Origin of the sequence: Pseudomonas sp. S06B 330, assembly GCF_002845275.2 — a bacterium.
Taxonomy (GTDB): domain Bacteria; phylum Pseudomonadota; class Gammaproteobacteria; order Pseudomonadales; family Pseudomonadaceae; genus Aquipseudomonas.
In genome coordinates this window covers 3,378,303-3,493,645 of sequence record NZ_CP088149.1, presented here as the reverse complement: position 1 = coordinate 3,493,645, position 115,343 = coordinate 3,378,303, and the positions used below count along the sequence as shown (strand labels likewise).

The window sequence follows — 115,343 nt, the reverse complement described above, 5'->3', positions numbered from 1 at the left end:
GCCGTGAAGTTCACCGAGCGCGGCCAGGTCAGCCTGACGGTCAGCTATCAGGTAGGCACCGGTATGGTTTTCTCGGTGCGCGACAGCGGCATTGGCATCGCCGCCGACCAGCAACAGCGTATCTTCGGGGCCTTCCACCAGGCCGATGGCACCAGCAATCGGCGCTATGGCGGCACCGGTCTGGGCTTGTCGATCTCGCGTGATCTGGCGCAGTTGCTTGGCGGTCGGATCAGTGTCGACAGCAGTATCGGCAAGGGCAGTGTATTCAGTCTGATCCTGCCACAACGCTATGAGCCCATGATTGAGCAGGCTCCGGCCATGATCGTCAATCAGCCCATGGCCACGCGGGTAGAGCCCGAGCCGCAAACGCCGCTTAACGCTGCAGTGATTGCGCGTAGCACGCCGGCATTTGCCGACGACCGCGACCTGGCACCGTTCAGTAACCGTTGCATTCTAGTGGTCGAAGATGAGCCGAATTTTGCCCGCATTCTCTATGACCTGGCCCATGAGCTGGGTTATAGCTGTCTGGTTGCCCAGGCCGCTGATGAGGGCTATGAGCTGGCGGCGAGTTTCATTCCCGACGCGATTCTGCTGGATATGCGCTTGCCTGATCACTCCGGCCTCACCGTGTTGCAGCGCCTCAAGGAGCAGGCCAGCACCCGGCACATTCCGGTGCATATCATTTCGGTTGAAGACCGCGTGGAGGCGGCCATGCACATGGGCGCCGTCGGCTATGCGGTCAAACCCGCCAGCCGCGAAGAACTCAAGGCAGTATTCGCGCGTCTGGAAGCCAAATTGACCCAGAAGCTCAAGCATATCCTTCTGGTCGAAGACGATGACCTGCAGCGCGAAAGCATTGCCCGCTTGATCGGCGACGATGACATTGAGATCACTGCGGTCGGCATGGCTCAGGAGGCGCTGGATCTGCTGCGCGAGAACATCTACGACTGCATGATCATCGACCTGAAACTGCCGGACATGCTCGGCAATGAGCTGCTCAAGCGCATGTCGGACGAGGACATCCGTTCGTTCCCACCGGTGATTGTCTACACCGGACGCAACCTGACCCGTGATGAAGAAGCCGACCTGCTCAAGTACTCACGCTCGATCATCATCAAGGGGGCCCGCTCACCGGAGCGCCTGCTCGATGAAGTGACACTGTTTCTGCACAAAGTCGAGTCGACGCTGTCCCATGAAAGACAGCGCATGCTCAAGACGGCGCGCAGTCGCGACAAGGTGTTCGAAGGGCGCAAATTGCTCTTGGTCGATGATGACGTACGCAATATCTTCGCCCTGACCAGCGCACTCGAGCACAAGGGGGCGATCGTCGAGATTGCCCGCAATGGTCGCGAGGCGATCGAGCGGCTTGAGCAAAACCCTGATATCGATCTGGTGCTGATGGACGTGATGATGCCGGAAATGGACGGCTACGAAGCCACGCGGCGGATCCGCAAGCAAGCGCAGTGGCGCAAGCTGCCGATCATTGCGGTCACCGCCAAGGCCATGAAGGATGACCAGCAACGGTGCCTGCAAGCCGGGGCCAACGATTACCTGGCCAAGCCGATAGACCTTGACCGGTTGTTCTCGCTGATCCGTGTCTGGCTGCCGCAACTGGAGCGAATTTGACTATCGAACGTAATACCGACATCGAAATACGGCTGCTGATCGAGGCTATTTACCTCAAGTACAGCTATGACTTTCGTGATTACTCCGGTGCCTCGATCAAGCGCCGGATCCTGCATGCCTTGCGCCAGTTCGAGTGCAAAACGGTCTCGGCGCTGCAGGAGCGGGTGCTGCACGATCCGGGCATGTTCATGCAGTTGCTGCAGTTCCTGACCATCCCGGTCAGCGAGATGTTTCGCGACCCGGAGCACTACCTGGCGGTACGCCAGGAGGTGGTGCCGCTGCTGCGCACATGGCCATCGCTGAAGATCTGGATTGCCGGCTGTAGCACCGGTGAGGAGGTCTATTCGATGGCGATTCTGTTGCGTGAAGAAGGCCTGCTGGAGCGCACCATCATCTACGCCACCGACATCAACCCCAGTTCCCTGGACAAGGCCAAGCAGGGCATCTATTCGATGCAGAACATGCGTGAGTATGAACAGAACTACCGCAAGGCCGGTGGCCTGCGCGACTTCAGCGAGTACTACACCTGCGCCTACGGCAACGCCATTGTCGACAGCAGCCTGCGTGACAACGTCACCTTTGCCGATCATAGCTTGGCGACCGACAGCGTGTTTTCCGAAACCCAGTTGATCTCGTGCCGCAACGTGCTGATCTATTTCAACAAAGCCTTGCAGGATCGCGCCTTCGGCTTGTTCCACGACTCGTTGTGTCACCGTGGCTTCCTGGTGCTGGGCAGCAAAGAAACCCTGGATTTTTCCGCCTACGCGGACCAGTTCCAGGCACTGGTCAAGCCAGAACGGATCTACCGTAAATCATGAACGGCATTCAGGCGGTTGCGCTGGGCGCTTCGGCCGGTGGTGTCAGCGCCTTGCTGCAGCTGTTCCATGACCTGCCGGTGGATTTTCAGATCCCCTTGGTGTGCGTGCTGCACTTGCCCGATGACCGCCACAGCCAGTTGGCCGAAGTGTTCAGCCGCAGGCTCCGGCGCCCGGTGTGCGAAGCGCAAGACAAACAGCCGGTAGCCCCGGGCATGATCTATTTCGCCGGTCCCGGTTATCACCTGTCGGTGGAGCAGGACCGCTGTTTTTCGTTGAGCCAGGAAGAACGGGTGTACTTTTCCCGGCCTGCCATCGACATCCTTTTTGAGTCGGCTGCCGATGCCTATGGCCCGGCGCTGCTGGGTGTGCTGCTAACCGGTGCTAACGAAGACGGTGCGCGCGGCCTGGCACAGATCAAGCAGTTGGGCGGTTACACCATCGTCCAGGACCCGCACGAAGCGCAGGTCGCAACCATGCCCAACGCGGCGCTGGCTCTGCACCGGCCTGACCACATACTGCCGTTGAGCGGCATCGGGCAATTGCTCGCCAAGCTGGAATTTTCTGAATGCTAAGCCATATCCAAGCCAAGCTACTGATCGTCGACGACCTGCCAGAAAACCTCCTGGCACTGGAGGCGCTGATCAAGGGCAGCGATTGTGAAGTGCATCAGGCCCAATCTGCCGACCAGGCGCTGTCGTTGTTGCTCGAACATGAGTTTGCCCTGGCAATTCTGGATGTACAGATGCCGGGCATGAACGGTTTCGAGCTGGCCGAATTGATGCGCGGTACAGAAAAAACCAAGAACATCCCGATTGTTTTCGTCAGCGCCGCCGGGCGTGAGATGAACTATGCCTTCAAGGGCTATGAAAGCGGCGCGGTGGACTTCTTGCACAAACCACTGGACAACCAGGCGGTAAAAAGCAAAGTCGCGGTGTTCGTTGACCTTTTCCGCCAGCGCAAAGCCTTGGGCCAACAACTCGAAGCGCTGGAGCGCAGCCGCGCTGAGCAGGAGCAACTGCTTTCCCAGTTGCAGGTTACCCGCCGCGAACTGGAGCATGCGGTGCGCATGCGCGATGACTTCATGTCGATTGTCTCACATGAGGTACGCACGCCGCTCAATGGCCTGATTCTGGAAACCCAGCTACGCAAGCTACACCTGGCCCGGGACAACGCCGATGCGTTTACCCTGGACAAGATGCGCGCCATGGTCGAGCGCGATGAGCGCCAGATCAATAGCTTGATTCGTCTGATAGAGGACATGCTCGATGTGTCGCGGATCCGTACCGGCAAGCTGTCCATCCGGCCCATTCAGTTCGACCTGAGTCAGCTGGTCGCGGGCTTGATCGAGAATTTCGCCGCCCAGGCAGCGGCAGCGGCATCGTCCATCGAGTTCAAGGATCAGGTACCGCTTCCAGGTGTTTGGGATGAATTTCGCATCGAACAGGTCGTGGCCAACCTGCTGACCAATGCCTTGCGCTATGGGGCAAACCATCCGGTACAAGTGCGCACCTTCGAGCAGCAGGATCTGGCCTGCATCGAGGTTCGCGACCAGGGTATCGGTATCAGTGAGCAGAACCAGCAGCGCATCTTCCAGCAGTTCGAGCGGGTGGCCAGCAATCCAGGTAATGCTGGGCTGGGCCTGGGGTTGTACATCTCGGAGCAGATCGTATTGGCCCATGGCGGCAGTATTGAGGTTCAGAGTGCCGAGGGCAAGGGCGCTACCTTCACCGTGCGCCTGCCGCTTCCCAGACCGCGTTGAGGCACGAACGGTCGCTGGCGGTTAGCGCGCCTGCGACCACGCTTGGCCTCAGACCATCGAGTTCAGGCTTTCACCGCGCAAGGTCCGTTCGATGCCGCCCAGCAGCATGCTTTCCATCAAGGCCAGGCCCTGGGCCTGGGGGAGTTGAGAGGCCTGCAACCAACTGGGCAAGCTGTTGAGCAGGTTGGCAATCACATGGGCCGTAGCGGCCAGTGCCGGGCCCCGCAAGGTGGCCTTGGGCACAATCAGGCGCAGCAACGCGGTTTCATACTGTTGGCGTAGTTGGCCAATCCGCGCTTGTTGCTCCGGGCTCAGGCAGCATTGATCCCGCTCGGCCAGACGGAACTGCAGCGGGCGCTCCGTGTGCAGCGCCCAATGCGCCGCAATGACCTGCGCCAGGGTTTGCTGATGGGCGCGGCGCCCCTGGTTGAGGGTGGCAAGCAGTTCCTCATACAACTCTTCGATCAGGTCGTACAACAGGTCCTGCTTACTGGGGAAGTGATGGTACAACGACCCTGCGGTCAAGCCCAGGTGGCTGGCCAGCTCGCGCATGCTGACCTGGCCAAAGCCCTTTTCGGCGAACAGCGCCAGGGCTTTGTCACGCCGCTCTTCGAAGTTCGTACAGCGCAAAGCGGCGTCCATGGGCTCGTCCTCAGTAGGTGAAGAAGCCGCGACCGCTCTTGCGCCCCAGGTAGCCGGCGGCAACCATTTCCTTGAGCAGAGGGGCAGGGCGGTACTTGCTGTCGTTATAGCCTTCGTGGAAGGCCTCCATGATCGCCAGCAGAGTGTCCAGGCCGATCAGGTCGGCCAAGGCCAGCGGGCCGATCGGCTGGTTGCAGCCCAGGCGCATACCGGTGTCGATGTCTTCGGCGCTGGCCAAGCCCTCTTGCAGCACGAAGATGGCTTCGTTGATCATCGGCACCAGGATGCGATTGACCACGAACCCCGGACGGTTGCCAGCGCTGATTGGCGATTTGCCGACCTGTTCGGTCAGGGCCAGGGCCGTTGCGTAGGTGCTGTCACTGGTCTGCAGGCCACGAATGATTTCGACCAGGGCCATCATCGGCACCGGGTTGAAGAAGTGCACGCCGATGAACCGCTCAGGCTGACTGACCGCTGCTCCCAATTGGGTAATCGACAGCGACGAGGTGTTGGTGGCAATCACGCAGTCACTGCTGACGCTGGCGGCGATCTGCTGGAGGATGCGCAGTTTCAGCTCAAGGTTCTCGGTGGCCGCCTCGATCACCAGCTGTGCGTGCTGCAATTGAGCGTAGTCAGTGCTGGTGGAAATTCGTGCCACCGCTGCTTCGGCAGCGTCGGCGGCCAGGGTCTGTTTGCTGACCTGACGATCGAGGTTCTTGCGCAAGGTGGTCAAGCCGCGCTCCAGCGCGGCCTCGGACACATCGATCAGGGTAACCTGGTAACCAGCCACCGCACAGACCTGGGCAATGCCATTGCCCATGGTACCGGCGCCGATGACTGCAACGTTTTGAATACTCACGGTGAAAACTCCTGGGTTCAGACGCGCTCGAAGACCACGGCGATGCCTTGGCCACCGCCGATGCACATGGTGGCCAGGGCGTAGCGGCCTTCAATGCGCTGCAGTTCGTGGATGGCTTTGGTGGCAATGATTGCGCCGGTAGCACCGACCGGGTGACCGAGGGAGATGCCAGAACCGTTGGGGTTGACCTTCTCGGGGTCAAAGCCCAGTTCGGCCGCCACGGCGCAGGCCTGGGCAGCAAAGGCTTCGTTGGATTCAATGACGTCCAGGTCAGACACTTGAAGGCCGGCTTTTTCCAGGACCTTGCGTGTAGCAGGGACCGGGCCCAGGCCCATCAGCTCGGGTTCGAGACCGGCATGAGCATAGGCAACCAGACGCGCCAATGGTTTAAGACCATGGCGTTTGACGAAATCACCGGTGGCCAGCACCAGCGCACCGGCGCCATCGTTCAGGCCGCTGGCATTGCCGGCCGTGACGCTGCCGTCTTTCTTGAACGCCGGTTTCATCCCGGCCAGTTGCTCGGCGGTGACGTTGCCACGCACGTGCTCGTCGACTTCAAAGCGCACGGTGCCTTTACGTCCAGGAATATCGATCGGCACGATCTGGCTGTCGAAACGGCCTTCGGCAATGGCGCGGGCGGCACGTTGCTGGCTGACCAGGGCCAGTTCATCCTGCATCTGGCGGGTGATGCCATTGCGCTCGGCAACGTTCTCGGCAGTGATGCCCATGTGGAAGCCAGCAAACGGGTCGTGGAGGATACCGAGCATGTAGTCGACACCCTGCAGATCACCCATGCGCGCACCCCAACGGGCTTGCGGCAGCAGGTAGGGGCCACGGCTCATGGATTCAGCACCGGCTGCCACCACGGCCTCGGCGTCACCGAGCAGCAGGCTCTGGGCGGCGGAGACAATGGCCTGCAGGCCCGAACCGCACAGGCGGTTGACGTTGAACGCCGGGGTTTCCTTGGGAATGCCGGCATTCATCGCGGCGACCCGGGCCAGGTAGGCATCGCGGGCTTCGGTAGGGATGACCGTGCCCATGACCACATGGCCGATCTGCTCAGGTGCTACACCGGCTCGCTCGATTGCCGCACGGGTCACGGTGCTGGCCAGGTCAGCCAGAGGCAGGTCCTTGAGGGCGCCGCCAAAACTGCCGATGGCCGAACGGACGGCGCTGACTACGTAGATTTCCGGGGTGTTCATGATCGACTCCAGTATGCGAAAGCATGGCGGGGCGGTGGCAGCCTCTGACAGAATGCACGCCAAGCCAGGTTCAGGTTGTCAGCGAGTCTAGGCAAAGCCTTTCGCTGGGCCTATGCCATAACTGTTCACTGAAACTGGTATTTTTTGCCATACCCTTGCGGAATCCGCCATGCGGGAAAACGATACAGTCGCGGTTTACTTCGTCCATACCATGCTGCATTCGCTGCGTGACCAACCGCAGCGGGCGGCGGCTTTGTTGCGCGAGGCCGGTATCGATCCGGCGGTGCTCGACACGGAAGGTGCCCGGGTGTCGGCTTCAGCCTTTGCCCGGCTCTGGTTGATCCTGATCCAGGCGCTGGATGACGAGTTTTTCGACCTTGACAGCCATGGCATGCCACTGGGCAGTTTTGCCCTGATCTGCCGTGGCCTGATCCAGGAACCGACGCTGGAAAAAGCATTGCGTCAATGCCTGGGCAATTTCGCCCTGTTCTTGCGTGATGTGCGCGCCAGCCTGTCGATCAAAGGCGCGCGGGCGTTGATCAGTGTGAAGTCACGCATCGACGATCCACTGACCCGTGTCTATGCCGAAGAAACCTTCCTGGCCTTGGTGATTAGCCTGTTGTGCTGGTTGGGGGGGCAGCGGCTGGTGATTGATCGCACGGCGCTGACGGATCTGCGTCCGGCCCAGGATGACGACCTGTTGCTCTGGGGGGCCAACCTGCAGTTGGGGGCGGGTGTCAGTGAAATCGAATTTGCTGCCGACTATTTGCGCTTGCCGGTGATTCAGGATTTGGCCGGGCTCAAGACCTTCCTGCGCAGTGCGCCGCAGTGGCTGGTGATACGCTATCGCAATCAGAATGGTCAGGTGGCTCAGGTGTACCGCTACCTGCGTGAGCGTGAGCAGGGCCAGTGGCCAACCCTGGTGGCCATGGCCAGGCGCCAAAGCCTGAGCCCCAGCAGCTTTCGCCGCCAACTGGAGCGCGAAGGCCGCTCGTATCAGCAGATCAAGGATGAAGTTCGCCGTGCCACCGCTTTTGAATGCCTGCGCGAAACCGACATGAGTATTGCCGAAATCGCAGAACGCACTGGGTTCCAGGAACCCAGCGCGTTCCACCGCGCGTTCAAGAAGTGGACTGGCGAAAGCCCTGGGGGCTACCGCTTACGCATGGCTCCCGGTCGCTAGGGCCTCCAGCAACTTACGCAGGTGATCCTGTCCTGCCTGGTTCAGGGCAAACACTGGCCGACGTGGCTCGCCCACGGGTAGCCCCTGGATGGCCAGGCCAGCCTTGACGGTCGCCGGCAAGCCCGCCTTGAGGATGAAGTCCAGCAGTGGCAACTGACGGTAGAACACGGCCTTGGCAGTCTTCAGGTCATTGCTCACGATGGCTTTGTACAATTGCTGATTGAGGTCGGGGATCAGGTTCGCCGCCGCGGTGCACCAGCCGCTGGCACCGGCGATGAAGGCTTCCAGGGCCAATGGGTTGCAACCGTTGTAGAAGGGCACCTTACCCTCACCGAGCAGCTGCAGTTTGTGCATGCGCTGAATGTCGCCGGTGCTCTCCTTGACCATGGTCACGTTCTCGACTTCGCGCACGATGCGCAGAATCAATTCCACCGACATGTCGGTGCCGCTGGTGGCCGGGTTGTTGTAGAGCATGATCGGTACATTGATGCTGGCACCGATGGCCCGGTAGTGTTCGAAGATCTCCGCTTCGCTGAGCTTCCAGTAGGCCGTTGGCAAAACCATCACCGCATCGGCGCCATGCGCTTGGGCAAAGCGTGCGCGGCGGATGGCGCCCGCGGTGGTCAGGTCGGAGACGCTGACAATGGTCGGCACGCGTCCGGCGATGTGCGCCAGGCTGAATTCGGTGGCCTGGTCCCACTCCTTGTCGCTCAGGTAGGCACCTTCACCGGTGCTGCCCAGGGGCGCAATGGCATGTACCCCGCCTGCGATCAGGCGGTCGATGGACTGGCCCAGGGCAGTCAGGTCAAGTTGCTGACCGTCGCTGCTGAACGGGGTGATGGTGTAGCCGATGATGCCGTGAAAGGTTGTGCTCATGAAAGGTACTCCGCAAGTAAGGCAAATAGGGCAAACAATCAGCTCAGGCAGTCGGCATGCACCCGCAGGCACTGCCGCGCGTAGTAGTTGAAGGCAGCGCTGTGGCGTTTCGGGCGAGAAATCCAGTCGTGGGCTTCGCGGCCCAGGGCCGGCTCGATCGGTTTGACGTCGCCGGCAGCCATGGCCAGCAGTTGCAACTTGGCTGCACGCTCAATCAGTTGGGCGATGACACACGCTTCTTCGATGCTGCTGCCGGTTGACAACTGGCCGTGGTGAGAAAGCAGGATGGCGCGCTTGTCGCCCAGTGCGGCGCTGATGATTTCGCCTTCTTCATTGCCCACCGGCACACCCGGCCAGGCTTGCAGAAAGGCACAGTCCTCATACAGCGGGCATAGGTCCATGTGCGAAACCTGCAGCGGCACTTCCAGCATTGACAGCGCGGCGACATGGGTGGGGTGGGTGTGAATGATGCAGTTCACATCCGGACGTGCCCGATAGACCCAACTGTGAAAGCGGTTGGCCGGGTTGGGCATGCCCTGGCCTTCGAGCACTTCCAGGTCTTCATTGACCAGCAGCAGGTTGCTGGCGGTGATTTCATCGAAACCCAGTCCCAGTTGCTGGGTGTAGAAAGTGCCCGGTTGTGGTCCGCGGGTACTGATTTGCCCGGCCAGGCCGGAATCGTGGCCGTTGTCGAAGAGAATTCGACAGGTCAGGGCCAGCTTTTCCCGTGCAGTCCACGTATTATCGGCAAGCGAGCCTTGCATCTGTGTAAGGGCCTGCTTGATCAGTTGGTCCTTGGGCAATGCCAGAGTCTTGGCCATGGGGATATCCTCGATGGTGTGGAGAAGTGTCAGGCTGGCCCGCCCCGGCTACTTGGAAGGTGGAGGGGCGGTTAAGCTGATGACACAAAAAAGCATAAATGACACAATGTGTCATTAGCAAGAAAAAGCTTGCCCGTGGCACTGGGAAAATTGCACTGAATGTCTATCCGATTGAAATTATTAAGAAAAAAACTTGGGGTTACCTTGGAGGTGTTGGCCGAAAAGTCCGGCATGACCAAGAGCTACCTCTCCAAGGTTGAACGTGGCCTCAATACGCCATCGATCGCCGCTGCCTTGAAACTGGCGCGGGCGCTGAGTGTCAACGTCGAAGAGTTGTTTGCTGAGGATATGCCTGGCCAGGCACGTTTCAGTCTGGTGCGCAGTGGCGAGCGACAAGCCCTGTCGGGCAGTGCCCAGGGACCAGGTTACGCGGTGCTGGCCAACCATATCGGCAGCCGCCGTTTGCTGCCGTTTATCATCAGCCCCCCTCACGACTTCAGCGACTCGACGTTCAAAGAGCACCTGGGCGAGGAGTTTCTGTTTGTTCACGAGGGCCAGGTGGAGGTGGATTTCATGAATGAACGGGTGATTCTCGAGCGCGGTGATGCGCTGTACTTCAACGCCCAGACGCCCCATCGGCTGCGCTCGCTGGGGGACGTGCAGGCGCAATTGCTGGTGGTGGTGCATGACGCCGAAGAATGACACCGATGACCACTCACTCGCGTTTCTGGCGTGATCCGGCGCTGCCGTTCATTGAGGCGCGCCGCGTCGATGATGGGCGCAAGGTCTGCTATGCGCCGCATTCCCATGAGAGCTTTTCCATTGGGGCGATCACCGGTGGACGCAGTACCTATGTGAGTGGGGACAACCATCAACAGGTAACAGCAGGTAGCGTTGTGTTGATGAACCCTGGGGTGGTGCACACGTGCAACCCGATTGAGGGTGAGCCTTGGTCTTACCTCATGTTGTATGTCGACCTGCCCTGGTTGCAGGCCTTGGGCTTCCAGCCCTTTGAAGTGCTCAGCAGCCAATCACCTGACCTTTACCAAGGGCTGTGCCAGCTGCACGGCGTGCTGACGGACAGTCAGCTCAGCAGTGCCAGCAAGCACGCGGCACTGCGCATCTTTTTCAGTGAGCTTATCCAGCGATTGCCCTCCCGCGTGGCGGACGCCGGACGCGTCAACCCACGTTTGTTGACCGCTGCGGCTTTCATTCGCGCGCACTGTACCCAGGCACTGCGACTGGAAGACATGGGTGATGCGGCCGGGCTCTCCACCTCGTATCTGATCAGGGCGTTCAAGCAGCATTTTGGATTGACGCCCCACGGTTATCTGGTCGACCAGCGGGTGCAGTATGCCCGGGCCCGGTTACGCAGCGGCGCACTGATTGCCGAGGTGGCACTGGAAGCAGGGTTTGCCGACCAGGCACACCTGCAGCGGGCTTTCAAACGTCACCTTGCCGCAACGCCGGGGCACTATCGATCAGCCCAGTAGCAGGTACAGGGCGCTGGCCACCAGTAACGCCGCCAACACGCGATTGAACAGGCGAACGCGTTGTGGATTGCCCAGGTACTGGCTGATGACGCTGCCGGCCCAAGCCCAAGTGGCGATGGACAGGTAGCAGATAACAAAATAGATCCCGGTGAACTGCCAGAGCAGGGTCGTTTCGCCTTCGCTGACATAAGCGCCGACACCGGCGACGCAGGCGAGCCAAGCCTTGGGGTTGAGCCATTGCAAGGTTGCACCGGCGAGCATGGACGGTGCTGCTGTGGCCGAGCGGCTGGCCAGTTCTCCACGGTCGCTGGCTAGCTTCCAGGCCATATAGAGCAAAAAGGCCACGCCGCCAGCGTGCAGCGCTTGGGTCATGGCGGGCCAATAGCGCAACAGCTCATGCAGGCCCAGGCCGATCACGATCAGTAGCAAGCTGAAGCCGAGCGTAGCACCGGTGACATGCCTGAGGCTTGCGCGCAAACCATAGCGGGCACCGCTGCCCAGGGCGACAAGGTTAACCGGGCCGGGTGAAATGGAAGCGGCCAGCGCGAAGGCGGCCATGGACAGCATCAGGCTCATGAGGGTTCATCCTGTAGGAAAGGTTGAATCAGTCTGATGGTCTCGCTGGGCCGGGTATTGAAGGAAATTACCCTACTGAAGGTTGGACAGGCGGCACACGCTTTACAGAAATTGAAATAGTTTTGCGCTATCAGAAAAGCCTGCTGCAATTGTAGGATCTCCTCCCCAAATTCACGCTAGGTTGATATGACTTCGTTCTCGGAGCCCCCCAGTAGCTGGCCGTCCCGGCCTTTCTCCCGTCCCTGTGACGTTTCCCTGCTGTTCGCCCAGATGAGTGCCCGCCCATGGAATGGCTAGCCGACCCCACGGCCTGGCTGGGCCTTGCCACGCTGATTGTGCTCGAGCTGGTACTGGGTATCGACAACCTGGTGTTCATCGCGATCCTTGCCGACAAACTACCGCCGCATCAGCGCGACCGTGCGCGGGTGATCGGTTTGTCCTTGGCGTTGATCATGCGCCTGGGCCTGCTGGCCAGTATTTCCTGGATGGTGACCCTGACCGCGCCGTTGATCGAGGTGCTTGGCAAGAGCTTCTCCGGTCGTGACCTGATCATGCTGTTTGGTGGTGTGTTCCTGCTGTTCAAGGCCACCATGGAGCTGCACGAGCGCCTTGAAGGCCATGTCACCCAAACCAACGGCAATGCCCGTCATGCCGCGTTCTGGCCGATTGTGGCGCAGATCGTGGTACTCGATGCGGTGTTCTCGCTCGATGCGGTGATCACGGCTGTCGGTATGGTGGAACACTTGTCGGTGATGATGATCGCGGTGATCTTCTCCATTGGCATCATGATCGTTGCCAGCAAGCCACTGACACGCTTCGTCAACAGCCATCCAACGGTGATCATGCTGTGTCTGGGCTTCTTGATGATGATTGGTTTCAGCCTGACTGCCGAAGGCCTGGGTTTCCACATTCCCAAGGGCTATCTGTATGCGGCAATCGGCTTCTCGATCCTGGTCGAAGTGTTCAACCAGGTCGCTCGCGCCCGGCGCAAACGCAGCCTGCAGCAGCACCGGCCATTGCGTGAACGCACTGCCCATGCGGTATTGCGCCTGTTGGGTGGGCGGCGCATCGAGGCTGATGAAGTCGGTGAAGAAATTGCCGACCTGGTTGAAGGCGGTGAAGAGCATGTGCTGTTCGACCGTCGTGAACGGGTGATGATCAGCGGTGTGCTGAACCTTGCCGAGCGGCCGATCAAGACACTGATGACAGTACGGACCCAAGTCGATGCCATCGACCTGGCCCAGTCGCCCGAAGCAATCCGTACCGCGTTGATGCATTCGTCCTACTCCCGCTTGCCGCTTATCCGCAATGGCCGTATCGACGAGCCGTTAGGTTTCGTGCACAAGAAGGAGTTACTCAAGGAGCTGCTGGCCGGCAATGAGCCGGACCTGGAAAGCCTGGCCCGCGCACCGCTGAACCTGTTGGAGAGCTTCAGCATCCTCAACGCCTTGGAGCAGATGCGTAACCAGTCGACTCACATTGCTTTTGTGGTCAACGAGTTCGGTGATTTCACTGGCTTGCTGACCATGACCGACATTCTTGAGTCCATCGCTGGTGAATTGCCCGATGCCAGTGAGGTCGAGGGGCCAGGAATCATTGAGGACGAGCAAGGCTTTGTCGTCAGCGGTGCCCTGAACCTGAGTCAGATCCAGGCGCGTACCGGTTTCACGGCCAAGCCAACCGAGGATTACCAGACCCTTGCCGGCCTGGTGATGAGCCTGCTGGATCGTTTGCCAATGGTCGGCGACAGCCTGGAATGGAATGACTGGCAGATGACCGTGGTTGCGGTGGAGGAGCGCCGGGTCCGTGAGGTGCGCCTCAGGCCGAGCGCCGCTGGTGACGCAGCAGGTGTTTGATGCCTTCGAGGATCAGCACCAGCACCGCCAGCCAGATCGGCAGGTAGGTCAGCCACTGGTCGGGACCGATGGTCTCGCCCAGTAGCAGGGCCACCGCCACCAGCAACACCGGTTCGACGTAACTGAGCAAGCCGAACAGGCTGAAGGCCAACAGTCGGCTTGCCCAGACGTAGAAGATCAGCGCCAGGGCGCTGATCACTCCGAGCAACGGAATCAGGCCATACAGCGCAGGATGCTCGACCAGGTCCTGGGCATTCAATGGCCCCTGGATGACAAAGTACAGCGCCGCTGGCAGCAGTAGACACATATCCGCCCAGAGGCCACCGAGGTGGTCGGTACGGCATTTGCGCCGGAGCACGAAGTACAGCGGATAGCCAATGGCGACCACCAGGGTTTCCCAGGCGAAACTGCCATGCTGGTACAGCTCGTGGCCGACGCCGGTTGCCGCGCATGCCACCGCTACCTTTTGCAGGCGTGACAGGCGCTCACCGTAGACCACTCGCCCGGTCAGGACCATGCTCAACGGTAGCAGGAAGTACCCCAGCGACACCTCAAGGCTGCGGCCGTGCAAGGGTGCCCAGAGGAACAACCACAACTGCACCCCCAACATCGACGACGTGCCGAGCAGGCCCAGTAGCAACATCGGTGTTTGCCGGATGCGCTTGAGCAGGCCGGTTATCAATGCTCCGTCCTTGCTCACCAGCAGAAACAGGGTCAGGCAGGGCAGGGTCAACAAGGTCCGCCAGCCAAACACTTCTTCACCGTCCAGCGGCGTCAACAGCGAGGTGTAGTAATACATCACGGCGAACAAGCATGACGCCATGACCGATGAAATGATGCCTTTGGACACGAGGGCCTCTGTAGCAAGAAAGAGAAGGGCGCACAGCCACCCATGATCATACGCATGTATCAGTGGCTGACCACCAGCGGCGGGTGTTGGGTTGCCAGGGCCTGGATGAACGCTTCGGCCGACATTGGTCGGGCGAACAGGTAGCCTTGCTGGAAATCGACGTTGTGCCGGTCCAGGTAGTCACGTTGCGCTTCGGTTTCCACGCCTTCGGCGACAATCCCCAACCCCAGCTTGCTCGACAGCTCAATGACACTGTCAAGGATATGCAAGGACAGCGCGTCGCCGCCGATCATGGCGACAAAGCTCTGATCGATCTTCAGGTAGTCGACTTTGAACTGCTGCAGGTAGGCGAGGCTGGACTGGCCAGTGCCAAAGTCATCCAGCGCGATCAACACCCCCAGCTCATGGAGTTTACTGAACAAGGTATGGGTAACCTCGCTGGGGACGATGAGCTTGCGCTCGGTCAGCTCCAGGGTGAGCACCACTTTGTCCGCAGGAAAGGCAGCAAGAAAGGCTTGGCAGTCGTCGTACAGGGTCAAGTCCTGGCAGTGGTCAGCCGTGATATTAATGCCGACATGGAAGCCGTCGTCCAGTGTGTCGGCATGGGGGGCCAACAGCTCGGCGGTGCGCTGCATCAGTTGGCGGGTCATCGGCACGATCTGGCCACTGTGTTCGGCGTACGGAATGAACAGGTCCGGGCGCACCAGGCCATCACGCGGATGTTGCCAGCGCATCAACACTTCCACGCCGGCCCAGCGGTAGTCGCCACGGCGCACCACCGGCTGAAAATAGGGCAGAAACTCCTGGGCCTCCATGGCGCGTTGTAATTCGGCGCGCGGTGAGGTGACCCGACGCAATTGCCAGTAGCAGGTCACACCGGCGATGGCGCCAAGCACCACCAGCAGGCCGAACAGGGCCGGGTATTCACTGCGCATCAACTCGCCGACCTTGCCTTGGGCGTAGCCGCTGTGGATGGAGAACGGATAGCGCGTCGACGTGACTTGGGCAGCAGCGACTTCAGCGACTGGCAGTGGACCATCCTTGACGTTGCCATCACGGTCCATCCAGTGCGAGCCGATTTGCAGCAGCGGGTGAGCATCCGCATCGAGCAGGTGCAGGGCGCTGATCAGGTGATCGCCATCCACCGTACTGATGGCGCCGCGATCACCTTCAGTGACGCGGTACACCAGCAGCGCATGGCCGGGGGTTACGGAGTTCCCGCTCATCAGCCACAGTGTGCCCTGGGTATAGTCGCTGTCATGCACCGGTTCGCTATAGGGGCCGAACAGCGAACTGCAATACAGCTCACCGCGGTACACCAGGTTGGTGGAGCGCACGAAGGCGCGTCGGGTGACCTGGTCGCGCAGGGCCAGTTTTTCCTCGACGCAGGGAAGCCCTGCCAGCGGCAGCAGGTCCCGGGCAGCGGCGGAGATATTGTCGAGGATGCGTTCGATCTGGGTGGCCGTCTGTTTGGCGCTGGCCTCGCTGCGGCCTTGCAATTCGCGCTCGGCCTGCCAGTACATGATCAGCAGCCCGCAAAGAACCGGCAGGGCACCCACCAGCCACGGCAACAGCAAACGCAGCGGGCGACGCGGGCGGCGATGGTGTACCGATAGGGGCATGGCGACTAACCTGAAAGAACCGAACTGTGCAGAGGATAGCCGTACGTCGCCAAGGTGACTGCACTTAAAGTGCGACAAATTGGATTACGCACTGTAGAATCACCTTACGCATACAATAATAAGGTTCCTCATTAACGAGGAATCAACCCGCCGAGAATGGGTCCATATGAAGTGTCATGGGTTCAAGCTGATCTATGGAGACTACCTCGCACGCAGTGTGAGGGGCATCTCCTGCGCACCGCCATCTTCGCTCGACATCGATAGCAAGTAATCACCGTTTTTAACGCTTTGATGATGAGGTATTGAGCATGGCCGACATTTTTGAAAACCCGATGGGCCTGATGGGCTTTGAATTCATCGAGTTCGCCTCGCCCACCCCGGGCGTGCTGGAGCCGATCTTCCAGATCATGGGCTTCACCAAGGTGGCCACCCACCGTTCCAAGGATGTGCACCTGTACCGCCAGGGCGACATCAACCTGATTCTGAACAACGAACCGAAAAGCATCGCGTCGTATTTTGCCGCCGAGCACGGGCCGTCGGTTTGCGGCATGGCCTTCCGTGTGCGTAACGCCCATGAAGCCTATGCGCGTGCGCTGGAGCTCGGTGCTCAGCCGGTGGAAATCGAAACCGGTCCGATGGAGCTGCGCCTGCCGGCGATCAAGGGTATCGGTGGTGCACCGCTGTACCTGATCGACCGTTTCGAAGAAGGCAGTTCGATCTATGACATCGACTTCCATTTCATCGAAGGTGTCGACCGCCATCCGGTTGGGGCTGGCCTGAAGATCATCGATCACCTGACCCACAACGTTTATCGCGGCCGCATGGCCTACTGGGCGGCGTTCTACGAGAAGCTGTTCAACTTCCGTGAAATCCGTTACTTCGATATCAAAGGCGAATACACCGGTCTGACCTCCAAGGCCATGACGGCGCCTGATGGCATGATCCGCATCCCGCTGAACGAAGAGTCGTCCAAGGGCGCCGGGCAGATCGAAGAGTTCCTGATGCAGTTCAACGGTGAAGGCATTCAGCACGTCGCGTTCCTCACCGATGACTTGCTCAAGAGCTGGGACGCCCTGAAGAAGATTGGCATGCGATTCATGACCGCACCGCCTGACACCTATTACGAAATGCTCGAAGGCCGCTTGCCAGGTCACGGCGAGCCGGTAGGTGAATTGCAGGCGCGGGGCATCTTGCTGGACGGCTCTTCGCAGCCCGACGACAAGCGTCTGCTGCTGCAAATCTTCTCGGAAACCCTGATGGGGCCGGTATTCTTCGAGTTCATTCAACGCAAGGGCGATGATGGTTTCGGCGAAGGTAACTTCAAGGCGCTGTTCGAGTCCATCGAGCGCGATCAGGTCCGCCGAGGTGTGTTGAACGCCGAGTAATCCGGGTCAGCCACAGGAAAGGCCATTGGGCTTAACCCCAATGGCCTTTTTTGTTGCGCTTTCAACGCTGGGGTGATGCTGGGCGGGCTCTTTCTCTTCTGAACAAGCCCCAAGAGGCGGCTGCGGAGGTCATGATGCCTACCAGCAGCAGTGAGGGTAGGGTTGCTTGCATCGCCTGACGTACGGCCTGCCAGGATTCCCCGGCTGGGTAGCCCGCATGGACGGTGTACCCATACCGCTCCGAGATCAGTTGTATGGTGTTTTCTGCATGGTTGGGTACCTGGTAGGACTCACCATTGGCCGTTGCCCAGACAAATTGCTGACCAAATTGCAGGCTGAGTACGACTGAGTTCTGGAACCCGAGCAGCTCTACCTGCAAGGCCCGAAGGTTGGCGGCAGTGATGACGGCGTGATCGTTCGCCTGAAGTCGATACAGCAGGATGGGCGTATCCGGGGTTGCTCTGTTGCTGGTGTGTATGCGCAGTCGCCCGTTGATGTAGCTATCTGCCGCCATTGCAATGTCAGTCGAACCATAGAGGGTGTTGCAGTAAATCCGCTCCTGTTTTTCGAGTGACAATGAGCGTGCATTCGGCTGTCGGACTAACGTTTGACGTAATTCGGACAGAACGTCTTCGCACGGGCTGCCCAGCAGCTCCACGGCCTGTCTGCTGGTGGTGTGTAGCGACTCGACCACTCTGTCAATTGCATACACGGCTTCACGTGCCGTTACCTCAATCGTTTCTTCTTGTTTACGGTCTACTTGCCATACGAGTACGAGCAAGCCGCAGGCGATCGGCGCCATTCCGATCAGAACGGTCACCAAAAACTCGATCACACTACGCCCGGCGTTAGGGGCTGAAACCATGGTGGGTGCCTCTATGCTGAACCGGTGGTCAGCATAGAGAAATGCCCCTGAGGCGCCTGTAGGCACCATTGTTAGCGTTTGTAGTACCTTTCAGCGAGTGAGCCAGGTCAAACGTGTTTACGGCCGCCCAATGCTGTCAGCACCAACTCAGCTACCGCGCCAGCGGACTTAGGGTTCTGACCCGTAATCAACCGGCCTTCCTTTTGGTCAGTGATGGCAAACGGCTTCCATGGGTCGTCTGCCTTGCGATAGAGGCCGCCTCGAGCGAGCAGTTCGGTTTCGGTGAGGTAGGGCACCACTTTGTCCAGTTCAGCCAGTTGTTCTTCGACGTTGGAGAAACCGGTCACTTCGCGATCTTTGACCAGGAGTGAGTTGTCACTGAGCTTGATGCTGAGCAAGCCTACGGCACCATGGCAGACCGACGCGACCACCCCTCCGGCTTCGAAGATCCTACGTGCTAAACCCTGAAGCTCGGTATTCTCCGGGAAGTCCCAGATAACGCCATGCCCGCCCGCGTAGTAGATCGCGGCATAGTCCTGAGCCTTGACCTGGCCTGGGTTTAGACTGTTGCCCAGGCGGTTCATGAACGCCTTGTCGTTGTACCACTGCCAGTCAATGTCTTCAGCCATGGTCAGGCTATGGGGATCAATCGGCACGTAGCCACCGGCAGGGCTGAGGTAATCGACTTTGTAGCCGGCTTTTTCGACTTTTTCGACAAAATGCACCGCCTCACCCAACCAGAGCCCGGTGGCACGCTTGAGTGTTGGGTATTTGGCCGTATTGGTCAGCACCACCAGAATCTTCTTGCTCATCACCAGGCTCCCTTCGCTGGATCGGACCCGGTCCGGCCGGATCACCGAGGAAAACCCCTACAGCATAGTAGTGCTTGGCTGGGTTGCCATTCCTGGCTGGCGGTATGCTAGCCTTGCTGCAACCTTGAAGTTAGCCAGTGGAGTCAAGCGCCTCATGAGCAGCACCCCAACGCAAACAGATGAATTCATGCAGGCCGCTATCGACGAAGCTCAACAGGGGCTGGCTGAAGGTGGGATACCGATCGGTTCAGTGCTGGTGCACAAAGGACGGATCATCGGTCGTGGGCATAACCGGCGAGTACAATCGGGCAGCGCTATTTTGCATGGCGAAATGGATGCGCTGGAGAACGCCGGCCGTCAATCCGCCCAGGTGTATGCCGAGTCGACGCTGTACACCACCTTGTCTCCCTGTGCGATGTGCAGTGGCGCAATTCTGCTATACGGGATCAAACGGGTGATCGTCGGTGAAAACCAGACGTTCATGGGGGAAGAAGCGTTGCTTGAATCCCGTGGCGTGACGCTGCAGGTTCAGCACAATGACGCCTGTATCAGCATGATGAAAAATTTCATTGCCGCTCGGCCAGCGCTGTGGGACGAAGACATCGGCCGCTAATACCTTGCGCCCCGGCGCTGCGCCCTAGGCTCTGTATGAAAAGTTTTGAGACGAAGGTCAGGCAAGACGAAAACAGCCGAGGAAGCGGAGTTTACGGGTTGTAGATGAGCATTCCGAGGCTGTTTTCAGCGCAGCATCACCGAGTATCAAGGCTTATCGTACAGAGCCTAGAGGCCCTGCTGTACCAGCGGGTCATCGGGGTTCAACTGCTCGAGTTGCGCCAACAGAACCTGCACATTCTGCATCTGCCCGGTTTCTTTCCAGTATTCAATCAACAGTACCCTGGCTTTGCGGTTGGCCGGATCACGAGAAAGCAGTGTTTCGAGCTGCTTCTGTGCCGGTTCTACCTGGTCGAGCTGATGCAGGCTGGTGGCCAGGGTGTAACGGTACTCATTGTTGTCCGGTTCCAGCTCCAGGGCCCGGGCGAAGGCCAGCAGGGCATACTCGTCCTGGCCATGACGCAGCAGCCAACGCCCCAGTTCGTGCTGCAGGAAGGCGGAGTCCGGCTGCAACTGCAAGGCATTGGCTAGAACTTGGCGCGAGGCATCGGTCTGGCCTTGGCGCTCCAGCACCTGAACGTGCACGGCCAGAGCCTGAAGGTTGTCAGGCTCCAACTGCAGGGTTCGCTCCACGGCTGCGGTCGCGTCTTGAAAGTTATTTTCGTGTAGATACAACTGAGCCAGGTGTAACTGGGCGGCTGGGTCGTCGGTCTGTTGCGCAAGAACGTGTTGATACTGCTCAAGCGTGTGCTGCAAGGGGTTGAAATATAGGCCGATATCGTCCGGCCCCAATTCCAGTAACGCATCGACCACGGCAAAGCGCACACTTTGCTCTTCATCATCGAGTAGCGGTGCAAGTACCAGGCTACGCTGGGCACCGGGCAGCATTGCCTGAATGCTGGCGATCGCCGCGCGACGTACCAATGGATCGTCGTGCTGCAGGTCTTGGCTGGCCAATTTCAATGCCAGGGGTGAGGGGTAATTGGGCAGTTCAGCGTAGAGGCCGGCGCGGCGTATGGCGGAAAGGTCCGTGCGCTGCAGTTGCTGATATAGCACCCTGGCTGCACCGGGCTGGCCGTTATGAGCCATGGCGACCGCTTTGCTGTAAGAGTGCTTGAGTGCTGGCGTCGGGGTAGGGCTGTCGCCACGCCAGAAATACACCGCCAGGCCCAAAACGAGAAGCAGGATCAAGCTGATAAGGGTGTATTGGCGTTGTTTCGACATGGGTGAATCCGGGGCGCGCAACCGACAAAGGCGTCAGCTTGGGTCAGTAGGGGGGGCGACGTCAAATGGAGTACACGCTGGCGAGCAAGAGACGCCTGAGGGTTGGGTGTTTAGGGAGCGGGCTGATCGCGCGCGTCAAGCACTCAGCCCCTTGCGCCGATAACCTTTGAAACACCACAAAAAAGCCCCGCGAGCGCGAGCAGGCGAGGCAAAGGGCCGGTCAGAAACCAACCAAAGGAGCGGTTGAATCAGTTGATGGTGGCGACGCGCTCGGTTTGCCAGCCGCCACCCAGGGCCTTGTAAATGGCGACGATGCCACGGTAAAGGTCCACCTCACCCTGGGCCTGAGCGTCTTCGGCGCTCAAGCGCTCACGTTCAGCGTCGAGTAGCACCAGGTAGTCCACCGTGCCTTCGCGATAGCGGATCGACGCCAGATCGGCAGCCTTGCGACTGGCCTCGCTCTGGCGTAGCAGGGCGAGCAAGCGTTGCTGACGTTTGCTGTAGTCACTGAATGCGTTTTCCGACTCTTCCAGGGCCAGCAAGACCTGCTGCTCGTAATTGGCCAGCGCCCCTTCGGCATCGGCATTGGCACCGCGCAGACGCGCGCGCACACTGCCCAGGTCGAACGCAGCCCACGTGATGCTCGGCCCCAAGGCCCAGGCTTGTGCCGCTGACGAACCCAATTGCGAGCCGCGAGCAGCGGTAAAGCCGAGGAAGCCGCTAAGGCTGACCCGCGGGAACAGGTCGGCGGTGGCCACACCAATGTTGGCGGTCGCCGCTGCCAGTTGGCGTTCGGCACTGCGGATATCCGGACGACGTTTGAGTAGTTCCCCCGGATCACCCACCGGCAGGGCCTTGGCAATGGCCGGCAGTTGTGCCGGTGACAGGTCGACCCTCAAGGCGTCCGGACGTTGCCCCAGCAGGGTGGCAATACGATTGCGTGCCCGTACCTGTTCAGCCTGCAGTTGCGGCACCGTGGCTTCCACCTCTGCCAATCGTGCATCAGCCCGCACTACATCAAGGTCGTTGCCGACGCCGGCGTCGCGCAACGTTTCAGTGATGCCCCGCGAATCCTCCTGGGTCTTGAGGTTGGCCAGGGCAATTTTCTCGCGTAGTTGCGCCCCCCGCAGTTGACCATAGGCATCGACCAGCTCGGCGATCAAGCTGACCTGCAGCTGTTGCAGGTCGGCCTGGGCTGCATCCTGCTGGGCCTCACTGGCTTCCAACTGCCGTTGGATGCGACCGAACAGGTCCAGCTCCCAGGCCATGTCCAGGCCCAGATCATAGCGCTCGCTATTGACCCGGTCCTCGGTCTGCCCTGGTATTTGGCCCTTGCCCAACTCGCTGCTGACGCGGCTGGTCACGGTCGGCAGGGCATCGTTGCTGACGTCGTCGCGAATTGCCCGGGCTGCCTTGAGGCGGGCAAAGGCCACACGCAACTCGCGGTTGCCTTGCAGCGACTGGCTGACCAGTTGGTTGAGTACTGGGTCATCAAACTGCTTCCACCAGGTGCTTTCGAAGCGACTACGGTCAAACGTCGTCCTGGCGTTCGGCTCATTGGCGGCGCTCAGTTGCGCCGCCGCAGTATCCGGGGTCTTGTAGTCCGGCCCGACGGCGCAGGCCGCCAGGGCCAGCACCAGCAGGTTGGGAAGCATAAGTTTCAAACGGTTCATGCGTGGCTCTCCAGCTTCAGTACACGAGCCGCCTTGCGCGCCTGGCTGCGTTCGACATAGCGACGGATCAGGACAAAGAACACCGGTGTCAGCAGCAGCCCGAAGAAGGTCACCCCGATCATTCCGGAGAACACCGCCACACCCATGGCATGGCGCATTTCGGCACCGGCACCCGAGGAGAACACCAGCGGCACCACACCCATGATGAAGGCAATCGAGGTCATCAGGATCGGCCGCAGACGCAGGCGGCAGGCTTCCAGTACCGCTGCCAGGGGATCGAGGCCTTCGGCCTGTTTGTCCTTGGCAAACTCGACGATCAGAATCGCGTTCTTACACGCCAGCCCCACCAGTACGATCAAGCCGATCTGGGTGAAGATGTTGTTGTCACCTCCCGACAGGATCACCCCGGTGATCGCCGACAGCAGGGTCATCGGCACGATCAGGATCACCGCCAACGGCAGGCTCCAGCTTTCGTACTGAGCGGCCAGCACGAGGAAGGCCAGCAGTACGCAAAGCGGGAAGACGAACAGCGCGGTATTGCCGGACAGAATCTGTTGGTAGGTCAGCTCGGTCCATTCGAAGGTCATGCCATTGGGCAGTTCTTCCTTGAGCAGTTTTTCGATGGCCTCTTCCGCCTGGCCGGAGCTGTAGCCGGGGGCCGCGGCACCGTTGATTTCGGCGGTAATGAAGCCGTTGTAGTGCATCACCCGGTCAGGCCCCGAGGTATCGCTGACTTTGATGAAGGTCGCCAGCGGGATCATCTCGCCCTGGTTGTTGCGCACTTTCAGCTGACCGATTTGCTCCGCTTCGAGACGGAACTGTTGTTCTGCCTGGACGTTGACCTGATAGGTACGGCCAAAACGGTTGAAGTCGTTGGCATACAGCGAGCCCAGGTAGATCTGCAGGGTGTCGAAGATATCGCTGATGGCCACACCGTGGGTCTTGGCCTTTTCCCGGTCGATGGCGGCATCGACCTGCGGCACGTTGACCTGATAGCTGGTGAACAAGCCGGCAAGCTCTGGCACGTTCTGACTTTTGGCGATGATGTTCTGGGTTTCTTTGTACAACGCCTCGTAACCCAGGTTGCCACGGTCCTCGATCTGCAGGCGGAAGCCACCGATAGTGCCCAACCCCTGTACCGGCGGCGGTGGAAAGATCGCGATGTAGGCGTCTTCGATATCAGCGAACTGCGCGTTCAGCGCGGCGGCAATGGCCGCCGCCGACTGGCTCGGGTCCTTGCGCTCATCGAACGGCTTGAGCGGCGTGAACACGATGCCGCTGTTCGGGCTGTTGGTGAAACCGTTGATCGACAGGCCTGGGAAGGCCACCGAGTCAGCCACGCCCGGCTGTTTGAGGGCGATCTCGCTCATCTTTTTGATCACCGCTTCAGTGCGATCGAGGCTGGCTGCGTCGGGCAGTTGAGCGAAGGCCACCAGGTATTGCTTGTCCTGCGCCGGCACGAATCCGGTCGGTGTCGAGGAGAAGCCCAGCCAGGTCATGACGATCAGGCCGCCATAGACGAACAGGGCAATGCCACTGCTGCGGATGACCCGGCCGACGGCACCGACATAGCTATGACTGGCACGGTCGAAGAAGCGGTTGAACGGGCTGAACAGCCAGCCACCCAACAGGCGTTCAAGTACACGGGAGAATCGGTCCTTGGGCGCGTGGTGTTCTTTGAGCAGTACCGCTGCCAGCGCAGGCGAGAGGGTCAGCGAGTTGAACGCCGAGATCACGGTCGAGATGGCAATGGTCAAGGCGAACTGCTTGTAGAACTGCCCGGTAAGGCCGGAGATGAACGCGGCGGGTACGAACACCGCACACAGTACCAGGGCCGTGGCAATGATCGGCCCGGTCACTTCGCCCATGGCCTTTTGCGTCGCCTGCAAGGGGTTCAACCCCAGGCCGATGTTACGCTCGACGTTTTCCACCACGACGATGGCGTCGTCCACCACGATACCGATGGCCAGCACCAGGCCGAACAGCGACAGCGCGTTGAGCGAGAAACCGAACAGGTGCATCACTGCAAAGGTGCCGATCAAGGAGACCGGTACGGCCACCAGCGGAATGATCGAAGCGCGCCAGGTCTGCAGGAACAGGATCACCACCAGGACCACCAGCACCAACGCTTCGAACAAGGTGTGAACCACCGCCTCGATCGAGCCGCGGACGAACACAGTGGGATCGTAGACGATGCTGTAGTCCATGCCTTCGGGGAAGTCTTTCTTGAGCTCAGCCATTTTCGAGCGCACTTCATCGGAGATCTCGATGGCGTTGGACCCAGGGCGCTGGAAGATCGGGATGGCCACCGCCGGCTGGTTGTTCAGCAGTGAGCGCAGGGCGTACTGGCTCGACCCCAACTCGACCCGTGCGATGTCCTTGAGGCGGGTGATTTCACCCTCGGCACCGGAGCGAATGATGATGTTCTCGAACTCTTCTTCGGTGACCAGGCGACCCTGGGTGTTGACCGACAATTGAAAGCTGGTGCTGCCCGGTGCGGGTGGCGCGCCCAACTGACCCGCAGCGACCTGACGGTTCTGCTCGCGAATGGCGGCGACCACGTCACTGGCGGTGAGGTTGCGCGAGGCGGTCTTGTTCGGGTCAAGCCACACCCGCAGGGAGTAGTCGCCCATGCCGAACAGCTGCACATCACCCACGCCGCCCAGGCGCGCCAGCTCATCCTTGATGTTGAGGATGGCGTAGTTGGACAGGTAGAGCATGTCATAACGGTTGTCCGGCGACGTCAGGTGCACAACCATGGTCAGGTCGGGCGAGGCCTTGTCGACGGTGATACCGATCCGGGTCACTTCCTCGGGCAGCTTGGGCTGAGTCCGGGTCACCCGGTTTTGCACCTGCACCTGAGCGTTGTCCAGGTCAGTGCCCAGCGCGAAGGTGATGGTCAGCGTCAGCTTGCCGTCGGCGGTGGACTGAGAGGACATGTACAGCATGTTTTCCACACCGGTGATGGCCTGCTCCAGCGGTGCGGCGACGGTTTCGCCGATCACTTTCGGGTTGGCGCCTGGGAAGTTGGCGCGTACCACCACGGTCGGCGGGACCACTTCAGGGTATTCGCTGATTGGCAGCTGGAACAGCGAGATGCTGCCGGCAATCAGGATCAGCAGCGACAATACCGCGGCGAAAATCGGCCGGGTGATAAAGAACTTGGAAAAATTCATCGGACCGATTCCTTAACCGCGCGATGCCGAGGCACTGACGAGTTTGACGTTGGCAGGGGTGCCAGGCTTGCCCTGGATGCTGGCTTCCAGCGCCTGGCGTTGCTGGGCGAGGGCGGCGAGGGTGGCCTCACTGGCCATCGGCGTGTCCTGCGGATCGACCGCCGAGCCCGGACGTACCCGTTGCAAGCCCTTGACCACGATGCGGTCGTCCTTGCTCAGGCCATTGCGCACAATGCGCAGGCCTTCAAGTTTTGGCCCCAGCTCGACGGCGCGGTAAGCGGCTTTGTTGTCCTTGTCCATGACCAGCACGAACTTCTTGCCAAGGTCGGTACCCACTGCTTCGTCATTGATCAGCACGGCTGAGTAGGTGGCACTGCCGACCAGCTTCAGGCGCGCATACAAGCCAGGAGTGAATTGCCCGTCGCGGTTGTCGAACACCGCCCGGCCACGGATGGTGCCGGTCTTGGGGTTGACCTGGTTGTCGACGAAGTTCATCTGGCCCAGGTGCGGATTGCCGGTTTCATTGGACAGTCCCAGGTACACCGGTGTGCTTTGACCGCGCTGGCCGTCGCGGGCCAGTTGGGTGTACTTGAGGTAGACGCGCTCGTCAGCGTCAAAGTAGGCGTAGACCTTGTCGGTGGACACGACGCTGGTCAACGGCGTGACATCGGCGGTGACGATGTTGCCGGCGGTGAATTGTGCGCGACTGACCCGGCCGCTGATAGGCGCGGTGACGCGGGTGAAACTCAGATTCAGGCGGGCCAGGTCCAGTTGCGCCTGAATGGCGGCGACACCGGCACGAGCCTCAGCGGCGGCGCTGCTGCGCGACTCGGCCAACTCTGCTGAAATGGCGTTGCTGTTACGCAGACGATCACCACGGCGGGCTTCGTTTTCACTGCGAATGGCGGTGGCGCGAGCTTGCTGCAATTGCGCTTCGAGGCGACGCACCTCGGCCTGGAACGGGCGCGGGTCGATCTGGAACAGCAGGTCACCTTTGTTGACCTGAGCGCCTTCGGTGAAAGCGACTTGATCAATCTGCCCGGAGACCCGTGGCCGCACTTCTACGGTCTCGGGGGCTTCCAGGCGACCGGTGAACTCATCCCATTCATTGATCGGTTGCTCCAGTACCTTGGCCACGCTGACCTTGGTCGCCGCCTGTGTCTGGACGGCTTCCGGGGTACGACCGCAGGCACTCATCACCAGTACTGCAAGTAGAGCCAGGGGGTAACGCAAAGGTTTGAGTGACTGTTCCATGGGATGTCCGCCAATTTATTGAGAATGGGCGGATTCTGCGAGTTGTAACTATTAACGACGAATCGAATGGGGCGAAGGTTATTATCATTGGGAATGATATGAGGCCTGTGGCTCGCCAGTTGTAGCCGCTGCCGACAGGCTGTGGTCGGGCGTGAAACAGCCGTCATTCAGGCCCTTGCGGGTTGCTGGATGACGACTGCTTTGCAGTTGATTGCAGCCTGGCGCCAGCGGCTACAGATCAATCTCCTACCGGGTTAGCCGCTGGGTGGCGGCGCGTTTTGCCCTGATCGGCGGGGCGCTTGAGGACACGCATCACTGCCAGAGCGGCCACCACCAACCCGGGTGAGGCGGCCAGCAACACACCCACCGTTCCAGCCCCTGCTGCAAGGATCTGCCCGGCCGCCAACGGCCCACTCACAGAGCCCAGGCGACCGATGGCCACCGCGGCACCGACACCGGTGGCGCGGATCGTCGTGGGATACAGGGGTGGGGCCAGGGCATACAACACCAGTTGCGCAGCCATCACGAACAGCCCGGCGGCGAAGCCAGCAGCGGCCATGGCCATGAGCCCGACCGATAACCCAAGCCCGGCCAGTGCGGCCAGTAGCCCGAGATAAATGCACAGTACCACCTTGTGGGGATTGCAGCGGTCGAGCAGCACGCCACCGAGCAGTGAGCCCAACGCACCGCCGATGTTGAACAGCATCTGCACCATGCCAGCGTCAGGTTTACTGAAGCCCTGGCCGATCAACAGCGAAGGCAGCCAATTAAGCAGCATGTACATCACGGTGAGGGTGAAGAAGTAACTCAGCCACAGCGCCAGGGTCGAGCCGGCTCGCCCTTCACCGAAGAGTGCGGTAGTGGTCGACGCCCGACCGCTACTGCTGGCGTTGCGTTCAAAGGCCAGCGATTCGGGCAACAGCGCCAACATCAACGGCACTGCCAGCAGTGGCGCAAGGCCACCTATGATAAAGGTCAGTTGCCAGTGCTCATGGGCAAACATGGCCACCAGTGCCGCCAGCGCTCCGCCCAAGGGTACGCCCGCGTACATGATGCTGATGGCGGTGCTGCGCCGCTGTTCGCTGACCGCCTCGGCGCACAGGGCGATCAGGTTGGGCAGGGCGGCGCCCAGGCCCAGGCCGGTCATCAAACGTGCCAGGAGCAGTTGCGGGTAGCTGTCGACATAGGCGGTCCAGAGCGAAAACAGGCCAAACAGGATGACCGCCGCCACCAATACCTTCTTGCGTCCGATGCGGTCGGCCAGCCAGCCACCAAAGAACGCGCCAGGCAACAGGCCGACAATGCTGGCGCTGAATACCCAGCCAAGCATCTTCGGGTCCAGGGCAAAGCTCTGGCGTAAACCGGCCGCCGCCGTGCCGGCTGACTGCAGGTCGAAACCTTCGATCAGCGCGACGATAAAACACAGGGCAATTGTCAGCGTCGATCGACGCGATGAACTGTTCATTGGCACGAGCCTCATTCTTGTTGTTCTGATCCGCCGGGTAGCTCCGGCGTGAAAATAAGATTAACAAATATAACTAAATTTACAGCGGTTTTTTACCCAGGCTCTCAGAGGGAGAAAACGCCATGACCATCAGCGACTTAGCATTGAGATTAGCTGGCTTAGGATTAATAGTTAATAAAATTAACGTTCGATTATCGGACGTTGCCGGTTGACGCCGGTAAGGCGGCTTTCCATTCTGCGCATCGCGTGGCGCCTCAAGGGGTTGCGCTGATGCCCAAAACAACAACAAGAAAATGGATACCGCCATGCATGACTGCGTTCGTGACACCCGCATTGCGTCAACGGTGCGTTGGGTTAAAAGGCCAACACTGCTCTGGCTGAGCATTGCACTGATCAGCAATCAGGCGCAGGCCCAGGGTGTGCTGCAGGACAGCCATGCCACGCTGACCATGCGCAACTACTACTTGGACCGCGACTATAAGGATGACGGCGCCAAGCAAGCGGCCCGCGAATGGGCACAGGGGTTTATCCTCAATGTGGAGTCGGGCTACAGCGAAGGGCCGGTGGGGTTTGGCCTGGATACCCGCGGATTTCTGGGCATCAAGCTCGACTCGGCACCGTCACGCAGCGGTACCGAGCTGCTGCCGGTATCTAAATCCGATGGCGAAGCGGCAGACGATTACTCGCGCTTGGCCCTCACCGCGAAAATGCGCTGGCGCAAGTCCGTGGTGAAAAGCGGCGATGTCTCGATCTTCCTGCCGTTTGCTTTTGCCAGCCCGTCCCGGCTGCTGCCGCAGACGTTTCGCGGTACGACGCTGTCGTCCTCGGACGTCGATGGCCTGGTACTGAACACCGGTTACATCGACCGGATCAACAAGCGGGACTCGACCAGCTACGAACGAATGGGGATCGCATCGCCCAACCGCCGCTTCAACGGTGTGGCGACGTCCTCGCACTTGGCTTACGCGGGGGCCGACTACCAGGTCACGCCGGCGCTGGGCGTGCGCCTCTACCATGCCGAACTGGACGACCTGTACCAGCAGGACACCCTGGCAGCGCTGTATGAGCAGCGCTTGGGCCCTGGCACCTTGACGGCGGACCTGCGCAGTTTCTTCAGTCGCGAGGATGGGCGGGGGCTGGCTGGGGAGGTCGACAACCGCAACCTGTCGGCCTTGTTCAGTTACCGCCTCGGGGGGCATCGCCTCGGTATCGGCTACATGCATGCCAGTGGCGATACTGGCACGCCTTACATCGGCGGGACGGAGTTGATGGGCATGAGCGAACTGACCATGAGCTCGGATTTTCTCAATGCCCGTGAGCGCACCTGGCAGGCGATCTACGACTATGACTTCACGGCGGTCGGCCTGGTCGGTTTGAAAGGGCGCCTGCGTTATGTGCGTGGCGACCATATCGAACTGGCGGCCTTTGATGCCGACGGGCGCAAGGAGCGAGAAATGCAGATGGAGCTGGGTTATGTGATTCAGAGCGGGCCGTTGAAGAACCTTGGGCTGCTGGCGCGCAAATCCATCTACCGCAACGACTTTCCGGCAGGCACTGCCTTCCGGGATGAAAACCAGACCCGCTTCCAGCTGATCTACAGCCTGCCGATCTGGTGAATGCGTCAGTCCTGGTAGACCTTCTTCAATAGCCTCAGTAGCTCGGCCCGTTCGTTTTCGTTCAGGGCCGCAGTGGCTTCCAGGTCACTGTCGGCGGCGATCTGCTTGAGTTCCTTGAGCAAGGTCTCACCGTTTTTGCTGAGGAAGATGCCATAGGAGCGCTTGTCCGGTTTGCAGCGGATGCGTACCGCCAGCGCGCGTTCCTCCAGCTTGTTCAGCAACGGCACCACTTGCGGCGGTTCGATGGCCAGGGCGCGAGCCAGGTCGGCCTGCATCAGACCGGGGTTCTGATCAATGATCGCAAGCGCGGAAAACTGGGCAGGGCGCAGGTCATGGGCCGACAGCTTGCCGATCAGGTTCTGAAAGCACTTGAGCTGGGCGCGACGCAGGGCATAGCCGATCAGGTTTTCGAGCGACGCGTCCAGCGCCGCTACCGGGACGTCAGCCTCGGGTGCGGCGGCAGTGCTGTGGGCGGATCTTGCCATCAGGCGGGTTCCTTGGGTGAATAAGAACATTACCTAGTTTGCCTAGATAGACCTGCTATGGCTAGCACGAAGGTCATGAATGCATATGGAAGCGGTAGAAAATTAGTTAATTTAAATAATAGTTAATTGACATAACTAAATTGCAGCGTTAGCGTCTGCACATCGTCCATCGAACAACAAGAGCACACACCATGAGCACATACGAAGGCCGCTGGAGCACCGTCAAGGTTGAACTGGAATCAGGCATTGCCTGGGTCATTCTCAATCGCCCGGAAAAGCGCAACGCCATGAGCCCGACCCTCAACCGCGAGATGGTCGATGTCCTGGAAACCCTGGAGCAGGACGCCGAGGCAGGGGTCTTGGTGATCACCGGCGCAGGTGAATCCTGGACCGCCGGCATGGACCTCAAGGAGTACTTCCGCGAAGTCGACGCCGGCCCGGAAATCCTTCAGGAGAAGATCCGCCGCGAGGCCTCGCAGTGGCAATGGAAGCTGCTGCGCATGTACGCCAAACCGACCATCGCCATGGTCAACGGCTGGTGCTTCGGGGGGGGCTTCAGCCCGCTGGTAGCGTGCGACCTGGCCATCTGTGCCGACGAGGCGACCTTCGGCCTGTCGGAAATCAACTGGGGCATTCCGCCAGGCAACCTGGTCAGCAAAGCCATGGCCGATACCGTCGGGCATCGTCAGTCGCTGTACTACATCATGACCGGTAAGACCTTTGGCGGGCAGAAAGCCGCCGAGATGGGCCTGGTCAATGAAAGCGTACCGCTGGCGCAACTGCGTGAAACCACCGTGGCGCTGGCGCAGAACCTGCTGGAGAAGAACCCGGTGGTACTGCGCGCTGCCAAACATGGCTTCAAGCGCTGCCGCGAACTGACCTGGGAGCAAAACGAAGACTACCTGTACGCCAAGCTCGATCAATCGCGCTTGCTCGACACCGAAGGTGGCCGCGAACAGGGCATGAAGCAATTTCTCGACGACAAGAGCATCAAGCCGGGCCTGCAGACCTATAAGCGTTGAGCACCGCGGCAGCGCCGAGCCATCATGCGCTGCCTGCGGGTATCAGCCCGTACTGACAATTCCCGACAATGACCCTAAAGAGGAATGACGATGTTGCAGGTGCCTTTGCTGATTGGCGGTCGGTCGTGCCCGGCTAGCGATGGAAAAACCTTCGAACGGCGTAACCCGTTGAGCGGCGAAGTGGTCTCGCAGGTAGCGGCGGCCAGCCTGGCGGATGCCGATGCTGCTGTGGCGGCGGCGCAGGCAGCGTTTCCCGCCTGGTCGGCGCTGGCCCCCAATGAACGGCGCAGCCGTTTGCTGGCGGCGGCCGAGCGGATGCAGGCACGCAGTGGCGAATTCCTCGACGCCGCGGGCGAAACGGGCGCCATGGCCAACTGGTATGCCTTTAACGTGCGCCTGGCGGCGGGAATGCTGCGTGAGGCCGCGGCGATGACCACGCAGATCTGCGGTGAAGTCATTCCCTCGGATGTGCCTGGCAGTGTTGCCATGGCGGTGCGTGCGCCCTGCGGCGTCGTGCTGGGGATCGCCCCGTGGAATGCGCCGGTGATTCTCGCCACCCGTGCCCTTGCCATGCCGCTTGCGTGTGGCAATACCGTGGTGCTCAAGGCGTCGGAGTTGAGCCCGGCCGTGCACCGCTTGATCGGTCAGGTGCTGCAGGATGCGGGGCTGGGGGACGGCGTGGTCAATGTCATCAGCAACGCACCGCAGGATGCCGCGGCCATTGTCGAACGTTTGATCGCCAACCCAGCGGTACGTCGGGTCAACTTTACCGGGTCTACCCACGTCGGGCGCATTGTCGGTGAGCTGTCGGCGCGTCACCTCAAGCCGGCGCTGCTGGAACTCGGTGGCAAGGCACCGCTGATCGTGCTCGACGATGCTGATCTGGATGCCGCCGTTGAAGCGGCAGCCTTTGGTGCGTACTTCAACCAGGGGCAGATCTGTATGTCCACCGAGCGTCTGGTGGTCGACAGCCGAATTGCCGAGCGCTTTGTCGAGAAACTGGCGCACAAGGTCGCCGGTTTGCGCGCTGGAGATCCTGGCGACCCAGCCTCAGTGCTGGGCTCCTTGATCGATGCGAACGCCGGTCAACGTATCAAGGCGCTGATTGACGATGCGCTGGAAAAGGGCGCGCGCCTGGTCTGTGGCGGGCAACTGGACGGCAGTATCCTGCAACCGACCCTGCTCGACGGCGTCGATGCCAGCATGCGCCTGTACCGCGAAGAGTCCTTCGGGCCGGTCGCTGTGGTGGTGCGGGCTGAGGGTGACGAGGCGTTGCTGGCGCTGGCCAACGACTCCGAATTCGGTTTGTCAGCGGCCATCTTCAGCCGTGACACGGCCCGCGCTTTGGCGCTGGCCCAGCGCGTGGAATCTGGCATCTGTCACATCAACGGGCCGACGGTTCACGATGAGGCGCACATGCCCTTTGGCGGCGTGAAGGCCAGTGGCTACGGCAGCTTTGGCGGTCGTGCAGCCATCGAGCACTTCACTCAGCTGCGCTGGATCACCTTGCAGCACGGGCCGCGACACTACCCGATTTGATGGGGCAGCTCAGCGGCCTTTGAATGTACAACAATAACAAGGAGCACCCTGCGTGAAACCCGCCATCAGCCCACGTGCGTCAGACCCTCTCGCCACGCCGCGTTACCGCCAGGTAGCCATCGGCCACCCCGATGTTGAAGTGAGCCAGGTGGATGGCATCCTGCGCATGCGTGCCAAAGAGCCACTCGCTCCGTTGCCTGCGCGTCTGCTCGAGCGCCTGCAGCACTGGGCTCGGGTGCGGCCGCATCAGACCTTTATCGCCGCGCGTGATAGCGCTGGAATGTGGCGTGAGGTCAGTTATGCGCAGATGCTCGAACAGGTTCGGGCGATTGCCGCCAACCTGCTTGGGTTTGGGCTGTCGGCGCAGCGTCCGTTGGCTATCTTGTCGGGCAACGACATCGAACATCTGCAGATTGCCTTGGGCGCCATGTACGCCGGTATTGCGTACTGCCCGGTGTCACCGGCTTATTCGGTGTTGTCTCAGGATTTCGCCAAGTTGCGCCATGTCTGTGAGGTGTTGCAGCCGGGCCTGGTGTTTGTCAGCGACACAGCGCCGTTTCAGCGTGCTATCGAAGCGGTGATCGACCCCAGGGTGCCGGTAGTCAGCCTGCAGGGAGTGCTGCCTGGTCGGCCTCAAGTGGCCTTTAGCCGTTTGCTCGACAGCCCCGACGTTGCGGCTGCCGATGCTGCCTTTGCTGCAACTGGAGCGGATACGATTGCCAAGTTTCTGTTCACCTCCGGCTCGACCAAGTTACCCAAGGCGGTGATCACCACCCAGCGCATGCTGTGCGCCAACCAGCAGATGCTGCTGCAGACGTTCCCGGTGTTTGCAGAAGAACCGCCGGTGCTGGTTGACTGGCTGCCGTGGAACCACACCTTTGGCGGCAGTCACAACCTTGGGATTGTGCTGTACAACGGCGGCAGCTTCTATCTGGATAGCGGTAAACCGACGGTGCAGGGCTTCGCTGAAACCCTGCGCAACCTCAAGGACATTTCACCGACCGCTTACCTGACGGTCCCCAAGGGCTGGGAGGAGCTGGTCAAGGCGTTGGAGCAGGACGCAGCGTTGCGCGAGCGCTTCTTCGCCCGTATCAAACTGTTCTTCTTCGCCGCTGCGGGGCTTTCGCAAAGCATCTGGGATCGCCTGGACCGTGTCGCCGAACAGCATTGCGGTGAGCGTATCCGCATGATGGCGGGGCTGGGCATGACGGAAGCGGCACCGTCGTGCACCTTCACCACCGGCCCCTTGTCGATGGCCGGTTACATTGGCCTGCCGGCACCTGGCTGTGAAGTGAAGCTGGTACCTGTGGGCGACAAGCTGGAAGGGCGCTTTCGCGGGCCGCACATCATGCCCGGCTACTGGCGCGCCGAGCAGCAGACCGCCGAGGTATTCGATGCTGAAGGCTATTACTGCTCAGGTGATGCCCTGAAACTTGCCGACCCTGACAACAGCCAGCTGGGGCTGATGTTCGATGGGCGTATCGCCGAAGATTTCAAGCTGTCTTCCGGGGTGTTTGTCAGCGTTGGCCCGCTGCGCAACCGTGCGGTGCTCGAAGGCTCGCCCTATGTGCAGGATGTTGTCGTCGCCGCACCTGACCGTGAGTGCCTGGGCATTCTGGTATTTGCCCGGTTACCTGAATGTCGCCAACTGGCTGGCCTCGAACCTGGCGCCAGTGATGCGCAAGTGCTGACCAGCGCCGCGGTACGTGAGTGGTTCGCGCACTGGTTGCAGCGTTTGAACCGTGACGCCCAGGGCAATGCCAGTCGAATCGAGTGGGTGGCATTGCTGGAGGAGCCGCCTTCGATCGATCACGGTGAAATCACCGACAAGGGCTCGATCAATCAGCGCGCAGTCCTGCAACGGCGGGCGCAGACGGTGGAGGCCCTGTATCGCGGCGAAGCGTCGAACATGCTGCGTGCGGGGCGCGCAGCATGAGTGGCGCCGGGTTGTGTAGCGTCTTTGACGATGCCGCCATCATGGAAATGGTGCGCACGCCCTGGACCGACCTGGGGGCTGCACTGGCCGGGATCTCGCCCATCGACCTGGGCATCAAGGTTGCCCGTGAGGTGATGGCGCGGGCGGGTATCGATCCGCAGGCGGTTGACAGTGTATTGGCCGGGAGCATGGCGCAGGCCAGTTTTGATGCCTATATGCTGCCGCGCCACATCGGCTTGTACAGCGGGGTGCCACAGGCGGTGCCGGCCCTGGCGGTGCAGCGTATCTGCGGCACGGGTCTGGAAGTACTGCGCCAAGCGGGCGAGCAACTGGCCAGCGGTGTCGAGCTGGCCTTGTGCGTGGGCAGCGAATCGATGTCGCGCAATCCGATTGCCGCCTACAGCCACCGCGGCGGCTTTCGCCTGGGTGCCGCTGTGGAGTTCAAGGACTTCCTTTGGGAGGCCCTGTACGATCCGGCGGCAGGCATGGACATGATCGCCACCGCGGAAAATCTCGCGCAGCATTATGGTCTGAGTCGCGAACAGGTCGATGCCTATGCCTTGCGCAGCCATCAGCAGGCGCTGGCGGCGCAGGCGCGGGGCTGGTTCGCTGAAGAAATTGTCGCAGTAGGCAACGAAACGTTCGCCCCGGAGCACTACCGGCCGCGCAGCATACGTTTGCCACGGGGCGTGGAGGAGGTTGGGCAGGACAGTCATCCACGCTCAACCGACAGCGCCGCCTTGGCGCGGTTGACGCCGATTCACGCTGGCGGTGTGCAGACCGCCGGCAACAGCTGTGCGGTGGTGGATGGTGCCGCGGCGGCGCTGGTCTGTCGTTTCTCGGCCTGTACGCGCCCGCCACTGGCGCGGCTGTTGATGGCCACCGCCGTGGGCGTAGCGCCGCAGACCATGGGCATCGGCCCGGTGCCGGCCATTGAGCTGTTGCTGCAGCGCAGCGGTTTGCGCCTGGAACAGATTGATCGCTTCGAAATCAACGAAGCCCAAGCAGCCCAGGTGCTGGCAGTCGCCAACGCCCTGGAACTGCAACCTGAACGATTGAATCGACACGGCGGCTCCATCGCCTTGGGTCATCCCTTGGCGGCCACCGGTTTGCGCCTGGTACAAACCCTGGCTCGCCAACTGCGCACCGACAACCTGCGCTATGGCATTGCCGCTGCCTGTATCGGTGGGGGCCAGGGAATGGCGTTGCTGATCGAGAACCCGCAATACCACCGTTGAAAACACCACCCGATGAGGTCAGGCATGCAGCAGTACAAGGCGCCGTTGAGCGACATTCAGTTCGTCCTCGAACACTGGCTGCAAGCCCCTGAAGTCTGGCGAGCGATACCGGCCTATCAGGACGTCGACCCCGAGTTGGCGCGCCAAGTGGTGGAGCAGGCTGGGCGCTTTTGCAGCGACGTGTTGGCACCGTTGAATGCGTCAGGCGATCGTCAGGGCTGTCGCCTGATCGACGGGCAGGTACACACACCTGACGGCTTCGCCGCTGCGTACCAGGCCTACGTCCAGGGCGGTTGGCCGGGCCTGGCCTGCGATCCGGCCTGGGGCGGGCAGGGCTTGCCGCAGGTCCTCGACGCGGCGCTGCAGGAAATGCTCTATGCCAGCAATCATGCGTGGGCCATGTACACCGGCATTGCCCACGGTGCTTACCTGTGCCTGAACGCCCATGCCCCGGATTGGCTGAAGGCACGTTATCTGCCGGCGGTGGTCAGTGGTGAGGTACTGCCGACCATGTGCCTGACTGAACCCCAGGCAGGCAGTGATATCGGCCTACTGCGCTGTGCAGCGCAGCCCGAGGCTGATGGCGGCTACAGCATCACTGGCAGCAAACTGTTTATCTCCGGCGGCGAACACGATTTGACGGCCAACATCCTGCACCTGGTGCTGGTGCGCTTACCTGGGGCACCCGCAGGTAGCCGTGGGTTGTCGCTGATGCTGGTGCCCAAATGGCTTGAGCAGGGTGAACGCAATGGCGTGCAGTGCGACAGTATTGAACACAAGCTGGGCATAAAGGGCAGCGCCACCTGTGCCCTGCATTTTGACCAGGCTCGCGGCTGGTTGGTGGGGGAGGTTCACGGTGGCTTGGCGGCGATGTTTGTGATGATGAATTCGGCGCGTTTGCACGTGGGTTTGCAGGGATTGGGGCACGCAGAAGCTGCATGGCAATATGCGCGCGAGTACGCCTTGGAACGTCGGCAGATGCGCGCGCCCAAACGACCGGATCAGGTACCCTCCAGTACGGCAGACCCGATCCATTTGCACCCGGCGATGCGCCGTGTTCTGTTGGAGTTGCGCGTGCGCAGTCAAGGCATGCGGGCGATTGGTTACTGGGTGGCGCACTGGCTGGACCTGGCCGCTGAGGCCGTGCAGCCACCGCAGCGCGAGCGGGCCCGGCAATTGGCGCAATTGCTGACACCGATCGTCAAGGCAAGCTTTACCGAGCAGGGCTTTAGCCTTGCCAGCAAAGCGCTTCAAGTGTTCGGCGGTTATGGCTACACCCAGGAATTTGCCATCGAACAGACCTTGCGCGACAGCCGCATTGCGATGATCTATGAGGGCAGCAACGAAATTCAGGCCAATGACCTACTGTTGCGCAAAGTGCTGGGCGACGGTGGTGAAGCGTTTGCCCTGTTGCTGGAAGAGATGCGTGAGGAAGCCGCGGCGGGCCTTGGCGCGGCCGGGTGTGGGGTGTACGCAGATCGATTGGCGGGTGTTTGCGACAGTTTGCAACGCGTGGTCGACGATGTGTTCGGGCTCAGTGCGCTGGACCCGGAGTACCCTTACCGCGCTGCAGGGGATTTCCTGCAGCTGTGTGCCAGCGGCCTGCTGGCGTTTGCGTGGGCGCGGGCAGCGCGGTGTGTGATGGGCTTGGCGGTAGATGACCCACTGCGTGTGGAAAAACTGGAAAGCGCCGGCTTCTTTTTTGACTACCTGTTGCCAGCACTGGATTACCACGTGGCTGCTGTTCGGGCCGCCGAGGCGCAACTGCCGTTTTTGCGCGGGTAGGGTGGTGTGGGGGGCGAGGCTGGCCCGTTGTAGCCGCTGCCCCGTGAGGCGGCGATCGGGCGTGAAACGGCCGCAACACCTGACCGCAGCGATTTGCCAGAGCCAATGAGGTGCCCGCGTTGCGACTGCGCTACAGTCGATCGCAGCTTCGTGCCTAGGCTACAGCTACCAGCCCAGCCCCGAAGCTCCTATTTACTTACAGTCAGCCAATACTACTTTACAGGTGTTAGGCGTACCCCCGGACCGGCTGGCATAGCGCATACAGTTGTGCAAGGATTTTTGCCGGGCGATTTGCAGCGTAGATCCCCAAGCCAGCCCCCCTTCACCAGCAGTGGGCATGGCTTTGGCGTGGCACGCCGAGCCTGCGTTTGCGGCCTGATAACGAGCCTTCGTCGATTTGCTGGAACATCCTGATGACAATACCAAACCGATGGCGAGCAGGGCTGGAAGGATGAGTGCCGAGCCTCTATACGTTGGTTTACCGCGCATTCAAATGTACCCCTACAAAACCAGCCGCCAGCTTCAGCGTAGTTGCTGGCGCACAAAAGCGGTGAAGAGTATCACCGCTTTTCAATCACTGCGCAGCGGCCTGGGGTCAGCCTTTGAGCTGTGGGAAGTCTTCTTCGAAGTGCTCGTGAGGTCCTCGCGTATCGCTCTGGCGGCGCTGTGCTTCCATCTGCCGTAGTTCCACCCGACGAATTTTGCCGGAGATGGTCTTGGGCAGCTCGGTGACAAACTCAATGCGTCGTACCCGCTTGTAAGGCGCCAAGTGCTCGCGAGCGAAGGCGAGAATGTTGCCGGCCAGCTCAGCGCTGCCGGGTTGATCCTGGGCCAGGATCAGAAACGCCTTGGGCACGGCCAGGCGGAGCGGGTCCGGGCTGGGCACAACGGCCACTTCCATTACCGACGGGTGCTCGATCAGCGCGCTTTCCAGCTCAAAGGGGCTGATGCGGTAGTCGGAGGCTTTGAACACATCGTCGGCGCGACCAACAAAGGTGATGTAGCCCTGTGCGTCGATCTGCGCGGTGTCGCCCGTGCGGTAGTAGCCGTCGCGCATCACCTCAGCGGTCTTTTCCGGGCTGTCCTCGTAGCACAGCATCAGGCCGAGAGGGCGTACGTCCAGCGACAGGGCCACTTCACCTTCAAGGCCAGGTACGCCGTCGGGGTCAAGCATGGTCACCTGATAGCCCGGCAGCGGACGCCCCATGGAGCCCGGTTTGAGTGGCTGACCAGGCGTGTTACCGACCAGGGCGGTGGTTTCTGACTGGCCGAAGCCGTCGCGTAGCGGCAGGCCCACGCGTGCTGGATCTGCTCGATAATTTCCGGGTTCAACGGTTCACCCGCGCCGACCAGTTCACGCAAGCGCAAGCGGTCCTTGTAACTGGCCAGATCCTCCTGAATCAACATGCGCCACACCGTGGGCGGTGCACACAGGCTGGTGACGCCGTAGCGCTCCAAGGCGCCGAGTAAGGCCCGGGCGCTGAAGCGCGTGGTGTTGTGGATGAAGATGCAAGCGCCGGCGTTCCATGGCGCGAAGAGGCAACTCCACGCGTGCTTGGCCCAGCCCGGTGAAGAGATGTTCAGGTGCAGATCGCCTGGCTGTAGACCGATCCAGTACAGGGTCGAGAGGTGGCCAACCGGGTAGCTTTGGTGGCTGTGCAGCACCATTTTCGGCTTGGAGGTCGTGCCAGAAGTGAAGTACAGCAGCATCGGGTCGGTGGCCAGGGTGCGGCCCTTGACCTCGAACCGCTCGCAATAGTCTCTGGCGGCGCTGTGTGCCGTCCACCCCGCGGACGCCGGGCCAACGCAAATCCGGCTGCAGTCCTCACCCAGGCCGACAAACTTGTCCAGATGGGCGCTGCCGACTACCAGGTGGCGAACCTGGCCACGTTCGATGCGGTCGCTCAGGTCCTCCGTGGTCAGCAGGGCCGTGGCAGGGATGACCACGGCGCCAAGTTTGAAGGCGGCCAGCATGGTTTCCCAGAGGGCGATGTCGTTGCCGAGCATCAGCAGGACACGATCGCCACGGCGCACGCCAAGGGCATCCAGGTGGTTGGCCACCTGGTTGGAACGCGCAGCCAGTTGCTGGAAGCTGTAGCGCTGTTCGCTGCCGTCTTCTTCGACGATCCACAGTGCGGTGGCCTGATTCTCCGCGGCCATTACATCAAAGTAGTCCAGCGCCCAGTTGAAGGTTGTCAATTGTGGCCAGCGGAAGTCGCGCACGGCGGTGTCGTAGTCGGTGCGGTGGGCCAGGAGGAAATCACGGGCCGCTAGAAAGGGAAGGCCGTCAGCTGACACACGGGCTGCTGCGGGACCCCTTGCACATGGGGCGCTTTCGGGCACGAGAGGAAGGGGAGCCTGAGCAGGGATAGAGGTATTCATGATGAGTGCCCTTACTTATTGTTATCGAAGGCCTGATTTATTGCAGGGGGCTGATCAGTACCGGCGGATCGAGTATAGGCATGCGTATATCAAGCCAATACACACATTTAACCCTGTTGGTTGTGCAAAAAAGTCTCATGCTGTTGCTTGCGGCGCCGCGTTGCGCGGAGCGATCCGCAGTAGCGCATTCAAAGAGGCGTCTAGATGGCTCGTAGGCACACCGGTGCCTTTCTGAATGGGCTTTACGGGCACGTAAGCTTGTGCGAACTTGACGGCGCATTCATGCAATTGCGCAGTAGGACCCCAGCGCGACGGGGCAGGTGTCGCTGGAGCGAACCATGGCACAAGACATTCAAACAATAATGGCTGCCGATCCACTGCATGAGGCACGGCAGGTGCGTCTCAGACTGGCCAATGAGGGCCGCTTACCCCAGGGTATTTTGCGTGAAGAAATAGACGCGTCCTGGCGTCGTAGCCTGAGTTACGGGGTGAACTGCCTGGACGACGAGACGGTGGCTTTACAACAAGACCTCGACTTGCAGATGCTGCTGGCCAACAATCGCCTGTTGATTGATGCGGTGACGCCCGAGCTGGAATACCTGGTCAGCCAGCAGGGCGCCGGGGGGCTGATCATCCTCGGCGATGCCGGTGCCAATCTTCTGGCTGTCGAGGGCCAAACCGAATTCCTCGAAAGGCAAGGTTTGCGTGACCTCAAACCGGGCAGTTGCTGGAGCGAGTCGCTACGCGGAACCAATGCCATCGGCACCGCAGTGGTGGAAGGGCGGCCGACCCTGATCAACTGCGGTGAACACTATCTCGATTGCCTGAGCAGCTACTCCTGCATTTCGGTGCCGGTCAAAGACCCGCACGGCCGGGTGATGGGCGTGCTCGACCTGACCCGCGACGGCATCATGACCCAACCCCAGGATGGACTGGCCACGTTGATGATGGCGGCAAGTCATATCGAGAGCCGGCTATTCAGTATCTGCTACCCCGAACACCTGGTGTTGGCCTTCCACAGCCGCGGGCAGTATCTCGGTTCCTCCTGGCATGGGCTGCTGGCGTTGAGCCTTGACGGGGAGCTGCTGGCCGCTAACGATCAGGCCTGCAGTCTGCTGCAGATGACGCGCCAATCGTTGCTGGGCCTGCACAGCAGTGATCTGTTGGGCAGCCGCTCGATGCAATTCATCGCGCGTTTGGTGCAAGGCGAGGTTAGGAGCGCTCAGACCGCCAAAGGCGAGCTTTTTTTCAAGGCCCTTCAGGTGCCGCGCCACAGCCACTTCGCCGGTGCCATTTCGGCGCCCCGTTCTCCGGTTGCCAAGCCTCAGGTGCTCGACGAACTGGCCGGTGGCGATAGCCGATTGGCTCGCGCCTTGCGCATGGCTTGCCGAGGAATGGCAGGAGAGCTTCCCGTGCTGTTGCTGGGTGAGACCGGCACCGGTAAGGAGGTGGTGGCGCGAGCCTTGCACCAGGCCAGCGAACGGGCGGAAAAGCCCTTCGTAGCGGTGAACTGCGCGGCGATTCCGGACGGCTTGATCGAGTCGGAACTGTTCGGTTACCGCGAAGGTGCGTTTACCGGTTCACGCAAGGGCGGCATGGTCGGGCGGCTGATGCAGGCACACGGCGGTACGCTGTTTCTCGACGAGATCGGCGACATGCCGCTCAGCCTCCAGGCGAGACTGTTGCGTGTTCTACAGGAGCGCAAAGTGGCGCCGCTGGGGGCGGGGGAGGAGCAGACGATCGACGTCGCACTGATCTGCGCCACGCACAGAGACCTCAAGCACCTGGTAGCGAGCAAGCAGTTTCGCGAAGACCTGTTCTATCGGATCAACGGTATCAGCGTGATGTTACCGGCTCTTCGTGAACGAAGCGATTTCGGCACGTTGGTAAACCGGTTGCTGGAAAAGTTGGCGGCGCCGACGACCACGCTCGACGAGGAACTGAACACGTTATTGAGCGGCTATCACTGGCCAGGCAATACGCGTCAACTCGAGATGGTCCTGCGCACCGCGCTGACCATGCGTGAGCCAGAGGACAGGGTGCTGACGCTCGACCATTTGCCCGACAGCCTGCTGGACGAGCTGAGCGCCAGCGAGCGGCCCGCGAGCGGCTGTATCCGCGAGCAGGAGCTGGAACTGATTCGCCGGTCCCTTGATGCACACCAAGGCAACGTTTCGGCCACCGCTGACGCCCTGGGCATCAGTCGCGCGACGCTGTACCGCAAGCTAAAGCAGTTGCGCTCATGATCCCGCGCCTGATTGTTCGGCTGATCGAGAGCCACAACCCTGAAGCCCTGCAAGCCGCCTTGCGCTGGCTCTACAGCTTTGTGCGCCCCCAGCGTCTGGCGATTGTCGGGTTACTCGGCTTGTCGATCTGTGCGTCGGCACTGGTGCTGGTGCAACCCTGGCTGACCAAGCTGCTGATCGACGATGGGCTGCTGGCGCGCAACTTTCCCATGCTGGCGCTGATCGCCGGGCTGATGATCGTGGCTGGGCTGCTGGGAACGCTGCTATCGGGGATCAACCGCTACCTGCACACGCGGCTGTCCGGGCGCATTCTGTTTGCCCTGCGCGATGACCTGTATCGGCATTTGCAAACCCTGTCGCCCAGTTTTTACAGCCAGCGGCGCATCGGTGACCTGATGTCGCGCCTTGACGGCGATGTTGCAGAGATTCAACGTTTTGCCGTGGATTCGCTGTATTCGGCGGTGTCGAGCGTGATCGGCCTGGTGGTTGCCGTCGCGATGCTGGTGACCCTGTCGTGGAAACTGTCGCTGCTGGTGCTGGTGCTGATTCCCCTCGACGTGCTCTGGTTGCGCTGGATGCGGCGCAAGGTCGAGCGCGATGTGCGCCAGTTGCGTGAGCGCTCGGCAGACATGTCATCGTTCATGGTCGAGACGTTGCCAGTGATGAAATTCATCCAGTCCGCCGGCCAGCAGCAACGTGAGGCACGTCGGTTGCAGAGGTTGGGGCAACGTTACATGGACCAGTTGCTGCGCCTGCAGGTGACCGAGTTTTTCACCCAGGCGGTCCCCGGTACGTTGACCTCGTGGTCCCGTGCCTGCGCGTTTTTGATCGGTGGCTATTGGGTGGTGCAGGGCACGTGGCAGCTCGGTGCGTTGATCGCGTTTTCCACTTATTTGGGCATGGCGGTGGGGCCGGTGCAGAGCTTGCTCGGTTTGTACGTGGCCATCCAGCGCATGACCGTCAGCCTTGGCCGGGTCATGGAATTGCGCGGTGAGGCCCCTAGCGTCATCACGCCAGTCGACCCACAGCCAATGCCGACATCGGGTGAGCTGTGTTTCCAGTCCGTACATTTCGGCCATCCTGGGCGCCCGACGACCTTGCGCGGCATCGATGCGCTGATCCCTTTCGGCCTGAAAGTCGCCCTGAGCGGCAGCTCTGGCGTCGGCAAGACGACGCTGATCGATCTGCTGCAACGCCACCACGATCCACAGTCCGGCCAGGTGTTGCTCAATGGCATCGACTTGCGCGATCTGGACGTGTTCGAGCTGCGACGGCGGATCGCCGTGGTCAGTCAGGATATTGTGCTGTTTCGGGGCAGCCTGGCGGACAACCTGTCCTACAGCGTGCCCGCTGCCAGCCGCGCGGCCATTGCTGAAGTGGCGCGCCTGGCGCAACTCGACAGCCTGATCGAATCCTTGCCTGAAGGCCTCGACAGCCCGTTGGGTGAGCGCGGACAGCAGCTGTCGGGAGGGCAGAAACAGCGGATCGCCATCGCCCGCGCCTTGCTCCAAGATCCCTTGATTCTGGTGCTCGATGAAGCCACTTCGGCGGTCGATGAAGCCACGGAGCGTGACGTGATCGAAGCCATCGACGGACTGTTCGCCGGGCGTACGCGGATACTTATCAGCCACCGTTCGGCGACGCTGGCGGATGCCGACCTGCGCTTTGAATTGGTGGACGGCGTACTCAGGTCATCGCAGGTGTTGCATGAAGTCTGAGCTACGGGTCGGTATTGTCGACAGCGGGCATTCGTTGGCGCAGCGACCCCGGGTGGTGGCTGGCCGACGTTTCTATTTGGTGGCCGACGGCCTGGCTGAGGCACCATTGCGTGATGACCCGTTGGGCCACGGTAGTGCGGTAATCGATGCCATCAGTCTGCGAGCCCCCTCGGCAATGTTTTGCGTTGCGCAGGTATTCGATCAGCGCGGGGTGACCAGCGCCCTGCAGATCGCCACGGCCATTGATTGGTTGGTTGCGCAGGAGGTCCGGTTGATCAACCTGAGCCTGGGGCTGCGTCAAGACCGCAGCCTGTTGCGCGAAGCCTGTGCGGCGGCGCAGGAACGTGGGGTGCTGCTTTGTGCGTCCAGCCCGGCGCAGGGCGCGGCGGTGTTTCCAGCGAGCTACCCGGGGGTGCTGCGGATCACCGGCGATGCGCGTTGTGAGGCGCATGAGTGGTCATGGCTCAACAGCCAACAGGCGGATTTCGCCGCCTGCGTGCGCGGCACCCCTGCGGGGCAATCCGGCGCGAGCCTGGGCTGCGCGGCGTTGAGCGGGCATATCGCTCGTTTCCTGGTCGAGCATGACGATGGCAACCATCGGCAAATAATTGAATGGTTGCGCGAGAACGCCCGTTATCACGGCCCTGAACGGCGCGTCTGGGCATGAGCGCGATGTTGATTCTTGGTGCTGGTCCGGCCGGGGCGGCGGTGGCGCTGGGCTTGCGACGGCTTGGCTACGACGTGACGCTGGTCAGTGACTGGCGACGATTTGCGGCGCTCGAAGGCGTATCGGTGCGAGTGCTCGATGCCCTGCGCGGCGCGGGGCTTACCCATGCATTGGAAGGCGCGACGCTGCCTTCGCAGCGCCAGGTGTCCTGGAATGCTCAGCAGCATGCGCAAAACATCGAGTTCTTGCTGGACCGTCCGCGCTTTGATCGAGGCCTTCGCGAGGACCTGCGCCTGGCCGGTGTCGAATTGATAGAAGGGCGGGTCATGGCCGTGCATTCAGAGGCGTCGGGCCATCGGGTGTCCGTCGAAGGGCGGGCAGCGATTACTGCAGACTTTCTGGTGGAGTCGCGGGGGCGCCAGGCCCCGGCAGGTGGCAAGGGGCTGCGCGGGCCGGAAACCGTCAGCCTGCTCAACCGTTGGCAAGGTGCAGCGGGCAAAAACGCGAGTGCGGTCGAAAGCCTTGAAGACGGCTGGGCCTGGATGGCGCGGCAGGCCAATGGTCAATGTTATTGGCAGTTGACGGTAGATGTGGCCAGTGCCGAGCTGCCGGGCAAAGCGCAGTTGCTGGATTACTGTCGAGCTCGGCGCCAGGCATCGGCGTTGGCGCAGGCGCTATTTGGCGGTGTGCCGGAACGCGATTTGCAGTTGCATGCCCGCAGCAGCACGGCGATTCTCGGCCCACAGGTCTGCGGCGATAACTGGATTCGAGTTGGCGATGCAGCGATGGCGGTTGATCCGCTGTCGGGAAACGGGATCTTCCAGTCCTTGTCTTCAGCGTTGCAGGCACCGGCGGTTATCAATACCTTGATCCGCGCACCAGAACGTGCGGCGCTGGCCCAGCAGTTTCATCAGCAGCGGGTCGAGCAGTTGTTTTTGCGTTTCGCCCGAATCGGCCGCGATTTCTATGCCGATGAACAGCGCTGGCCGGAGCAGCCGTTCTGGCGCGCTCGTCAGCGCTGGCCGGATGCAGAACCTGCACACCCACAGCCAGACTTCTCCTCGCTACGGATACAGCGTGCGCCGGTGTTGCGCGACGGCTTGGTGGAGGAGGCCGAGGTGGTGGTCACGGCGGATCAGCCGCTGGGAGTCTGGCATTTGCAGGGGGTTGAGCTGGCGCCGTTGTTGCGGCGCTTGCAAATCCAGCCAGCGCAACAGGCGCTGGCGGATTTGACCGTGGAGCAGGGGAAAAGGGTGCGTAGCTGGCTATTAGGGCAAGGCTATCGACCGTAAGCGCGGGTTCACAGCTTGATCAACACCGACTTCAACTCGGTGTAATGCTCAATCGCGGCATAGCCCATTTCTCTGCCCACCCCCGACATCTTGTAGCCACCAAACGGCAGCGCCGGGTCCAGGGCGCTGTGGCAGTTGACCCACACCGAGCCAGACTTGATCCGTGGAATCATCCGGTGCACCGCCGCCAGGTCGTTGGACCAGATGCTTGCGCCCAGACCATAGGGGCTGTCATTGGCCATGCGCAGGGCATCGGCTTCGTCGTCGAACGGAATCGCCACCAGCACCGGACCGAAGATTTCCTCTTGCACCAGCGCGTGGTTTTGATCGACGTCGGCGATCACCGTTGGTTCGACAAAGAAACCCGGCCCGAACCGGTTGCCACCGCAGGCAATGGTTGCGCCGCTTTCACGACCCATGTCGATATAGCGCGAGACCCGCTCCTGCTGGCGGGCCGAGATCAGTGGCCCCATCTGTACACTCGGGTCCAGGCCATTGCCGAGTTTCATGGCGCTGGCAATGCCGGCGATATCGGCCACGACATTGTCGAAGTGTTTGCGCTGCACATACAGCCTGGAACCGGCACAGCAGACTTGACCCTGGTTAAAGAAGATGGCGTTGGCGGCGCCCGCTGCGGCACTGTTCAGGTCGGCGTCGGCCATGACGATAGTCGGTGACTTGCCACCCAGTTCCAGGGTGACCCGGGTCATGGAGTCCATGGCGACCTTGCCGATTTCCTTGCCCACCGTCGTGGACCCGGTGAATGTCAGTTTGTCCACCAATGGGTTGTGGGTCAGGGCGGAGCCTGCGGTGATGCCGGTGCCGGTGACCACGTTGAACACCCCACTCGGGTAGCCGGCTTCGAGCACCAGTTCTGCCAGTTTCAGCGCTGTCAGTGGGGTTTCGTCGGCGGGCTTGAGCACCACGGTGCAGCCCGTGGCCAGCGCCGGACCGAGTTTCCAGCAGGCCAGCAGCAGCGGAAAATTCCAGGCGACGATGGCGCCGACCACACCCACTGCTTCTCGGCGGATAAAGCTGTGGAATTGATCGTCCGGCATCAGCGGTAATGATACTTCGACACATGAACCTTCAATCTTGGTTGCCCAACCCGCCATGTAGCGCAGGAAGTCGATGGACAGTTGCACATCCATGGCCTGCGCCACCGCCGCGCTTTTACCGTTGTTCAGGCATTCCAGCTGGGCCAGCACTTCGGCGTCGCGCTGCATCAGGTCGGCAAGCTTCCACAACAGGTTCTGCCGCTCCCGAGGCCGGGTTCGGCTCCAGGCGGACTCATCGAAGGCCTGACGCGCCGCACGTACTGCGCGATCAACGTCGTCCGGGGTCGCCCGAGGTACCCAGCACAGCACCTCACCGCTGGCCGGGTTGTGCAATGGCATGGTCTGGCCATCGCTAGCCTCGACCCATTCGGCGCCGATCAGCATGCGCGGCGCGCGTTGGATAAACGCAGTGGTTGCGGGGAGTAGGGAGGGGAGCGACATGGTGAGACCTCTTATTGTTCATGGAACAAGGTCTTTCGCAATGGCTGTGCCAGTTCGGCGAGGAATCGCAATTGATTGATTTTTCGGTGATTTATCCGCGAGCTAGGGAGGTACAGGCAGGCGTGGGTGTTGCATATTGCGACACCTTGAGACAGCCAGCATCGAGCGTTCGGCATTTCATCGAGACACTGCTTTGGGGAGGGGCTGTACTGAGCGGGTGGCGAAATGTAGCGGCCGGTGTGCCTGTGCTTGTCTCAGACTGCAACACCTGTCGCGATATTAGACGCAAACACAGCTGTTCAGACGCGACTTATAGTCAACCGCGTTACGTAACTGCTTGATTAAAAAGGTTGCGTTGAAGCTGGCACGTTCCGTGTATTGATCATCACTGACGTTTCTCTTGCCGCCGTCTGCAGTCCGTCGCTGACGGCAGAAACAATAAAAACGATAAGCCAAAAATAATAAAGCACCGTGCGAGGTTCGACGTTGATGAAGAGAAAACTCCGAACAGGCCTGAGCGCCAGCCTGCTAGTCATGGCGGGTGCTATTGCGCTGCATTCGCCCTACAGCCTGGCAGCCCGCGACGCCCAGACCATCCTCAAGGAAACCTGTCAAGGCTGTCACACGCCCGAAGCTGACAATGCCCTGAGCCGCATCAGTCATCAGCGCAAGACCCCGGAAGGGTGGCTGATGAGCATTGCCCGGATGCAGACCATGCACGGTTTGCAGATCAGCGATGACGACCGCCGCACCCTGGTCAAATACCTGGCCGACACTCAAGGCCTCGCACCGAGCGAGACCGAGGGGGTGCGTTACGCGCTGGAACGCCGCCTCAACACCGTCGAAACGTTTGACGAGCAGACCAGCCAGATGTGCGGGCGCTGCCACTCCGGTGCACGGGTGGCCCTGCAACGTCGACCGGCTCAGGAGTGGGAGCGCCTGGTGAACTTCCACCTCGGCCACTGGCCGTCTTTGGAGTACCAGGCGCTGTCTCGCGACCGCGACTGGTTTGAGCTGGCCCGTAAAGAGATGGTGCCGCTGCTGGCCAAGCGTTACCCGTTGGACAACCCGGCCTGGAAAAACTGGTTGAGCAGCGCACCGAAAGCACAAGCGCTGGTGGGCGACTGGAGCTTTAGCGGCCACCTGCCCGGTAAAGGCGAACTGGCCGGGGTAATGAGCGTCAGCGCCGATGGCAGTGACACCTTCAAGGTCAGCGTCAAAGGCCAGTACGCCGACGGCAGCCCGTTCAATGGCGACGGCAGTGCGATTCTTTACAGCGGTTATGAATGGCGCGGCAACGTCAGCCTCGATGGCGTAACTATGCGTCAGGTATTCGCCGCCCAAGGCAGTGCCATGCAAGGCCGGATGTTCGAGGCTGAGCACGATGAGCGGGGCCTGGATTTCGTCGCGGCCAAGCAGGGCAGCAGCCGTTTGCTGGCGGTGCAGCCAGGCTATCTGAAAGCGGGCAGCGAAACCGAAGTCACCTTGATCGGCAGTGGTCTGACGGGGCAGCCAAGTTTTGGCAAAGGCGTGGACGTGGTCGAGGTACTGGAGCAAACGCCTGCACGCCTGCGCGTCAAACTCAAGGCGGCTGAAAATGCCCAGCCGGGGCTGCGCAACGTCACCGTCGGCACGCTGAGCGGTCCGACCCTGTCGGTCTACAGCAATATTGCCGAAGTCAAAGTAGTGCCCGCGTTCTCGGTGGCACGGATAGGTGACGGCGGGGGTTCGACACCGAAGGTTCAGGGGCGTTTCGACGCTGAAGCCTGGGGCAAGGACGTCGATGGCAAACCGTATCGCATCGGTGTGTTCCCGGCGCAGTGGTCGGTGCAAGCATTCGACGACCGCGCCAAGGAAGACGAAGACGTCAAGTTTGCCGGCACCATTCAGGCCGATACCGGGGTGTTCACACCGGGCGATGCCGGGCCGAACCCAGCACGCAAAATGTCCACCAACAATGCCGGCAACCTCAAGGTGATCGCTGCCGTCGACGACGCAGGGACGTCGCTGACTGGCGAAGGCCACATGATTGTGACCGTGCAACGCTGGAACAACCCGCCCATTCCTTGAGTGCCTTGAGAACCAAGACTTCAGACACTTTTTCGGAATGATCGCAGGCCTCGCAAGCGAAGCCTGCACAGGAGGTTTGCCATGGGCGCTATCTTGAATCTGGTCGAACGCAACCTGCACGAAGTTCGGGTCGATGCCGACCGTATGCTGTTTCATGTCCCCAGCAGTTCGCTGTTCGCCAGCGATGAGCTGACGGGCTCGATTATCGATACCTTGCGCGGCCCCGGCTGCTCGTCGGAGGACTTGATCGAGCGTTTGGCGGCACGTTTCGGCGGCGATGAAATTACTGAAACCCTACGTGAGCTGATGGCCCTGGAGCTGGTCAGCGATGGCTCACCGCTGACCCCGGAAATCGCCATCCAGCGCGTCGAGCGCACGGCGATCAACACCGTGGTGCTCAACGTCAACACCGGCTGCAACCTGAGCTGCACCTACTGCTACAAGGAGGACCTGGACAAGCCGTCAGCCGGCAAGAAAATGGACCTCGAAACGGCAATCGCTTCGGTGGAAATGCTGCTACGCGAATCTCCGGACGAAGAGCGTTTCACGGTGGTGTTCTTCGGTGGCGAACCGCTGAGCAACCGCAAGCTGATCGAGTACATGGTCGATTACTGTGAAAAGCGCTTTCGTGAGGCAGGCAAGCTTGTAGAGTTCGTCATGACCACCAACGCCACCCTGCTCACCGAAGAAACCGTGGACTATCTGAATGCTCACCGTTTCGGGCTCTCGGTGAGCATCGACGGGCCGAAAACCGTGCACGACCGCAATCGTATTACCGTGGGCGGGCAGGGGACCTACGAGGTGGTGCGGCGTAAGGCCCAGATGCTGTTGTCGCGCTACAACAGCCGCCCGGTGGGCGCGCGAGTGACCTTGACCACCGGCGTCACCGACGTTGAAACCATCTGGGACCACCTGTTCAATGAACTGGGTTTTGCCGAAGTCGGCTTTGCCCCGGTGACATCGGGTGACATCAGCTCGTTCAACCTGTCCAGCGAAGAATTGATCGACGTCTTCGCCAATATGAAGAAACTCGGTCGACGCTACCTGGACGCGGCGCTGGAGCACCGCAACATTGGCTTCTCCAACCTGCACCAGTTGATCACCGACATCCACGAAGGTCACAAAAAAGCCCTGCCGTGCGGCGCGGGCCTGAAGATGCTGGCGGTGGATCACAAGGGCGAGCTGAACCTGTGCCATCGCTTTACCGGCTCGTCGCTGCCGACTTTCGGCAATGTTCACCGTGGGGTGAAGCAGGTCGAGCTGAATGACTTCCTGTCCCAGCGCCTTGACCGCACCAACACCGGCTGCGCGGACTGTCAGATTCGCAACCTCTGCTCTGGCGGTTGCTACCACGAGAGCTACGCCCGTTACGGCGACCCGACTCACCCGACCTATCACTACTGCGAACTGATGCGTGACTGGGTCGACTTCGGCATCGAGGTCTACACCCGGATCATGGCCCAAAACCCTGCGTTCATCAGCAGTTACATCACTCCGCGCAAGGCTCACTGATATGAAACATCTCAAGGCAATCAATAACAAAGCCCAGAAGCTTGATCAGGCCGCGGCCGAAAACCGCATCGAAGAAGTGGTGGCAATGAGCTCGGTCGCCGGCTGCGCCTCGACCACCGACCCGGGATGGGAGATCGACGCCTTTGGCGGTGTGTCGTCGCTGTGCCAACCAATGGAAGCCGACCTGTACGGTTGCTCCGACCCTTGCTGGTGGCCAGCGCAAGTGCCGGACATGATGAGCACCTACCCGGACTGGAACAAGGATGCCCAGGCGTCCAACGACAATTGGCGCAACCTCGGGACTGTCTTTCCCAAAGACAAATAACCGAACAGAAAAAGGATTCCAGCATGCCTAGCATCAACGCCTGCGGCCTGGCCGCGTTCGCTATCCTGAGCGTGTGTTCGCACACTGTTCTGGCCGATGAAAACACCGCACTGCAAAGCGGTCACGAGTACCTGGTCACCGCCAACTACCCGAACAACCTGCACGTCATCGACCTGGCCACCGATAGCCTGTTCAAGACCTGCAAAATGCCTGACGCCTTTGGTCCTGGTACGATCCAGTTGTCTCCGGATCGCAAGACCGCTTACGTACTGAATAACCACTACGCGGATGTTTACGGCGTAGCACTCGACAACTGCAAACAGGTGTTCCACGCCAGCATCACGCACAAGCCAGGGGAGAAAGCGAAGTCTATGTTCGCCTTCACCGTCAGTCATGACGGTAAAGAGCTGTACACCATCGCCAATCCGACGCTGATGCTCAATGATCGCTATGAAGTGCAGTCACCTCGGCTCGATGTGTATGCCACCGATGCCGGGCTCGATGCCAAACCGCTGCGCAGTTACCCGGCGCCTCGTCAGCTGACCATCATGCAGAGTGGTGATGACGGTACGTTGTATGTGGCGGGGGCGGATATCTACAAGGTCGATGTGAACACCGGAAAGTTCGATGTGCTCGTTGCTAGCCGACATTGGAAACGCCCCAACTACAGTGCGCCTGACGTGCTCTACATCTGGAACCAGCAAACCTATCGGCGCGAGTTTTCGTTGCTCTACACCACCGCTAAATTCAAGGACAAGAAGCAGGATCCAGCCACTGCCGAATACCTTTACGGGCTGTTCAGCGTCGACCTGAAAACCGGCAAGGCGCAAACCACCGACTTCGGCCCGCTGACGGAAATCTACTTCAGTGGCATGCGCTCGCCGAAAGACCCGAATCTGATGTTCGGTGTGCTCAACCGTCTGGCCAAGTACGACATCAAGCAGAAGAAGTTGCTGCAGTCGGCAACGCTGGATCATTCCTACTACTGCATTTCCTTCAACAAGGACGGGAGCAAGATCTACCTGACCGGAACCTTCAACGACGTGGCGATCTTCGATGCCGACAGCCTCAAACAGATTGGCAACGTCAAGCTGCCGGGCGGCGACATGGCGATCACCACTACCCAGGTGTTCATCCGCTAAGGAACGGGGCGAAGGCTCAGCCGAGCCCCGGTTGTTGCGTGCAAGCGTTCAGGTCTTCGAGGAACGCTTGCAGGATCGGTGGCGGCGATACACCGCGTCGGGTGATGACATCGAACGGAGAGGTCAGGTCCAGCGTGCTGGCACCCAGGCGGCGCATTTCTCCGGTCTTGACCCACTGCTCGGCGAAATGTACCGGCAGAAAGCCGATGTAGGCGCCGGAGATGATCAGGATCGCGGCTGCCTCGATGTTCTCGACGGTGGCCGCGGCCTTGGTCATGCCCAGTTGCTCCAGGTCGTACTCATTCATGTAGCCGCGCACGACGATCCGACAGGCGCGAACGTCTTCAAGCAGGCGGCCGTTCGTGGCATGGCTGGCGTGCAGCGGATGGCGGCGGCCACAGTAGAGTCCCAGGGCTTCGTCGTAGAGGGGCAGGTAGGACAGCCCTGACACGCGCAGGGGGAAGTGACCGATGGCCAGGTGCAAGCGCCCGTCCAGTACACGTTCCTCCAGTTCTGCGGGGGTACCGATGTAGATATGCAGGTGGGCGTCGTGGCCGCGCGAGACAAAACGCTGGGTGGTACGCGGCAGCGGCGAGTCGGGGTCGGTCAAGGTGGAGTCGATAATACCCAGGTTGAGCTTGCCGCTGATGTGCTGTTTGAGCACGTCGGCATCCTGGCAGAAGCTCTCCACCGCACTGAGCAGACGCACAGTGGCCTCATGGATGGCTACACCTTGCTCGGTGAGACGAAAGCCACTGCGCCCGCGTTGGCAGAGTTTGACCCCCAAGCGGGTTTCCAGGTGTGTCATCTGCTCGCTGATAGTCGACTGGCCAGCATTCAGTGCGGCCTGCGCCGCGGAAAAGCCACCGCACCTGACAATGGTGGTGAATACCCTGAGCAGTTTCAGATCAACATCGTGGAGCTGAATCACCATGGCCTCCCGGCCGGGCGTCACATCGTGGCTGCTGATATGAACGCACGGGCATTGTTGTTTTTTCCAAGCTAACCATGTGCATGTGTCGACCGCAATGCCTGATGCCTGAAAATGCGTTTGGCTGCAGTGGCGGTGTTTTGCTGGCAAACGACATCCCTATGGATACTTCGGATTCGACGATGTAGGCATCTGCACTTGCGCATTTTTCCCTGTCCGGCCTGCCGCCATAGTGGCTGCAACGGTGGTCGAGCAGTCGCCCCGTCTCCTGACCAGAACAATAACGTGGAGAAACTCGAACATGGCAAAGCACGGGTATGAATCCGGCCGTCTGAACCTGCCCTTCGTGGGCCATTGCACCTTCGCCAAATCACCCATTTGCACCGACTGGGCTGCGATCAATGCCGACGTGGCGATCCTTGGCGCGCCCAACGACATGGGTACCCAATGGCGTTCAGGCGCACGTTTTGGACCTCGCGGCATCCGCGAGGCATCGACGCTGTTCTCCTTCGGCCATGCCGGCGCCTACGATTTTGAAGATGACGCCACCTACCTGACCGATGACCAGCTGCGCATGGTTGATGTCGGCGATGCCGATATCGTCCATACCGACATGGCCACTAGCAACGCCAACATCGAGTCGGCCGTGCGCCAGATTCTCGCGGCAGGTGCCATGCCCGTGGTCCTGGGCGGTGATCACTCGATCCACGCCCCGGTGATCAAGGCGTTCGAAGGACGTGGGCCGATCCACATCGTGCATTTTGATGCCCACCTGGACTTCGTTGATGAGCGCCACGGCGTGCGCTATGGCCACGGCAGCCCGCTGCGCCGCGCTTCGGAGCTGGACCACATCGTCGGCATGACCCAGATGGGTATTCGCAACGTGTCGTCCTCCAACCGCGACGACTACGACGCCGCCCGCGAAGCCGGGTCTCAGATCCTCTCGGTACGCGACGTGCGGCGCCTGGGCTGTGAGGGGGTGATGGCGAAAATTCCCGAAGGCCGCGACTACTACATCACCATCGACATCGACGGTTTCGACCCGTCCATTGCCCCTGGCACGGGGACCCCAAGCCATGGCGGTTTCTACTACTACGAAGTGCTGGAAATCATCCAGGCTCTGGCCCGGCGCAGCCAGGGCCGGATCGTCGGCATGGACCTGGTGGAAGTGGCGCCGGCCTATGACCCGGCCGGCGTCACCTCGATCCTCGCTGCGCAACTGCTGATGAACAGCATCGGCTTCATCTTCCATGCGCGCGCCAACGCTCGCTGATCCGGAGAATCCCCGTGGACAACAAGGTAAAAGCCTACCTGCAGGCCTTCGGCGTTTCCGAGGCGACCCAACGATTCCTGTCCAAGCCGCAGCGCATGTTCATCGCTGGTGCCTGGCTTGAGGCCAGTGACGGCGCCAGCGCCGAAGTCATCGAGCCTTCCACCGAAGGCGTGTTGACGCGTATCCCGATGGGAACCGCCGAAGACCTCGACCGCGCGGTACGTGCCGCGCGTGCGCAGTTCGACGGCGGCCCCTGGAGCCAGCTCAAGCCACTGGAACGCGAACGCCTGATCCATCGGCTGGCTGACCTGATCGACGCTAATGGTGACGAGCTGGCACAGATCGAGTCCATCGACATGGGCAAATCGGTCGCCCAGGCACGCGCCGTGGATATCCAAGGCACGGTCGATACGCTGCGCTACTTCGCCGGCTGGGCCAGCAAGATCCATGGACGCACCGTCGAGCCCTCGCTGCCAGGCAACTACCTGGCCTACACCCGCAAGGAAGCGGTGGGTGTGGTGGGTGCCATCGTGCCTTGGAATTTCCCGTTGCAGACCATGGCTTGGAAGCTCGGTGCGGCCCTGGCGACCGGCTGCACTGTGGTGGTCAAACCGGCTGAGTTGACCTCGCTGTCTGCCCTGCGTTTTGCCGAGCTGGTGCAGGAGGCGGGCATTCCCGACGGCGTGCTGAACATCGTCACCGGGCGCGGCAGCGTGGTCGGCACAGCGATGTCCACTCACCCGGGCATCGACAAGCTGAGCTTTACCGGTTCCACGCCGGTGGGCTGCTCGGTGGGCAAGGCAGCGATGGACCAGATGAAACGTCTGACCCTCGAACTCGGTGGCAAGTCGCCGGTGATCGTGTTTGCCGATGCCGATATCGAGGCGGCGGCCGAGGCAGTCGCCAACGGTGTGTTCTTCAACTCGGGGCAGGTCTGCGACGCCGGTACCCGCGCCTATGTCGAGCGCAGCATCTACCCCGCGTTCCTCGAGGCGCTGGCCAGGTACACCGCCACCCTGAAGATCGCCCCGGGCCTGGACCCGGACTGTTTCATCAGCCCCATGGTCTCGCGTCAGCAACAGCAGCGGGTGCTGGACTACATCGCCCTGGGCAAGGCCGAAGGCGCGCAGCTGTATTACGGTGGCGAGCCGCTCGAGGGCCCAGGCTTCTTTGTGCAACCGACGATCTTTGCGAACTGCAACAACGACATGCGTACCGTGCGCGAGGAGATTTTCGGCCCAGTGCTGGTGACCCAGCCTTTCGACAGCCAGGAGCAGGCGCTGGCCCTGGCCAACGATTCGGTGTATGGCTTGGCGGCGGCGATTTACTCCAATGACCTGGGCAGGGTCCACGGCCTGATTCCACAGTTGCGTGCCGGCACGGTCTACGTCAATGCCCACAGCACCCTCGACCCTTCGATGCCATTCGGTGGCTACAAGCAGTCGGGCTATGGCAAGGACATGGGCGCTGAACAACTGGAGTTCTTCCTGGAGACCAAGGCGGTCTGGATCACCTTGCCCTGAGGAACAGGGCAAATCTGCGTCGCTGACGGTTGGCGGGCGACGCAGGTTTTTCACATGCATCGTATTTCAAGAACAAGAACCTATCGAGGTGATGCTCATGAACAGCCAAGTGGATGTAGAGCGTGCGCAAGACCTGGACAGGCGCATACGCGCCTATGAAGAACTGGAGAGCAGGGCGGATTGGCCCGGAGCATTGAGCACTGGTGATTTCCTCGCGCTGACCCTGCTGACGCTGGTGATGGTCGCCGGGGCGTACTTCCTGGGAGGCCATCCATGAACCCGTCCAGAGAGCAGGAGTTTCGCCTGAGCGCCGAACGTGGCGATACCCCGTTGCTGCCCAGCGAACGGGTGTGGGGTTTCTGGGGCTTTGCCTATGCCAACTCGGCGTTGGCGGTGGCCACCTGGGTGTTTCTGATCGGTGGCGCCACCGCGCTGTTCGTCGGGCCTTTGCAAGGCATCAGTGCGATTGTCATCGGTAACATCATCGGTGTGATTCTCGCCGCGTCATCCACCTGCCTACCGTGCGGCAAATACGGTGTTGAGCAATTCACGTACCTGCGCAGTATGTTTGGCCTCAACGGCAGTCGCCTGGTCTATGTGCTGTCGGTGGTGGTGCTGACCATGGGTTGGCTGGCGGTGCTGGGGCTGATGTGCGGGCGGGCGCTGGACAACCTGGAGACCCTGGTGCAGCACAGCCAGCCCAACAGCGACGACTGGCTGGTGACGGCGGGCGCCTTGCTGGCCATCGTCCTCGCGGCACTGGTCGCCATGCGCGGGCCGGACATGATCCGGCGCTTGAGCGCGGTGATCGCGCCGAGCCTGATTTTGATCATGCTGGCGCTGATGTACTTCATTTCCCAGCGCTTGAGCTTCGCCGAACTGCTGGCCATGCCGCCGTTGCAGCCGCCCTTTGCCGACCAGCGCATCAACTTCATGATCGCCGTGGAAATCAACATCGCCGCAGGTTTCTCCTGGTGGCCGTACATCGGTAACCTGTCGCGGTTGTGCAGTAACCAACGCACGGCCTTCTGGCCCAACCTGGTGGGCATTTTCGGCGCCGCCGTACTGGGCGAAAGCGTCAGCCTGTTCGCCGCTTCCACCCTGGGCAGCAGCGACCCTACCGCCTGGATGCGCCTGGCCGGTGGTGTGGGATTCGGCGTGGTGGCGTTGGGCTTTCTGGCGCTGGCTAACCTGACTGGTATGGTCAATATCCTCTACACGGCTGTCATTGGCCTGCGCCAACTGGCCGGGGAGCGCTTGCGCAGCGTGCGCTGGGGGGCGCTGATCGGGCTGTTCTGCGTGATCCCGGTGATCATCGTGCTGTGCTTCCCGGGCATCTACGACGGCTTCTTCATCTTCCTGGTCTGGACCTCGGCGCTGAACAGTGCGCTGGCCGGCATCGGCATCGCCGATTACTTCTTCCTGCGTCATCAGCGTGTGAACCTGCGCCATGTCTATGCCGCGCCAGGTGCGTCGCCCGTGCGTTTCTGCAAGGGCTTCAACCCGATCGCATTGCTGGCGCTGGTGGCGGGGTTCGCGATCTACGTGGTGGTGTTCAACCCGCAGACGCTGGCCAACACCAGCTTCTTCACCTTCGCTACCGCCTCGCTGCCGTCCTGCCTGCTGGCCGGGCTGGTTCACTACGGGCTGACCCGACTGCTGGCCACGCGGCTGGGCTGGGGCGGCTACTCCAAGGGCAATGCACGCACCATCGAGGCCGCAGGCTTCGGCGCAAAGGACTAAAACCATGAACAAGCGATACGACTACATCATCATCGGTGCGGGCTCTGCCGGCTGCGTTCTGGCCAACCGCCTGACCGAGGACGCCGGTACTTCGGTGCTGGTCCTGGAGTTCGGCGGCAGCGACCGCAGCGTGCTGATCCAGATGCCCAGTGCGTTCTCGTTGCCGATGAACACCAAGAAGTACAACTGGCGTTACGAGACCGTCGCCGAGCCGCACCTGGACGGTCGCCGCCTGCACTGCCCGCGCGGCAAGGTGCTTGGCGGTTCCTCCTCGATCAACGGTCTGGTCTATATCCGCGGCCATGCCTGTGACTTCGACGAATGGGAAAGCCTGGGTGCGAAAAATTGGGGCTATCGAAATTGCCTGCCGTATTTCAAGCGCGCCGAGACCTACAAGTTCGGTGGCGATGACTATCGCGGCGGCGCCGGCCCCCTGGCCACCAACAACGGCAACAACATGCAGAACCCGTTGTACGGCGCCTGGGTGGAGGCCGGTGCCGAGGCCGGCTACATCAAGACCGACGATTGCAATGGCTACATGCAGGAAGGCTTTGGGGCCATGCACATGACGGTCAAGGACGGCGTACGCTGGTCCACCGCCAATGCCTACCTGCGCCCGGCCATGACCCGGCCCAACCTGACCGTCGTCACCCATGCCATGACCCGGCGCATCCTGCTCGACGGCAAGCGTGCGGTGGGCGTGGAGTACGACGAGGGCGGCCAGACCCACAAGGTCTATTGCAACCGTGAGGTGCTGGTATCGTCCGGTCCGATTGGCTCGCCGCACCTGTTGCAGCGCTCAGGGATAGGCCCGCAAGCGGTGCTGAAAAAGGCCGGTATTGAGGTCCGCCACGACCTGCCAGGGGTCGGCGAAAACCTTCAGGACCATTCGGAAATCTACATCCAGTACGCCTGCAAGGAGCCGGTGACGCTCAACGGCAAGATGAACCTGCTGGGCAAGGCGCTGATCGGCCTGCGCTGGTTGCTGTTCAAAGACGGCCTGGGTGCCAGTAACCATTTCGAGGCGGGCGGTTTCATCCGCTCGAGCAAGGGGCTGCGTTGGCCGGACATCCAGTTTCACTTCCTGCCGGCAGCGATGCGTTACGACGGTGACAAACCGTTCAAGGGCCACGGTTTCATGGTGCTGACCGGGCCAAACAAGCCCAAGAGCCGTGGCCACGTGCGGGCGCTGTCGGCGGACCCTTATCAGCACCCGGAAATCCGCTTCAACTACCTGGAGAGCGAAGCCGACCGTGAGGGCTTCCGTCGCTGCGTGCGCCTGACCCGGGAAATCATCGCCCAGCCGGCCATGGATCGCTTCCGCGGCGAAGAGCTGGCACCAGGGCCGCAGGTGCAGACCGATGAACAGATCGACGCCTTCGTACGCGCCAACATGGAAAGTACCATGCACCCCTGTGGCTCCTGCCGCATGGGCGAGGATGACATGGCAGTGGTCGACTCCTCACTGCGCGTACGTGGCCTGCAGGGGCTGCGGGTGATCGACTCTTCAGTGTTCCCCAGCGAGCCCAACGGCAACCTCAATGCGCCGACCATCATGCTTGCCGAACGTGCCGCCGACCTGGTGCGCGGGCGCGAGCCGCTGGCGCCGGCCACTGTTCAGGTGGGCCTGGTCGAAGGGTGGGAGGACGATCAGCGCAGTCGGGCGCCGATGCGCAAGGTTCGCGCCTGACGTTGGGTAGCCGCTGCCGTGAGGCTGCGACCGGCCGTGCAACGGCCGTAAAACGGGTCACGCCGTACTTCGAACCAGCGAGGGTGACCCGATTGCGACTGCTCTGCAGTCGATCGCAGCCTCGTTCCTCGGCCGCGGCTACTGGGGGACTGTTCAATGCGGACTGAATGCGTTCCATTGGAGCGAAACCGCTACAGTGGGGCCGAGCACAGGGTTCACGACGCTTTAGCGCCAGTGGGCAGCCTGATTCACGACGGTTTATGGAGTGACTTCATTACACCCACTACCTACAACGCCGCCTAAAACCACGCGTTTTCGCTTGGCATAGACCTTGCTCTTTCATTGGCACTCCGCCGCACTGGCTGAGGTGTTTGAACTTGTGACGTTATAAAAACAATTAAACTAGCAAGGTAAAGCCTAATGAAAAACTCGACGCTGGGTCCGCCTGACAGCGAAGCGCACGAACTCCAACGTAATCTTTCCAACCGCCATATCCAGTTGATCGCCATTGGCGGTGCCATCGGCACTGGCCTGTTCATGGGCTCTGGCAAGACCATCAGCCTGGCAGGGCCCTCGATCATCTTTGTCTACATGATCATTGGCTTCATGCTGTTCTTTGTGATGCGGGCCATGGGCGAGTTACTGTTGTCCAACCTCAAGTACAAGTCGTTCATTGATTTCTCCGCTGATCTCCTGGGGCCCTGGGCAGGGTTTTTCACCGGCTGGACGTATTGGTTCTGCTGGATAGTGACCGGCATTGCCGATGTGATTGCGATCTCCGCCTATTCACAGTTCTGGTTCCCGGATATCCCGCAATGGTTGCCGGCACTCAGTTGTGTTGGCCTGCTGCTTTCGCTCAACCTGCTGACCGTCAAGATGTTCGGTGAACTGGAATTCTGGTTCGCCATGATCAAGATCGTGGCCATTTGCGCCTTGGTCTGCACCGGCCTTTACATGGTGGTTGCGGCCTACCAGTCGCCTGCTGGCGATGTCGCGTCGCTGGCCAACCTGTGGAATGACGGCGGCATGTTTCCCCACGGCGCCATGGGCTTCTTTGCCGGTTTCCAGATTGCGATCTTTGCCTTTGCCGGGATCGAACTGGTGGGTACCACCGCCGCCGAAACCAAGAACCCTGAACGCAACCTGCCACGGGCGATCAATTCGATTCCGCTGCGCATCATCGTGTTCTATGTGTTCGCCTTGATCGCGATCATGGCGGTTACGCCGTGGCGCGATGTCGTTGCCAACAAGAGCCCCTTTGTCGAGCTGTTTGTCCTGGCCGGTTTGCCGGCGGCTGCCGGGATCATCAACTTCGTGGTGCTCACCTCTGCCGCGTCTTCGGCAAACAGTGGTGTGTTTTCCACCAGCCGCATGCTCTACGGCCTGGCCGTGGATGGCGATGCGCCGGGCAAGTTCAAGGCGTTGTCCCGCCGCGCAGTGCCTTCCAACGGGCTGATTTTCTCTTGTGTTTGCCTGTCGGCGGGGGCGCTGGTGATCTACTTGGTGCCTAACATGCTCGATGCGTTCACCCTGATCACCACGGTGTCGGCGATCCTGTTCATGTGCGTCTGGTCGATGATCCTGCTGTCGTACCTGGCATACCGCAAGCAGCGCGACCACCTGCATCGCGCTTCGAAATACCGGATGCCGGGCGGCATTGTCATGAGCTGGGCTTGCCTGGTGTTCTTTGTTGCCATGCTGGCCTTGCTGGCGCTGGAAGACGACACCCGTAAAGCGTTGGTCTTCGTGCCGGTCTGGTTCGTCATCCTCGGCCTGGCTTACCGATCGATGCGCCAGAAAAAGTCGCAGGGCGTGCAGTTGTCCTACGACGCGGATTGATCGCCACATGCAGGCGTTAACTCGGGGGGACGGCACAACGGGGCCGTCCCCCCGTCGTCTTTGTACAACCAGGGAGCCGTCATGCGCATTCACGTCACCTTCATCGACCGCGTAGGCATTACTCAGGAGATCCTGGCATTGCTGGGCGCACGCAACCTCAACCTGGACGCGGTGGAAATGATCCCGCCCAACGTCTATATCGATGCGCCGGCGCTGTCACAGGCTGTGCTGGACGAACTTAATGATGCCTTGCTGCGGGTGATCGGGGTCCAGGCGGTGGAGCTTGTAGACTTTCTCCCTGGCCAGCGCCGGCACTTGCAGTTGGAGGCGTTGCTCGCGGCGATGAGCGATCCGGTACTGGCGGTGGACCCCGGTGGCCATGTGTTGCTGGCCAACCCCACGCTGGTCAGCCTCGTCGGCCGCGAGCCAGCCGGTGAGCCGTTGTCCAGGCTGTTCGCCGAACCCGACCTGGCGCAGACCCTGATTGCCAAGGGCTTTCGCCTGCCCATGTGCGAGGTGAGTTTGCAGGGCCAGGCACTGTTGCTGGAAGCCACGCCCATCAGCGGTGGGGCCGACGCCTTGGTGGGTGGCCTGCTAACCCTGTACCCACCCAGCCGTATCGGTGAGCGTCTGGCGTCGCTGTTGCACGACCATGCCGAGGGGCTGCAGGCGCTGCTGGGCGACTCGGCGCCGCTCAAGGAGCTCAAGGCGCGCCTGCACAAGGTGGCGAGTCTGGAGGCGCCGGTGTTGATCCAGGGCGAAACCGGGACGGGCAAAGAGCTGGTAGCGCGTGCTTGCCATGCATTGAGCGTGCGTCGCGATGCGTCCTTCCTGGCACTGAACTGTGCGGCGCTGCCGGAGAGCCTGGCCGAGAGCGAGCTGTTCGGCTACGCCGCTGGCGCGTTTACCGGCGCCCAGCGCGGCGGCAAGCCGGGCCTGCTGGAACTGGCCGACGGCGGCACGGTGTTCCTCGATGAAGTGGGCGAAATGTCACCTTACCTGCAGGCCAAGCTACTGCGCTTTCTTAGTGACGGCAGCTTTCGCCGGGTGGGCGGCGGCGGTGAGGTGCGGGTGAATGTACGGGTGGTGTGCGCGACGCACCGCAACCTGGAAAACATGGTGCTCGAAGGCGGCTTTCGTGAAGACCTTTATTACCGCCTCAACGTGCTCAACCTGATGGTGCCGCCGCTGCGCGAGCGCGGGCGAGACATCCTGTTGCTCGCCGAGCATTTCCTGCGTCAGGCCTGCGCGCAGATCCAGCGCTCGCCGTGCCGGCTGGCGCTGGCCACCCATCCGTTGCTGCTGGGCAATCGCTGGGCGGGCAACGTGCGCCAGTTGCAGAACGTAATTTTCCGCGCCGCAGCCATCAGCGAAGGGGAGGTGATCGATTGCGACAACCTGGAGCTGGCTGGTACAGCCCTGAGCAACCAGCAGCCCGATGCACCGCAAGTCACCAGCCTGGAAGCGGCTGTGCAGGGTTTCGAAAAGTCGCTGCTGGAGACGATGTATGCCGCTTATCCCTCAACCCGGCAACTGGCGGTGCGCCTGCAGACGTCGCACACGGCCATCGGCCAGCGTTTGCGTAAATACGGCATTGCCAGCCGGGTCTAGTCGCTGGCCTGGTTCGATATCGCTCCACTGGAGTCATTACGCTCCAGTTGGGCCTGAGCCGCAGCGCCATTGGCCCATCCCGTCACGGTTGGCTGCGGGGTTCAGGCAGTGGAGCGAAATGGCTCCACTGCAACGGCTTCAGATTGAATGGTTTTTAAGGTTAACGCATTGAAATAAAAGACTTTTATTAAGTTGGCATTGCCCTTGCTCCTGTATCAATCAGTCCTGCACCAGGACCCACCTGATAACAAGAGAGGAAGATCGATGAGCACGCTGCGTTTTACTCCCGAACACGAATGGCTGCGCCTGGAAGCGACGGGCGAGTTGACCGTCGGCATTACCACCTACGCCCAGGAGGCTCTGGGTGACGTGGTGTTCGTGCAGTTGCCGGAGCCGGGCAAGTACGAGGAGGGCAATGAGGTCGCGGTGTTGGAATCGGTCAAGGCCGCCAGCACGATCAGCATGCCCCTGAGCGGAACCGTAGTGGCGGCTAACCAGGCCCTGGCCGATGACCCTGAGCTGGTCAATGCCTCGCCGATGCAGGACGGTTGGTTCTTTCGCATCCAGGTCGCCAACCTGGCCGACCTCGACACGTTGATGGACCAGGATGGCTACGACCGCTTCCTGGCCGACAACGCCTGAGCCAGGGGGCCGACATGACCCATGCATCGATCCCACTGACAACCAACAACGAGTTCATCGCCCGTCACATCGGCCCACGCGCGGACGACATCGACGCGATGCTGGCGTTAATCGGTCATGACAGCCTCGACGGCCTGATCGACAGCGTCATTCCTGACAGCATCAAGGGCACCAGCGTGCTCGCGCTGAGCGAAGGGCAGGGCGAGGCCGAGGCGCTGGCCTCGCTCAAGGCTATCGCTGCAAAGAACCAGCGGTTTCGCAATCACATCGGTCAGGGCTATTACCCTTGCCACACACCGACGCCGATCCTGCGCAACCTGCTGGAGAACCCGGCCTGGTACACGGCCTACACACCCTACCAGCCGGAGATTTCCCAGGGTCGGCTGGAAGCGCTGCTGAACTTCCAGACCCTGATCAGCGACCTGACCGGTATGGAAATCGCCAACGCCTCGTTGCTCGATGAAGCCACCGCCGCCGCCGAAGCCATGACCTTCTGCAAGCGCCTGGCGAAGCGCAAGGCTCCAGCGTTTTTCGTTTCGCAGCAGTGTCACCCGCAAACCCTCGACGTACTGCGCACCCGTGCCGAGCCACTGGGTATCGAGGTGGTCATCGGCGATGAGTCGGCCTTGCTTGAGCAGGACCTTGAGGGCTATTTCGGTCTGTTGCTGCAATACCCGGCCAGCACTGGCGCTATCGTTGACCATCGAGCCCTGGTGCAGCGCGCCCATACCGCTGGTGCGCTGGTGGCGGTGGCCGCTGACCTACTGGCCCTGACCTTGCTGAGCGCACCCGGTGAATTCGGTGCCGACGTGGTTGTGGGCAGCGCCCAGCGTTTTGGCGTGCCGCTGGGCTTTGGTGGCCCGCACGCGGCGTTCTTTGCCACGCGCGACAGCTTTAAGCGCGACATGCCCGGGCGCTTGGTCGGCGTGTCCATCGACCGCTTCGGCAAACCGGCCCTGCGCCTGGCCATGCAGACCCGCGAGCAACACATTCGCCGTGAGAAGGCCACCAGCAACATCTGCACCGCGCAGGTGCTGCTGGCCAACATCGCCAGCATGTACGCGGTCTACCATGGCCCGCAAGGCCTGGCGCAGATCGCCCGGCGTGTGCATCGGCTGACGGCGATTCTGGTGCGAGGGTTGCAGCAACTCGGACACCAGGTCGAGCAGCAGCACTTTTTCGACACCGTCAGTGTGGTGACCGCCGGTCCTGTGGCCGAAGTGCTGAGCGCCGCCAATGCGGCGGGCCTGAATCTGCGGCCGATTGACTCGCAGCGGCTTGGCGTGTCGCTGGATGAAACCTGCGAGCAGGCAGCCGTCGAGGCCCTGTGGCAGGTCTTCGCAGCGCCTGCACAGGCGCTTCCGGATTTCGCCGCCCTGGCCGTCGACGCAGGCGACAGTCTGCCGTCGCACCTGCTGCGCCAGACACCGTTCCTGCAACATCAGGTGTTCAACCGCTACCATTCGGAAACCGAACTGATGCGCTACCTGCGGCGTCTGGCCGACAAGGACCTGGCCCTGGACCGCAGCATGATCGCATTGGGCTCCTGCACCATGAAGCTCAACGCCGCCAGTGAAATGATCCCGATCACCTGGCCCGAGTTCGGCGCCTTGCACCCGTTCGCCCCGGCCGAGCAGGCGCGGGGTTACCGCCAACTGACCGATGAGCTGGAGGCCATGCTCTGCGCCGCCACCGGCTATGACGCCATGTCCCTGCAGCCCAATGCCGGTTCGCAAGGTGAGTACGCAGGCCTCCTGGCGATCCGTGCCTATCACGCCAGCCGTGGCCAGGCGCAGCGTGATGTCTGCCTGATTCCGTCGTCGGCCCATGGTACCAACCCGGCCACGGCGCAGATGGCCGGCATGCGTGTGGTGGTGGTCAACTGCGACGCGCGCGGCAACGTCGATGTGGCAGACCTGCAACGCAAGGCCGAGCAGCACCGGGATTGCCTGGCGGCGTTGATGATCACCTATCCCTCGACCCATGGCGTGTTCGAAGACGGCATCACCCGCATTTGCGACATCATCCATGCGCACGGCGGCCAGGTGTACCTCGACGGTGCCAACATGAATGCCATGGTCGGCCTCTGCGCGCCGGGCAAGTTCGGTGGCGACGTGTCGCACCTGAACCTGCACAAGACCTTCTGCATTCCCCACGGCGGTGGCGGCCCGGGTGTTGGTCCGATTGGCGTCAAGGCACACCTGGCGCCGTTTCTGCCGGGTCACGGTCATATGGAGAGCAAGCAGGGCGCGGTCAGCGCAGCGCCCTATGGCAGTGCCAGCATCCTGCCGATCACCTGGATGTACATCCGCATGATGGGCGGGGAGGGGCTCAAGCGTGCCTCGCAGCTGGCGATTCTCAGTGCCAACTACATCGCCCGGCGCCTGGAGGAGCACTACCCGGTGCTCTACACCGGCGAGAATGGCCTGGTCGCCCATGAATGCATTCTCGACCTGCGCCCGCTCAAGGACAGCAGCGGCATCAGCGTCGAGGACGTGGCCAAGCGCCTGATCGATTTCGGCTTCCATGCCCCGACCATGTCCTTCCCGGTGGCCGGTACCTTGATGGTCGAGCCAACCGAGAGCGAGTCGAAGGAGGAACTGGACCGTTTCTGTGACGCGATGATCTGCATCCGCGAGGAAATTCGTGCAGTCGAAAACGGCATTTTCGACACGCTCGACAACCCGCTGAAAAACGCACCGCATACGGCCAGTGAGCTGGTCGGCGAATGGCCTCATCGTTATGGCCGGGAGCTGGCGGTGTACCCGCTGGCCGATCTGCGCGAGAGCAAGTACTGGCCACCCGTGGGGCGCGTGGACAATGTCTACGGCGACCGCAACCTGGCGTGCGCCTGCCCACCGATGTCGATCTATCAAGACGCTTGATTGCCCAGGCCCGGACGTGGTCCGGGCCTTGCCTGCCCACCGAACAAGAAGGAAATACACGCATGTTCCATAAAAGCCTGACCCTCTCCGATGTCGACCCTGCATTGTCCGCCGCCATCCGCGCCGAGGCACAACGCCAGGAAGACCATATCGAGCTGATCGCCTCGGAAAACTACACCAGCCCGCAGGTGATGCAGGCCCAGGGCACCGAGCTGACCAACAAGTACGCCGAAGGTTACCCAGGCAAGCGCTACTATGGCGGGTGCGAGCACGTCGATGTGGTCGAGCAACTGGCCATTGACCGTGCCAAGGCACTGTTCGGCGCAGGCTATGCCAACGTCCAGCCACATTCCGGTTCCCAGGCCAACGCGGCGGTCTACCTGGCTTTGCTGCAGGCCGGCGATACCCTGCTGGGCATGAGCCTGGCCCATGGTGGTCACCTCACCCATGGTGCCAAGGTCAGCGCCTCAGGCAAGCTGTACAACGCCGTACAGTACGGCATCGACGCCAACGGCTTGATCGATTACGACGAGGTAGAGCGCCTGGCCGTCGAGCATCAGCCGAAGATGATCGTGGCGGGTTTCTCTGCCTACTCCAAGACCCTGGATTTTCCACGTTTCCGCCAGATCGCCGACAAGGTCGGCGCCTACCTGTTCGTCGACATGGCCCATGTCGCCGGCCTGGTTGCGGCAGGCTTGTACCCCAATCCGCTGCCATACGCCGATGTCGTCACCACCACCACTCACAAGACCCTGCGCGGGCCACGTGGCGGCTTGATCCTGGCCAAGGCCGACCCTGAGCTGGAGAAGAAGCTCAACTCGGCGGTGTTCCCGGGCGGGCAGGGCGGGCCGCTAATGCATGTGATCGCCGCCAAGGCGGTGTGCTTCAAGGAGGCGCTGGAACCTGCCTTCAAGGATTACCAGTACCAGGTCATCAAGAACGCCCAGGCCATGGCCGACATTTTCCGCCAGCGCGGTTATGACGTGGTCTCCGGGGGCACCGACAACCACCTGTTCCTGGTCAGCCTGATTCGCCAGGGCATCACCGGTAAGGATGCCGACGCCGCGTTGGGCCGGGCGCACATCACGGTGAACAAGAACGCCGTGCCCAATGATCCGCAATCGCCATTCGTGACCTCGGGCCTGCGCATCGGCACCCCGGCGGTGACCACCCGTGGCTTGCAGGTGCCGGAGTGCCGCGCCCTGGCGACCTGGATCTGCGACATTCTCGACCACCTCGGCGATGCCGACGTCGAGGCCCAGGTGGCCCGGCAGGTGACCGAACTGTGCAAACTGTTCCCGGTTTATTCGGCCTGATCCCTGGGTGTGATGGCGGAGGCCTGTATGTCGCTGAGTGTATTTGATCTGTTCAAGGTGGGTATCGGCCCCTCCAGTTCGCACACGGTCGGCCCGATGCGCGCGGCGGCGCGCTTTGCCGAAGGGCTCAGGGATCAGGGGTTGCTGGCCCAGGTGCACAGCGTGCGCGCCGAGCTGTACGGCTCGCTGGGCGCCACCGGCAAAGGCCACGGCAGTGACAAGGCGGTGCTGCTGGGGCTTGAGGGCGAGCATCCGGATACGGTCGAAACCTCCATGGTGGCTGATCGTTTGGGGATGATCCGCCAGCGCGGGACGCTGTTGCTGCTGGGTGAGAAGTGCATCCGCTTCGTCGAGAAAGAACACCTGGCGATGATTCGCAAGCCCTTGCCCTATCACCCCAACGGCATGATCTTGCGCGCCTTCGATGTCGCCGGGCTGCAGCTGTGCAGCCGCGAGTATTACTCGGTGGGGGGCGGCTTTGTGGTGGACGAGGCGGCAATAGGCGTCGATCGCATCGTCGAAGGCCGCACGCCGTTGCGCTTCCCCTTTCTGAGCGGGCGCGAGCTGTTGGCGCAATGCGCCCAGCACGGGCTCTCGATCAGCCAGTTGATGGCCGAGAACGAGACCGCCTGGCGCAGCCCGGCGCAGACGCGCCAAGGCTTGCTGCACATCTGGCAGGTGATGCAGGACTGCGTCAAGGCCGGTTGCCGCACCGAGGGTATCATGCCGGGCGGGCTCAAGGTCAAGCGCCGTGCAGCGGCGCTGCACCGGCAACTGAGCGCCAGTCCCGAAGCGGGCTTGCGCGACAGCCTCTCGGTGCTCGACTGGGTCAACCTTTACGCCCTGGCCGTCAACGAGGAAAACGCCAGCGGTGGGCGGGTGGTCACCGCACCCACCAATGGCGCGGCCGGCATCATCCCGGCGGTGCTGCATTACTACACGCGATTCGTGCCGGGAGCCAACGAGGACGGGGTGGTGCGCTTTCTGCTCACGGCTGCCGCGATCGGCATCCTGTACAAGGAGAACGCCTCGATCTCCGGTGCCGAAGTCGGCTGCCAGGGCGAGGTCGGGGTGGCCTGTTCGATGGCGGCTGGGGCCTTGTGCGAGGTGCTTGGCGGCACGGTGCAGCAAGTAGAGAACGCCGCTGAAATCGGCATGGAGCACAATCTTGGGCTGACCTGCGACCCGATTGGCGGGCTGGTCCAAGTGCCGTGCATCGAGCGCAACGCTATGGGGTCGGTCAAGGCCATCAATGCCGCACGCATGGCCCTGCGCGGAGACGGCCAGCACTTCGTCTCCCTCGACAAGGTGATTCGTACCATGCGCCAGACCGGCGCTGACATGAAAAGCAAATACAAAGAGACTGCCCGCGGCGGGCTGGCGGTCAATATCATCGAATGCTAGGAGTCACCCATGTCCACAGAACAACTCCAACAAACGCCGTTGCAGCGTCTGCACCTGGAACTGGGCGCGCGCATGGTGCCGTTCGCCGGCTACGCCATGCCGGTCCAGTACCCGCTGGGCGTGCTCAAGGAGCATTTGCACACCCGTGAACAAGCCGGCCTGTTCGACGTTTCACACATGGGCCAAATCCGCCTGCGTGGCGCCGGTGCGGCCAAGGCTCTGGAAGCGCTGGTGCCGGTCGATATCATCGACCTGCCGGTGGGGATGCAGCGTTATGCGCTGTTCACCAATGACGAGGGTGGCATCCTCGACGACCTGATGGTTGCCAATCTGGGCAACGACGAGCTGCTGCTGGTGGTCAACGCAGCCTGCAAGGATCAGGACCTGAGCCACTTGAAGCAGCACCTGGAAGGGCACTGCGAGGTCGAGTCTCTGTTCGACAGCCGGGCCTTGCTCGCCCTGCAAGGCCCGGCGGCGGCCAGGGTGCTGGCGCGGCTGGCGCCTCAAGTCGCGAGCATGACCTTCATGCAGTTTGCCAACGTGCGATTGCTCGGTGTCGACTGCTACGTCAGCCGCTCCGGTTACACCGGTGAGGATGGATACGAAATCTCCGTGCCGGCAGAGGCCGCACACAGCCTGGCCCGTTCGCTGCTGGCCGAGCCCGAGGTCGAGGCCATCGGTCTGGGGGCCCGTGATTCGCTGCGCCTGGAGGCCGGATTGTGCCTGTACGGCCATGACATGGAACGGCGCACCACACCGATTGAGGCCAGCCTGACCTGGGCAATTTCCAAGGTTCGGCGCGCCGACGGCGAGCGCGCCGGTGGCTTCCCCGGTGCCGAACGGATATTTGCCCAGCAGCGCGAAGGTGTGCCCAGCAAGCGCGTCGGCCTGCTGCCAAAAGAGCGGGTACCGGTGCGCGAAGGGGCGCTGATCGTCGATGCCCAAGAGCAGGTGATCGGTCGTGTCACCAGCGGTGGATTTGGCCCGAGCCTGGGTGGGCCGCTGGCGATGGGCTATGTGCAGAGCGAGCAGGCGGCGCTGGGCAGTGAAGTCTTTGCCCAGGTGCGCGGTAAGCTCGTGCCGATGATCGTGGCCCGCACGCCGTTCGTGGCGCAACGTTACTACCGTGGCTGAAGGCCAGACTGCTGGAGCATGAGCATGAACGAAACCCCGTCTGTCGTCACTCGCCCACAGCCCCTGCAGGCCGGCGTGAAACTGCGCGGTGCCGAGAAGGTGGCGCGTATCCCGGTGAAGATCCTGCCCACCGAAGACGTGCCGCGCAAGCCGGCCTGGATCCGCGTGGAGATTGCCACCTCACCCGAGGTGGCCCGCGTCAAGGCGCTGTTGCGCAAGCACAAACTGCACAGCGTCTGTGAGGAAGCATCCTGTCCGAACCTGGGCGAGTGCTTTTCTGGCGCAACGGCTACGTTCATGATCATGGGCGATATCTGCACCCGACGTTGCCCGTTCTGCGACGTCGGCCACGGCCGACCCAAACCGTTGGACGTCAACGAGCCCAAGAACCTGGCCATTGCCATCGCCGACCTGGGGTTGAAGTATGTGGTCATCACCTCGGTCGACCGCGATGACCTGCGCGACGGTGGCGCCCAGCACTTCGTCGACTGCCTGCGCGAGATCCGCAGGCTTTCGCCGGGTGTTCAGCTGGAGACTCTGGTGCCGGACTACCGGGGGCGTATGGACGCAGCCCTGGCCATCACCGCGCAGGAACCGCCGGATGTGTTCAACCACAACCTGGAAACCGTGCCGCGCCTGTACCGAGCGGCACGGCCAGGGTCGGACTTCGAGTGGTCGCTGGACCTGCTGGAGAACTTCAAGCAAAGGGTCCCGGGAGTGCCAACCAAGTCCGGGCTGATGCTCGGCCTGGGCGAGAGCGATGAGGAGGTGATCGAGGTCATGCGGCGCATGCGCGAGCATCAGGTCGACATGCTGACCCTGGGGCAGTACCTGCAGCCTTCGCGCAGCCATCTGCCGGTGCAGCGTTTCGTGCACCCGGACACCTTTGCCTGGTTGGCGGAGCAAGCGTTGGCGATGGGCTTCAAAAATGTGGCGTCGGGGCCGCTGGTGCGTTCGTCATACCATGCGGATCAACAAGCTGTGCAGGCGGCTCGGGCATCGCTGGTGAAGTAGCCATTGTCGGCGTGCGGCGAAGATCATGTGCAGTTGGCCATCATGCTCTTGGGGGGGCTTATCCATACACTTGGGAAAAGTAGGCAAAACCGCTCGCTCCATTCATACGGCCCTACGCTGCACGCCGGCACCCTCCTGGCGTCGCAGTGCGGCGCCTGAACCTACGCGTATGAAGCTCAAGAGCAATGCAGGGCATGCTTTGGGGGGCTTGCCAACGATGCAGGCCTGGCTGTCCACTGCAATACGTGCGTTCGAAGATAACGCCAGCCTAGGCGCCACCCGTACCCTGGTGACTTCTGAGTTAAAAGGCCGGCTTTAGCCGGGAGCCGATTAGTGCGATTTAAAGATTTTCTGCCTCGGGCGCCCGGAAGGCCTTACTGTAATAGCCGGACGGGTCGAAACAGCACACCTGCTTCTTGCCGGATGCAAGCATATCGCAGGCATTATCAATTCGTTTGGCGCGCGTCTTAAGTTGCTTGGCTGAAGTAATCCAGTGTATCCAGTCTACTCGTGCGATGGTTGTCGTCTTGTTCCAGGCTTTACGGGCCTCAGGAGTGGCTGCCAGTGCCTCCTGAAAATCTGCTGGGATGTCAGGCTCGGGTTCCTTCTTCACAGGGGTCAGCTCTAGTGTAACGGTATCTCCAACAGCCGCGCCTGCGGCTTGGAGTAACGCTCTACTTACTTGTAGCCAATGACTTAGCTGACCATCCGGCTCAAGGGTCGCCTGGAAAGGGTGCCCATTGATCGTACCTTCAACGGTCGTTCTTCCTCGCCTTGGAAGCTGTTCACTCGCGTCCCTTGGCAGTACTACAAATGCCCACGACGTATCATTCCCAGCCCTTGCCGGACGAAGCAGCTTTGCGTCGAATCGGGATTTCACATCGATTGTTGTCATTGCAATGCCTCTATCGAATACGCCTGGCTGTCTTATCCCGTAGGCTTGCCGCCGTGCAGTGTTGCACTATGCAGTGCCAGCCCAACGTCCGCAGGCATATCAGGGCATATCGCGGTGTCGATATCCGGGCTGGGTTGTAGGTGATAGGGAAAACAGATGCTTAAAGAATAGCGGGTAGGTGTAGTTGTACATCCGGCAGCGCATTTTCTCTTCTACGCTGATACTGTTTACGCGCTGCGCAGGGTGTTGCGGGCGTCACTAGCCGAGTCGTTAACCCGTTGGGTGTCAGCGCGCCAACGTTCCATACTGCCGTTTCTCCCAGAGGAGCATCGTCATGTCTGCCTGCCTTCACCGGGCGATTCTACTCACCATCGCCATGCTCGCGCTCCTGGGTTGCTCCGATGAAGATTCGCAGCCCAAGACTGCTGCGGCCACGGCGCCCGCATCGGCCGCACCGGCTACACCGGCCACATCGCCTGCACCGGCCCCTGCGGCCGCGCCAAGCGAGGCGGTGTTCAGCCCTGAGCAGCTTGATCAGATGTTGGCACCGTTGGCGCTGTATCCGGATGCATTGTTGGCTCAGGTGCTGATGGCCACCACCTATCCAGGCAATGTCACCGATGCAGTTGCCTGGTCCAAGGCTCATCCGAACGTCAGCGGTGATGCTGCCGTCAAACAGGTCGCCAACCAGCCTTGGGACCCAAGTGTGCAATCGTTGGTGGCGTTTCCGCAGGTGCTGGACACCCTCGGTCAGGACCCGGCCTGGGTGCAGCGAGTCGGCGATGCGTTTCTCGCCCAGCCCGACGCGGTGATGAATTCGGTGCAGCGCCTGCGCGCTAAGGCCAAGGACGCCGGTCACCTGGAATCGAACGCTCAGCAGACCGTCATTGTGCAACCGGCAAGCGCCCCCGCGGCTGGTACGACCACTGTGGTGCAAGCTGCCGCACCGGCCCAAACCATTGTTATCCAGCCGACCAATCCGCAGGTCGTGTACGTCCCGAGCTACAACCCCAATGTGGCGTATGGCAGTTGGTCCAATCCGTCCTACCCACCGGCGTATTACCCGCCGTCGCCGGCTTATACCATCGGCACGGCGTTGGCGACCGGCTTGGCTTTCGGTGCTGGCATCGCAATCGTCAACTCGCTGTGGGGGGATTGTGACTGGGGGAGCAATGACGTCGATATCAACGTCAATCGCTACAACAACATCAACGCAAACCGCAGGATCAATACCAACGAGAACAAGTGGCAGCACAATCCGCAATACCGCAACGGCGTACCGTACCGTGACCAGGCCAGTCGAGCCCAATACGACCGGCGCTTGCCCGGCAGCGCACAGCGTACAGCCTTGCGCGGCGACACGCCGGCCCGTACTGCAGACCGCGCGCGTGCCCGAGAAAGCCTCGCCCAGCGTGGCATCGAAGCACCGGCAACCAGTAACCTTGAGGCCCGCCAACGCGTGCAGAGTGCTGACCGCGAGCGCGCCCAGCAAAGCCTGCAGCAACATGGCATCGGGCAGTCCGGTAGCGCACGCGAACGCGCCCAGGTTGCCGACCGCCAGCTGAAAAATGACGCTCAGACCCGCGAACGTGCCCAGGCGTCCCTGCAAGATCGCCAACGTGCGCAGGCGTCCTTGCAAGATCGCCAACGTACGCAGGCGTCCTTGCAGAATCGCCAACAAAAGCAGCCAGCGCACAACCAGCAGGTACGCCAGCAGGTGCGCCAGCAACATGCTGGCGCCAAGGCGCCCCGCAATAATGCGTTGGCCGGTGTGCGCGACCCTGCGCCGTCACGCGTCGCGAGCAATCGCGGCCAGGTCAGCCAGCAGAGCCTCAAGCGACCCTCTGCGGCGTCTGCGGGCCACCAGGTGCAACGCCCCGTACGGACACAATCCCACGGTGGCGGCCGTCGCCGTTGAGAGGAGAGTCGGTTATGAATGCTGCAGGTCGATTTGCGCTGGTTCTGCTCCTGTTCTGGACATCCGGCAGTTATGCCCAACAACACTTTCCCAGCGCGGAGAGCGCCGGCGAAGCACTGGTGCAGGCGCTTGCTAACGAGCAGAGCAAAAGCCAACAGTTGGTGAACCTACTCGGCAGCGACTGGAAGAGTTACATCCCAACCGAGAACGTCGACCGCGATGATGTCGACGCCTTTCTTTCTCTCTATCGGGAAAGGCATCTGGTTCAGCTTGACAGCCCGGATCGTGCGCATCTGGTGGTCGGCGAAAAATCCTGGGTGTTTCCGATTCCCATCAAGCACGTTGCCAGCGGTTGGGCATTCGATACCCGAGCCGGTGCCGAAGAAATCCGCCTGCGTCGCATCGGACGCAACGAATTGGCGACCATCCAGGGGGTGCGCGCCTATCACGACGCGCAGATGGATTACGCTGAGGTTGATCGCAATGGCGATGGGGTCCTCGAATACGCGCAGAAGATTCTCAGTAGCGACGGGCAGTTCGATGGCCTGTACTGGCCTGAAGAAGAGGGCGTCGAGGAAAGTCCTCTCGGGCCGCTGTTCGGTGATGCCGCGATAGGCGATGACTGGCACGGCTATCACTACCGCATCCTCACTGCCCAAGGCCCCTCGGCGCCGGGCGGCGCTTATGATTATAAGATCGACGAGCGCATGACGCGCGGCTTTGCCGTGATCGCCTGGCCGACGAAGTATGGAGAAACCGGCGTGATGAGCTTCATGATCAGCCACGACGGTGAAGTATTCGAGAAAGACCTCGGCCGGGACAGCACCAAGAAGGCTGCCGCCATTATGCGTTTCGACCCCGATAGCAGCTGGAGCGAAGTAAAGGACGAGGGCGACGCGCCCTGAACCCGGCGGCTCTGCCCCGTCGTTGAGCACAGCACAGGATGTTGCCGTTGCCCATTGGAAACTACCACTACACTTGTTCCTGCTCCATGGAGCCCCCCGGCACTGACTCACGTTGGAGGTGAGTTTGGTTACCCGGACAAACGGTGGCAGCCGCCGATAGCGCAATGGAACATGTGCTTGCCACACAACCCGCGAAGTCCCAAAGCATTGGGAGTACTGTTATGAGTGGCTATAACGCTGTATTGGCGAGAAATACAGAAAATGCTCCAACAGGAATAGGTCCATACTCACAATCCGTAGCATTCTCACACTATAATAATCTTTCCGCTCAGTTACCTATCGACCCCGCATCGGGTGCGTTAGTAGCAGGTGGTGCAAAAGAACAAGCTGAACAGTGTTTCAAAAACATCAAGACGATTGTAGAAAGCATCGCTCATGTGATGGAGGATGTCGTCAGGGTTACCATTTTCCTTAAAGATATCGCAGATATTGACGTTGTTAACAGTGTCTATGCAGCGTACTTCCCTGACTATGTTCCAGTGCTGACGACAGTCGCCGTTGCGGCGTTGCCCATGAATGCTTTAGTGCAAGTGGAAGCACTGATTTCAAACGGCGAAGGTACTATTCCACAGGCGCCGCAGGCTGGCGATCTGGTCAAAACTGTAAGGAACACGGAGAACGCACCGGTCAGCACACTGTCTGCGCAGACCGTGGCTTTTTCGCATTACAACAACCTGTCGGCGCAACTGCCTATTGATCCGAAAACAGGTAAGTTGGTGGCGGGTGGTGTAAAAGAACAAGCGGTGCAGTGCTTGAAAAACATCAAGGCAATTTTAGAAGGCATTGACGTTCCTTTTGATGACATCGTAAAAGTTACTATTTTTGTTAAAAACCTCTCGGATATCGAGCATGTCAACGAAGTTTACACCACCTTTTTCCCGGACTCGGCCATCGCCAGGACGGTAGCCTACTTCCCCGCGCGCACTACCGTTGCGGTCTCAGCGTTGCCCATGGATGCGTTAGTACAAGTGGAAGCCGTTGTATCACACGGCGATGGTACGCCACCGCAAATTGTTGAAGACCGGCACGGGATAGTCATAAAGGCAAACAATACAGCGCACGCCCCTCTACATGCACTCTCTACACAAACTGTCGCCTTTTCACATTACAATCACCTCTCTGCGCAATTACCGTTGGACCCTGCCACCGGGAACGTGGTGGGTGGGGGGGTAAGAGAGCAGACTGAGCAGTGCTTGAAAAATATTAAGGCAATTGTCGAACGTGTCGGCCACGTCATGAGCGATGTCGTTAAGGTCAATATCTTCCTTAAAGATATCGAAGACAGTGCGGCACTGGATGAGGTTTACACGGTATTTTTTCCAGGTGGCGTGCCTGCACGCCGAATAGTGGGTGTGTCAGCGCTGCCTGAAAATGCTCTAGTTCAAATCGAAGTTGTTGTGTCAAATGCTGAAGGCACGCCGCCAGAAAAATAGCAGGCATTTATTTTTCTATAGAAGCGGACAGGATGGCTGGTTGTGCCGAAGGGGAATGCCAATGCGCATATCCCAGTGATGAGAAAGGGAAGTCGGGGCGAGCCCCGGCTTCCTTTTTTTACGGCCTGTCTCTCGTCGCAAACCAGGTCGAACGCGCCAGTGCTATTCGTCCACGCTGTCCCCCGACCCCCCTAATTCGCTCGGGACATCCTTCAGCTTGGGCAAACCGTCTTTGATGCGCAGCTTGGTCTCCTGGTAATGGACGTGAACACCTGGCGAATACGCGAGATCCGGGATGACAGCGGCATACACATCGATGAGCCCCATCCCAGGGTGTTCGGTGAAGAGGTGTCCGCCGCAACGCTTGCACCATTTGCGATAACTCGCCGGCGTCTTGTTGTAGGTGGCAATGTTGTCAGCCCCCCGAGTCACTTGCACCGCCTCGGGTTTCCACAGCGTGAAGGCATTGACCGGGGCTGCTGACCAATGTCGACACGACTCGCAATGGCAATAGCCCATTGCGGTCGGCTCACCGCTGACGGTGAATTCGACTGCGCCGCAAAAACAACTGCCTTTATAAGACCTTTGAATGCTCATGGAATGACTCCTTCATCAGGATTTACACTTACCGCCGACGTTGGCATGGATCACCTGAGCGTTGGTTAGCGTCACCCGTTGATGTAGCGCACCGCTGTCGCCGGTGTGCGTCGCACCTGCAGTTCGAAAATATCAGGGCGCGCATAGTGCCCTGTGACGTCGAGCGTCCGCCGCGCTGGCGCCACGAGTGAAACGTCGATGTCCGCATACAGAATACCTGCCTCCCGGTGTAATGGACCGGCAGTGATCTTGCCTTGAGGATTGACCACCACCGAGTCGCCGTCGTTGATCCACTCGTCCGGATCGGGAAACAGTTGCAGGCGACTCGGAAAGTCATCGGGAATGTCGCTGCCGCGCAGCGAGGTGCCACTGCTGATCACCCAGCAGCGACCTTCGAGTGCGATGTGACGCATGGTGCTGATCCAGCCTTCGCCGGCGTCGTACGTGGGGGCGACGTAGATTTCCACGCCTTGGGCATACAGCGAATAGCGCGCCAGGGGCATGTAGTTTTCCCAGCAGATGAGCGTACCGATGCGGCCGACGGGGGTATCGACCGTACGTAACCCTGACCCATCACCGAAACCATGGACCATGCGCTCGGGGTTCGTTGGCATCAGCTTGCGATGTCGGTTGAGCACTTCGCCGTTCGTACCGATAACGACTACGCTGTTGTAGAGCGTGCCGCCGCCATTACACCGCTCGCATTCATTGATGCCGCATACGATTGTCACGGCGTTGGCGCTGGCGGCCTCGCACAATTCGCTCAGGTCACCGTGCGCGATATCGACGGCATTGGCCAGTAGTCGGGTGTGCAACTGGCCCATTAAAGCCCCGTCTTTTCCCGCCGCCAGCCGCCAGATCCACGACGGGTAACCTGGAATGAATGATTCGGGCAAAACAATCAACGAGGCTCCTGCCGCCGCAGCCTCAACGACCGATTGCACGGCTCGGATGATCGTCGTGCTGCGATCGAGCAGTACTGGCGGCCGCTGAATGATGGCTATCTTGCTCATGACGTTCTCCTGAGACGGTGGCGTTTGCAGGTTTCAGCGTGCACCTGGCGACGTCGCGAGGCTAGTTCAGAATCTGAAGCGTTGCAGTTGCGGAGTACAGGCGATGGATGAAAGCTACGGTCAGTTTTGCACGGTCGCGCGCGGTGCTGAGGCCTTGTGCGAGCGCTGGACGCCTTTGGTGGTGCGCGAGCTGCTCTGCGGCAGTAAGCGCTTCAATGAACTGCACCGTGGCGTACCACGGATGTCCACCAGCTTGCTGGCACAGCGCCTGCGCCACTTGGAAGATATCGGTGTCGTCCATCGCACCGCCGCAGGCAAGGTCTGGGAGTACAGCCTGATCGAAGCCGGCGAGGATTTGCGCCCCATCATAATGGCGCTAGGCCATTGGGGTGCGCGTTGGATAGGCAGTCGCCTTCGCGATAACGAACTCGACGCGGGCCTGCTCATGTGGGACGTGCGCCGGTTCGTACGTATCGAGCTGTTCCCGTCCCGCTCGGTGGTCATCCATTTCAAGTTCCGCGATGCGCGGTCCGGCGAGCAAGCGTGGTGGCTAGTGGTCGAACAGGGTGTGGCAGATCTGTGCCGCGACGACCCCGGACGCGAACTCACGCTCGTCGTGGACGCGAGCGTGCGCGCGTTGACCGAGGTCTGGACCGGTGACCGCACGCCAAGGGAGGTTCTTCAGTCGCGAGAGCTGCGTGTAGACGGCGCTGTGCAGGATGCAGAGAACTTGTGGCGCTGGCTTGGCACGAGTGCCTTCGCCGGTACTCGCAGCGCTGCACTCCAGCCTTTGCAATAGCTATAGAGAAAAGTAAGCCTTCGAATGTTCGCTTCTAGCCGATGGTAGCTGGCGTTCAAGAATCCGTACTTCGTTGCGCTGCCTTATCCCGGTAGCAGTCCAGGAGTCCCTTGCGAGACGACAGGGACAAGGTTTCGTTCGCCTGGTAACTAAGAGTCGATGCACGCAATCCAAACTGGACAACGATTACGTCTCGTTCCTGCGCGCTCCGATTGGGGCTGCTACCGTGCAGCGTTGCGCTATGCAGTGCCAGCCCAGCGCCCGCTGGCACATGAGGACATATCGCGGTGTCGATATCCGTGCCGGTTTGTAGGTGAGAGCCAGGTACCAGCGCTGTACCGCCATTGCGGGCGGACATGGGATGTAGTGGGATCAGCAGCCGTATGGTGCGGCCGTCATGGCTGGCGAAGTAGCGGTTGTCGGCGTCCCGGTGCCACCCTACAGCGGGGCCAATCTCGCCAGGTTTGCGGGTGAGATTGCAGAAGTGGAAAACCACTTCACCAAGGGCACATTCGAGTAGTTCGGCGACGCAGGCCCAGATGGATTGCAGAGAGAGTAGTCGCGCAAATCTAGGGTCCAGCGCAATAAGATCGCCGATGATGAAGGGCTCGTGTTTCCACCGGTCGGGATCAACATCTGGGTTGCGCTGGGGATGTTGCTGGCTAACGTCGCTGATGTTGACGCCAACAGACACCGCCGCAGGATCACCGTCCCGATAACGGCTCACCACATCACTGACGAGCGCACGGGCAAATGCCAGCTCCTTGTCGCATAGCAGTGCAGGTAATACCCCATAGCCATGGGAGGCAAACGTCACAGTCCTTGTGTCCAAGCCAAGCTCCGTCAGTCAAACAGTAGGTGTTTCAAGTAAGCGAGCCTATTACTGCGCAGACGGTGACGTCCATCGTTGTCTGCGTTTGGTCTGGCTACAAGGAGTGCGTTGGCCACGCGGGATAGTCTGAAGGACGGGCGATCCTTCTACTGATGGGCCGCATCGGCGGCCCTGAATCAACCTGCGGTCATTACTTCACTGAAGGTTGATCAGCCTGCACCGTACGCCGCAGCAACGCCGCCGTCGCCGAGCGCGCTTCCACTTCGTCCAACAATGCCTCGATCAGCGCCAGGCTCATTTCCAGCGTGTGCTGCGAAGCCCAGAGCAGATTGCGTACCTCCGGCTCGACCAGTTCACAGGCCTGGGCGTTGGCTTGGTAAGCGCTTTTGATCAGGATGGAGGCGTGGATCAGGGCGTCTTCAGAGGAGACACCGGCACGTACCGCGAACAGAGGTTCATGGCTGCCGTTGCAGGAGCCGAAGGTGGTGCTGGTTTGGGTGGTGAGGGGTGGGTCGGGGACTATTTTTGTCATTGTGTAGCTCCTTGGAGTAGTGGAGCCATTCACCATTCGCTACCAAACGATTGGTGACGGCTGTACACAGGTTGGTAGACCGGGACTCCAAGAAACCCAGCGCGCACGAAGGCGCCCTGCGCACAGCCGCCATAACACGAAACGACAGACACAAAAAAAGCGCCTATCGAGACGGATGGAGCGCTTGCACGCCGTGGAGATCGTCGGGCTACCAAACCCGATCGCTGGATTTACAGCGACAGCAGGGAGGGTAGCGGGGTTGGGGGTGGGATTCAAGGGGAGGGGGTGAAGCTGACCTGTATCCGCTAGAGGGCAGGGCGGCTGTTTCCGCCCCATAGACGCCTGTCAACAGCGGAATTCGGTCAGAAAATTGAGTGCCCAGCAATGGGCGAGTTGCTGGGCACGCGGGGGGGAGCCACAATCGGCGTTTTCTCGGCGACGACAAGATCTCCTACACACCTTCGAGACGCGCCGAAGTTCTGACACGCCACATTGGCAGCCCGTAAACCCAGCGCGGCGTCCCTATGTCAATAGTTGACTAATCGGTACAATAATGAATACATTTGCAGTCTGAGCACCTTTCAATAACGAGGGTCACACCTCAACACCTAGGCAGATCATGAGCGGAAGACCCAGAGAGTTCGACGACAACGCGGTCATTGAGGCCGCGATGGATGTGTTCTGGTCCAACGGATACGAAGGCACCTCTACGGAGACGCTGTGCGAGCAGACCGGCCTTGGCCGTGGCAGCCTGTACAACGCCTTTGGCAGCAAACAGAAGCTCTACGAACTGGCCTTGCGCCGTTATCAGGAACTCGGAATCGAGACACAGGCAGGGATACTGAACGGTCCTGGCACTATCAAGGAACGGTTGCGGACGTTAATGCAATGGGGGATCGAAGGCGACCTGGGGCCATCGAGAGGGCGCGGCTGCATGGCCTTGTTCGCCGCCCTTGATCGCGCCGGCAAAGACCCCATCGTGGCCGAGATCAGCCGTATCTATGTGTCCAGGCTAGAGCAGGTGGTGTGCCATCTCTTTGCCGTGGGGCAGCGCAACGGGGAGGTATCTACCGAGTGTTCGGCGTTGGAGATGGCGCGGACGTTCCTGAGCAGCTACTACGGCCTACGTGTGCTGGGGCAGTCCATGCCGGACCGGGGGTTTCTTGAGGATGTGATGAAAGGCACACTGGCCCGGCTGTAAGCGGGCGCGCGCTCATGAGAGGCCGGATCGGCCTTTTATTTTGATTGATTCTTTAACGACCATTACAGAATTGGATTTTTTCATGCCACTTGCTATCTACATCCTCGGACTGACTATATTTTCGCTGACGACATCCGAGTTCATGGTGGCCGGTATGATGCCGTCGCTGACTATGGCCTTCGATACCTCAGTGACGCAGATCGGCGACCTGATTGCTTTGTACGCCTTGGGGATGGTGCTGGGAGGTCCGCTGCTGACGGCTGGCTTGCTGCGGCTGGGTACGCCGAACAAGTCGGCACTGCTGTGGCTGCTGGGTCTGTATGCAGTGGCACAATCGGTCGCTGCATCGACCGACAGCTATGCGGTCATGGCCGTGGCACGGGTCATAACAGGTGTTGCGGCATCCGCTTGCTTCGGGGCAGCCTTGGCCATCTGTGCCGACATGGTGGGCACCGAAATGCGCGGACGAGCCGCGTCCATTGTTTTGGGCGGGTTGATGCTGGCGGCAGCACTTGGCGTACCGATGGCCACCTTGATCGACCAGCATATGGGTTGGCGTGCCAGTTTCTGGCTGGTGGTCATCCTTACTGTTCTTTGCGCGTTGGTAATCTACGTCAGCGTGCCGCGCTCGCAACCGTCCACCCCTGTCGGTCTCAGGGCGCAACTGCGTGAGTTCAGAAACCGGCATCTTTGGGCCGCGTACGCCACCAGCGCACTGATCATTGGTGCGACTTTCGCGGCGTTCAGTTATTTCACGCCGATTCTCACGGAGGTAGCTGGCTTTTCCACCGCATCCATCCCCTGGCTGCTGGGGAGCTACGGCGTTGCCAACATCGTGGGCAATGTCCTAGTGGGACGTTACGCGGACAAGTACACCTTTGCAGTCATGGCATGGGGGCTGTCATTGCTGACCATTACATTGGCTACTTTTGCGCTGTTTGCACACGTCCCTGCCGTCAGCGTCGCGATGCTCCTGGCGGTTGGCCTGGTCGGCGTCACGATGAACCCCGCGATGGTCGCGCGCGTGATGAAAGCTGCCCAGCCTGGGCCGCTGGTCAACACGGTGCATACCTCCGTCATCAACATCGGCTTGGGAATGGGAACCTGGCTTGGCGGCTTGGGGATCGGTGCGGGTTTTGGCTTGAGGTCGCCGCTATGGGGCGGCGTGCTTCTCGCGGTGCTTGGGTTAATCAGCCTCATGCCTTATCTGGCAAGGCGTGCCCCGTTGCAGGTTGCTTGAGGCCTACATGATGAGAGTGTCGGAAAACTGCGCGGCCAGCATTCGTTGTGCAAGAAGAGCCGCATCAGCATCCGCGCAGTATGTTCAATCAGACTGAAGCGCAGTACGCAAACGGCGTCGTGGTTGATTTGTAGTGGTCAACTAATCCCGGACACTGCGTTAAGTTTTTCCTCAGCAACAGCGGGCGCCAGCCCGCTGTTGAACTGATGCGGTCGCTGCCAGTTGTAGCGCTGCATCAAGAACCGGCCAATATCCTGCTGTGCCAGCGATGCGCTCATGTAGCCTACGGTCGGCACCCATTCCGTTTTTAGACTGCGAAATAACCGCTCCATCGGCGCATTGGGGTGGCAGGATGATCGTAGCGCTGTCTGGCTGATCCACAGTCAGCTCGTTCAGTATTTGGCCTGTGCTGGGTTATATCGATAACAGGGAGTCGAGCATGCGAACCTGTCCATTGCAGTTTTAATTAACTCGTTAATGTTATCGATAAGTCAAATATAATTAGCGGAACATAAATTATAGTTATAGATGAGTATAGCTTTCTTGATTTGACAGCAAATGCGCAGATAGGAAGGACGATCATGGCAACGTCGATCGCAGCCCACAGCGCTATTGGGGGTGATTGAAATAAAAGGATGTTTACGAAGAAACCTAGTGAAAGATAAGTTGACAGGGAGAGTAGTGCGTATCGGCCATCCTGCTCGAAGTAAATTCGAAGACCACTTTGCTCGTCTTCACTCCGGTTTGGTAGCAAGAGGGCGGAAGAGACAAAAAGCGATAGCGCCAATAGAACGAGCAATAAAAATTCTGAGAAGGAGTATGACTCCTTAACCTCAGGCAGTTCGTTGACAGCCCACCAGAAGTCCAGCTGTATCGAAAAAAGTATTGCTGCCCAGACAAGAGCAACCCAATCTGGCTTAGCGGTGCGACGGATGCGAAATACTGTCAACGCACCAAGAAGGAGGCGGGTAACAGACAGCCCTAGTATCATCGAAAGTACAGTCGCAACGATAGGGAAGTTGCTCATGATGCCTCCTGCCATCTGGTGATAGGGCAAGCGTAGACTCCAAGAAGTGAATCAGAGCGGCTTGACTGGGTTGCCAGAGACAAACAGCAAGGGCGTGGCCGAAAGTGTCACCGCTGGCGAGCCTTTGATGCAGCAGTCCAAGGAAGCAATGCGCCGGAGCAGACTTCGGAATCCCCCCAAGTCTGCGGTAAATAGCATGCACGCCCCTACGGCTTCGAGGATTCACCCGCGATTCGCTTAACCAGCGCAGCATGACCGCTGGCGTCGTCGCCGCGGGAAATGACCTGGATGACTGCCATGCGATCGCCGGAGCCTGCGATAAAGGTGCTGTTCAACGTTTTACCGCCGCCCAGAGTAGCCGTACTGTCGACTTGTCGCACACCCAGGCCGTTGCGGTTAAGGCGCGATTCGCCAGTTTGTCGAAAGTCCGGCAGCTCGGCGCTCTGGCGGTCGACGAAACCACTGACGGCGCCGTCGAGGAAGGCATCGTCGTTGTCGCCGGGGCGAGACGCTTCGGGGAGCGGTTTCTCGATCACCATGACCACGCGCTTTTCCTGTGCATCGGCATACAAGGTACCCACGGCGCCGGCGCCTTCGCTGCTCTGTTCATCGGCGCTCAGAGGGCTGGCGATGAAGCCTGCCGGCAGGTTGAAGCTGAACTTGCCGCCGAGCACCGCGACGTTTACTTCCGGTTTCGGCTTGGTGGTGGATTTGCTGGCGGCATGCAGATTTGACAGACCCAACAGGCCGACGACGGCCAGGGTCAACGTCAGGGTTCTTTTGTTGAATATCGACATACAGCCTCTCATGGGGCAGGGGGCATGGCAGGGCGGATATGCTCACATAAACCTGTCTGCTCGGTAAGCCCTGGGTTTCCCGTCGGCCAGACGGTCATGGCAGATCGCCTTGAGGGGGCTATCGTTGCTTGTCTGGGCGACGACTACCGACCGAGGGCGGTGCCATGAACACTAGTGATTTACTCGAACAGTTACTTCGGGCCGGGCAGGGCTCGCGTGCGCAACAAGGAAGCGGCGGCATGCCATCGCAAGACGGTCTGGGCGGTTTGGGTGGCTTGCTGGGCGGTCTGCTTGGCGGCGGCAGTGCGACAGGTGGCGGTGATGGCCTTGGTGGTTTACTGGGCGGCCTGTTGGGTGGCAGCGGTGGCAGCAGCACTGGCGGCACTACCCAGGGGCGCCCCACGGGTGGCACCAACTACGCGGCCCTGGCGTCGTTGGGCATGATGGCGTTCCAGGCCTATCAAAGCTGGCAGCGCAGTCAAGCGGCAGCCCCGCAACAGGCGGTGCGTACTGTCGATCAATTGTCCGGCCCCGAGGCCGAGGATCACAGCCATGCAATCTTGAGCGCGCTGATCGCGGCAGCCAAGGCTGACGGTCGCATCGACAAGCAAGAAGAACAGTTGATCTACGCTGAAATCAAACGTCAAACCAGCGACCCGCAACTGCAGCAATGGCTGGATGAGGAAGTCAGCAAACCACTCGATGCTGCCGAGGTGGCTCAGTCGGCCCAGGACCCGGCCATGGCCGCGGAAATGTACCTGGCCAGCGTGATGTTGGTGGATGACCAGCAGGACGCAGAGCGGGCCTACCTTGACGAACTGGCCGGCGCACTGCAAATCGATCCGACATTGCAGGTGCACCTGGAACAGCAGGCTAAAGGCGCCGCCTGACCGGGCTCAAATGCCTGCGCTGTTCATCAAACTGAAGCCAGCGCAGGCAAGGCCCAGGAGCGTGCGTGCACGCTGATTAAACATTATCTGCCTCAGGTGCACGAAAGGCCTTGCTGTAGTCGCCGGAGTGCTCGATTAGCTCACCATCACCTCGTCCAGTGCCTGCTCAAGGGTGCTGACCGTGCGCTCGATATTACGCAGCTTTTCGAGCCCAAACAGACCGATGCGGAAGGTCTGGAAGTCGGCCGGCTCGTCGCATTGCAACGGCACCCCGGCGGCGATCTGCAGGCCGTGCTCGGCAAATTTCTTGCCGCTCTTGATGTCGGCATCATCGGTGTAACTCACCACTACACCAGGGGCCTGAAAGCCGGCTGCGGCCACGCTTTTTATGCCTTTGCCGGTCAACATGGCGCGCACCCGATCGCCCAGCACCTGTTGCTCGCCGCGGACCTTGTCGAAACCGTAGGCTTGCGTCTCTTTCATCACTTCGTTGAATCGCGCCAGGGCATCGCTGGGCATGGTTGCATGGTAGGCATGTCCGCCCTGTTCGTAGGCCTGCATGATCTGCAGCCACTTTTTCAGGTCGCAGGCGAAGCTGCTGCTCTGCGTCTTCTCGATGCGCTCGAGAGCCAAAGCACTGAACATCACCAGGGCGCAGCAAGGGGAGGCGCTCCAGCCTTTCTGCGGTGCGCTGATCAGCAGGTCGACGGCGCATGTGTGCATATCAACCCACAGCGTGCCTGAGGCGATGCAGTCCAGCACGAACAAGCCACCCACCGCATGCACGGCGTCGCCGACCGCCCGCAGGTAGTCGTCGGGCAGGATAATCCCTGATGAGGTTTCAACATGGGGGGCGAAGACAATCTGCGGCTTGTGCGCCTCAATGGCTGCCAGCACCTCGTCCAGAGGAGGCGGGGTGTAGGCCGCCTGGCGACCCGTCTCAACCGGTCGGGCTTTCAGCACCGTGGTAGCCGCCGGGATGTTGCCCATCTCAAGGATCTGGCTCCAGCGATAACTGAACCAGCCGTTGCGTATCACCAGGCATCGCTGGTCGGTGGCAAACTGTCGCGCCACCGCTTCCATGCCGAATGTGCCGCTACCCGGCACCACTGCAACAGCCTGAGCGTTGTAGACCTGTTTCAGGGTGCTGGAAATGTTCTTCATCACACCTTGAAATGCCTGCGACATGTGGTTGAGCGAGCGGTCGGTGTAGACCACCGAGTACTCGACCAGCCCCTCAGGATCGATACTGGGATAGAGCTTGGACATGGGTGACTCCTTTGGCAGAGATGTCAGTGGTATGGACCCTGCCCGAAGCTTTGGCAAATAACAAGATTGCTCGGGATTGATTGCGACCTCTGTCAAACCGCTGAAATCACCGGTTGCTGCCCATGGCGAGGGGCAGTTCCCTTTCCACTTTGATACGCTGCTGCAGACTTCACTGAAGGCTCCCGTATATGGACATACCCCCTAGCTTCATCATTCACCAAACCCGGCATTGGGTGCTCAATCATCGTATAAACAGCACGCTGCCCGGGTACGTGATGTTGAGTGCAAAGGCGCAGACAAACTCGCTGTCCACGCTACCGATCGAGGCACAGGCAGAACTGGGCGTATTGCTGGCACAAACGCAAAAAATCATCGAAGACTTACTGCAACCCAAACGGCTGTACATAGGCCGCTTTGGCCACGACCCCGGCCACTCCATCCACTTTCATTTCATTCCTGTCTACCCGTGGGTAGATGCGTTGTTCTGGGAGGATGAGAGATACAGAGCACTGCAGACCTTCGGCTCGATAGACAGCGATGAACCTTTGACGGATGGCGCAGAGCTGACACTGTTCGTGTGGCGAGAGTTTTGCGAACGCCCGGATCCACCGCAAATCCAGGGCCAATCAGTTGAACAGGTCATAGCAGACCTTCGCACAGCATTTGCTGCTCAACCTGGTGAATAGCCCGCAAAAGCGCCAGCTCGAAAGCAGCCGATGGGAGCGGCGGTGCGACGTTTCGACTTGCTCCGCGATGACCCAACTCACCGGATGGCCGCATCTGCGGCCTTAACCAGCTAAACAACTCACGCCACAGGCGCTTGCCTCGCTTGCACAGTACGTTTCAGCACCGCTGCCGTCTCAGCACGCGCCTCAACCTCATCCAGCAACGCCTCCACCAGCGCGAGGCTCATTTCCAGCGATTGTTCAGTCGCCCAGAGTAATTCGCGCACTTCGGCATCGACCATGTCACAGGCGTGAGCGTTGGTCCGGTAAGCACTTTTGAGCAGGATGGTGGCGTGGACCAGAGCGTCTTCGGCGGACACGCCGGGGCGTACGGCGAATAGCGGGTCGTGGCTGCCATCGCAGGAGCCGAAGGTGGTGCTGGTTTTGGTGACGAGGGGAGGGTCAGGAACGGGTTTTGTCATTGTGTTGCTCCTTGATTAGTGGAGCCGCCACAGACCGTGACCAAACGATGGGTGGCGACTGTACGCAGGTTGGTCAACCGGGAATCAAGGAACCCGGCGCGCACGAATGCGCCCCACGCACAGCCGCCATAACACGAAAACAACAGACGCAAAAAAAGCGCCGGCTGAATCGGATGGGGCGCTTGTGCGCCTTGATTTCGGCAGGTGACCAAACCTGGTCGCTGGATTTACAGCGACAGTGGGGAGGGTAGCGGGGTTGGGAATGGGATTCAAGGGGCAGGGGTTGAAGGCTATGGGAGGAGGGTAAGCAGGTAAAACCGCGTATCGACCACCATCAAAGGAAAACTGGCTGGCAGATCCTGTAGTTCTATCCGCTCGAAGCCGTGCTTTTCATAGAAGCGATGGGCAGCTAAAAACTTCTCCGTGGTACCTAAATAAATTCGTATTACGCCACGCTCTTTCGAGGCGTCAATCAGGCGTTCAAGCATCTGCTTGGCCACACCAAATTCTCGCCCTCGCCAAGGCGCTGCAACGAACATCTTGCGTAAAGCGACTTCGCCATTGCCAATGTCCTTCAGACCAATCGTTCCGATCACGGCACCCTGTCTGCGGGCTAACCAAAAGTCACCGGCACCGGTCTGGTAGAACGACTGGATTTGCATTAGGTCTGGCTGATCTTCAGCTGAAATCTCAATTCCGAACTCCTCACGTTGGATCGGCACGATCAAAGCCATTACATCGTTCTCGTCGCCGGGCGTATATCGATCAATGCTGATGTCATTCATGGTTATAGCGCTCCAGTGTTTGATCAAAACCCTAACAATGCCGTTCCGTTACATGTTGTCGAGATAGCTCACAGACTGTCCGGATCCCCAAAAAACATCTGAATTCTCGAACGCAACCAACGCTCCCCCGGATCATTATCCTGAGACCCGCGCCACGCCATGTGCAGCTCAAAACTGCGCACCTCAAGCGGTGGGTCTTCGGCGCGCAGGCCGCCTGCAGCAGTCAGTGCCTCGGCGGTGTAGTCGGGCACGGTGGCGATAATGTCGGTGCCACTGAGCAGGCTCCCCAGGCCGTTGAACTGCGGCACCGCCAGGACTACATGGCGCTTGCGTCCGAGCTTTTCCAGGATCTCGTCCATAAAACCGCCCAGGTCGCCGGCAAACGACACCAGCGCATGGGGGCGGGCGCAGAAGTCGTCCAGGCTCAGGCTGCCGGGCATGCTGTCGGCACGCAGCACCTTGGGTTTGCTACGGCGCAGCACTTTGCGCTTGGCGTTGGCCGGCAGGTCGTTGGTCCAGCTGACCCCGACCGAGATTTCGCCGCTGGCCAGCAAGGCCGGCATCAACAGGTAGTTGACCCGACGTACCACCAAGACGATGCCCGGCGCTTCGGCGCGCACCCGTTTGAGCAATTGCGGCAGCAGGGCGAACTCGGCGTCGTCCGACAGGCCGATACGAAACACAGCCGTGCTGGTCGCCGGGTCGAAGTCGGCAGCGCGGCTGACCGCGGTGGAAATCGAGTCCAGGGCGGGCGAAAGCAGGGCGAAGATTTCAACCGCTCGCGCGGACGGCTCCATGCTGCGCCCGGTACGCACAAACAAGGGATCATCGAACAAGGTACGCAAGCGCGACAGCGCGGCACTGATGGCCGGCTGGCCAAGGAACAGCTTTTCGGCAGCGCGAGTTACACTACGCTCGTGCATCAGGGTCTCGAAGACGATCAGCAGGTTCAGGTCGACGCGGCGCAAGTCGTTACGGTTCATCGGCTCGGCTTCACTGGACGGTTGGGGCAGGGGTGAATCTTACGGGTAAAGGCTGTTACCCTGCACCGCATAATTTGATGCGGGTGCCATTACCATCAATCAATGACAGGCATGTTGACTATTAATGGCCACTGATGGTCTAACCGTAAAAGCCCGGATAGAGTTCAGGGTATTAGAGGTTCACAAGGCGAGGTTTGCGATGTCCCGCATGATCCGATTCCATAAATTCGGCCCGGCCGAGGTGCTCAAGATCGAAGAGCAGACCGCGCCGCAGCCGGCTGCCGGCGAGGTGCAGATTCGCGTTGAGGCGATCGGTATCAGTTGGTACGACGTGCTCTGGCGGCAGAACCTGGCGCCGTCCCAGGCACGCCTGCCAGCAGGCATCGGACACGAGATGGCGGGTGTGGTGATGGCCGTGGGCGAGGGCGTCGATGACCTCGCTGTCGGCGACAAGGTGGCCAGCTTTCCGGCCAGCAGCGCCAATGAGCACCCGGTCTATGGCGAGGTGATTGTGCTGCCGCGCACAGCCTTAACCCGTTATCCGCAGATTCTGTCGCCGATTGAGGCCAGCGTCCATTACACGCCGCTGCTGATGGCCTATTTCGCCTATGTCGATCTGGCCCGGGCCAAGGCTGGGCAAACTGCGTTGGTCACCGATGCCAGTCATTGTGCGGGCCCGGCCTTCGTGCAGATGGGCAAGGCCCTGGGGTTGAAGGTCTTTGCCGCCACCAAGGACGCCGCTGAGCGCGACAACCTGATCAAGCTCGGTGCCGACAAGGTGATCGTCACCGAAGAGCAAGACTTGCTCATGCAGATCAACAAGTACACCGACAACCGTGGCGTCGACATGGTCCTGGATGGCTTGGGCGGTCCGCAGATGTCGTTGCTCGGTGATGTTCTGGCGCCGCGTGGCAGCTTGGTGCTGTATGGCTTGCAAGGCGGTAATCAGACGCCATTCCCGGCCTGTGCGGCGTTTCAGAAGAACATTCAGTTCTTTGTCCACTGCATCGGTAATTTCACCGGCAAGCCGGAGCTGGGGATTACTCAGGACCAGGTCGCCTTGCACCGGGCGCTGCGTGATATCAACCAGTTTACGGCTGACAAGCTGCTGACCCCGCAGATCATTAAGGTCTATCCCTTCGAGCGTGTGGTCGAAGCTCATCGTTATATGGACGAATGCCCTTGTGGCGGGCGCTTGGTGCTGGAAGTTACTGGCGCCTGAGGAGCCTCCTGTGAACACGCGCACGGGTATTCACAGGAGCACAGTGCGTTTAAGTAAGGTCTTTGATGGTCTTGCTGCTGCCATTGGTTTTCACCGAGGCAATGCCGGCATCACGCGATTGTGCCGTGGCATACATCTGGCTGCTGCCAATGATCTGGTGGTTGGCGGCCTTGAGGTTGAAATGTAATTTGCCGTTGCTGGCCTCTTTCTTCTCGTAGCGCTCATCACTACCGCTGTTGGCCTGGACTGAAGCAATGCCGCTTTCGGCAGAGGCCTTGGCCTTGTACAGCTCACTCGTAAGAATCGTTTCGCCATTGCCTGCCTTGAGGACAAAGCGGTACTGACCGTCACTGCTTGTGTTCAACTCGAACCATCCTGCCATGGGAACTCCTTATTTTGCAGATAAGCCTGGGTGCGCTGCGTGCGTGCTTGCATGCAGTGACCAGTGAGTATGGTGGGCTTTGTGGGCTTGTCCAATGACGCTGTAGGGATGCTTTACGTGCAATGCTGCGGCCAGGCATCGTTGATTTCCCACCAGCACGCCTTGGACTGCACATGCACATGCTGCTGGCGGGCAGGCTCGCACGCCGCTGACAGCGTACCTCGGCCACGCTGTCAGCGGCGTGCGAGCGCATGCTGGGCGCATTGCTCGAAATAGGTCTGTTTGATGGCTGCAGGTTTGAGGCGCGACTGGCTGTTGTAGGTCTGCTCGGTGATACCCATGGCGGTCATGCGCATCCACGGTTTGGGGAATTTGCGTACCTGCAGCCGTTTGCGTGCCGAGTACAAGGTCACGCCCGACAGCTTGGACTGTTGTGCGCCAGCGGCGATATCCGAGCCCCAACTACACACATAGCGATCATTCTGCCCCAGTGTTTTGGCCTGTACGCCGAGTGACAGGGTGGCGAGAAAAATCGTTGCAAGGGTCAATCCATAAGCCCGCATGGTGCCAAACCTAAGTTATTGAAAGGAAAGCAAGTTTGCCTTTCGGGTAGAGGGCAGGGGGCCAGCAGTGGATGTTTTTTTGCCGCTGCATTTGCCCGCGCTGTTTCGACCTGCAACCGCTGGCATTTGCCTTGCGTCTGCGCACTGACCGACCAGGCACTACCGATCAGCCGCGAACGGTTGCGGCGGGCGCCAAGCGGGCCTATGGTCCACACGAGGCCTTGCCTGGGAGGTAACGCCGATCGGGTAGCGGTCGTTGCCGACCCAGCGCACATTGCCGCTGCGAGGTGACGCTATGCCCAATGATTCCCGCCCAGCCGTGCTCGAACTGATCGGCAATACACCCTTGGTGCGTGTCAGCCGTTTCGATACCGGTCCTTGTACGCTCTTTCTCAAGCTCGAATCGCAGAACCCCGGCGGTTCGATCAAAGACCGCATCGGCTTGGCCATGATTGACGCGGCCGAGCGCGATGGGCGCCTGCGCCCCGGCGGTACCATCGTCGAAGCCACGGCGGGCAATACCGGTCTTGGCCTGGCCTTGGTCGGTCGGGCCAAGGGCTATCGGGTGGTGCTGGTCGTGCCGGACAAAATGTCCACCGAGAAGGTTCTGCACCTCAAAGCGATGGGCGCTGAGGTGCACATCACCCGCTCCGATGTCGGCAAGGGTCACCCGGAGTACTACCAGGACGTGGCCGCGCGCCTGAGTCGCGAAATCCCCGAGGCGTTCTTCGCCGATCAGTTCAACAATCCGGCCAATCCTCTGGCGCATGAATGCAGCACGGCCCCGGAAATCTGGGCGCAAATGCACCATGACGTCGATGCCATTGTTGTCGGTGTTGGTTCGGCCGGTACCCTCACCGGGCTGACCCGCTTCTTTCGCCGGGTGCAACCGGACCTGGCCATGATTCTGGCCGATCCGCTCGGCTCGGTGGTGGCCGAGTACAGCCGCAGCGGCGCCCTAGGTACACCCGGCGCCTGGGCGGTGGAGGGCATCGGAGAGGATTTCATTCCATCGATTGCCGACCTTTCCAGTGTGCGTCAGGCCTATTCGATCAGCGATGAAGAGAGTTTCGACCACGCCCGCCAGTTGCTGCGCGCCGAAGGGATTCTCGGCGGCTCCTCGACCGGTACCCTGCTGGCCGCCGCGTTACGCTATTGCCGTGAGCAGACCGCACCAAAACGGGTGGTCAGTTTTGTCTGCGATACGGGTACCCGTTACCTGTCGAAGGTCTACAACGACCAGTGGATGACCGACCAGGGCTTGCTGCAGTTCAAGCACTACGGTGATTTACGCGACCTTATCGCCCGGCGTTTCGAAGACGGCCGGGTGATCAGCGTCGGGCCTGGCGACACCTTGCTCACCGCCTTCCAGCGCATGCGTCTGGCCGATGTCTCGCAATTGCCGGTGCTTGAGGGTGGGCAGCGGCTGGTCGGGGTTATCGACGAATCCGACATTCTTGTCGGCATGCACGCCGACCCTACGCACTTTAGCCTGCCGGTGGCCAGCGCCATGACTGACAAGCTGCAAACCCTGCCGCCCAGTGCCAGCCTGACTACACTGCAAGCGGAACTCGACCGTGGGCTGGTGGCGATCATTGCCGATGCCTCGGGCTTCTATGGCCTGATTACCCGTGTCGACATGCTCAACCACCTGCGCAGGTCCTTGCCATGAGCCAGCACGATGAAACCAACGCGCCCCGCGGCTTCGCCACCCGCGTAATCCATGCCGGACAAAGCCCCGACCCGTCCACCGGGGCCTTGATGCCGCCGATCTATGCCAATTCCACCTATGCCCAGCAGAGCCCTGGCGTGCACAAGGGCCTGGATTACGGCCGTTCGCACAACCCTACGCGCTGGGCGTTGGAGCGTTGTGTCGCGGACCTTGAGGGCGGTACCCAGGCGTTCGCCTTTGCCTCGGGGCTCGCAACCATTGCCAACGTCCTCGAACTGCTGGATGCCGGTGCTCATATTGTCTCCGGCAACGACTTGTACGGCGGCACCTTCCGCCTTTTTGAACGGGTTCGCCGGCGCAGCGCCGGTCACCGTTTCAGCTTTGTCGACCTCAGCGACCTGCAGGCGTTTGAAGCGGCGCTGCAAGACGACACCCGTATGGTCTGGGTGGAGACGCCGAGCAATCCTTTGCTCAGCCTCACTGATCTGGTCGCGGTCGCCGAGCGGTGTCGCCAGCGCGGGATTCTGTGTGTTGCCGATAACACCTTTGCCAGCCCTTGGGTGCAGCGCCCGCTGGAGCTGGGCTTCGACATCGTCGTGCACTCGACGACCAAGTACCTCAACGGCCACTCCGACGTGATCGGCGGGATTGCCGTGGTCGGGCAGAACCCGGAATTGGCCGAACGCCTGGGCTTTTTACAGAACGCGGTGGGGGCGATCGCCGGGCCGTTCGATGCCTTTCTGACCCTGCGCGGGGTGAAAACCCTGGCCCTGCGCATGGAGCGCCACTGCAGCAACGCCCTGGAACTGGCGCATTGGCTGGAACGCCAGCCGCAGGTCGCACGGGTTTACTACCCGGGCTTGGTCTCGCACCCCCAGCACGGCCTGGCCCGGCGGCAGATGCGGGGTTTTGGCGGGATGATTTCGATGGACCTCAACAGCGACCTGGCCGGTGCCAAACGCTTTCTGGAGGGCGTGGGCATTTTTGCCCTGGCCGAGAGCCTGGGCGGTGTGGAAAGCCTGATCGAGCATCCGGCGATCATGACCCATGCCAGCATCCCGGCCGAAACCCGCGCGCTGTTGGGGATCGGCGACGGGCTGGTACGCTTGTCGGTGGGGGTGGAAGACGTCGAAGACCTGCGCGCGGACCTGGCCCAGGCGCTGGCGCGGGTGTGAACACTGCCTTGTTGGGCGCTTTGAGCCGCTGCCGCGAGGCTGCGATCGGGCGTGAAACGGCTGCGTGCCTGGTAGATCTCCGGGTTGACGCGGGCCAGCACCAGCACCGCCTGGAAGATCCACCCGGGCTTGCAGCCCGTCGGCACAAAGATCAGCAGCGCCACGTGCAGGCCGAAGGCGTAGGCCACCACGGCGGGTCGCGACAGGGGCGCCGGGTCACATGCGGGTTCGCTGTCAGTCATCGGCTTGCCTTGTGCTGCTGGTATTGGTCAGCCGTTTTGTAAACAATAGCGCCCGCGAAAAACGCGCTATCTGTTTATTGACCGAGAACTTCATGCCTGCGATCCCTTTTACCGTCGAACTGCTGCAAACCGGTGCGGAACAAGCCGAGCTGATTCGCAACCTGTACCAGTTCTATGCCTACGAGTCGTCGGATTGGGAGCAGGAGGATGTTGAAGTGGATGGTCGTTTCTACATCCACGAGGAACACCTGGCGCGCTACTGGCAGGAGCCACAGTGGAGCGCCAACCTGATCCTGGTGGATGGCTTCATTGCCGGTTTCCTGTTGGTCGAGCGCAGTGAGTTGCCCGCACTCAATGCCCTGGAGCTGGCGGACCTGTTCATCCTCAAGCGTTACCGGCGTAAAGGCATCGGTCGCGCCGTGGTCAGCCAGGTGCTGACGAGCGGGGAGAGCGACTGGCTGGTGCGTTTCTATGACCAGGACGAAACCGCCCAGGCCTTCTGGCGTGCGGTGCTGGACAACCTGCCACGGCCGGTACGCACCCTTGAACTGGATGACGAACCCGAGCTGCTCAGTTACCTGGTCACCCGCGCGGTGCATTGAACAGCCGCCTGCAGGCTTGCCAAGGCTGACGCGGTCATGTTCCATTGGCGCACAACGGCAACCCGTAATGCCTCGATCCCAGGAGCCAATTGAGCATGAGCTTAGCGTCAGTCAAAGCCTTTTTCGCCCAGCACGCCACGGATATTCCGGTGTTGGAACTCGAGACCAGTACGGCCACCGTAGCCTTGGCCGCCGAGGTGTTGGGGGTTGAACCGGGGCAGATTGCCAAGACCTTGTCGCTGCGGGTGGGGGACGATGTGATCTTGCTGGTCGCCCGCGGTGACGCGCGCCTGGACAACCGCAAGTTCAAACAGCACTTTGGGGTTAAAGCGCGGATGTTGGATGCCTCGCAGGTTGAAGAGCAGACCGGTCATCCGGTCGGAGGTGTCTGCCCCTTTGGCCTGGTTCGGCCGCTGCAGGTGTTTTGCGATGTTTCGTTGAAGGATTTCGCCAGCGTCTACCCGGCCGCCGGTGCGCCGAACTCGGCGGTGTGCATCGAACCTGAGCGGATGGCGGCGTTGGTCAATGCACACTGGGTGGATGTCGCTGAAGGTGTACGGGCGTCTGCTGCTGAAATCGTGTAGATAGGCGCCGCTGGCGCCGACAGGAATCTGTAGCCGCTGCCGCGAGGCTGCGATCGACTGCGCAGCAGGCGCAATCTTCGCACCTCGGTCGGCCCAGCGCACTACTATGTGTTGCAGGGAATAAAGCAAACGGCAGGGGCCATGATCAAATTCCATTCGGTGTCAGTAGGCCTGCGTGGCCTTATTTTGATCCTTGTCCTTCTGGCCGTCATGGCAACGCTTTGCAACAGCTTGTGGGTGGCCTATGGCGTGCAACGTGATGCCCTGGTTCATTCGGCATTGCAAGCCAATCAAGCCTACACCTCCAAAGTCGCCTCCAGTATCGGCCAGTTCATCACGTCCGCACACAATCGCCTGCATTTCAGCAGTCAGAGAGTCGGTCGGCACTTCAACGACCAGCAATTACTCAAGGAAGAAGTCACGCGCCTGCAGGCCGAGGACAATGCCTTCAACGCGGTACTGATCCTGGATGCTGCCGGCAAGGTCCTGCAAATCTATCCAGACCAGGCGCAGATGGTTGACGCGACGTTGACCACTGATGAAGTCCAGCACGCATTGCACGCGCGCCGCCCACTGGTCAGTCATGCCTACGTCAATGTCCTGGGTAACCTGATCGTATTCATCTCACAACCGGTGTTCAGCCCATCGGGGCAGTTCCTCGGTGTCATCGGCGCGGCGATTCACATTCGCAAGGAAGGCACCTTGCACACCTTGATCAGCAACCACTATCACCGCGACGGCACCTTTGCCTTTATCGCTGATGATAATCGGCGCCTGCTGCATCATTCCGATCACCAGCGCATTGGCGAAGTGCTAAGCACCAGCGCCACGGTCGATGCTGCCCTGCGCGGTGAGCAGGGGGCGATGGAGACCGTCAATTACCTGGGCATTGCGATGTTGGCCGGTTACGCCCAGGTGCCGGAGGCCCATTGGGCTGTGGTGGCGCAACAGCCGCGTGAACAAGCATTGGCGCCGCTTGGGCAATTGATGCGTGAGATGCTCATCAAGCTCATTCCGGCGGGCTTGGTGGGGCTGGTGGTGATCCTGGTCGCGACCCTGCTGATTACCCGGCCGTTACGGCAACTGGCAGACAGCGCCGAACAGTTGGCAGCGCCGCAGGCCACCGAGCAGCTCAATGCCATCAATGCCTGGTACGCAGAAGCGGCAGCCATCCGCCGAGCTTTGCTGTCAGGCGTGCAACTGTTGCAGCAAAAGCTCGGCAGCCTCAGTCATCAGGCTCAGAGCGACCCGTTGACGGGCCTGGCCAATCGCCGTGCGATGAGCGCAGCCCTGGAGACGCTCACCCAGACGCAGCGGCCTTACGCGGTGCTGGCGTTGGATATCGACCATTTCAAGCGGGTTAACGACACGTTTGGCCACGATGTCGGCGATGATGCCCTCAAGCAAGTGGCGGCGATCATTGCCGCAAACTCCAGAGAGCAAGACCTGGCCTGTCGGGCCGGTGGTGAGGAGTTCGTCCTGATTTTGCCGGAAGCAAATCTCGAGGTGGCGCGGGAGATTGCCGAGCGAATCCGCCACACCATTGCCACGACCCCGGTCCCGCAGGTCGGCACGCTGACCATCTCCATTGGGGTTGCCTCACGCAGCATCGAAACGCCGACAGCCGAGTCGGTGCTCAAGCGCGCCGACCAGCAGCTCTATCATGCCAAGGAGAGCGGCCGTAATCGGGTGGCGGCATGATCCAGGCTGGTCAGGGCATTGGCATAGCGTGTCGGTGTCTCGCCCGTGAGCTGACACAACAGGGCGCTGAGTTCTTCGCCATTCACCGTGCCTTGGTCCACCAGGCGTTGGGCAACAGCGCAAAGCGCCGGCCAGTAGCGGCGCACCAGGCAGCCTGAGCGGGCAATGGCACGGGCCTCGGCATCGAGTACCTGGCGTGCCGGCAGCAAGTTGATCAACTCCATGCCCCGCAGGCGGTCACCGGCTCCGCTGCGGGAAATGCAGCGGTCGGACGGGCTGTGCCGGTAGATCGCCTCGGCCACGGGCCCGGAAAAGCAATGCACGAGGTCGCGTTCAATGGAATCGATCATAGAGGGCAAGTATTCAGCAATGCCGGGAGGCTCGAAGGCGGGGAATGGCACCAGGTATTGCGCTTCGACCAGGCCTTTGACCTGTTGCAGGTTGCCGCGCAGATCAATCATCGGCCCGAGCAGGGCTTCGGCGCGGGTACGCACGGTCACCCGCTTGATGCGCTGGCCGTTCCACCAGAAGGCCAAAACATGCCCTGCTTCATGGTAGGCAGTGCAACGCGGGCGTGCGTTCATGATCTGGACCTCAGCCGTGCAGGGCGTTGCTCACACCATCTGCCTGCTGCGTAGGCTTCGTACAAAAGATTGTAGCTATCGCCCGGCAAGAGTGGGGCTATTACTCGCTGCTTGCTGCGGGTATGACCAGGGGGCCTTTAGCGCGTTTGCGCCGGTCAATGAAAACAACGCGTAGCCATCGAGTCACAGGCAACTCCACCAGGCGATAAATGCCGATGGCAACGAGGCAGCACAAGGCAATGCTCACCGGCGTCATTACGTAAGCGAGGACACCTGGGGTATCGAAGACGTGGAAGACCTTATTGAACACTTTCAGCACATAGGGGTGAAACAGATACAGGGAGTAACTGGCATCGCCAATCAACACCAGCAACGCGGGCAAGCGCAGCCCCGCCAAGCCATGCACCAGCGCCAGGAACACCACGGTCGCCGGTAGGCCCCAGCCCAGCGCGCGCCCCAGTGATGCTGTCAGTTCACCGCCAAACGGCATATACGCCAGCGCCACGAGGCCAACCACAATCAGTGCCGTGCGTGCGCCGTGGCTAGGCCCGGCACTACGCCACGCTGCGGTGCGGGCATAGACGGCGTAGCAGCCCATGCCAAGGACGAACTCGGCGAGAATCTGTTGCGTGTAGAACCTGGCCAGTAGCGCCTCGAAGGTCACCAGGTGACCTAGACCAACCAGCGTCAGTAAGACCAGCGAGCAGATCAGCAGACGGTAACGGTGGCTGATGGCCATGGAGAGGGCGAAGACGGCGTAAAAGAACATCTCAAAGTTCAGGGTCCAGCCCAGGTACAGCAGCGGCTGGACATGTTCGCCTTTCTGGTAAGGGATAAACAACAGCGATTTGACCAGGCCCGTCACGTCCGCCGTGGTGTTGTCCAACAGGCTTGGCAATACCAGCGCGACACCGAACACACCCAGGGTTCCGAGCCAATACAGCGGCACCACGCGAATGAGCCGTTTGCTGAAAAAGTAGCTGCCTGACTGAGCGGTAACCAAGGCCATGATGAAACCGCTGATGACGAAAAAAATGTCCACGCCCCAGTCGCCGTTGCGAAACAACGGAATATGAAAGAACACCACTGCCAGGGCGGCAATTGCACGCAGCATTTGAACGCTGTCCAGCTTGTCGTCTGCAGCCTGGCGGGCGGGATTCATGGCGAAATCCTTTTTAGCGTGGGGTTAGGACTCGAGCACGGGGCGTTTGTCCGCGGATTTGTTGGCGAGCGCCCGGCCAACGGCCTGGCCGGTCATTTCCACATAGCGGTAGGTGAACATCGACACCAGCACCACCATAGCCACCACCAGTAGGGCCACCAGGTTGTTGAACAGGGGATTACCGGTGTCCAGGTAGCGAGTGCCGTCGATCATTGGCGCGACATCGATGCCAAGGAACTTTTTTGCCACCATGAACACAGACACCACGCAAAAAAGAATCGCGGCGTGGGTCAGGTAGATGGAGTAGGACAGCTTGCCCAGAAAGCTGAAAGGTTGCCCCGCCAGCACGCGCGACAGCGCTCCGCTATCAAAGGCGAATATGAGGATGATGACGCTGAACAACGGGCTGGCCACCAGGGCCTTGGTGGCAAAGTCGTTGACCACGAACAGCAGCGCCGCAGCGACCGCGGCAACCTCAAGCAGTGTCATTAGCCAGAACGTCGCTTGCCCGGGCTGGGCAAGCTTGAGGTAAAGCATGTAAGTCAGGCAGCCGGTAAAGAAATAGGCCAGGCCACGGATGGATTCGACGGTGAAGAATGTGTTGCCGGTATAAATCAGCGTCAGTGTTGCCAGAACGATCACTGCCCATAGCCATTGCCGGACGCCGCCGGCAATACTCAAGATCAAGGCGAACAGCATGTAGGTGTAGTACTCAATGCTGATGCTCCAGGACGGATAGTTGAATGACAGCGGGTTGGTTAAATGGGTCCAGGATTGCAGCAGCAGCGCATTCGGCAGGATTTCGCCAGGGGCGAACTTTTCGCTGAAGGGGGCGTTATTGAACGCCATGCCTTTGTGGTAGGCAATGTACCTGCCGCACTCCAAGAGTATGAAGACGCCAAGCATGAACAGGTGCAACGGTAATAAACGGAACGTCCGCGAGATGAAGAACTTGCGAAAATTCAAGTGGGCTTTATTGCCATAGGCGTGGGTTAGAACAAAACCGCTGAGAACAAAGAAGAAGGCAACAAACACTTCAGAATGACGGAAGAATGCCCATTCGGTAAAACTGCCACTGACGCGCAAGTGATAGAGCACCACCGCCACAGCAAACAGGCCGCGGAAACTGTCCAGCGAATGAAACCGCTTCTCTGCGCTCATTTCCAGGCCTCTGTCCTTGTCAGCGAACGGCTAGGTCGATGTCACATTAGCATCACCTTTTCAAAGAGCAAGTAAGTTGCCGAGTGCGCAATGAGCACAATATTGGCGCCGTAATTCCGTCAAGCGTTTGCATATAAATGTAGCGGCACAAATCAAAAAACCTGGTTAGCAGCGCCGCGTCACGCAACTTCTGTAATAAGTCGAAATGGTTATATACCGTCCATCGCCTGGTCAGTGTCTATTCCATCGGCGATGACGGTGTATTGGCGCAATGTGCCACTACTTGATCTATACCCGTTGTAGTTTTCTCACTGTGTTTACAGCTGTCTTGAATCTGAAGCAGCACGCGCCTGGCGTCGTTGCACTGGATACCGAGGCAAAGGAACGTATGAAACGAACGCTTTTACTCATGACACTTGTGTTCAGCACCCTGGCCCAGGCCGCGCCGATGCGCTGGGCTGCCATTCGTGACGGCAGCTTGTACCTGCAGCCAAGTCGCAATGACACGCTGCGCGTCAGTTGGGTTCCGGCTTGGCAAACCAGTGCCAATGAGGAGCGTATCTACTTGCTCGACGGTCAGGGTCAATTGCGTGGCGAGCGCTTTATCCCTGCCACTGAAGGCCGCGGCCAACAAACCTGGGCCTTGCCTGCCAGCGCTGCCAGTTACCGTATGGAAGTACCAGGCTACAGTTTCAGGCGATATCGATTCGAACACGATGACAACACGGTCGCTCTGTTTGCCCCGACCAAGGTGCATTTCAGCGTCGAGCTCGGCAACGATGCCGAGCTTTACTTCAAGGTACGCGCCGGTGAGCAGGCGATGCTGGCGGGCAAGTATTTCGGCGGCATCAAGGCGTTGCAGGCTGAGCGTTTGAGTGATGGCACCCAGGTCGCGCTGAGGCTCAAGCCTCACCGGCAATACCCGCTGTTTGATCAGGTGGCTCTGCCGGTTGCCGGCACGGACCAAACCTGGCGCCTGCACCTGCAAGGCAGTGGCAAGGCGGCGTTCTGGCTCGACGGCACCGCTAATCTATTCGCCCAACGAGCGCAGCATTTGCAGCCCTTGCGCCAAGACAGCGGCCGGACCGAACTCAACGTGTATGCCGACGTGCTTGGCCCGACCCCGCGTTTGGGCATTGCCATGCCGTACCTCCTGCCGCCGGCGGGTAGCCATGCCGCCCTCGATGCCCTCAAGCCGCGTGCCGCCGGCTTCTACAGCAACGTCGACATCATGGCAGGGCGGCCCCACTACGAAGATGCCTTCCGGCGCTTCTACCAGGACCGCGCCGCCATTGACATGAACATCACGTTGCTCGGTGCCTCCAAGCGCAAGGCCGACCTGGAAGAAAACGCTCAGAGTATCGCCGGCCTTGACGCGTGGCTGGCGGCAACCGTGGCCTTGGGCGGCAAGGGCATTCACTACCTGTCGTTTGCTGACGAACCCAATTACAACTACCGCGACTACGCCACCTACAAGCGTTTCTTCGATGCCATGGACCGCCAGGTACGCGCCTATCCGGGAGCCCGAGAAGCCGGTGTGCGGATCGCCATGCCGGCGAGTTCAAGGCTGGTCAACGGGCCATTCATTCCTCAGGGTGACCAGCGCCGCGGGATCAATTGGGCCCGACGCATGCTGGCTGAATCGGCGCCGCAGATCGATGCGTTGGCCTGGCACGAATGGATGATCCGTGACCTGCTGGCGACCCGCGTCTACCGGGACAATGTGCGCCGGGCGGCCGAGGTGGTCGGCTTGCAAGCGAACGGCAGACCGCGCAAGGCGCTGTTACTGGACCAGACCAACATCTCCAGCGGTGGCAGCGTCAGCCCCTACGAGCAGGAGACGCATTTCGCTGCCCTGTGGTGGGCATCGGTTGCGATCAACTCCGCGCAGGATGGGCTGCTCGATATGATCAACTGGTTCCAGGCCGCTGATGATCCTGATCACCTCAAAGGCATGATCCGGTTACCGGGGCCCAATCGCTTCGAGTTGAAGCCGGTGGGCCTGGCGCAACAGTTCATGCAGGCGCATTGGCTTGATCAGGTTCAGCGCCTGGACAACAGCGCTTTCGAAGTCGATGCGCTGGCCATGGCCCGCGACCAGCAACGCAGTGTGTTAGGGGTGAACAAGGGCGAGCGTTTACAGCAGGTCAGTTTGCAAGGCGCCGGCACTGCCTGCCCGTCACTCACGTTGTTCGGCCCCGACAGCCGAAGTCGCGATGCTGCGATTGATTGCCGCAACGGTCGCATCCGGTTTGAAGTGCCTGCACAAACGTTGTTCGCCTTGAGCTGGCGTGCTTCATAACCGCGCTATTGCTCAAGACGGTTCGTGGGGTTGCGGTCGTGTTGGTATCGTCTTGTCAGCGCAAACGCTGGCAACCAGGACTCACGTCGCACGGTCCAGCTTTCATAGGTGGGTATCAATTGGTTGGGCGCATCCAGCGATCCGAGGTTTACTTCGACCTCGTCAGCGCTGCGGGCGAAAACCGACGAGCCGCAGTGTGGGCAGAAGAAGCGCCCGCCGTAGTCGCGGGTTTCGCCAGTGATCGTCACCGCATCCTCAGGGAATATTGCAGAGGCATTGAACAGCGCGCCATGATGCTTGCGACAGTCCAGGCAATGACAAAGGCCAACCCGGTAGGGGTGTCCTGTGGCGACAAGACGTACGTTGCCGCATAGGCAACCGCCGGTGAATGATTTCATTCCGGGTCTCCTCAGAGCAGTGACGATGGGTACGTTGGAAAGTAGCAGCTTGTTATCTGTTGGAAGGTCTTTTTGGTGCTGGTGTTGGGTGTTTAGAACGCGAACTTATCCAGTCGATGTGGCGACGCTGCCGGCCCATTGTGGGAGCCGGTCTTGCCGGCGATGGTATCGACGCGGTGTCAGTTGCTGCGCGGTGTCTGCATCGCTGGCAAGACCAGCTCCCACAAGAGCAGTGCACACCTCGCTCTGTACGGCTCTTGATCTTGAACGCGCAAGTTCAGACGCCGCAAACTGCGACTTCAGGATTTGTCCTATCCTTCCCACCAGGCTCCAACCCCGGAAATCACCATGCTCACCCCCGAAGCTGATGTGCTGCAAAGCTGGCACGATAATGCCCACTCATGGATAGCGGCGATCCGTAGCGGCAGTATTGCAAGTCGCCAACAAGTCACTGACCAGGCAATCCTGCTGGCGGTGCTCGGCCGTCAACCTGAACGTGTGCTGGATCTTGGTTGCGGGGAAGGGTGGTTGTTGCGGGCGCTGGCTGAGCGCGGGATCACGGCCGTCGGCGTCGATGGCGATCCGACATTGGTCGAGGCAGCTCGGGCAGCAAGTACTTCCCGGGTGCACTTGGCCAGCTATCAAGCGTTGGCAGAGGCAACGGTGGACATTGGCAACAACTACGACCTGATCTGCGCCAACTTCGCGCTGTTGCACCAGGACATCATCCCGCTGCTCTGCGCGCTGCACGCACTGCTCGGCCCTGGCGGTGCGCTGGTGATCCAGACGCTGCATCCGTGGACGGCGGCGTCGGGTCATTATCAGGATGGTTGGCGGCAAGAGACCTTTGCCGAATTCCAAGGGCAGTGGCAACCGATGCCGTGGTATATGCGCACCTTGTCCAGTTGGTTCAATGCGCTGGACATGGCCGGTTTTCGATTGCTTGTGCTGCAAGAGCCGCAGCACCCGCAAAGCACCGCGCCGCAGTCGTTGTTAATGGTGTTCGGGCCGCGCTGAATGAGCAGCGGCACCGTGCGCAGCGGCGAGGTGCGCACGGGAGCCTTCGTTTAGCCCCCAGCAGTACTGCTAGAGCGCCAACACTGGGGTCAGTGGGGCATGCTCGCGACGAATGCTGGCCAGCGGCACAATCACCAGCAGCAAGGTCAGCACCACGGTCACACCAATGCCCCACGCGGCCAGGGTGAAACCACCGAGGGAGATCAGGCCACCAGAAATGGCCGGGCCGACCGCCAGGCCCAGACTCAGGAAGCTGCTGGCCGCAGCGACTACCCGACCTTCACGATCCAGTGCGGCGGCCAGACCGGTGAGGTAGCTCAGGGCGTAGAAGTAGGTGACGCAGATGGTCATCACGCCGGCGGTGTAGAGGGTCTTGGAGTGCTCGCCAAGCACGTAGCTCAGGCTGGTGCCGCCGGTCAGCAGAATTGCCAGGATGACCGGGGTGCTCATGCCAAAGCGCTTGCCGACCATTGCGGCAATCAACGGGCCGATCAGGCCGACCACCGACTGGAACGACAGCAGTACGCCCAGTTCGTCGCCGCTGTAACCGACCATGGTGCCGATGCGCTCGACGAAGGCCCAACCCATGGTGTCGCGAGCCTGGAACACGAACATTGCCAGCATCATGCAGATGGCTGGCAGGCTCAGGAGAATGTTGCCGCCGCCTTTGCTGGCACCATGCAGCAGCGGCGAAGGTTCGGCGACCGGTGCGCGCTGGGCCATGGCCGGGATGGTCAGGAGCATCACTGCCATGGTCGCTGCCATGGCGTAGTACAGACCCGGAAGGCCATACAGGGCCATGACTTTGGCATAACCGAGCATCACCACAATCATCAGCAACACCGACAGCACGTTCATGTGCCCGGCAATGCGGTCCGGGTGTTTGGCGCTGGCGACCGCCGCGTTGCCGCAGGCCAGGGCCAGGCCTGCGCCGAGGCCGGCGAGGCAGCGCACCGCCGCCAGGGCATAGATATTTTCAATGTTGGCGCTGGCAAGGTTGGCGACGATGGCCAGCAGTGTACCGATCAGGGCCAGCGTGCGACGCGGTGCGCGGCCCATGAAGGGGGCGATCAGCAGCGAGGCGAGCATGGTGAAGCCGAATTCCGCCGACATCAGCAGGCCGGCCTGGGCTTCGTTAAGGTGCAGGTCGTGGATGATGGCGCTGATCAGGAAGGGCAAGGCCCAGAGGCCGAGCAAGCCGACACCATAGGCCGAACCTGCAGCGGAGAACACCAGACTCCAGCTCTCGGGCAGGAAGTTTCGTATTGTTTTCATAGGTGATCCGTGGATGGCAAGCACATCAAGGGTAAAAGCGCGCCGCGCTGGCGCGCTCGCAGTCTGTCGGGTTATTGCTGGCTTTCGTCGACCGGTGTGCCGTCGTCGTATTGCGCCAGATAACTGACCATCGCGTCGCGGTAGCGGGTAAAGCCCTTGTAGTCCACCAGTTCCTGGTCCAGGTCGCGAATCACCCGGTGCATGCGCTTGGCCCATTGCGGGGCAAATTCGGCCAGTTGCTGGAGACTGATCAGGTAAGTACGTACCGGAAACAGCACCGCGTTGCTGCGTGGCAAACGGTGCAGTGGCTGCAGCTCAATCCGCAGGTTGACCAGCTCGCCGGCGTTTTCAGGGGTGACGATGGTGCGATCGGGTGCCCAGTCCGGCAAGGTTTCGGCAGAGGTCTCCAGGCGCGGATTGACGGTGATCGACCAGTTGGTACGTCGTACCGGGTGGCCAGGGCGCAGGCGCAGGAGGAACTTCAGGGCGCGTTGCAGAATGCCCATTTCATGCAGCTTGGGCACCGGGCCGTGGAACTCCATGAAGCTCATGCCCAGGTTGAAACGCAGCGAATAGTCGGCCCGCTGGGTGGCCATGCCTGCGCCCATAACCAGGGTGTCATCACGCTCTTCAAGGAGGATGAACTCACCTTGCGCCTGGCGGGTGATGTACTCCATCGGGTCCATCGGCAGCGTGCTCGCGTCACCGAAGGTGAAGGTGTCGTCGATTTGCAGCGGGCGGTTGATCCAGTGCCACTGGCTGCCGCTTTTTTCCAGGGTGAAGTGCTCGGGGAAATCACGCGAGTACGACTCCATCAGCAGTTCGAGCAAGTCCCACTGCGCTTCCATCATGTGCGGCAGCGCGGCGTAGTGGACACCGGGCTGGCTTTCCAGGGTGTGCGCACGGTGATGGCATTCGGAGATGTAATGCTCGTCGATGTCGAATTGCCCACGCAATGCGCCGCTGCCGAACGGTACATGAGGTTCGACGTTCATCGAATACATGTACTGGTCTTCCGGGTAGGGGAAGGGCAGGCGCAGCACCGCTTCACGGCTGTTGCTGTAGGTGTGGTCGCTGCCAACGTCGGCATAGGTTTCGATAGGCTTGAATACGGTCATGTTGTTGTTTTCCTGTTTCAGAGGTCTACGACCAGGCGGCTGCAGTTGGCACGTGATACACAAGGCATGAATTTGCGCTTGCTCAGCTTGTCTTCGTCGCTGAGCCAGTCGTCGCGATGATCGAGTTCGCCCTCGACGTCCAGCACTTCGGTTTCGCAATAGCCACAAGCACCGCCCCGGCACAGGTAGGGCACCTTGTAGCCAGCCTGTTCAGCGGCCTCGAGCAGCGACTGCTCGGCAGGCACCTCCAGGGTTACCCCTTGGCGCGCGAGGGTAACGCTGAATGGCTTGCCAGTGGAGCCTTGTTCGACGAAACGCTCGTAGTGGATATGGCTGTCGGTCCACCCCAGTGCATGGGCACTGTCGAGGGTGTCGTCGATCATGCTGTCCGGGCCACAAACGTAGACATGGCTGCCCAACGGGCGCGCGCTGAGGACGCTGCGAATGTCCAAACGCTGATCCTGGCCTTGTACATAGAGGTGCACACGCTGGCCATACCGGGCTTGCAGTTCCAGGCCCAGGGCGGTGTGCGCCGGGCCACGTACGGCCAGGTGCAGTTCGAAGGTGGACTGCTTTACATGCAGCTCTTCGAGTTGCGAGTACACCGGAGTGATGCCGACACCACCGGCAATGAACAGGTGCTGGCGGGCATGTTTAGCCAAGGGGAACAGGTTGGCCGGTTGCAGAATCTGCAACTGGTCACCTTCGCGGACTTTGTCGTGCAGGTGGCGTGAGCCGCCACGGCCCTCGCTGACCCGGCGCACGGCAATCTGGTAGGCGCTGGAGTCGTAGGGCGAACTCATCAACGAGTAAGCGTTGCGGTGGGTTTTGTCACCGTCTTCCAGAACTACCACCACATGACTGCCGCCGGAGAAGGCGGGCAGGTGCTTGCCGTCGAGGTCGACCAGGGTGAAGCGCTTGATTTCCGGGGTCAGTTGCTCGATCCGCGCCACGCGGACGCTGAGGGTGCCGTTATGGGTATTCATGTGTCGAGCTCCTCGGCAGCGGGCAGTTCGCCTGGGACTTCGCCATCGGCCTTGATGCCCTGGAAGGCGGCCAGACGACGGGAATAGTGATCACGCACCACCAGACTGAGCTGGCAGCCGGGGCAGGTGAATACGCGTTGAGTGACGTTCTCGGTGTAGGTGTCGCAGTGCGCGCACCAGACCCTACGCACCAGCGTGCCGCTGTGTTCGCGCAGCACCTCATCGCGATTGAGGTCCACGGCGTTGGCGGCTTGCATGGCGGTGCCGATGAAGCTTTCCGAGCCGCTCAGGTACAGGCGCGTGCCCATATACGCGTCGCCGAGGCGATCACGCAGGGCATCGATCAATGCCTGGTTGGTGGCAAACACTTCCAGACTGGCCGCTTGTGCCTGCTGCAGGGCCTGCAGGTGGTTATGGCCAGAGAACGACTCCGTGGAATACAGCAGGGTGCTGTTTTGGCGCTGGCTCGTGGACATGTCCGCAAGCAGGCGCAGCATGGCGGCTCCGCCACTGCCCTGGCCCGCAATCAGGTGACGCAGGCCACCTGTCATGGGTTGAAGCTGGTCGTAGACCGGGCGGCTCTTGATGCCGGTAATAAGCATGGTGACACACCTCTTAAGCCATATTGCCTATGGTTTTATATGTTTTGTTGTCAGGGCATCAATGCTTGAACATGACGTGACGCACGCAGGTGTAGTCTTCCAGGCCGTACATGGACATGTCCTTGCCATAACCCGACTGCTTCATGCCGCCATGGGGCATTTCACTGACCAGCATGAAGTGGGTGTTCACCCACGTGCAGCCGTACTGCAAGCGGGCTGCCAAGCGGTTGGCGCGGCCGACGTCACGGGTCCAGACGGAAGAGGCCAGGCCGTAGTCCGAGTCGTTGGCAAAGGCCAGGGCCTGTGCTTCATCGCTGAATGGGGTGATGCTGACCACGGGGCCGAACACCTCACGCTGGACGATTTCATCGTCCTGGCGGGCGTCAGCCAGGACGGTCGGCTCAAAGAAGAAGCCCGGGCCTTCGCCACGCTTGCCGCCGGTAATCACGCGGATGTGCGGCTGGGCCTTGGCGCGTTCGACGAAGCCTTCTACGCGCTCCAGATGGTCGCGGGTGATCAATGGCCCGAGTTCGGTCTGCGGGTCGTCTTGCAGGCCCATGCGCAGGCTTGCCACGGCTTCGCCGAGCTTGCTGACGAAGGTTTCATACACGCCTTTTTGAACATACAGGCGGCAGGCTGCGGTGCAGTCCTGGCCAGCGTTGTAGAAGCCAAACGCACGGATACCTTCGACGGCGGCATCGATATCGGCGTCATCGAAAATCAACACCGGCGCCTTGCCGCCCAGTTCCATGTGCGTACGTTTCACGCTGCTGGCGGTGCTGGAGATGATCCGCGCACCGGTGGCGACGGAGCCTGTCAGCGAAACCAGGCGTACTTTGGGGTGATTGACCAGCGGTTCACCGACGCTTGGGCCGCGACCAAACAGAATGTTGACGACACCGGCGGGGAACAGCTCAGCCATGATCCGCGCCAGTTCCAGAGCGGTCAGTGGGGTTTGCTCGGAGGGCTTGAGCACCACGCAGTTGCCGGCAGCCAGGGCCGGGGCAAGCTTCCAGGCGACCATCATCAGTGGGTAGTTCCAGGGCGCGATGGAGGCCACTACACCGAGTGGATCACGGCGAATCATCGAGGTGTGCCCTGGCAGGTATTCACCGCCGGCCGAGCCCGACAGGCAGCGGCTGGCACCAGCGAAAAAGCGGAAGACGTCGGCAATGGCCGGGATTTCGTCGTTCAGCGCCGCCTGATAAGGCTTGCCGCAGTTCAGTGATTCCAGGCGTGCCAGGGTTTGCGCCTCGGCCTCAATGCGGTCGGCCAGTTTGAGCAGCAACTGCGCACGGTCCTTGGCCGGTGTTTGTGACCAGCTGGCGAACGCCTGGTCGGCGGCCAGTACGGCGGCGTCAACCTGGGCACTGCTGGCTTCAGCGATGTTCACCAGTACCGAACCCTCGGCGGGGTTGTACACGGCATAAGGGCTGCCTTGACCTTCGACCAAGTGGCCGTTGATCAGAAGTTTGGTTTGCATGGCGTATTCCTTGGTCAGTCTTGTAATTGGAAAATCGCTGAACGCAGGCACAGGAGCGACCGCGGGGGTTTGCTGAAGGCCTATACATATGAAACCATATCTTAAAGTTTGTCGTTTGCCAACTGGCCTTTAAACCAACGTTTGTGCCGTAGAATGGGCAATTAATCGGTATCGGCTGAGCGGCGCTTGGTTATAAGATACGAAACTGAATTTTTAGCCGGGACGCGCGCCATGCTGCGCAGCGGCTCGATAGGGAGAGGCAATGAATGCCCTGAACACTGCTCGTAATACCGCATTTATCCGGTTGCGCCAGGAAGGGCGCACCGATGAGGTGGCGCGAAGGTTGGTCGAGGCCATCGAACTGGGGTTATTTGCCGAAGGCCAGCAGTTGCCCAGTGAGTCGGAGCTGGCCCTGCAACTGGGGGTCGCCACCGTCACCTTGCGCGAAGCGCTGGTGGTGTTGCGCCAACGTGGCTTGATCGAAACGCGCCGAGGCCGTAACGGCGGCAGCTTTGTCTGCGCCCCGGTGGAATTGCCCGAGGCGTTGCTGTTGCAACGTCTGCGCGACATGAGTGGCCCGGACCTGCGTGACCTGGGTGATGAGCAGACCGCCATCTCCGGCACCGCAGCGCGCCTGGCTGCCAAACGCAGCTCGCCAGAGCAACAGGCGCGGATTGCCCAGCACATCGAGACACTCAAGCAGGCCGGATCACGCCTGGCCCGGCACCGCGCCGATGCCCGCTTTCATATCGAAGTGGCGGCAGCTGCGCAATCGTTGCGCCTGACCCACACTGAGATGCGCCTGCAGTCCGAAGTCGGTGAGCTGCTCTGGCTGGAGGCCGCCGGCGGTGGCGATGTAACGGTGGTCGAGCAAGAGCACCGCGCCATCCTCCAGGCGTTGGTTGCCGGCGATGCGGTGTTGGCCGGGGCCTTGGCCGAGGCGCATGTGAGCCGCGGCATCAAACGCCTGATCAGCCTACGTCTGGAGTTGCTGGCCGAAACGGATGAGGACTGAGTTGCGCCGCTGCAGATAAGTGCGCCAGGTGTGGCGCCGTAATTGCTTTGCCCTGTTTTACCCGCTTGTGAACACGACGTTCCGGGCCAGAGCAACCCATAACAAGAAAGCCGAACCTGCGTGAGGTAATGCCATGTTTGCCGTGAGCGACAACGACCCCCTATCAGCCTGCGCTCAGCAGTTGGACAGCACCTTAGGGACGATCTTCAGTCAGGTCCGCCAGCTGGTGGAAGAAACCTGCACGCTGTGGGAGCGCGTTCTGTCTGAAGGCCGCCAACCCACTGCCCGAGATCTGGCCTTGCTGCGCCCGGCCATTGACCAGCAATTGCTCGCCACCGGCGCGTTTGGCTGTGGCGGTGGCGTCATTGTCGAGCCCAATTGCCTGGCTGACCGGGAGATGCACCTGGAGTGGTGGTACCTGGCTGATGCCGGCAAGACGCTGCCTTTGCGTCCCAACTTCGACCAGCGCCGGGAAAACTACTACGACTACACCGCGATGCCGTGGTACAGCCGCCCGCGCGATTCCGGCAAGAGTGTGGTGGAGGGCCCTTACGTGGATCTCTACGGCACCAACATGTACGTGCTGACCTTCACCATGCCGATTTTGGTGCAAGGCCAATTCATCGGGGTTGCCGGGCTGGACTTGTCGCTGCATAACGTTGAGCGGTTGCTGGTACGCAGCTTGATGCGCCTGGAGCATGAGGCCGTGCTGATTTCCGCCGATGGCCGGGTGATCGCCTCCAACACCGCCAACTGGATGGTCGGCGACCTGGCATTGACCTTGTTGAACACCCTGCCCAAGGACGGCCTGCGCCTGGCCCTGGCGGAATCCGAAGCCGGCTGGTCCTTGGTGCGCCTGCCCGCGCTGCGCAAAGTGCTCTGAACACGCAACGGCCTTGCTCGCTTTTCTATCCCATCGCCAGCAAGGCTGGTGCCCACAGAAAAGCAGCGGGCTCAACGGCTGTAGTGCATCCCCTACACCACACTCATGATCCCCTGATCCCGGATCCATCCCTGTCTGGCCAATGATTGCCTCAACCCCGCGACTCATCGATGAGCCGTGACAGTTGAGGAGATTGGCCCATGAAACGTTCCACCCAACGCCTGGCATTGACGCCCTTGGTCCTGGCCATTGCCCTGGCCGTTTCACCCCAGCAAGTACTCGCCGGTGAACTGCCCCAGGGCGGTCAAGTCGTCTCCGGTCAGGGCAAAATCAGCCAGAGCGGCGCGAACATGCAGATCGATACCCGTACCCCGCGTACCGGTATCAACTGGCAGAAATTCAGCATTGGCGCTGACAACAAGGTGCACATCCAACAGCCTGACGGCACCTCGGTGACCCTCAACCGGGTGATCGGTGCCGACCCATCGAAGGTGCTGGGCGTGCTCAGTTCCAACGGCCAGGTGATCCTGCTCAACCCCAACGGCATCTGGTTTGGGCCCGGCTCCCGGGTCTCGACCAGCGCTTTGCTGGCCAGCGCCGGGATCATCACCGAAGCGCAAGCCCGCGAGTTCGCCAAAAGCGGCAGACTCGATGTCCAGCTCAAAGGCCTGGTGCGCAACGACGGTACCCTCAGCGTGCAAGATTACGGCACCGTGGCCTTGCTCGGCGCTCAGGTGGAAAACGCCGGGGTGATCCAGGCGCGTAAAGGTCAGGTCAATCTGGCGACCGGCCCCAAAACCACCCTCGACTTTCATGGTGACGGCCTGATCAGCCTGGCCGTTGCAGGCGCGCCTGGTGAAGCGGGTAGCGTCGACTCCAGCCTCAAAGGCGGGGTCAGCAACAGCGGCCAGATCGACGTCGGTGGAGGGGTGGTGGCCATGAGCGCCCAGCGCGCAGCCAAACACCTGGATTCGGTAATCAGTGTCGGTGGCGCCGTGGTTGCCGATTCAGTCAGCAATCAGGGCGGCACTATTGTGCTGGGCAATGCTGAGCAGACTCAGGTCAGCGGCAAGCTGTCGGCCAAAGGCCGTGACGGCGGTCAGGTCAGTGTACTGGGCGATCAGGTCAAACTGGCAAGTAGTGCTCAGGTCGATGTTTCCGGCAGTGCTGGCAAAGGCGGTACGGCGCTGGTCGGCGGCAGCTTCCAGGGCAAAGGCTCCGAGCAGGCAGCGCGGCAAACCCAGGTTGAGAAGGGCGCCCAGCTCACGGCCGATGGCGGCAAAGAAGGCGGCAAGGTGGTGGTCTGGTCCACTGGCAACACCGAGTTTGCCGGCAAGGCCAGCGCCAAAGGGGGTATCCAGGGTGGCGTAGTGGAAACCTCGGGCAAGCGCCTGAGTGTCACTCGCGACGCCGCCGTGGACGCCTCCGGCGGCTCGCGATCTGGTCTGTGGCTGCTGGACCCTGACCAGGTTGATATCGTTGTCAATCCTACCGGTGACAACGTCAGTAACAGCGTCATCGCCAACAGCCTGGCCAACAACGATGTACGCATCGAAGCCCGTGACCGGATCAACGTCAACGCACCGATCATTGCGCCGGTGGTGGGCAGCGGCAAGACGCTCGCGTTGATTGCCAGCGGCAACGTTGGCACGGTCACTGACTACAACAGCCAGGCCCCCGGCACTGCTCTGGACAAGGCCAAACGCAACAACAGCGGCTCCGTGCACATCAACGCACCAATCCTGCTCAAAGACGGCAACCTGTACATCGCGGCCACCGGTGATGTGCGCCTGAACGACCTCGCAACCCCCGCCGACACGGGCGCCGCCGCTTATGGCAAACGCGCCATTGTCGATGTCGGCAACGGCACCCTCTGGATCAAGACCGCCAACACCGCCTCGGTGATTCAGGACGCCAACACAGCCCTGATCGGCGCCAATGTGGCGGTGAAGGGCGCCAGCGTATTGCTCAACAGCCCCCTGAACCATGCCGGCACGTTGGCCGGTCAGGCCACAAACGGAGTGTTTCAATTCAACCAGACCAACGCCACCGGCACTACCCGTACCGGTACGGTGGTCGCGCCTTATTCGGGTGAATCCTTGGACGGTGTCAGTGCGCAGCAGATCAAGTACGTGGGCTTCCAGGACGTCACTGCAACGACCTCCTCGGGCCCGGACTCACCGGTCAACGTGACGCTGGAGAAGGGCGGCGAGAGTTTCGATTACCTGGTGTTCGAAGCGGCGGGGTTTGTTGACGGCAATGGCCAACCCATCGACCCGAACATCCTGATGAACTACCTGGACAGCTCTGACTATCTGGTTAAGGGCCTGAGTTTCACTGACAGCCAGAACGTGCAGTGGAAGCTGATGCCCGATGCTGGCAATGCATCACTGACCCGGGTGGAGAAAAACGGCGTGCCAGTCGGAGAGCTGCCGGTGGGCTTTGCCCTGGATGCCTATAAAGGTGTGGTAATGGTGGCAAAGGACCCACGCAACGGCAGTGACGTCGGCTGGGGCGTAGATGACTATGCCATCGGCGGCGCCATGAACCAGGGCGAAATCCAGCACAACAGCCAGAATGGTGCATCCGAACAGTTGGTAGTCGCCCTCGGTGATAAGGTCAAAAGTGTCGATGGTGTCCTGGCTTGGCTGATGAACGACCAGGACTGGGCGCAGCCTCAAGATGGCATCAAGCCCCAAGGGCCGCTGCTGGAACGGGCACGTGTGCACTTCCTCGATACCCAGGCAGCCAGTGCCGATGCCG

General features: G+C 60.8%; 97 protein-coding genes and 2 pseudogenes (2 of these 99 cut by a window edge). 56 read left to right on the top strand and 43 right to left on the bottom strand.

The window, feature by feature from the left end:
* The 4 genes in view from CX511_RS15465 to CX511_RS15450 are tightly spaced (each overlapping or abutting the next) and all read left to right on the top strand, a layout consistent with a single transcriptional unit that may run on beyond the window.
* Positions 1-1,626, top strand: partial view of a response regulator gene (locus CX511_RS15465; protein WP_101293520.1) — the 3' end only. Its footprint begins 1,869 nt before the window's first position; the window shows 1,626 of its 3,495 coding nt (coding positions 1,870-3,495); the start codon falls outside the window, past its left edge; it ends in the stop codon at positions 1,624-1,626.
* Positions 1,623-2,444 (top strand): CheR family methyltransferase, encoded by an 822-nt coding sequence (locus CX511_RS15460; RefSeq protein ID WP_101293519.1) that lies wholly within the window; start codon positions 1,623-1,625, stop codon positions 2,442-2,444. Before CX511_RS15465 ends, CX511_RS15460 begins: the two co-directional genes overlap by 4 nt.
* Positions 2,441-3,016, top strand: coding sequence for a chemotaxis protein CheB (locus tag CX511_RS15455; protein ID WP_045183107.1), 576 nt, complete (start codon positions 2,441-2,443; stop codon positions 3,014-3,016). The genes CX511_RS15460 and CX511_RS15455 overlap by 4 nt, the downstream gene beginning before the upstream one ends.
* Positions 3,010-4,203: a hybrid sensor histidine kinase/response regulator gene (locus CX511_RS15450; RefSeq protein ID WP_045183105.1), complete on the top strand. Its 1,194-nt coding sequence runs from the start codon at positions 3,010-3,012 to the stop codon at positions 4,201-4,203. Before CX511_RS15455 ends, CX511_RS15450 begins: the two co-directional genes overlap by 7 nt.
* 48 nt (positions 4,204-4,251) lie before the next feature.
* On the opposite strand, the gene CX511_RS15445 is transcribed toward CX511_RS15450, so the two are convergent.
* The 3 genes from CX511_RS15445 to CX511_RS15435 are packed head-to-tail and all read right to left on the bottom strand — an operon-like array spanning position 4,252 to position 6,906.
* Entirely contained in the window at positions 4,252-4,845 is a 594-nt protein-coding gene (locus CX511_RS15445; protein WP_045183102.1) for a TetR/AcrR family transcriptional regulator, read from the bottom strand.
* Between the two features lie 10 nt (positions 4,846-4,855).
* Positions 4,856-5,704: a 3-hydroxybutyryl-CoA dehydrogenase gene (locus tag CX511_RS15440; RefSeq protein WP_101293518.1), complete on the bottom strand. Its 849-nt coding sequence runs from the start codon at positions 5,702-5,704 to the stop codon at positions 4,856-4,858.
* Between the two features lie 17 nt (positions 5,705-5,721).
* Positions 5,722-6,906 carry an acetyl-CoA C-acyltransferase family protein gene (locus tag CX511_RS15435; RefSeq protein WP_045183097.1) on the bottom strand — a complete coding sequence of 395 codons (1,185 nt, stop codon included), beginning with the start codon at positions 6,904-6,906 and terminating at the stop codon, positions 5,722-5,724.
* Between the two features lie 169 nt (positions 6,907-7,075).
* Here CX511_RS15435 and CX511_RS15430 point away from each other — a divergent pair, with 169 nt between their 5' ends.
* The gene (locus tag CX511_RS15430; protein ID WP_101293517.1) at positions 7,076-8,089 is read left to right on the top strand and encodes an AraC family transcriptional regulator; all 1,014 of its coding nucleotides are present in this window, start codon (positions 7,076-7,078) and stop codon (positions 8,087-8,089) included.
* On the opposite strand, the gene CX511_RS15425 is transcribed toward CX511_RS15430, so the two are convergent.
* Positions 8,066-8,965, bottom strand: a complete 900-nt coding sequence (locus CX511_RS15425; RefSeq protein ID WP_045183093.1) for a dihydrodipicolinate synthase family protein — start codon at positions 8,963-8,965, stop codon at positions 8,066-8,068. The two genes, CX511_RS15430 and CX511_RS15425, sit on opposite strands and share 24 nt — an antisense overlap.
* Positions 8,966-9,003: 38 nt before the next feature.
* Positions 9,004-9,786: an aldolase gene (locus CX511_RS15420; protein ID WP_045183091.1), complete on the bottom strand. Its 783-nt coding sequence runs from the start codon at positions 9,784-9,786 to the stop codon at positions 9,004-9,006.
* A gap of 159 nt (positions 9,787-9,945) precedes the next feature.
* Between CX511_RS15420 and CX511_RS15415 the strand changes: the two genes are divergently transcribed.
* Together CX511_RS15415 and CX511_RS15410 are read left to right on the top strand one after the other, a co-directional pair.
* The gene (locus CX511_RS15415) at positions 9,946-10,488 is read left to right on the top strand and encodes a helix-turn-helix domain-containing protein (RefSeq protein ID WP_045183090.1); all 543 of its coding nucleotides are present in this window, start codon (positions 9,946-9,948) and stop codon (positions 10,486-10,488) included.
* A 5-nt stretch (positions 10,489-10,493) separates the two neighbouring features.
* On the top strand, positions 10,494-11,279 hold the full coding sequence (locus tag CX511_RS15410; protein WP_101293516.1) for an AraC family transcriptional regulator: 786 nt from the start codon (positions 10,494-10,496) through the stop codon (positions 11,277-11,279).
* On the opposite strand, the gene CX511_RS15405 is transcribed toward CX511_RS15410, so the two are convergent.
* The gene (locus CX511_RS15405) at positions 11,268-11,855 is read right to left on the bottom strand and encodes a LysE family translocator (protein WP_101293515.1); all 588 of its coding nucleotides are present in this window, start codon (positions 11,853-11,855) and stop codon (positions 11,268-11,270) included. The two genes, CX511_RS15410 and CX511_RS15405, sit on opposite strands and share 12 nt — an antisense overlap.
* 284 nt (positions 11,856-12,139) lie before the next feature.
* Here CX511_RS15405 and CX511_RS15400 point away from each other — a divergent pair, with 284 nt between their 5' ends.
* Positions 12,140-13,711, top strand: coding sequence for a TerC family protein (locus CX511_RS15400; protein ID WP_045183086.1), 1,572 nt, complete (start codon positions 12,140-12,142; stop codon positions 13,709-13,711).
* Here CX511_RS15400 and rarD read toward each other — a convergent pair.
* Together rarD and CX511_RS15390 are read right to left on the bottom strand one after the other, a co-directional pair.
* On the bottom strand, positions 13,674-14,561 hold the full coding sequence (gene rarD, locus CX511_RS15395; protein WP_045183084.1) for an EamA family transporter RarD: 888 nt from the start codon (positions 14,559-14,561) through the stop codon (positions 13,674-13,676). The two genes, CX511_RS15400 and rarD, sit on opposite strands and share 38 nt — an antisense overlap.
* A gap of 59 nt (positions 14,562-14,620) precedes the next feature.
* A complete protein-coding gene (locus CX511_RS15390; RefSeq protein ID WP_101293514.1) occupies positions 14,621-16,183 on the bottom strand; it encodes an EAL domain-containing protein in 1,563 nt (520 codons plus the stop codon).
* 308 nt (positions 16,184-16,491) lie between these two features.
* On the opposite strand from CX511_RS15390, the gene hppD reads away from it, so the two are divergent.
* Positions 16,492-17,568, top strand: coding sequence for a 4-hydroxyphenylpyruvate dioxygenase (hppD, locus tag CX511_RS15385; protein WP_045183079.1), 1,077 nt, complete (start codon positions 16,492-16,494; stop codon positions 17,566-17,568).
* Positions 17,569-17,629: 61 nt separating this feature from the next.
* Here hppD and CX511_RS15380 read toward each other — a convergent pair whose 3' ends face one another.
* Both CX511_RS15380 and CX511_RS15375 read right to left on the bottom strand, forming a co-directional pair.
* Positions 17,630-18,433 carry a CSS-motif domain-containing protein gene (locus tag CX511_RS15380; RefSeq protein WP_158240008.1) on the bottom strand — a complete coding sequence of 268 codons (804 nt, stop codon included), beginning with the start codon at positions 18,431-18,433 and terminating at the stop codon, positions 17,630-17,632.
* 107 nt (positions 18,434-18,540) lie between these two features.
* A complete protein-coding gene (locus tag CX511_RS15375; protein ID WP_101293512.1) occupies positions 18,541-19,245 on the bottom strand; it encodes a type 1 glutamine amidotransferase domain-containing protein in 705 nt (234 codons plus the stop codon).
* Between the two features lie 154 nt (positions 19,246-19,399).
* Here CX511_RS15375 and CX511_RS15370 point away from each other — a divergent pair, with 154 nt between their 5' ends.
* Positions 19,400-19,858: a nucleoside deaminase gene (locus CX511_RS15370; protein WP_045183072.1), complete on the top strand. Its 459-nt coding sequence runs from the start codon at positions 19,400-19,402 to the stop codon at positions 19,856-19,858.
* Between the two features lie 167 nt (positions 19,859-20,025).
* Here the strand turns inward: CX511_RS15370 and CX511_RS15365 are convergent, their stop codons facing one another.
* The 5 genes from CX511_RS15365 to mhpT form a co-directional block, all read right to left on the bottom strand.
* A complete protein-coding gene (locus CX511_RS15365) occupies positions 20,026-21,081 on the bottom strand; it encodes a HEAT repeat domain-containing protein (protein ID WP_045183070.1) in 1,056 nt (351 codons plus the stop codon).
* A gap of 248 nt (positions 21,082-21,329) precedes the next feature.
* Entirely contained in the window at positions 21,330-22,754 is a 1,425-nt protein-coding gene (locus CX511_RS15360) for an efflux transporter outer membrane subunit (RefSeq protein ID WP_101293511.1), read from the bottom strand.
* Entirely contained in the window at positions 22,751-25,930 is a 3,180-nt protein-coding gene (locus CX511_RS15355; protein ID WP_045183066.1) for an efflux RND transporter permease subunit, read from the bottom strand. Before CX511_RS15355 ends, CX511_RS15360 begins: the two co-directional genes overlap by 4 nt.
* A 12-nt stretch (positions 25,931-25,942) precedes the next feature.
* Positions 25,943-27,184 (bottom strand): multidrug efflux RND transporter periplasmic adaptor subunit MexE, encoded by a 1,242-nt coding sequence (gene mexE, locus CX511_RS15350; RefSeq protein WP_101293510.1) that lies wholly within the window; start codon positions 27,182-27,184, stop codon positions 25,943-25,945.
* 238 nt (positions 27,185-27,422) lie between these two features.
* Positions 27,423-28,649 (bottom strand): 3-(3-hydroxy-phenyl)propionate transporter MhpT, encoded by a 1,227-nt coding sequence (mhpT, locus tag CX511_RS15345; RefSeq protein WP_045183062.1) that lies wholly within the window; start codon positions 28,647-28,649, stop codon positions 27,423-27,425.
* A gap of 305 nt (positions 28,650-28,954) precedes the next feature.
* Between mhpT and CX511_RS15340 the strand changes: the two genes are divergently transcribed.
* Complete coding sequence (locus CX511_RS15340; protein WP_101293509.1) at positions 28,955-30,265, top strand: OprD family porin; 1,311 nt, start codon at positions 28,955-28,957, stop codon at positions 30,263-30,265.
* A 5-nt stretch (positions 30,266-30,270) separates the two neighbouring features.
* Here the strand turns inward: CX511_RS15340 and CX511_RS15335 are convergent, their stop codons facing one another.
* Entirely contained in the window at positions 30,271-30,750 is a 480-nt protein-coding gene (locus CX511_RS15335) for a MarR family winged helix-turn-helix transcriptional regulator (protein WP_045183058.1), read from the bottom strand.
* Positions 30,751-30,941: 191 nt separating this feature from the next.
* Here CX511_RS15335 and CX511_RS15330 point away from each other — a divergent pair, with 191 nt between their 5' ends.
* The 5 genes from CX511_RS15330 to CX511_RS15310 all read left to right on the top strand — a co-directional run bounded on the left by CX511_RS15330 (position 30,942) and on the right by CX511_RS15310 (position 38,270).
* Positions 30,942-31,772 (top strand): p-hydroxycinnamoyl CoA hydratase/lyase, encoded by an 831-nt coding sequence (locus CX511_RS15330; RefSeq protein WP_045183056.1) that lies wholly within the window; start codon positions 30,942-30,944, stop codon positions 31,770-31,772.
* A 90-nt stretch (positions 31,773-31,862) separates the two neighbouring features.
* Positions 31,863-33,311, top strand: coding sequence for an aldehyde dehydrogenase (locus CX511_RS15325; RefSeq protein ID WP_045183053.1), 1,449 nt, complete (start codon positions 31,863-31,865; stop codon positions 33,309-33,311).
* A 52-nt stretch (positions 33,312-33,363) separates the two neighbouring features.
* On the top strand, positions 33,364-35,247 hold the full coding sequence (locus CX511_RS15320) for a feruloyl-CoA synthase (protein ID WP_101293508.1): 1,884 nt from the start codon (positions 33,364-33,366) through the stop codon (positions 35,245-35,247).
* Positions 35,244-36,485 (top strand): thiolase family protein, encoded by a 1,242-nt coding sequence (locus CX511_RS15315; protein ID WP_101293507.1) that lies wholly within the window; start codon positions 35,244-35,246, stop codon positions 36,483-36,485. The genes CX511_RS15320 and CX511_RS15315 overlap by 4 nt, the downstream gene beginning before the upstream one ends.
* Before the next feature lie 24 nt (positions 36,486-36,509).
* Positions 36,510-38,270 (top strand): acyl-CoA dehydrogenase, encoded by a 1,761-nt coding sequence (locus CX511_RS15310; protein WP_101293506.1) that lies wholly within the window; start codon positions 36,510-36,512, stop codon positions 38,268-38,270.
* A 192-nt stretch (positions 38,271-38,462) separates the two neighbouring features.
* On the opposite strand, the gene CX511_RS15305 is transcribed toward CX511_RS15310, so the two are convergent.
* Positions 38,463-38,759 (bottom strand): hypothetical protein, encoded by a 297-nt coding sequence (locus CX511_RS15305; protein ID WP_082071306.1) that lies wholly within the window; start codon positions 38,757-38,759, stop codon positions 38,463-38,465.
* 106 nt (positions 38,760-38,865) lie between these two features.
* Positions 38,866-40,568 (bottom strand): annotated as a pseudogene (locus tag CX511_RS15300) (AMP-binding protein).
* Positions 40,569-40,990: 422 nt separating this feature from the next.
* On the opposite strand from CX511_RS15300, the gene CX511_RS15295 reads away from it, so the two are divergent.
* The 4 genes from CX511_RS15295 to qhpG are packed head-to-tail and all read left to right on the top strand — an operon-like array spanning position 40,991 to position 46,575.
* Positions 40,991-42,898, top strand: a complete 1,908-nt coding sequence (locus CX511_RS15295; protein ID WP_101293505.1) for a sigma-54-dependent Fis family transcriptional regulator — start codon at positions 40,991-40,993, stop codon at positions 42,896-42,898.
* A complete protein-coding gene (locus CX511_RS15290; RefSeq protein ID WP_045183436.1) occupies positions 42,898-44,616 on the top strand; it encodes an ABC transporter ATP-binding protein in 1,719 nt (572 codons plus the stop codon). The genes CX511_RS15295 and CX511_RS15290 overlap by 1 nt, the downstream gene beginning before the upstream one ends.
* Positions 44,606-45,283: a subtilisin-like serine protease QhpE gene (gene qhpE / locus CX511_RS15285; RefSeq protein WP_045183042.1), complete on the top strand. Its 678-nt coding sequence runs from the start codon at positions 44,606-44,608 to the stop codon at positions 45,281-45,283. The genes CX511_RS15290 and qhpE overlap by 11 nt, the downstream gene beginning before the upstream one ends.
* Positions 45,280-46,575 carry a flavin-dependent monooxygenase QhpG gene (gene qhpG / locus CX511_RS15280; RefSeq protein ID WP_101293504.1) on the top strand — a complete coding sequence of 432 codons (1,296 nt, stop codon included), beginning with the start codon at positions 45,280-45,282 and terminating at the stop codon, positions 46,573-46,575. The genes qhpE and qhpG overlap by 4 nt, the downstream gene beginning before the upstream one ends.
* Positions 46,576-46,583: 8 nt before the next feature.
* Here the strand turns inward: qhpG and CX511_RS15275 are convergent, their stop codons facing one another.
* The gene (locus CX511_RS15275) at positions 46,584-48,074 is read right to left on the bottom strand and encodes an aldehyde dehydrogenase family protein (protein WP_101293503.1); all 1,491 of its coding nucleotides are present in this window, start codon (positions 48,072-48,074) and stop codon (positions 46,584-46,586) included.
* A gap of 489 nt (positions 48,075-48,563) precedes the next feature.
* Between CX511_RS15275 and peaA the strand changes: the two genes are divergently transcribed.
* The 4 genes from peaA (at position 48,564) to peaD (ending at position 53,123) form a co-directional block, all read left to right on the top strand.
* Complete coding sequence (peaA, locus tag CX511_RS15270; RefSeq protein WP_045183037.1) at positions 48,564-50,144, top strand: quinohemoprotein amine dehydrogenase subunit alpha; 1,581 nt, start codon at positions 48,564-48,566, stop codon at positions 50,142-50,144.
* An 81-nt stretch (positions 50,145-50,225) separates the two neighbouring features.
* A complete protein-coding gene (peaB, locus tag CX511_RS15265; RefSeq protein WP_045183035.1) occupies positions 50,226-51,656 on the top strand; it encodes a quinohemoprotein amine dehydrogenase maturation protein in 1,431 nt (476 codons plus the stop codon).
* 1 nt (position 51,657) lies between these two features.
* Entirely contained in the window at positions 51,658-51,981 is a 324-nt protein-coding gene (gene qhpC, locus CX511_RS15260; RefSeq protein ID WP_033061173.1) for a quinohemoprotein amine dehydrogenase subunit gamma, read from the top strand.
* A gap of 23 nt (positions 51,982-52,004) precedes the next feature.
* Entirely contained in the window at positions 52,005-53,123 is a 1,119-nt protein-coding gene (peaD, locus tag CX511_RS15255; RefSeq protein WP_045183032.1) for a quinohemoprotein amine dehydrogenase subunit beta, read from the top strand.
* 16 nt (positions 53,124-53,139) lie between these two features.
* Here peaD and CX511_RS15250 read toward each other — a convergent pair whose 3' ends face one another.
* Positions 53,140-54,054: a LysR family transcriptional regulator gene (locus CX511_RS15250; protein ID WP_045183434.1), complete on the bottom strand. Its 915-nt coding sequence runs from the start codon at positions 54,052-54,054 to the stop codon at positions 53,140-53,142.
* A 301-nt stretch (positions 54,055-54,355) separates the two neighbouring features.
* Here CX511_RS15250 and speB point away from each other — a divergent pair, with 301 nt between their 5' ends.
* The 13 genes from speB (at position 54,356) to lipA (ending at position 72,128) form a co-directional block, all read left to right on the top strand.
* Entirely contained in the window at positions 54,356-55,327 is a 972-nt protein-coding gene (speB, locus tag CX511_RS15245; RefSeq protein ID WP_045183031.1) for an agmatinase, read from the top strand.
* Between the two features lie 14 nt (positions 55,328-55,341).
* Positions 55,342-56,850 carry an aldehyde dehydrogenase family protein gene (locus tag CX511_RS15240; RefSeq protein ID WP_045183028.1) on the top strand — a complete coding sequence of 503 codons (1,509 nt, stop codon included), beginning with the start codon at positions 55,342-55,344 and terminating at the stop codon, positions 56,848-56,850.
* Between the two features lie 97 nt (positions 56,851-56,947).
* Positions 56,948-57,127, top strand: a complete 180-nt coding sequence (locus CX511_RS15235; RefSeq protein ID WP_045183432.1) for a hypothetical protein — start codon at positions 56,948-56,950, stop codon at positions 57,125-57,127.
* Entirely contained in the window at positions 57,124-58,593 is a 1,470-nt protein-coding gene (locus CX511_RS15230) for a cytosine permease (RefSeq protein ID WP_045183025.1), read from the top strand. Before CX511_RS15235 ends, CX511_RS15230 begins: the two co-directional genes overlap by 4 nt.
* A 4-nt stretch (positions 58,594-58,597) precedes the next feature.
* Positions 58,598-60,283, top strand: a complete 1,686-nt coding sequence (gene betA / locus CX511_RS15225; protein WP_045183024.1) for a choline dehydrogenase — start codon at positions 58,598-58,600, stop codon at positions 60,281-60,283.
* A 420-nt stretch (positions 60,284-60,703) separates the two neighbouring features.
* Positions 60,704-62,122 (top strand): D-serine/D-alanine/glycine transporter, encoded by a 1,419-nt coding sequence (gene cycA / locus CX511_RS15220; RefSeq protein WP_045183023.1) that lies wholly within the window; start codon positions 60,704-60,706, stop codon positions 62,120-62,122.
* Between the two features lie 81 nt (positions 62,123-62,203).
* Positions 62,204-63,733 (top strand): transcriptional regulator GcsR, encoded by a 1,530-nt coding sequence (gene gcsR / locus CX511_RS15215; RefSeq protein WP_101293502.1) that lies wholly within the window; start codon positions 62,204-62,206, stop codon positions 63,731-63,733.
* A 264-nt stretch (positions 63,734-63,997) separates the two neighbouring features.
* The gene (gene gcvH / locus CX511_RS15210; RefSeq protein WP_045183018.1) at positions 63,998-64,375 is read left to right on the top strand and encodes a glycine cleavage system protein GcvH; all 378 of its coding nucleotides are present in this window, start codon (positions 63,998-64,000) and stop codon (positions 64,373-64,375) included.
* A gap of 14 nt (positions 64,376-64,389) precedes the next feature.
* Positions 64,390-67,260, top strand: a complete 2,871-nt coding sequence (gene gcvP, locus CX511_RS15205; protein ID WP_101293501.1) for an aminomethyl-transferring glycine dehydrogenase — start codon at positions 64,390-64,392, stop codon at positions 67,258-67,260.
* A 62-nt stretch (positions 67,261-67,322) separates the two neighbouring features.
* Positions 67,323-68,576 carry a serine hydroxymethyltransferase gene (glyA, locus tag CX511_RS15200; RefSeq protein ID WP_045183014.1) on the top strand — a complete coding sequence of 418 codons (1,254 nt, stop codon included), beginning with the start codon at positions 67,323-67,325 and terminating at the stop codon, positions 68,574-68,576.
* 27 nt (positions 68,577-68,603) lie between these two features.
* Complete coding sequence (locus CX511_RS15195; protein WP_101293500.1) at positions 68,604-69,980, top strand: L-serine ammonia-lyase; 1,377 nt, start codon at positions 68,604-68,606, stop codon at positions 69,978-69,980.
* 9 nt (positions 69,981-69,989) lie between these two features.
* Positions 69,990-71,114 (top strand): glycine cleavage system aminomethyltransferase GcvT, encoded by a 1,125-nt coding sequence (gene gcvT / locus CX511_RS15190; protein ID WP_045183009.1) that lies wholly within the window; start codon positions 69,990-69,992, stop codon positions 71,112-71,114.
* Between the two features lie 24 nt (positions 71,115-71,138).
* The gene (lipA, locus tag CX511_RS15185) at positions 71,139-72,128 is read left to right on the top strand and encodes a lipoyl synthase (RefSeq protein ID WP_231353306.1); all 990 of its coding nucleotides are present in this window, start codon (positions 71,139-71,141) and stop codon (positions 72,126-72,128) included.
* A 340-nt stretch (positions 72,129-72,468) separates the two neighbouring features.
* Here the strand turns inward: lipA and CX511_RS15180 are convergent, their stop codons facing one another.
* Complete coding sequence (locus CX511_RS15180; RefSeq protein ID WP_101293499.1) at positions 72,469-73,023, bottom strand: YdeI/OmpD-associated family protein; 555 nt, start codon at positions 73,021-73,023, stop codon at positions 72,469-72,471.
* Between the two features lie 334 nt (positions 73,024-73,357).
* On the opposite strand from CX511_RS15180, the gene CX511_RS15175 reads away from it, so the two are divergent.
* The 3 genes from CX511_RS15175 to CX511_RS15165 all read left to right on the top strand — a co-directional run bounded on the left by CX511_RS15175 (position 73,358) and on the right by CX511_RS15165 (position 77,339).
* Positions 73,358-74,941 carry a DUF3300 domain-containing protein gene (locus CX511_RS15175; protein ID WP_101293498.1) on the top strand — a complete coding sequence of 528 codons (1,584 nt, stop codon included), beginning with the start codon at positions 73,358-73,360 and terminating at the stop codon, positions 74,939-74,941.
* Positions 74,942-74,955: 14 nt separating this feature from the next.
* Entirely contained in the window at positions 74,956-75,846 is an 891-nt protein-coding gene (locus CX511_RS15170; RefSeq protein WP_045183002.1) for a DUF2950 domain-containing protein, read from the top strand.
* Between the two features lie 221 nt (positions 75,847-76,067).
* Complete coding sequence (locus CX511_RS15165; RefSeq protein ID WP_045183000.1) at positions 76,068-77,339, top strand: RidA family protein; 1,272 nt, start codon at positions 76,068-76,070, stop codon at positions 77,337-77,339.
* 162 nt (positions 77,340-77,501) lie between these two features.
* Here CX511_RS15165 and CX511_RS15160 read toward each other — a convergent pair whose 3' ends face one another.
* Entirely contained in the window at positions 77,502-77,936 is a 435-nt protein-coding gene (locus tag CX511_RS15160; RefSeq protein WP_101293497.1) for a GFA family protein, read from the bottom strand.
* Positions 77,937-78,007: 71 nt separating this feature from the next.
* On the bottom strand, positions 78,008-78,949 hold the full coding sequence (locus CX511_RS15155; protein WP_101293496.1) for a carbon-nitrogen hydrolase family protein: 942 nt from the start codon (positions 78,947-78,949) through the stop codon (positions 78,008-78,010).
* A 103-nt stretch (positions 78,950-79,052) separates the two neighbouring features.
* Here CX511_RS15155 and CX511_RS15150 point away from each other — a divergent pair, with 103 nt between their 5' ends.
* Entirely contained in the window at positions 79,053-79,748 is a 696-nt protein-coding gene (locus CX511_RS15150; RefSeq protein ID WP_101293495.1) for a winged helix-turn-helix transcriptional regulator, read from the top strand.
* A 55-nt stretch (positions 79,749-79,803) separates the two neighbouring features.
* Here CX511_RS15150 and CX511_RS15145 read toward each other — a convergent pair whose 3' ends face one another.
* Together CX511_RS15145 and CX511_RS15140 are read right to left on the bottom strand one after the other, a co-directional pair.
* Entirely contained in the window at positions 79,804-80,565 is a 762-nt protein-coding gene (locus CX511_RS15145; RefSeq protein WP_101293544.1) for a phytanoyl-CoA dioxygenase family protein, read from the bottom strand.
* A 205-nt stretch (positions 80,566-80,770) separates the two neighbouring features.
* The gene (locus CX511_RS15140) at positions 80,771-81,112 is read right to left on the bottom strand and encodes a DUF3077 domain-containing protein (RefSeq protein ID WP_045182994.1); all 342 of its coding nucleotides are present in this window, start codon (positions 81,110-81,112) and stop codon (positions 80,771-80,773) included.
* A 619-nt stretch (positions 81,113-81,731) separates the two neighbouring features.
* Here CX511_RS15140 and CX511_RS15135 point away from each other — a divergent pair.
* Positions 81,732-82,313 (top strand): TetR/AcrR family transcriptional regulator, encoded by a 582-nt coding sequence (locus tag CX511_RS15135; RefSeq protein ID WP_101293494.1) that lies wholly within the window; start codon positions 81,732-81,734, stop codon positions 82,311-82,313.
* Between the two features lie 82 nt (positions 82,314-82,395).
* Positions 82,396-83,553: an MFS transporter gene (locus CX511_RS15130; RefSeq protein WP_101293493.1), complete on the top strand. Its 1,158-nt coding sequence runs from the start codon at positions 82,396-82,398 to the stop codon at positions 83,551-83,553.
* A 137-nt stretch (positions 83,554-83,690) separates the two neighbouring features.
* Here CX511_RS15130 and CX511_RS15125 read toward each other — a convergent pair.
* The 3 genes and pseudogenes from CX511_RS15125 to CX511_RS15115 all read right to left on the bottom strand — a co-directional run.
* Positions 83,691-83,912, bottom strand: a pseudogene (locus CX511_RS15125) (integrase core domain-containing protein); the annotation flags it as partial.
* A gap of 107 nt (positions 83,913-84,019) precedes the next feature.
* Positions 84,020-84,580 (bottom strand): hypothetical protein, encoded by a 561-nt coding sequence (locus CX511_RS15120; RefSeq protein ID WP_101293491.1) that lies wholly within the window; start codon positions 84,578-84,580, stop codon positions 84,020-84,022.
* 206 nt (positions 84,581-84,786) lie between these two features.
* The gene (locus CX511_RS15115; protein ID WP_101293490.1) at positions 84,787-85,377 is read right to left on the bottom strand and encodes a DcrB/PsbP domain-containing protein; all 591 of its coding nucleotides are present in this window, start codon (positions 85,375-85,377) and stop codon (positions 84,787-84,789) included.
* Positions 85,378-85,541: 164 nt separating this feature from the next.
* Here CX511_RS15115 and CX511_RS15110 point away from each other — a divergent pair, with 164 nt between their 5' ends.
* Positions 85,542-86,267, top strand: a complete 726-nt coding sequence (locus tag CX511_RS15110) for a tellurite resistance TerB family protein (protein ID WP_045182987.1) — start codon at positions 85,542-85,544, stop codon at positions 86,265-86,267.
* Between the two features lie 135 nt (positions 86,268-86,402).
* On the opposite strand, the gene CX511_RS15105 is transcribed toward CX511_RS15110, so the two are convergent.
* On the bottom strand, positions 86,403-87,536 hold the full coding sequence (locus CX511_RS15105) for a pyridoxal-phosphate-dependent aminotransferase family protein (RefSeq protein WP_101293489.1): 1,134 nt from the start codon (positions 87,534-87,536) through the stop codon (positions 86,403-86,405).
* Between the two features lie 188 nt (positions 87,537-87,724).
* On the opposite strand from CX511_RS15105, the gene CX511_RS15100 reads away from it, so the two are divergent.
* A complete protein-coding gene (locus tag CX511_RS15100) occupies positions 87,725-88,222 on the top strand; it encodes an HIT family protein (RefSeq protein ID WP_101293488.1) in 498 nt (165 codons plus the stop codon).
* A gap of 119 nt (positions 88,223-88,341) precedes the next feature.
* Here the strand turns inward: CX511_RS15100 and CX511_RS15095 are convergent, their stop codons facing one another.
* The 3 genes from CX511_RS15095 to CX511_RS15085 form a co-directional block, all read right to left on the bottom strand.
* Entirely contained in the window at positions 88,342-88,683 is a 342-nt protein-coding gene (locus tag CX511_RS15095) for a DUF6124 family protein (RefSeq protein WP_052675494.1), read from the bottom strand.
* A gap of 290 nt (positions 88,684-88,973) precedes the next feature.
* Positions 88,974-89,468: a GNAT family N-acetyltransferase gene (locus tag CX511_RS15090; RefSeq protein ID WP_305778007.1), complete on the bottom strand. Its 495-nt coding sequence runs from the start codon at positions 89,466-89,468 to the stop codon at positions 88,974-88,976.
* Between the two features lie 68 nt (positions 89,469-89,536).
* Positions 89,537-90,451 carry a LysR family transcriptional regulator gene (locus CX511_RS15085; RefSeq protein WP_101293487.1) on the bottom strand — a complete coding sequence of 305 codons (915 nt, stop codon included), beginning with the start codon at positions 90,449-90,451 and terminating at the stop codon, positions 89,537-89,539.
* Between the two features lie 199 nt (positions 90,452-90,650).
* On the opposite strand from CX511_RS15085, the gene CX511_RS15080 reads away from it, so the two are divergent.
* The gene (locus CX511_RS15080; RefSeq protein ID WP_045182972.1) at positions 90,651-91,673 is read left to right on the top strand and encodes a zinc-dependent alcohol dehydrogenase family protein; all 1,023 of its coding nucleotides are present in this window, start codon (positions 90,651-90,653) and stop codon (positions 91,671-91,673) included.
* Positions 91,674-91,722: 49 nt separating this feature from the next.
* On the opposite strand, the gene CX511_RS15075 is transcribed toward CX511_RS15080, so the two are convergent.
* Both CX511_RS15075 and CX511_RS15070 read right to left on the bottom strand, forming a co-directional pair.
* Complete coding sequence (locus CX511_RS15075) at positions 91,723-92,055, bottom strand: YegP family protein (protein ID WP_101293486.1); 333 nt, start codon at positions 92,053-92,055, stop codon at positions 91,723-91,725.
* Between the two features lie 233 nt (positions 92,056-92,288).
* Positions 92,289-92,618, bottom strand: a complete 330-nt coding sequence (locus CX511_RS15070) for a hypothetical protein (protein WP_045182969.1) — start codon at positions 92,616-92,618, stop codon at positions 92,289-92,291.
* A gap of 295 nt (positions 92,619-92,913) precedes the next feature.
* Here CX511_RS15070 and CX511_RS15065 point away from each other — a divergent pair, with 295 nt between their 5' ends.
* From CX511_RS15065 to CX511_RS15045, 5 genes are all read left to right on the top strand, one after another.
* Complete coding sequence (locus CX511_RS15065; protein ID WP_101293485.1) at positions 92,914-94,290, top strand: pyridoxal-phosphate dependent enzyme; 1,377 nt, start codon at positions 92,914-92,916, stop codon at positions 94,288-94,290.
* Entirely contained in the window at positions 94,287-95,465 is a 1,179-nt protein-coding gene (locus tag CX511_RS15060; protein WP_045182965.1) for a trans-sulfuration enzyme family protein, read from the top strand. Before CX511_RS15065 ends, CX511_RS15060 begins: the two co-directional genes overlap by 4 nt.
* 220 nt (positions 95,466-95,685) lie before the next feature.
* A complete protein-coding gene (locus CX511_RS15055) occupies positions 95,686-96,309 on the top strand; it encodes a GNAT family N-acetyltransferase (protein ID WP_082071303.1) in 624 nt (207 codons plus the stop codon).
* A 95-nt stretch (positions 96,310-96,404) separates the two neighbouring features.
* Entirely contained in the window at positions 96,405-96,893 is a 489-nt protein-coding gene (locus CX511_RS15050; RefSeq protein ID WP_101293484.1) for a YbaK/EbsC family protein, read from the top strand.
* A gap of 141 nt (positions 96,894-97,034) precedes the next feature.
* Positions 97,035-98,594: a sensor domain-containing diguanylate cyclase gene (locus CX511_RS15045; protein WP_101293483.1), complete on the top strand. Its 1,560-nt coding sequence runs from the start codon at positions 97,035-97,037 to the stop codon at positions 98,592-98,594.
* On the opposite strand, the gene CX511_RS15040 is transcribed toward CX511_RS15045, so the two are convergent.
* From CX511_RS15040 to CX511_RS15030, 3 genes are all read right to left on the bottom strand, one after another.
* Complete coding sequence (locus CX511_RS15040; protein ID WP_045182960.1) at positions 98,555-99,178, bottom strand: hypothetical protein; 624 nt, start codon at positions 99,176-99,178, stop codon at positions 98,555-98,557. The two genes, CX511_RS15045 and CX511_RS15040, sit on opposite strands and share 40 nt — an antisense overlap.
* Positions 99,179-99,278: 100 nt before the next feature.
* A complete protein-coding gene (locus CX511_RS15035) occupies positions 99,279-100,340 on the bottom strand; it encodes an acyltransferase family protein (RefSeq protein WP_101293482.1) in 1,062 nt (353 codons plus the stop codon).
* Positions 100,341-100,364: 24 nt separating this feature from the next.
* Complete coding sequence (locus CX511_RS15030) at positions 100,365-101,501, bottom strand: acyltransferase family protein (protein ID WP_045182956.1); 1,137 nt, start codon at positions 101,499-101,501, stop codon at positions 100,365-100,367.
* Between the two features lie 388 nt (positions 101,502-101,889).
* Here CX511_RS15030 and CX511_RS15025 point away from each other — a divergent pair, with 388 nt between their 5' ends.
* Entirely contained in the window at positions 101,890-103,803 is a 1,914-nt protein-coding gene (locus tag CX511_RS15025; protein WP_101293481.1) for a hypothetical protein, read from the top strand.
* A 5-nt stretch (positions 103,804-103,808) separates the two neighbouring features.
* On the opposite strand, the gene CX511_RS15020 is transcribed toward CX511_RS15025, so the two are convergent.
* The gene (locus CX511_RS15020; protein ID WP_101293480.1) at positions 103,809-104,201 is read right to left on the bottom strand and encodes a GFA family protein; all 393 of its coding nucleotides are present in this window, start codon (positions 104,199-104,201) and stop codon (positions 103,809-103,811) included.
* Between the two features lie 348 nt (positions 104,202-104,549).
* Between CX511_RS15020 and CX511_RS15015 the strand changes: the two genes are divergently transcribed.
* Positions 104,550-105,218 carry a class I SAM-dependent methyltransferase gene (locus tag CX511_RS15015; protein ID WP_101293479.1) on the top strand — a complete coding sequence of 223 codons (669 nt, stop codon included), beginning with the start codon at positions 104,550-104,552 and terminating at the stop codon, positions 105,216-105,218.
* A gap of 69 nt (positions 105,219-105,287) precedes the next feature.
* Here CX511_RS15015 and CX511_RS15010 read toward each other — a convergent pair whose 3' ends face one another.
* The 5 genes from CX511_RS15010 to CX511_RS14990 all read right to left on the bottom strand — a co-directional run bounded on the left by CX511_RS15010 (position 105,288) and on the right by CX511_RS14990 (position 110,682).
* Positions 105,288-106,493 (bottom strand): MFS transporter, encoded by a 1,206-nt coding sequence (locus tag CX511_RS15010; protein WP_045182949.1) that lies wholly within the window; start codon positions 106,491-106,493, stop codon positions 105,288-105,290.
* Between the two features lie 71 nt (positions 106,494-106,564).
* Positions 106,565-107,611 carry a heme-dependent oxidative N-demethylase family protein gene (locus CX511_RS15005; RefSeq protein WP_045182947.1) on the bottom strand — a complete coding sequence of 349 codons (1,047 nt, stop codon included), beginning with the start codon at positions 107,609-107,611 and terminating at the stop codon, positions 106,565-106,567.
* Positions 107,612-107,628: 17 nt separating this feature from the next.
* A complete protein-coding gene (locus CX511_RS15000) occupies positions 107,629-108,597 on the bottom strand; it encodes a PDR/VanB family oxidoreductase (protein ID WP_045182945.1) in 969 nt (322 codons plus the stop codon).
* A complete protein-coding gene (locus tag CX511_RS14995) occupies positions 108,594-109,199 on the bottom strand; it encodes a dimethylamine monooxygenase subunit DmmA family protein (RefSeq protein WP_101293478.1) in 606 nt (201 codons plus the stop codon). Before CX511_RS14995 ends, CX511_RS15000 begins: the two co-directional genes overlap by 4 nt.
* Positions 109,200-109,257: 58 nt before the next feature.
* The gene (locus CX511_RS14990; RefSeq protein WP_101293477.1) at positions 109,258-110,682 is read right to left on the bottom strand and encodes a gamma-aminobutyraldehyde dehydrogenase; all 1,425 of its coding nucleotides are present in this window, start codon (positions 110,680-110,682) and stop codon (positions 109,258-109,260) included.
* 262 nt (positions 110,683-110,944) lie between these two features.
* On the opposite strand from CX511_RS14990, the gene CX511_RS14985 reads away from it, so the two are divergent.
* The 3 genes from CX511_RS14985 to CX511_RS14975 form a co-directional block, all read left to right on the top strand.
* Complete coding sequence (locus tag CX511_RS14985; protein ID WP_045182939.1) at positions 110,945-111,697, top strand: FadR/GntR family transcriptional regulator; 753 nt, start codon at positions 110,945-110,947, stop codon at positions 111,695-111,697.
* 133 nt (positions 111,698-111,830) lie between these two features.
* Positions 111,831-112,580, top strand: coding sequence for a cache domain-containing protein (locus tag CX511_RS14980; protein WP_045182937.1), 750 nt, complete (start codon positions 111,831-111,833; stop codon positions 112,578-112,580).
* A gap of 200 nt (positions 112,581-112,780) precedes the next feature.
* Positions 112,781-115,343 carry the 5' portion of an MBG domain-containing protein gene (locus CX511_RS14975; protein WP_101293476.1) on the top strand. 1,247 nt of this gene lie beyond the right edge of the window, so 2,563 of the gene's 3,810 nt are visible here — the first part of the coding sequence; its start codon is at positions 112,781-112,783; the stop codon falls past the right edge of the window.

Coding starts and splice junctions, on each gene's coding strand:
- CX511_RS15360 (WP_101293511.1), bottom strand. CDS start 22,754: ATGAACCGTTTGAAACTTATGCTTCCCAACCTGCTGGTGCTGGCCCTG.
- CX511_RS15150 (WP_101293495.1), top strand. CDS start 79,053: ATGGATGAAAGCTACGGTCAGTTTTGCACGGTCGCGCGCGGTGCTGAG.
- CX511_RS15380 (WP_158240008.1), bottom strand. CDS start 18,433: ATGGTTTCAGCCCCTAACGCCGGGCGTAGTGTGATCGAGTTTTTGGTG.
- hppD (WP_045183079.1), top strand. CDS start 16,492: ATGGCCGACATTTTTGAAAACCCGATGGGCCTGATGGGCTTTGAATTC.
- CX511_RS15430 (WP_101293517.1), top strand. CDS start 7,076: ATGCGGGAAAACGATACAGTCGCGGTTTACTTCGTCCATACCATGCTG.
- CX511_RS15335 (WP_045183058.1), bottom strand. CDS start 30,750: ATGGCAAGATCCGCCCACAGCACTGCCGCCGCACCCGAGGCTGACGTC.
- CX511_RS15130 (WP_101293493.1), top strand. CDS start 82,396: ATGCCACTTGCTATCTACATCCTCGGACTGACTATATTTTCGCTGACG.
- CX511_RS15025 (WP_101293481.1), top strand. CDS start 101,890: ATGAAACGAACGCTTTTACTCATGACACTTGTGTTCAGCACCCTGGCC.
- CX511_RS15170 (WP_045183002.1), top strand. CDS start 74,956: ATGAATGCTGCAGGTCGATTTGCGCTGGTTCTGCTCCTGTTCTGGACA.
- peaD (WP_045183032.1), top strand. CDS start 52,005: ATGCCTAGCATCAACGCCTGCGGCCTGGCCGCGTTCGCTATCCTGAGC.
- CX511_RS15410 (WP_101293516.1), top strand. CDS start 10,494: ATGACCACTCACTCGCGTTTCTGGCGTGATCCGGCGCTGCCGTTCATT.
- mhpT (WP_045183062.1), bottom strand. CDS start 28,649: ATGAACAGTTCATCGCGTCGATCGACGCTGACAATTGCCCTGTGTTTT.
- CX511_RS15090 (WP_305778007.1), bottom strand. CDS start 89,468: ATGAATGACATCAGCATTGATCGATATACGCCCGGCGACGAGAACGAT.
- CX511_RS15340 (WP_101293509.1), top strand. CDS start 28,955: ATGCATGACTGCGTTCGTGACACCCGCATTGCGTCAACGGTGCGTTGG.
- glyA (WP_045183014.1), top strand. CDS start 67,323: ATGTTCCATAAAAGCCTGACCCTCTCCGATGTCGACCCTGCATTGTCC.
- CX511_RS14985 (WP_045182939.1), top strand. CDS start 110,945: ATGAATGCCCTGAACACTGCTCGTAATACCGCATTTATCCGGTTGCGC.
- speB (WP_045183031.1), top strand. CDS start 54,356: ATGGCAAAGCACGGGTATGAATCCGGCCGTCTGAACCTGCCCTTCGTG.
- CX511_RS15180 (WP_101293499.1), bottom strand. CDS start 73,023: ATGACAACAATCGATGTGAAATCCCGATTCGACGCAAAGCTGCTTCGT.
- cycA (WP_045183023.1), top strand. CDS start 60,704: ATGAAAAACTCGACGCTGGGTCCGCCTGACAGCGAAGCGCACGAACTC.
- CX511_RS15010 (WP_045182949.1), bottom strand. CDS start 106,493: ATGAAAACAATACGAAACTTCCTGCCCGAGAGCTGGAGTCTGGTGTTC.
- CX511_RS15420 (WP_045183091.1), bottom strand. CDS start 9,786: ATGGCCAAGACTCTGGCATTGCCCAAGGACCAACTGATCAAGCAGGCC.
- CX511_RS15315 (WP_101293507.1), top strand. CDS start 35,244: ATGAGTGGCGCCGGGTTGTGTAGCGTCTTTGACGATGCCGCCATCATG.
- gcvT (WP_045183009.1), top strand. CDS start 69,990: ATGTCCACAGAACAACTCCAACAAACGCCGTTGCAGCGTCTGCACCTG.
- CX511_RS15030 (WP_045182956.1), bottom strand. CDS start 101,501: ATGAGCGCAGAGAAGCGGTTTCATTCGCTGGACAGTTTCCGCGGCCTG.
- CX511_RS15035 (WP_101293482.1), bottom strand. CDS start 100,340: ATGAATCCCGCCCGCCAGGCTGCAGACGACAAGCTGGACAGCGTTCAA.
- CX511_RS15365 (WP_045183070.1), bottom strand. CDS start 21,081: ATGTCGAAACAACGCCAATACACCCTTATCAGCTTGATCCTGCTTCTC.
- CX511_RS15070 (WP_045182969.1), bottom strand. CDS start 92,618: ATGCGGGCTTATGGATTGACCCTTGCAACGATTTTTCTCGCCACCCTG.
- gcvP (WP_101293501.1), top strand. CDS start 64,390: ATGACCCATGCATCGATCCCACTGACAACCAACAACGAGTTCATCGCC.
- CX511_RS15375 (WP_101293512.1), bottom strand. CDS start 19,245: ATGAGCAAGAAGATTCTGGTGGTGCTGACCAATACGGCCAAATACCCA.
- CX511_RS15450 (WP_045183105.1), top strand. CDS start 3,010: ATGCTAAGCCATATCCAAGCCAAGCTACTGATCGTCGACGACCTGCCA.
- CX511_RS15370 (WP_045183072.1), top strand. CDS start 19,400: ATGAGCAGCACCCCAACGCAAACAGATGAATTCATGCAGGCCGCTATC.
- gcvH (WP_045183018.1), top strand. CDS start 63,998: ATGAGCACGCTGCGTTTTACTCCCGAACACGAATGGCTGCGCCTGGAA.
- CX511_RS15065 (WP_101293485.1), top strand. CDS start 92,914: ATGCCCAATGATTCCCGCCCAGCCGTGCTCGAACTGATCGGCAATACA.
- CX511_RS15000 (WP_045182945.1), bottom strand. CDS start 108,597: ATGAATACCCATAACGGCACCCTCAGCGTCCGCGTGGCGCGGATCGAG.
- CX511_RS15020 (WP_101293480.1), bottom strand. CDS start 104,201: ATGAAATCATTCACCGGCGGTTGCCTATGCGGCAACGTACGTCTTGTC.
- CX511_RS15115 (WP_101293490.1), bottom strand. CDS start 85,377: ATGTCGATATTCAACAAAAGAACCCTGACGTTGACCCTGGCCGTCGTC.
- CX511_RS15195 (WP_101293500.1), top strand. CDS start 68,604: ATGTCGCTGAGTGTATTTGATCTGTTCAAGGTGGGTATCGGCCCCTCC.
- CX511_RS15055 (WP_082071303.1), top strand. CDS start 95,686: ATGCGGGTTCGCTGTCAGTCATCGGCTTGCCTTGTGCTGCTGGTATTG.
- betA (WP_045183024.1), top strand. CDS start 58,598: ATGAACAAGCGATACGACTACATCATCATCGGTGCGGGCTCTGCCGGC.
- peaB (WP_045183035.1), top strand. CDS start 50,226: ATGGGCGCTATCTTGAATCTGGTCGAACGCAACCTGCACGAAGTTCGG.
- CX511_RS14995 (WP_101293478.1), bottom strand. CDS start 109,199: ATGCTTATTACCGGCATCAAGAGCCGCCCGGTCTACGACCAGCTTCAA.
- CX511_RS15005 (WP_045182947.1), bottom strand. CDS start 107,611: ATGACCGTATTCAAGCCTATCGAAACCTATGCCGACGTTGGCAGCGAC.
- qhpG (WP_101293504.1), top strand. CDS start 45,280: ATGAGCGCGATGTTGATTCTTGGTGCTGGTCCGGCCGGGGCGGCGGTG.
- CX511_RS15235 (WP_045183432.1), top strand. CDS start 56,948: ATGAACAGCCAAGTGGATGTAGAGCGTGCGCAAGACCTGGACAGGCGC.
- CX511_RS15120 (WP_101293491.1), bottom strand. CDS start 84,580: ATGAGCAACTTCCCTATCGTTGCGACTGTACTTTCGATGATACTAGGG.
- CX511_RS15095 (WP_052675494.1), bottom strand. CDS start 88,683: ATGACAAAACCCGTTCCTGACCCTCCCCTCGTCACCAAAACCAGCACC.
- CX511_RS15455 (WP_045183107.1), top strand. CDS start 2,441: ATGAACGGCATTCAGGCGGTTGCGCTGGGCGCTTCGGCCGGTGGTGTC.
- CX511_RS15075 (WP_101293486.1), bottom strand. CDS start 92,055: ATGGCAGGATGGTTCGAGTTGAACACAAGCAGTGACGGTCAGTACCGC.
- CX511_RS15040 (WP_045182960.1), bottom strand. CDS start 99,178: ATGAACGCACGCCCGCGTTGCACTGCCTACCATGAAGCAGGGCATGTT.
- CX511_RS15050 (WP_101293484.1), top strand. CDS start 96,405: ATGAGCTTAGCGTCAGTCAAAGCCTTTTTCGCCCAGCACGCCACGGAT.
- CX511_RS15045 (WP_101293483.1), top strand. CDS start 97,035: ATGATCAAATTCCATTCGGTGTCAGTAGGCCTGCGTGGCCTTATTTTG.
- CX511_RS15175 (WP_101293498.1), top strand. CDS start 73,358: ATGTCTGCCTGCCTTCACCGGGCGATTCTACTCACCATCGCCATGCTC.
- CX511_RS15085 (WP_101293487.1), bottom strand. CDS start 90,451: ATGAACCGTAACGACTTGCGCCGCGTCGACCTGAACCTGCTGATCGTC.
- CX511_RS15160 (WP_101293497.1), bottom strand. CDS start 77,936: ATGAGCATTCAAAGGTCTTATAAAGGCAGTTGTTTTTGCGGCGCAGTC.
- CX511_RS15400 (WP_045183086.1), top strand. CDS start 12,140: ATGGAATGGCTAGCCGACCCCACGGCCTGGCTGGGCCTTGCCACGCTG.
- CX511_RS15275 (WP_101293503.1), bottom strand. CDS start 48,074: ATGTCGCTCCCCTCCCTACTCCCCGCAACCACTGCGTTTATCCAACGC.
- CX511_RS15105 (WP_101293489.1), bottom strand. CDS start 87,536: ATGTCCAAGCTCTATCCCAGTATCGATCCTGAGGGGCTGGTCGAGTAC.
- CX511_RS15390 (WP_101293514.1), bottom strand. CDS start 16,183: ATGCCCCTATCGGTACACCATCGCCGCCCGCGTCGCCCGCTGCGTTTG.
- CX511_RS15355 (WP_045183066.1), bottom strand. CDS start 25,930: ATGAATTTTTCCAAGTTCTTTATCACCCGGCCGATTTTCGCCGCGGTA.
- CX511_RS15425 (WP_045183093.1), bottom strand. CDS start 8,965: ATGAGCACAACCTTTCACGGCATCATCGGCTACACCATCACCCCGTTC.
- qhpC (WP_033061173.1), top strand. CDS start 51,658: ATGAAACATCTCAAGGCAATCAATAACAAAGCCCAGAAGCTTGATCAG.
- CX511_RS15295 (WP_101293505.1), top strand. CDS start 40,991: ATGGCACAAGACATTCAAACAATAATGGCTGCCGATCCACTGCATGAG.
- CX511_RS15060 (WP_045182965.1), top strand. CDS start 94,287: ATGAGCCAGCACGATGAAACCAACGCGCCCCGCGGCTTCGCCACCCGC.
- CX511_RS15305 (WP_082071306.1), bottom strand. CDS start 38,759: ATGCGCGGTAAACCAACGTATAGAGGCTCGGCACTCATCCTTCCAGCC.
- CX511_RS15080 (WP_045182972.1), top strand. CDS start 90,651: ATGTCCCGCATGATCCGATTCCATAAATTCGGCCCGGCCGAGGTGCTC.
- CX511_RS15135 (WP_101293494.1), top strand. CDS start 81,732: ATGAGCGGAAGACCCAGAGAGTTCGACGACAACGCGGTCATTGAGGCC.
- CX511_RS15325 (WP_045183053.1), top strand. CDS start 31,863: ATGTTGCAGGTGCCTTTGCTGATTGGCGGTCGGTCGTGCCCGGCTAGC.
- CX511_RS15015 (WP_101293479.1), top strand. CDS start 104,550: ATGCTCACCCCCGAAGCTGATGTGCTGCAAAGCTGGCACGATAATGCC.
- CX511_RS15415 (WP_045183090.1), top strand. CDS start 9,946: ATGTCTATCCGATTGAAATTATTAAGAAAAAAACTTGGGGTTACCTTG.
- CX511_RS15405 (WP_101293515.1), bottom strand. CDS start 11,855: ATGAGCCTGATGCTGTCCATGGCCGCCTTCGCGCTGGCCGCTTCCATT.
- CX511_RS15230 (WP_045183025.1), top strand. CDS start 57,124: ATGAACCCGTCCAGAGAGCAGGAGTTTCGCCTGAGCGCCGAACGTGGC.
- CX511_RS14980 (WP_045182937.1), top strand. CDS start 111,831: ATGTTTGCCGTGAGCGACAACGACCCCCTATCAGCCTGCGCTCAGCAG.
- CX511_RS15330 (WP_045183056.1), top strand. CDS start 30,942: ATGAGCACATACGAAGGCCGCTGGAGCACCGTCAAGGTTGAACTGGAA.
- CX511_RS15110 (WP_045182987.1), top strand. CDS start 85,542: ATGAACACTAGTGATTTACTCGAACAGTTACTTCGGGCCGGGCAGGGC.
- CX511_RS15140 (WP_045182994.1), bottom strand. CDS start 81,112: ATGACAAAAATAGTCCCCGACCCACCCCTCACCACCCAAACCAGCACC.
- CX511_RS15165 (WP_045183000.1), top strand. CDS start 76,068: ATGAGTGGCTATAACGCTGTATTGGCGAGAAATACAGAAAATGCTCCA.
- CX511_RS15100 (WP_101293488.1), top strand. CDS start 87,725: ATGGACATACCCCCTAGCTTCATCATTCACCAAACCCGGCATTGGGTG.
- CX511_RS15155 (WP_101293496.1), bottom strand. CDS start 78,949: ATGAGCAAGATAGCCATCATTCAGCGGCCGCCAGTACTGCTCGATCGC.
- lipA (WP_231353306.1), top strand. CDS start 71,139: ATGAACGAAACCCCGTCTGTCGTCACTCGCCCACAGCCCCTGCAGGCC.
- peaA (WP_045183037.1), top strand. CDS start 48,564: ATGAAGAGAAAACTCCGAACAGGCCTGAGCGCCAGCCTGCTAGTCATG.
- gcsR (WP_101293502.1), top strand. CDS start 62,204: ATGCGCATTCACGTCACCTTCATCGACCGCGTAGGCATTACTCAGGAG.
- CX511_RS15310 (WP_101293506.1), top strand. CDS start 36,510: ATGCAGCAGTACAAGGCGCCGTTGAGCGACATTCAGTTCGTCCTCGAA.
- CX511_RS15445 (WP_045183102.1), bottom strand. CDS start 4,845: ATGGACGCCGCTTTGCGCTGTACGAACTTCGAAGAGCGGCGTGACAAA.
- CX511_RS14990 (WP_101293477.1), bottom strand. CDS start 110,682: ATGCAAACCAAACTTCTGATCAACGGCCACTTGGTCGAAGGTCAAGGC.
- CX511_RS15435 (WP_045183097.1), bottom strand. CDS start 6,906: ATGAACACCCCGGAAATCTACGTAGTCAGCGCCGTCCGTTCGGCCATC.
- qhpE (WP_045183042.1), top strand. CDS start 44,606: ATGAAGTCTGAGCTACGGGTCGGTATTGTCGACAGCGGGCATTCGTTG.
- mexE (WP_101293510.1), bottom strand. CDS start 27,184: ATGGAACAGTCACTCAAACCTTTGCGTTACCCCCTGGCTCTACTTGCA.